Raw genomic sequence first — 115,343 nt, forward strand, 5'->3', positions numbered from 1 at the left:
TCAGAAGAGTGGTTATATAAAAAATAGAAATAAAACAAGGAGGCTTAAGAGTACTAATACTCTTGAACCTCCTTGTTTTTATTTTCGTTGTCTTTTTTTATATTTTCGAACTGCTCTTCGGTATTTTCTCTGATCTTCTGTAAGGAAGAAAAAATAATAGATAAAGTAAATAATAAGAGCAATCATTATAAGTGTGAAAATTGATTTCATGAACGTCATTACAAAAATATTTAGATTTAGCAGTAAACCTATAGCTGCTATAATTAAAACGAAATAAAATATAATATTTTTCAACTAAACAACTCCTATTTTATGAACTACTAGAAACATTAATCTGTGATAACTTCATCTTACCTTGATTTATTTTCTTTTTATTATTAGATTCATAGCCATTTTTAATATCTTTAAAACCAGATTGAAGATTTTTGTTTATTTGTTTAATATTTTTGTCTTCGTTAGTATTATCATTTGATATATTACCTTTATCTGTATCACTTTTATATTTACTGTAGGCATCATCTATATCATTTGATAATGAATTTAGCTTTTCAAGATTTTGATTTTTATCATCTTTTTTTGTTTTATTTAAATCAAGTTGATTAAATTTATCGATAATCTTAGCAATATCTTGATAATAATTTGAAGAAGCTTGTAAAAAATTAGCTTCATTATTATTATCAACAGTTTTAGATACATTCTTTTTATCTTTATTTAATGCTTCTAACTGAGATTTTTGATTATTTATATCTTGATTTAGTTGTTGAATTTTTAATTTTAAATTATGATTCTCATCTCTTAAATTGGTTGTTTTATCTTCTAAAGGTCCTAAATTTTGAGAGCCACAGCCAACCAAAAACAAAGAAGCTCCTAAAATCGTTAATAATCTTTTCATGTAAATCTCCCTAAATCAAAATATCTTTAATATTTTAAGTATGTTATTATTTTAATGTATATAATAAAAATGTACAAACGTTATACAAGGAGTGGGTTAAATGGATAAATTAGCTAAAGTTCGTCATATATTAGAAAGTGAAAATCTTGATGCTCTTGTTATATTATCTGACTATAATAGACGTTATATTTCTGATTTTACCGGAACAAGTGGCGCTTTAATTATTTCTAATAATGAAAATAAGTTGATTACAGATTTTCGTTACATTGAACAAGCCACAAACCAAGCCACTCATTTTGAAATTGTAAATCGACGTAGTGGGATTATTGATGAGATAAAAGAAATTATAGAAAACAAGCAGTATAAAACAGTAGGTTTTGAAGGTCATTTAGTTAGCTATGATACGTTTCGAGAATTAAGCCAAATTGATACGAATTACGTAAGTATAGGCAATGCCATTGAAAAAATTAGAGAAGTTAAATCACCTGAAGAAATCGATAAAATAAAATATGCGGCTAAGATCGTGGATGATACTTATAACTACATTTTAAACATTGCAAAAGTTGGAATGACTGAAAGAGAGTTAAAAGCATTGCTTGAAAGCAAAATGTTAGAACTAGGCGCTGATGGTCCATCATTTGATACAATCGTTGCTTCTGGTTATAGAGGGGCTTTGCCTCATGGAGTTGCTAGCGATAAAGTAATCGAAAAAGGTGACATGATTACTCTTGATTTTGGTGCATATTATAGAGGATACTGTTCAGATATTACTAGAACATTTGCGATTGGTGAACCTGATAAAAAATTGAAAGAAATCTATAATATCGTGCTTCAGTCTCAAATAAAGGCAATTGAAGAAATCAAGCCAGGTATGACAACTAAGGAAGCTGATGCATTATCTAGAGATTATATTAAAGCACATGGTTATGGTAATGAATTTGGTCATTCTTTAGGTCATGGTATTGGTTTAGATATTCATGAAGGTCCAGTATTATCTAAAAACACTAATGATACAGTTCAAGTTAATAATTGTGTTACTATTGAACCAGGTATTTATGTAGATGGTCTTGGTGGAGTGCGTATAGAAGATGACATTTTAATTACTGAAAATGGGTGTGAAGTCTTTACTAAATGCACAAAAGACCTTATTATTTTATAGTAAGCGTATAATTGAGGAGGAAACTGAATGATTTCGGTTAATGATTTTAAAACAGGTTTAACTATTTCAGTAGATAATGGAATTTGGAAAGTAATTGATTTCCAACACGTAAAACCAGGTAAAGGTTCTGCTTTTGTTCGTTCTAAATTACGTAATTTAAGAACAGGCGCTATTCAAGAAAAAACTTTCCGAGCTGGTGAAAAAGTAGAACAAGCGATGATTGAAAATCGTCGTATGCAATATTTATATGCTGATGGAGATACTCATGTCTTCATGGATAATGAAACATTTGATCAAACAGAATTATCTGGCGATTATTTAAAAGATGAATTAAAATATTTAAAAGCGAATATGGAAGTTCAAATTCAGTCATATGAAGGCGAAACGATTGGTATTGAATTACCAAAAACTGTTGAACTTGAAGTTACTGAAACAGAGCCAGGTATTAAAGGTGATACTGCAACTGGTGCTACAAAATCTGCTACAGTTGAAACTGGTTATACTTTAAATGTACCATTATTTGTTAACGAAGGCGATGTGTTAGTTATTAATACAAGCGATGGCAGTTACATTTCAAGAGCATAATTAATAATTTTAAAAATTTAAATTAAAACAGGTTAATGCATATTTAATTATGGATTAACCTGTTTTTATATAAATGATTAAAAAGAATAATCAATATTTTAGTATCTAAGTTTTAATATAAATTTACTATATTATAATTACTTATATACTTTTTTAATCATAAGTTAGATCTCAGTTAAATGAACACGCTTGAATTGAATTTCACACTCAAGTAAAATAGATGGGTAGATGAAAACTAAGTCGAGGAGTCATTAAATTATGAACTTTAAAGAAATTAAAGAATTAATTCAAATTCTTGATGAATCAAGTTTAACTGAAATTAATATAGAAGATAATAAAGGTAGCGTAGTTAATTTAAAAAAACAAAAAGAAACTGAAATTATTACGCCTCAATATTCACAACAACCAACAGTGATGGCATCTCAACCATCAGTACAAACACCAATGGCAAATGAAATGTCTCAAACTAGTGAAGTAAACCAAGAAAATGAAACGTCAAACTACGAAACAATTAATGCTCCGATGGTCGGGACTTTTTATAAATCCCCATCACCTGAAGAGGAAGCTTATGTACAAGTTGGGGATAAAGTCACTAATGATTCAACTGTATGTATCTTAGAAGCCATGAAATTATTTAATGAAATTCAAGCAGAAGTTACAGGAGAAATCGTTGAAATTTTAGTTGAAGACGGACAAATGGTAGAGTATGGCCAGCCGTTATTTAAGGTGAAATAATGAAAAAAGTATTAATTGCAAATCGTGGTGAGATTGCAGTTAGAATTATTAGAGCTTGCCATGATTTAGGTATTCAAACTGTTGCTATATATTCTGAGGGAGATAAAGATGCATTACATACTCAAATCGCTGATGAAGCATATTGTGTCGGTCCAACTCAGTCTAAAGATTCATATTTAAATATTCCAAACATCCTATCTATAGCAACTTCAACAGGATGTGAAGCAATTCATCCAGGTTATGGATTTTTAGCCGAAAATGGGGATTTTGCTGAACTTTGTGAAGCTTGCCAATTAAAATTTATTGGACCAAGTTATCAATCCATTCAAAAAATGGGTATTAAAGATGTAGCTAAAGCTGAAATGATAGCCGCTAACGTGCCTGTAGTACCAGGAAGTGATGGATTAATTGATTCGATTGAAGATGCTAAAAAAGTGGCTAAACAGATAGGATATCCAGTTATTATTAAAGCTACTGCTGGTGGCGGAGGTAAAGGAATTCGTGTTGCACGAAATGAGAACGATTTAGAAAATGGTTACCGTATGACACAACAAGAAGCTCAAACAGCTTTCGGTAATGGTGGATTATACTTAGAAAAATTCATTGAAAATTTCCGTCATATTGAAATTCAAGTGATTGGTGATCAATTCGGTAATGTCATTCATTTAGGCGAACGTGACTGTACAATTCAAAGACGTATGCAAAAATTAGTAGAAGAGTCACCTTCGCCAATACTTACAGATGAAAAACGTAAAGAGATGGGTAAAGCCGCTATTCGAGCAGCTAAAGCAGTGAATTATGAAAATGCTGGTACTATAGAATTCATATATGATTTAAATGAAAATAAATTCTATTTTATGGAAATGAATACACGAATTCAAGTAGAACATCCAGTTACTGAAATGGTAACAGGTGTAGACTTAGTGAAATTGCAATTAAAAGTTGCTATGGGAGAACCGCTACCTTATACGCAAGATGATATTACAATAAATGGCCATGCCATTGAATATAGAATTAATGCTGAAAATCCTTATAAAAATTTTATGCCTTCACCAGGTAAAATCACACAATACCTTGCGCCAGGAGGATACGGAGTAAGAATCGAATCAGCATGTTATACAAACTATACGATTCCTCCTTATTATGACTCAATGGTAGCAAAATTGATTGTGCATGAACCTACCAGAGATGAAGCAATAATGACTGGGATTCGAGCACTAAGTGAATATTTAATTCTAGGAATAGATACAACCATTCCATTCCATCTTAAATTAATGAATAATGATATTTTTAAATCTGGAGATTATAATACAAACTTTTTAGAAAAGTATAATATTATGGCTGAGAGTGAATAGGAGGATAAAACAATGGTAAATGTAGCAGATTATTCACATGCTAATTTAGGTAAAGTAGAAATTGTACCAGAAGTTATTTCAGTAATAGCAAGTATTGCTGTTTCTGAAGTTGAAGGAGTGACTGGGCATTTTTATGAACTAAAAAAGAGTAATATTGAAAAAATAAGTCGTAAAAATTTAAATAAAAATTTAAAAGTTAATACTAAAGATGATGGTATTCATATTGATGTTTATTGCTCTATTAAACATGGAATAAAAATAGCTAAAGTTGCAAGTAAAATTCAAACTTCTATTTTTAATTCCATTAAAACAATGACTGCTATCGAACCCAAAGAAATTAACATTCATATCATGCACATCACAACTGAATAAATTAAAGTTACCATAATACAAAGGAGTTTCTTATGAGTCGCAAAGAATCAAGAAAACAAGCATTTCAGACATTGTTTCAACTAGAAATGAAAAATACAGATTTAACAATCAATGAAGCTATAAATTTTATAAAAGACGATTATCCAGACTTAGATTTTGAGTTCATTCATTGGCTTGTTACAGGAGTGAAAGATCATGAACAAGTTTTAGATCAATCAATTGAACCAAAATTAAAAGACTGGTCTATACAACGATTATTAAAAACGGATCGTATTATTTTAAGAATGGCTACCTTTGAATTGCTTCATAGTGATACGCCTCCTAAAGTCATCATTAATGAAGCAGTAGAGCTAACAAAACAATTTAGTGATGATGGTCATTATAAATTTATAAACGGTGTCTTAAGTAATATAAAATAAACATATTTGAGTGATGAATCATGTCAGAATATTTAAGTGTCTCTACTTTAACTAAATATATTAAATATAAATTTGATCAAGATCCACACTTGCAATCTATCCTATTAAAAGGTGAACTCTCAAACTTTAAAAAACATTCTAGTGGTCATCTTTATTTTAATGTGAAAGATAAAAATAGTGTGATAAGTGCTATGATGTTTAAGGGAAATGCTTCTAAACTAACATTTGATCCTAAAGAAGGAGACGAAGTTTTATTAGAAGCTCGAGTTTCGGTTTATGAACGTAGAGGAAATTATCAAATTTATGTTAATAAAATGGAAATTGACGGTATAGGAAATTTATACCAAAAGTTAGAGCAATTAAAAGAAAAACTAAATAAACAGGGGATTTTTAATCAAAATCATAAAAAAGCAATCCCTAGATTCCCTAAAAAGATTGCTATTCTTACAGCTGATACTGGAGCAGCAATCAGAGATATTCACACTACTATAGATAGTAGATACCCTCTAGTAGAAAAAATATCAATTAGTACATTAGTACAAGGTATTAATGCTAAAAATGATATTATTGAAAAAATTAAGTATGCAGATACTTTAGGAGTAGATACCATCATTCTAGGCCGTGGAGGCGGCTCTATTGAAGATTTATGGAATTTCAATGAAGAAGAAGTTGTTCGAGCTATATATGAGTGTCATACACCAATTATCTCAGCTGTAGGACATGAAACTGATTTTACTTTAAGTGATTTTGTAGCAGATATGAGAGCAGCAACTCCTACTCAAGCTGCTGTTATCGCTACACCAGATCAGTACGAACTCATTCAGCAAATACATCAGTATCGATTTTCTCTTACTAAAAGTATTAAACAACTAATAGAAAAACAACATAAACAATTAGATTATTTATCATCTTATTATAAATTTAAGCAACCTACGTTGTTATATGAACAACAGATTCAACGAAGAGATGATTTAGAAAAAAAACTAACACAACGTTTAACGTTAAATATTGAAAAAAAAAGAAACAATATCACTGTATTGCGTCAACATTTTAATATAAGAAGATTAAATGATTCAATTGTACAATATCAAAAAATGATCCGTAATAATGAAAATAGATTAATAAATTTAACATATAACTTAATTAATCATAATAAAGCTAATTTAAAGAATAAAATTGAGCAATTAAATCAACTTAGTCCAACTAATACAATGTTAAGAGGATATTCAATTATTAATAAGGACAATAAAGTCATTACAAGCACACACGATTTAAATGAACAAGATGAAATCACATTATCAATGAAAGACGGTAATATAGACGCTATAGTTAAGAAAGTAAGGTGTGAAGATGAGTAAAGAACAACAAAGTTTTGAAGAAATGATGAAAGAATTAGAAAGTATAGTTCAAAAGTTAGATAATGAAACTGTTTCATTAGAAGAATCTCTTGATTTATATCAACGTGGTATGAAATTATCATCTGCTTGTGACAAAACTTTGAAAGATGCTGAAAATAAAGTAAATCAATTAATCAAAGAAGAAGCAAAGGATGAAGATGATGTTGAAGAAATCAATGAATGAATTGATTGAAATTATAAATAATAATCTTGACGGTATTATAAAATCGTCTCCTTTAAATACTAAACTAGAGGAGGGTATGCAATATTCACTTGATGCTGGTGGTAAAAGAATTCGTCCAGTGCTTGTATTACTCACTTTAGAAGTGTTAAATGAAAATTATAAAAAAGGTTTACAAACCGCACTGGCATTAGAAATGATTCATACTTACTCACTTATACATGATGATTTACCTGCAATGGACAATGATGATTTTAGAAGAGGAAAATTAACAAATCATAAAGTGTATGGAGAATGGAAAGCGATTTTAGCGGGAGACGCCTTACTAACAAAATCATTTGAACTAATTGCAAATGATAAAAACTTAGATGCTGAAACAAAAGTAAAAGTTATTTCAAGACTAGCACATGATAGTGGCAATCTCGGCATGGTCGGTGGCCAAACCTTAGATATGGATAGTGAGAATACTCCAATAGAATTACATACTCTAGAGCAAATTCATAAGGCAAAAACTGGGGCTCTTTTAAAATTTTCTATTTTAAGTGCTGCGGATATTGCCAATGTAAACAAAGAAATTTTAAATACATTAGATTGTTTCAGTGAACACTTAGGCCTAATGTTTCAAATAAAAGATGATTTATTAGATGTTTATGGTGATGAGAAAAAATTGGGTAAAAAAGTAGGAAGCGATGTAGAAAACCATAAAAGTACTTATGTTTCTTTACTTGGTAAATCAGGCGCTGAAGAAAAACTAAAATATCATAAAGATGCTGCAATAGATACAATTAATCAATTGAAACCACAATATGATGTTGAACCGCTTCTAGAAATTGTAGATTTATTTTATTCACGTGACCATTAATAGTTAGAGTTTTTCTCTTTAAAGATTACTAAGACAATAATCTTTAAAGAGTTTTTTGTTTTAGTAATCTACTTTTAATGATTTAAAATGCATAAATGTATATAAATTTAAATTTAATTTAAATAGGAAATATGATAATACGTATCATAAATAATAATATCATTCTTCAAATCAACCTTTCTAAAGGATAACTTTAGTAGTAGTTAAAATAACGTTGTGTTAAAATCATTGTATAAATATTCGAAACTAGGAGTGTTCATAATGGCAAAAAAATCTGTAAGACATATAAAAATAAGAGAAATTATTTCAAGTGAACAAATTGAAACACAAGATGAACTTGTAAAACGTCTAAATGAATACGACCTAAATGTTACTCAAGCGACTGTCTCTCGTGACATTAAAGAATTACAATTAATTAAAGTACCTGCTTCATCAGGACAGTATGTATACAGCCTTCCCAACGATAGAAAGTACCATCCTTTAGAAAAATTAGGTAGATACTTAATGGATTCATTTGTAAATATTGAAGGAACAGGAAACTTACTCGTACTAAAAACGCTTCCTGGTAATGCTCAATCTATCGGAGCAATCTTAGATCAAATTGATTGGGATGAAGTATTGGGAACTATTTGTGGTGATGATACCTGTCTATTAATATGCAGAGATGAAGAAGCAAGTCATACAATTAAAACAAGAATTTTCAATTTATTATAAGGATGCGATTAATCTATGTTACAAACCTTATCAATAAAGCAATTTGCAATTATAGATGAACTCGAAATTCATTTTTCTGATGGTTTAACTGTGCTTAGCGGTGAAACTGGATCTGGTAAATCAATTATTATAGATGCAATAGGCCAACTTATTGGTATGCGTGCCTCTTCTGATTTTGTAAGACATGGAGAGAAAAAAGCAATTATCGAAGGGATTTTTGATATTGATAATAGTAAAGAGGCCATTTCAGTTTTAAATGCGTTAGATATTGATATTGATGAAGACTTTCTATTAGTAAAAAGAGAAATTTTTAGTTCGGGAAAAAGTATTTGTCGTATTAATAATCAAATTGTTACGCTTCAAGATTTAAGAAAAGTGATGCAAGAACTTTTAGACATACATGGTCAACATGAAACGCAAACGTTATTAAAACAAAAATATCATTTAAAATTATTAGATGATTATGCTGAAAATCAATATAGTAGTGTTAAAGAACAATATGAAACTACATTTAATGAATATAAAGAAAAGAAAAAAGAACTTGAAGAGTTACAGTCTGCTGATCAAGCATTATTGCAACGTCTTGATTTAATGAAGTTTCAATTTGAGGAATTGCAAGAAGCCTCTCTAAAAGAAGGTGAAATTACTCAATTAGAATCTGATATAAAACGAATCCAGAATTCTGAAAAATTAAGTTTAGCATTAAACAATGCACATGTCACACTTACAGATGAACATGCTATCACTGACCGTTTATATGAATTAAGTAATCATTTACAAACTATTGATGACATTATTCCAGGTAAATTTAAAAAACTTAAAGAGGATATTGATCAGTTCTACTATACCTTAGAGGATGCTAAACACGAACTATACGATGAAATGTCAAATACTGAATTCGATGAACAATTACTTAATGAATTAGAATCTAGAATGAACTTACTGAATAATCTTAAACGTAAGTACGGTAAAACTATTGATGAACTTATTACTTATCAATCTAAATTAGAAAGTGAAATTGCTAAGATTGAAAATTATGAAGAAAGTACTTCTCAATTAAAAGAAGAAATTGACCTACTCTATGAAAAAGTAATAAAATATGGACAGTCATTATCGAAGGAAAGACGAATTGTAGCTCGAACGTTACGGGATCATATCGTGGCTGAAATTCAAAATTTACAAATGAAAGATGCTAACCTCGAAATTTCATTTCAGCCATTAGAAACTCCTACAATAGAGGGAATTGAATTTGTAGAGTTTCTCATTAGTCCTAACAAGGGCGAACCACTTAAAAGTTTAAATAAAATAGCTTCTGGAGGAGAACTTTCTCGTATTATGCTAGCGTTAAAAAGTATATTCGTTGAATCAAGAGGTCAAACTGCTATTTTGTTTGATGAAGTTGACTCGGGTGTTTCTGGTCAAGCAGCTCAAAAAATGGCTGAAAAAATGAGAGATATTGCAAAATATATTCAAGTTATTTGTATATCTCACTTACCGCAAGTAGCTTCTATGAGTGATCATCACTTATTAATTAGTAAATTGTCTAAGAATGATCGTACAACAACTCAAGTGAAAGAGTTAAAAAAAGAAGATAAAATTAACGAAATTGCCCGTATGATTTCTGGAGCAAGTGTAACTGAATTAACAAGAGAAAATGCTAGAGAAATGATTGCTCAAAATCATAAATAGTTTATAATTAAATAATTTAAATTAAGGTTGGATGTCGAAAAGAAATAGAACATATTGAGTATAATGTTATTTTTTATATTCAAATTGTTTATTCACACTTTTCAATTCTAACCTTTAAATCTGATTAATAAGGAGTAGCAAAATGTCTGAAAAACAATATGACTTAGTTGTTTTAGGTGGTGGGACAGCAGGATACGTAGCAGCGATTCGTGCTTCTCAATTAGGAAAAAAGGTAGCAATTGTAGAGAAATCTTTATTAGGTGGCGCATGTTTACATAAAGGGTGTATCCCTACTAAAGCGCTACTTAAATCTGCTGAAGTGACTCGTACTGTTAGACAATCTTCAGAATTTGGTATAGACACAAAGGGTTTACATATTAATTTTGAAAAAATGATGAATCGAAAAACGGATATTGTTAATCAAATGCATAATGGCGTTCAAAGTTTAATGCAAAAAAATCATATTGATATTTATAATGGTATTGGACGTATTATGGGAACTTCTATATTTTCTCCACAAAGCGGAACAATCTCTGTTGAATACGAAGATGGCAGCTCAGAGTTACTTCCAAATCAATTTGTACTTATCGCTACAGGGTCACGACCTCAAACATTACCATTTTTAAAAATTAATCATCGAAATATTTTATCGAGCGATGATATATTACAAATTGATACACTTCCAGACAGTATTGCTATTGTTGGGGGCGGCGTGATTGGCCTTGAATTTGCTTCCTTACTAACTGATTTAAATGTAAATGTTAAAGTGATTGAAGCAGGTAAACGTATATTACCTTCTGACAGTAAATCCATTTCTACATTTTTAAAAGATAGTTTAATTGAACGAGGTGTAGAATTTTTTGAAGATTGCCAACTAAGTGAAGAGAATATCATACATAAAAATGATGTCATCCAAATACATATAAATGAAAAAACTACTATTACAGTTGATAAAATATTAGTTGCAGTAGGTCGCGTACCTAATACAAGTGATATTGGTATTCAAAATACTAAAATTCAATTAGATACTCATGGTTATATCAAAGTAAATGAATTTCAACAAACGAGTGATAAGCATCTTTATGCAGCAGGTGATTGTATCGGAACATTACAATTAGCTCACGTAGCTTCTAAAGAAGGAATCACTGCAGTTGAACATATGTTTAATGATCATCCGCTTCCAGTGAATTATCATTTAATGCCCAAATGTGTTTATACTTATCCAGAAGTCGCATCTATCGGTTTAAATATAGAAACTGCTAAATCTCAAAATATTAAGGCAACAAGTTATAAAGTTCCTTTTAATGCTATTGGAAAAGCAGTTATTGAAGAAACTAAAAATAAACGTGGTTTTTGTGAAATTATATTAAATAAGGACAATGGAGATATTATTGGTCTAAGTATGGTAGGCCCACATGTCACGGAGTTAATAAATGAAGTTGCTTTATTACAATTTATGAATGGATCAACATTAGAATTAGGGTTAACGACTCATGCACATCCGTCATTGTCTGAAATATTGATGGAACTTGGACTAAAGGCTGAAAATAGAGCCATACACGTTTAAAGGAGGAAATAAAAATGATTGACTACAAATCTGTGGGACTTACAGATGAAGATTTGAGAGAAATATATAAATGGATGGACTTAGGACGAAAACTAGATGAACGCTTATGGTTACTTAACCGTGCTGGAAAAATACCATTTGTAGTAAGTGGTCAAGGACAAGAAGCCACTCAAATTGGTATGGCGTATGCAATGAAAGAAGGAGATATTTCATCTCCGTATTATAGAGATTTAGCTTTCGTTACATATATGGGGATTTCACCTTATGATACAATGTTAGCTTCTTTCGGTAAAAAGGATGACATTAATTCTGGAGGAAAACAAATGCCTTCTCATTTTAGTCATAGAGAAAAAGGTATTTTATCTCAAAGTTCTCCGGTAGCAACACAAATCCCTCACTCAGTAGGAGCAGCATTAGCATTAAAAATGAATCAACAATCTAATATAGCAACTGCTACTGTAGGAGAAGGTAGTTCTAATCAAGGAGATTTTCATGAGGGATTGAATTTTGCTGGAATCCATAACTTACCGTTTGTATGTGTAATTATCAATAATAAATACGCAATTTCAGTACCAGATTCATTACAATATGCAGCAACGCATCTATCTGATAGAGCAATAGGTTATGGTATTCATGGAGAAACCGTAGATGGAAATGATCCAATTGCGATGTACAAAGCAATGAAAGAAGCAAGAGAAAGGGCACTTAATGGCGAAGGGGCAACATTGATTGAAGCTATTACCACTCGAATGACTCCTCATTCTTCTGATGATGATGATACATATCGTTCTAAAGAAGAAAGAGATGCTTTTAAGACATCTGACTGTAATCTTAAATTCAAAAATGAATTACTCGATTTAGGCATTATTGATGAAGATTGGTTAAACGAATTAGATAACGCACATAAATCTATTATAGATAAAGCTACAAAAGATGCTGAAAATGCTCAATATCCAGATGTAGAAGAAACATATCAATATGTGTATGATCCAGAAGGAGATATTTTCAATGACTAAAATGAGTTATATAGAAGCCATTCAAAATGCACAAGACTTGGCTATGGAAAAAGATAATAATATTTTTATATTAGGAGAAGATGTAGGACGAAAAGGTGGTGTATTCGGTGCGACACGTGGTTTACAAGAAAAATATGGAGAACTGCGCGTAATTGATACACCTTTAGCAGAATCAAATATTATCGGTACTGCAATTGGTGCAGCAATGCTTGGCAAACGTCCTATAGCTGAAATTCAATTCGCAGATTTTATTTTACCAGCAGTTAATCAAATTATTAGTGAAGCCGCTAAAATGCGATATCGTTCTAATAACGATTGGCAATGTCCTTTAACTGTTCGTGCACCATTCGGTGGTGGCGTACATGGTGGTTTATATCATTCTCAAAGTATTGAGAGTATCTTTGCATCTACACCTGGATTAACAATTGTAATTCCTTCAACTCCATATGATGCGAAAGGTTTATTATTATCTTCAATTGAATCAAATGATCCAGTATTATTTTTTGAACATAAAAAAGCATACCGATTTTTAAAAGAAGAAGTACCCGATTCTTACTATACTATTCCTTTGGGTAAAGCTGATGTTAAACGTGAAGGTGATGATATTACAGTTTTCACTTATGGTTTATGTGTTAACTATTGTATTCAAGCAGCCGATATTTTAGAGGCAGATGGCATTAATGTTGAAGTAGTTGACTTAAGAACAGTTTATCCATTAGATAAAACAACGATTATTGAACGCGCTAAACGAAATGGTAAGATTTTGCTTGTAACTGAAGATAACCTTGAAGGTAGTGTCATGTCTGAAGTTTCAGCAATCATAGCTGAACATTGTTTATTCGAATTAGATGCACCAATTATGCGGTTAGCTGGTCCTGATGTTCCATCAATGCCATTTTCTCCTAACTTAGAAAATGAAGTAATGATGAATCCTGATAAGATATTAAAAAAAATGCGTGAGTTAGCACAATTTTAGGGAGGTAACATAATGGATGTTAAAATGCCAAAATTAGGAGAAAGTGTCCATGAAGGTACAATCGAACAATGGTTAGTTTCTGAAGGGGATCATGTAGATGAATATGAACCACTATGTGAAGTAGTTACAGATAAAGTAACAGCAGAAGTTCCTTCAACTATTTCTGGTACAATTACAGAGTTAATTGCTACTGAAGGTGAAACGATTGAAATCAATCAAATCATTTGTAAAATTCAACCCGATGATACATCTTTAAATTCTAATCAAGACGATACTAATGAAACACCTAGTCAAACACAAAGTAATTCTGTAAAGAGTCAGTCTAAGCCTTCTAACACAAATCAATCATCTACGAATTCGATCAATAATGGAAGATTTTCTCCAGTCGTATTTAAGATAGCTTTAGAAAACGATATTGATTTATCACAAGTACCTGGCACAGGATTTGAGGGTAGAGTAACTAAAAAAGATATTGAAACTTATATTCAAGAAAATAACCAGCAAGACTTAAAAGAAACACCTACCACTCAGATAACCAATCATTCCGAAACGAGTTCAAGAAATAATAACGCTTCATCAAATGAACCATTAGACGATTATACAGTACCAGTTAAAGGCGTGCGAAAAGCAATTGCCCAAAATATGGTTACCAGTGCCACTGAAATTCCACATGGCTGGATGATGATAGAAGTCGATGCTACAAACCTTGTGAAAACTAGAAATCATTATAAGACTGTGTTTAAAAAACAAGAAGGATATAATTTAACATTCTTTGCTTTCTTTGTAAAAGCTGTAGCAGAAGCTTTGAAATCTAATCCATTACTTAACAGCAGTTGGGATGGTAATGAAATTATAATTCATAAAGACATCAATATTTCGATAGCTGTAGCTGATGAAGACAAATTATATGTTCCTGTAATTAAAAATGCAGATGAAAAATCAATTAAAGGTATTGCTAGAGAAATCAATCAACTAGCACAAAAAGCTCGAAATCAACAACTGACTCAAGAAGACATGACTGGTGGTACTTTTACAGTTAATAATACTGGGACATTTGGTTCTGTATCTTCAATGGGTATTATTAATCATCCTCAAGCAGCAATCTTACAAGTAGAATCAATTGTTAAAAAACCTGTTGTCATCGACGATATGATAGCTATAAGAAATATGGTTAATTTATGTATTTCAATTGATCATCGTATTTTAGATGGTGTTCAAACTGGACGATTTATGTCGCAAGTAAAAAATCGAATTGAAAGCTATTCAATTGAAACAACAAATATTTATTAAAAGTTTGTTATATTACAACCAACCTATTTGAACTATATGTTGGAAATTAGTAAAATGACAATACATAACAATTGACTGAAAGGTGATTCTAAATGGATTTAAATTTTGATTTATATATGAATGGTGTTGTAGAACAAGCTAGAAATGAAATTGAATCTGCTGGTTATGAACAATTAACTACTTCAGATGAAGTTGATAAAGTATTTAAACAAGATGGCACTACACTAGTAATGATAAATTCAGTTTGTGGATGTGCAGGAGGTATAGCGCGTCCAGCCGCAAGTCACGCACTTCACTATGATAAGTTACCTAATAGATTAGTTACTGTATTTGCTGGTCAAGATAAAGAAGCAACTCAGCAAGCAAGAGACTATTTTGAAGGATACGCACCTTCAAGTCCTTCATTTGCACTTATGAAAGATGGTAAGATTACTGAAATGATAGAACGCCATCAAATAGAAGGTCATGACGTAATGGATGTTATCAATCAACTTCAAAAGTTATTTGATAAGTATTGTGAAGAAAGATAAGAGGAACAATACATGCTAACTTTAAATCCTTATAGAATTGGATTTAGAACACTTAAAACAGCTGTAGGAATTACTTTAGGCGTTATTTTAGCTAAATGGATAGGACTTGATAACTATGCTTCAAGTGCTATCCTCATTGTTCTATGTATTAAACATACTAAAGTTCACTCACTACAAGCAATTGGTTCTCGATTCGTTTCGTGTTTATTAATGTTATTTTTTGGTTCATTTATTTTTAATTTACTTGGTCAAAATGCAGTCGTTTTAGGATTAATTGTTTTATTATTTATTCCACTTACAGTGATGTTGAATGTTCAAGAAGGTGTAGTGACAAGTTGTGTCATTTTACTTCACGTATTTAATGCCAAAGTGATTGGTCTTCATTTAATTATTAATGAAATTTTACTTCTTATAATTGGTTTAGGAATAGCATTTTTAATGAATTTAATTATGCCTAGTCTAGATAATACATTAGGTAATTTTAAGAAAAAAATTGAAAATGAAATTAAAACGATATTTAAACAATATAGTGAAGCGTGTTTAAATATTAATAAACAATTGTCAATTTCTTTTGATACATTAGAAAACAATATTCGTAAGGCTAAATCTATTGCTTTTAGAGACGTTAAAAATCACTTTGTGCGAAATGAAAACTCATATTATCACTATTTCGATATGAGAGAAGAACAACTAGAAATACTACGCAGAATACAAACATTAATTCATAATACTTCATCTAATGATCCTTTGATAGAGACTGTTGCCCATTTAATGGCTGAAATTGGAGATAATGTTAATAGTAATGATTACACTGTGTTAAGACTACATTCATTATATGAGATACGTTTAAAATTAGACGAATTGCCATTGCCAGAATCACATCAATCTTTAAAATCAAGAGCAAGTATGATGCAAATTTTAAATGAATTAGAAGAATATTTAAATATTAAATCTCACTTCGGCTCTTTAAAATTACATAGTGAAATATAACATCTAAAAATAATTTCTAATCAAAGTAAAAAGACAAACTTCCTTTAAATACAAAAAGTTTGTCTTTTTTATTTGCATAAATTTAAGAAATAATAATAAAAACTATCGTCAAATTTGGTTTTTTGTCGATAGTTTCTATTCTAAGTAATTTTTAATGCATGAGAGGAACAAGACTTGTAAGTAACAGTGCAGCTACAACTGCAATTAACATGATAATGATAATAATTTTTAGCACTTTATTATTCAATGTAAACGCTCCTTGAAACCTTTAAATAATTTAATTATTCGTTATATTAATAACTTATAATATATAAAATAACCTTAAATGATTTCGATAAAAATGGCAATCAATTTATTTACTCTAATTCTCAAAGTCAGTTAAAATATTAACTATATAAGAAAGGGGTTTTCATAATGATTAATAGTCGCCGTTTACTTAATACTTTTTTAGAGTTAGTGCAAATTAATTCTGAAACTGGGAATGAAGAAACGATACAACCCATTCTAAAAAAGAAATTTATAGATTTAGGATTAAATGTTGTAGAAGATAATGCGTCTAAAAGAGAATGGTTAGGTGCAAATAATTTAATTTGTACCTTACCAAGTAGTGAAGGAAAAGAACATGTTTCTAAAATCTATTTTACTAGCCATATGGATACAGTTGTTCCAGGTATTAACGTTAAACCAATCCTTAAAGAAGATGGCTATGTATATTCAGACGGCACAACTGTATTAGGGGCAGATGATAAAGCAGGTATAGCTGCTTTGTTAGAAATGATTCAAACTATAAATGAACAAGAATTACCTCATGGACAAATTCAATTTATTATCACTGTAGGAGAAGAAGCAGGTTTAAAAGGTGCTAAAGAATTAGATCAAAACTTAATAGATGCAGAGTTCGGCTATGCTGTCGATGCCAGCCAAGCGGTTGGAACAACAGTGGTGGGTGCCCCAACTCAAATGATTATTAATACAACTATTTATGGGAAAACAGCACATGCTAGTAAACCCAACCAAGGTATAAGTGCAATTCATATTGCAGCTAAGGCGATCAATAAAATGCATTTAGGTCAGATTGATCAAGATACCACAGCTAATATTGGTAAATTTTATGGCGGTTCTGCTACAAATATTGTTGCAGATAAAGTCATTTTAGAGGGAGAAGCTCGTTCGCATAATGATAAAAGTTTAGAGTATCAAGTCAACCATATGAAAGAAACTTTCGAAACTACAGCAAAAGAATTAGGCGGTAAAGCAAATGTTGAAATTTCTAAGAGTTATCCTGGTTTTAGAAGAAACGATTCTGAGACTGTAACTCAGTATGCTATAAAGAGTGCGAAAACTTTAGGTCTTTCAGGTAAAACTGTTATTGCTGGTGGCGGTTCAGATGGCAGTATTATTAACACGTATCATATTCCAACTGTCATATTAGGTGTAGGATATGAACATATTCATACTACTTCTGAACGTATTCCTGTAGCTGCTTTAAATCAACTTACGAGTCAATTGATTAAAATTGTTGAATTAGTAGCGAAATAATATTTTACTTTAGTGAAGTCATTTATATTTTTGTGATACAATACTAATGAAATTATTGAATAAGAGAGGTAAGTAATATGACTCAACAAATAGGTGTTGTAGGTTTAGCTGTTATGGGTAAAAACCTTGCATGGAATATCGAATCACGTGGTTATAGCGTATCTGTTTATAACCGTTCTAGTGATAAAACAGATTTAATGATTAAGGAATCAGAAGGTAAACAAATTCATCCAACGTATTCTTTAGAAGATTTTGTGAACTCTTTAGAAAAACCACGCAAAATATTATTAATGGTTAAAGCTGGTCCTGCTACAGATGCAACAATAGATAGCTTATTGCCTTTATTAGATGACGATGACATTTTAATTGATGGCGGTAATACAAACTATCAAGATACAATTCGTCGTAACAAAGCACTTGCTGAAAGTGGTATCAACTTTATTGGAATGGGTGTTTCTGGTGGTGAAATCGGTGCGTTAACTGGTCCATCTTTAATGCCTGGTGGTCAACAAGAAGCTTACAACAAAGTAAGTGATATTTTAGATGCCATTGCTGCTAAAGCAAAAGATGGTGCTGCATGTGTAGAATATATTGGACCAAATGGTGCAGGACATTATGTAAAAATGGTTCATAATGGTATTGAATATGCTGATATGCAATTAATTGCTGAAAGTTATGCAATGATGAAAGAATTATTAGGTATGTCTCATGAAGAAATTTCTAAAACTTTTAAAGAATGGAATGCTGGAGAATTAGAAAGTTATTTAATTGAAATAACAGGCGATATTTTCACTAAATTAGATGAAAATAATGAGCCTCTTGTAGAAAAAATTCTTGATACTGCTGGTCAAAAAGGAACTGGTAAATGGACATCAATTAATGCATTAGAATTAGGTATACCATTAACAATCATTACTGAATCTGTATTTGCACGTTTCATTTCTTCAATTAAAGAAGAACGTGTGAAGGCATCGAAAGTATTAAGTGGTCCTAAATCAAACTTTGATGGAAATAGAGAAGAATTCTTAGAAAAAATCCGTAAAGCGTTATATATGAGTAAAATTTGTTCATACGCCCAAGGTTTCGCCCAAATGCGTAAAGCGAGCAATGAAAACGAATGGAACCTTAAATTAGGTGATTTAGCAATGATTTGGCGTGAAGGTTGTATTATTCGTGCCCAATTCTTACAAAAAATTAAAGACGCATATGACAATAATTCAGGTCTTCAAAACTTATTATTAGACCCTTATTTCAAAGGTATTGTTACTGAATATCAAGATGCACTTAGAGAAGTAGTTGCTACTGGTGTTAAAAATGGTGTACCAACACCTGGTTTCTCAGCAAGTATCAACTATTATGATAGCTACCGTTCAGAAGATCTACCTGCTAATTTAATTCAAGCACAACGTGATTATTTTGGGGCACATACTTATGAACGTAAAGATAAAGATGGTATTTTCCATACTCAATGGACTGAAGAATAATTATTGCATGATTAAAAATCTGGGACATCATTAAGTGTCTCAGATTTTTTTATTATGATAGGTTTGTATAGATGTCTTAATAAATATAGTCTTGTTATTTTAATTTATATTTAATCGATATATCCCAAGTTGACATTTAGAGACTCGATTAGTACGATAAATATAGGTGTAAACGTTTTCTAAAAAACTGGATTATCCATATATAATGTTATTACATATTATTTTATATTTCTATAAATCCAGAAAAAATTAGATTATATATTAAAGACTAACATTGACTATTAAAATAACTAACTCGAATACTATGATTTATTATTTCAAAGTTCATTTATTTACATAATATTTTCAAAGGAGCGATATAAATGGAAAAAAATTGGTGGAAAGAAGCCGTAGCATATCAAGTGTATCCAAGAAGTTTTAATGATAGCAATAATGATGGTATTGGTGATTTACCAGGGATGGTAGAAAAGTTGGATTATCTGAAAGATTTAGGTATTGATGTCATTTGGCTTAGCCCTATGTATAAATCTCCAAACGACGATAATGGTTATGATATTAGTGATTATCAAGATATTATGGAAGAATTTGGAACAATGGAAGACTTTAATCATTTGTTATCTGAGGTTCATAAGCGTGGAATGAAATTAATTTTAGACCTTGTTGTTAACCATACATCTGATGAACACCCATGGTTTATAGAATCTCGTTCTAGTAAAGATAATCCTAAACGAGATTGGTACATTTGGGCAGATCCTAAACCTGACGGTTCTGAACCTAATAATTGGGAGAGTATTTTCAATGGTTCAACATGGGAATATGATGACACAACAAAACAGTATTATTTTCATTTATTTAGTAAAAAGCAACCTGATTTAAATTGGAGTAATCCTGATGTTAGAGAAGCTGTTTTTAAAATGATGAATTGGTGGTTCGAAAAAGGAATTGATGGTTTTAGAGTCGATGCGATCACTCATATCAAAAAAACATTTGAAGCTGGTGATTTACCTGTTCCAAAAGGAAAACAATACGCTCCAGCATTTGATGTTGATATGAATCAACCAGGCATTCAAGATTGGCTTCAAGAAATGAAGGACAAATCACTTAGTCATTATGACATTATGACTGTTGGAGAAGCAAATGGCGTGAATCCAGATAATGCAAAAGAGTGGGTTGGAGAAAAAGAAGGTAAATTTAATATGATTTTCCAATTTGAACATTTAGGTTTATGGAGTACTGGAGACTCTAAATTTGATGTTTTATCTTATAAAAATGTATTAAACCGTTGGCAAAAACAACTAGAGGGTATAGGATGGAATGCACTATTTATCGAAAATCATGATCAACCTAGACGTGTTTCTACTTGGGGAGATGATAAAAAGTATTGGTTTGAATCTGCTACTAGCCATGCAGTGGTATATTTCTTACAACAAGGCACACCTTTTATTTATCAAGGTCAAGAAATTGGTATGACAAACTATCCATTTGAAAGTATTGAAACATTTAACGATGTTGCTGTAAAAACAGAATATCAAATTGTTAAATCTCAAGGTGGAGATGTTAATCAGTTATTAGATAAATATAAAATGGAGAATCGTGATAATTCTAGAACACCTATGCAGTGGACTAATGAAGTAAATGGAGGTTTTACTGAAGGTACGCCATGGTTCCCAGTCAATCCTAACTATAAAACAATAAATGTAGCACAACAATCCGAGGATTCAGATTCCGTTCTTAATTTTTATAAACGTCTAATTAAAATAAAAAAATCTGATGATATATATACTTATGGTGAATTTAATTTAATCGATGATGCGAACGAGAATATTTTTGCTTACACACGTAAACTCAATAATAAGACAGTTCTAGTTGCAGGAAATTTAACAGATCATGTTGCATCATTAAATTTACCATTCGAAGTTGAACCATCTCAAATTAAGCTACACAATTATAAAAATGATTTAGATATCACTAATATGAGACCTTTTGAAGCGTTCGTAGCCGAACTTTAATAGTAAAGCGTTAGATGACATAAGTTTAATAACTTAGTCATCTAACGCTTCTTTTATTCTATATCATAAGTTTCTTGTTTAATAGGCAGCCATAACTGTATTTTAGTGAACGGGTCCTCGAATGAGAGATCAAAAGGATAAATTTCAACATATAAGCTATTTTTTTCATAAGGTAGAGTAAGTTGTAAGCTGGATTCAATATAATACCAAGCTTCATTAACAGTATAATCCACTTGACCTTGCAAGTTAAATTTTGCATAGTGTCGCCCTGGCAACAATCGACTTTCTAAGTGAGCTGGATAACGTTCACTAGGTACGCCCACAAATAATTCTACACCTTCATCTAAAGGACATGTAATAACAAATAACTCATATGGACTTATATTATTATATCGTTTTAATTCTTTTATTTTACCATCTAAATATAAATCTTCTAAAAAATCAGGAACTTTGTAAGGGTTAGATAGTTGATTAGCCTCAATATATTTTACATAACCAACTAAAGGTGTGTCTTTAGTCGTTTCTAGTCTGTAAGGGTATGGTGCTCTTTCTGTAGTTGTTAATTTAATATACAAACGTTCATTCATTTTTAGTTCTTCTTTTTTAGTAGAAGCTTGAATAGGAGATATTCCATGAAAATCACTAAAATCATTTGCAAAGTCATTGGAACTTAAATAATTATAGCGTTTTGCTACATCAACCAATCTTGAAGAACTTTGTATCATTTCTTTAGCAGCTTCAGTCATTTTTCGAGAGTGAGCATAACTTTCAGGAGGTTGTCCAACAATCATTTTAAACGATTGATCAAGATGGTAAGGGGAAAGACCAACGTAATCACTTAAATCTTGCAAATTAAAAGGCTCTAATAAATGATCTTCTATATATACAATTGCCTGTTGTATCTGCTTGATAACGTCCAAAACCTTCACTCCAATAAATTTACAATCAATACTAATATTTTACATTATTTTATAAAAATATACATCAATAATATAAAATAAAATTAAATTTTTAAATGACTCTTTCAATATTCAATTTAAAAAGGACAAGACCTTATTTTCAATGAGTGAAAATAATATAATATGTCTTATCCTTTATACATCTATCACATGAAGCTTCTAGTATATCTGTTTATTGAATATCGTCCCACCAATGATTTCCATCTCTGCTTAATAATAAATCACTTTCGATAGGGCCATTTGTCCCTGATTTATAATTAGGGAAGTTTGGATCAATCATGGTCCAATGTTCTTGAATAGCGTCTACAAATTTCCATGTAGATTTAAGTTCTTCCCAATGTGTAAAGTTGGTTGCATCACCTTTAAGACAATCGAATAACAAGTTTTCATATGCATCTACTGTGTTCATTTTATCTTGTGCACTCATAGCATAAGACAGTTGAACAGGCTTTGTTTCGATACCTTGAATACTTTTCTTAGCATTTAAGTGTAATGAAATCCCTTCATTAGGTTGAATATTAATAACTAATAAATTAGAATCTAGTAGTCGATCCGTTTGATAATATAAATTCATAGGAACTTCTTTAAATTCTACAACAACTTGTATACATTTAGACTTCATACGCTTACCAGTACGAATGTAGAATGGTACACCAGCCCAACGGAAGTTATCGATAGTTAATCTTCCAGAAACAAAGGTTGGTGTATTGGAATCAGACGCAACACGATCTTCATCTCTATAAGCGATAACACGTTGGTCATTAATAGTCCCTTCTCCATATTGTCCACGCACAAAGTTTTGATTGACTTCTTCAGGTTTTAATTGTCTTAAAGATTTTAATACTTTCACCTTTTCAGCTCGAATATCTTCACTTTTAAGACTAATAGGTGCTTCCATTGCTAGTAATGCAACCATTTGTAACATATGGTTTTGTACCATATCTTTTAATGCACCGCTCGATTCATAATAACCTCCACGATCCTCAACACCTAGTATTTCTGAAGAAGTGATTTGGATATTAGAGATATACTTATTATTCCAAAGAGGTTCAAACATCGCATTAGCAAATCGTAGAACTTCGATATTTTGCACCATATCTTTACCAAGATAGTGATCAATTCTGTATATTTCTTCTTCTTTAAATGATTGTCGTAATTGATTATTTAATTTTTCAGCAGATTTAAAATCACTACCAAATGGTTTTTCAATTACAAGGCGTTTAAATCCTTTAGTTTCAGTTAAGCCAGAAGCTTTTAAATAATCAGAAATTGGTCCAAAGAATTGAGGTGCCATTGCTAAATAGAATAGGCGATTACCTTCTAATTTAAATGTATCATCAAGTTCATTAGAGAATGTTAATAATTCATGATAACTTTCTTCTTCATTGACATCATTTTTAAAATAGAAAACATGTTCTATGAATTCATCGAGTCGATCAGTATCTTTGACGTGCGTTTGAATAGATTGTTTAACTTGTTCACGGAAAAAGTCGTTAGTATAATCTCTTCGACCAACGCCAATAATGGCAATATGGTCATCTAAATTATCTTGTTGATATAAATGGAATAAAGAAGGGAATAATTTTCTATGACTCAAATCTCCAGTTGCGCCAAATATAGTAATTAAACAAGGGATATGTTTAGTGTGTGTGTTCAAATTCAAAACCTCAATTCTTTAATTGCTATGATTAATTCATTATAAATTAAAACTGTTTTTCTTGATATGTTTTTGCCTAAAATTGTTGATAATATTTACAACATTAAACTAAATAACATACAATTTATTTTTTATAAGTTACATTATACCCTAAATTCTGATAAATTCATTTATTTTATTTCATATGATAACAAACTTATAGACGTATGATAAAATATATTATTGAAGAAAGAGGAGGCAAATGCATGGAAGTTACATTTTTTGGAACGAGTGCGGGTTTACCTACTAAAGATCGTAATACTCAAGCGATTGCTTTAAATTTAGAACCTTATTCAAATTCAGTATGGTTATTCGATGTAGGAGAGGGGACTCAACATCAAATTTTGCATCACTCAATAAAATTAGGCAAAGTTGATCATATTTTTATTACGCATATGCATGGCGACCACATTTTTGGATTACCTGGATTATTAACAAGTCGTTCATTCCAAGGTGGAGAAGATAAGCCATTGACGTTAATAGGGCCAACAGGTTTACAACAATTTATTGAAACTGCTTTGAAATTATCTGAATCTCATTTAAACTATCCTATTACATATATTGAAATTGATAATAATTTTACATATCATCATCATGGCTTTACAGTTTCATCAAGGTTATTAAATCATGGTATACCTTCATATGGTTATCGAATTGAGGCTCCTACAACACCAGGTACAATTGATGTAACTGCATTAAAGGCAATTGGACTAGAACCGGGTCCTAAATATCAAGAAGTAAAAATGTTTGATACTTTTGAATATAATAATCAAATTTATCTTTCTAAAGACTTTAAAGGTCCAGCCAAACCAGGACCTATTGTTACTATTTTTGGAGATACGAAACCGTGTGACAACGAATATATACTTGCAGAAAATGCGGATATTATGATTCATGAAGCAACATATATTGAAGGTGACAAAATTTTAGCAAATAACTATCATCATAGTCACATTGATGATGTATTTAGGTTAATTCATCAGTCTAATGTGAAGAAAAGTTTTATTACCCACCTAAGTAATCGATATAATTTAGAAGATATAGAAGAGATAAACCGTGCATTAAAAGAAATGAAAGATACACCAAACTTTGAGTTTGTTAAAGACTTCGATACATTCAAATTTTAAATAATATTAGCGTTTTATAATGATACGTAAAAACTCATAAAAAGCTATAACGATATGTATGACTTAATTTTCGTTATAGCTTTTTTTATTACTCATCTTCACTTTTAGAAAGGGCAATACTTCTATGAACTGCCGCGTCTAGACAGGCTTTAAAAATACTCTCAATATCATGTCGATCAAGTTCATTTAATCCAGCTTGTGTTGTACCACCTTTAGAGGTAATATTTTTTCTAAGTTGTTCCATACTTAAATCCGATCGTTCAATCATCTTACTTGTTCCAATAATGAGATTCTTAATGGATTCTTCAACTTGTTTCTTTTCAAGACCTAATGATGTTCCTGCTTTAACATATTGTTCAAATACGTGATATAAAAAAGCTGGTCCGCTTCCTGTAATAGCCGTCACTTGATGTAAATATTCTTCGTCAACTTCAATAACTGAGCCAAAAGCACTAATTAATTCTGTTACTTCATCTTTAGAATGAGGATCGAAATTACCAGAAAAACTAATACCTGTCACTGAATGACCTACCTGTGCATTTGTATTAGGCATAATTCTAGCAACAGGATTATTCGTTTCTAACTTTTCTCGGATATAATTTATGGATAAACCAGCCATAATAGATATAAAACGATGGTCTGATTGTATATGTGATTTAATACGTGATGCGACCGTTTCAAAATCATGAGGTTTAGTACCTAAAAAAACATAATCTGCATCTTTTAATAAAAATGCATCATCGTAACTGTATTTTACTCCTAATTCTTTCGCAAATAATTTTAAAGTATTCTCATTTGATTTATTTGTTAAATAAATATCGTTATGATTTAATATTTTAGAATCAATAATTCCTTTAAAAATGGCTTGTGCCATGTTACCAGCGCCATAAAATACTAACTTCATAAAATAGCACCATCCTTACCCTTAATTGATAAAACTATAGTAACATATTCATTATAATTATTATCAAAAATTAACTATACTTGTTAGATAGGAGAGACTCATCAGTGATTGTAGGTAAACATTTCATCGTAACTGGAGGAACTAGTGGCTTAGGTTTAGAAATAACGAAAAAATTATTAAAAAAAGGTGCATATATTACCCTCATTGTTCGTAGTACGGAGAAATTCGAAAATATTAATTTTAATCCGTACAAACATCGTGTTTCAATGATTAAATGTAATTTACAAGATACTTCACAAATAGATACTATTTCTAAATCCCTTTGTTATCCGATTGACGGAATTATTTATAGTGCAGGTTTAGGCTTTTTTAAATCAATACAATCTCATTCGTTAGAAGAAACCTTGGAGACTTATGATGTGAATGTGCTTGGTTTTATTACATTATTTAAAACTGTTAAACCATATTTAACAATGAATGCTTCTATAGTGGCTATTTCAAGTCAGGCAGCATTTGTAACGCAAGCGAACGCTGCATTTTATGGCTCATCTAAAGCTGCTTTAAATGGCGTATTAAATGCTCTAAGAATTGAGGAGCAAGGCTTTCATGTTATGACTGTTAATCCAGGTCCCATTAATACACCATTTCACAAAAAAGCAGATCCATCATTGAAGTACGCTAATAAATATGCATCACTAATGATAGATCCTAAAATACTCGCAGAAGATATCGTTAAAGGTATCATCACTCGTAAAGTAGAAATTAACAAGCCGCTATGGATGAATCCACTATTAAAACTTTACCAATTAGCTCCTAGAAAAATTGAAAAATATTTTACTTCATTGTTTAAAAATAAAATATAATTTAACCTAAAAAAATGATGAAGCATTCATCATAGATACTTCATCACTTGTACTTTACATCAACGATTGTTTATAAGAATTTATTAATTAATTACTCAAGATGCTGAGTATATTCTAAATCTTTCACGCGGTGACGTGCAGATTTAATTTGATCCAAACTTACTGTTTTATTAAAATTAGTAATATTATCTTTTAATTGTGAAACAGAACTTGCACCAACAATAATAGATCCTAATGCATCATGGGATTTTAAATATTCGAATGATAAAGCACTTAAATTACTTTCAACTTCCTTAACAGAAGCAATCGTTTCTCCTAATTCATGATAATTATAGTCAAAAATACCATCTGAGAATTTCTGATCAAGTACATTAACACTATTTGAAGTAAGTAACCCTTTAAACACGGGACCACGTGCTAAAACTTTTACACCATGAGAATGAATGTGATTCAAAAGACGTTCTGGACGATTATCAATAAGATTAAATTGAGACATAATCGTTTCTATTTGACTATGTTTTAAATAATACTCAATCACGTTAGGTCTAATAGAAGAAATTCCATAAGCTTTGATTACACCTTCTTTTTTCAGTTCATCGAATGCACTAATCGTCTCATCTAGGGGATCATCAATTGTACCACCGTGAAGTTGATAAAGATCTAACTGTTCTAAACCTAAACGTTTTAAAGAACTTTTAATACTTTCTTTAATATATTTTTTTGAAGGATCCCAAGTAGTACTACCATCATTAAGCGGTCTATTTCCTACTTTTGTTCCTATAACAATATCATCTCTATTTTGATATTTCTTTAAAGACTTTCCAACAATGTCTTCATTGACACCTCTATCATAAATATCTGCGGTATCAAAATATGTGATACCATTTTCAATTGCACACTCAATGATTTCCTCTGCGTGATGGTATTCTGTGCCTAAACTCATACACCCTAAACCTAGTTCCGAAATTTCAATGCCACTTTTTAATATATTTTTTTGCATGAACAATCTCCTTCCGATACACTTTAGTTAACGCATTTATCTTATCAATTTATTAACTTAATGAAAAGGGACGTGGATATAATGGACTTTAATGAAAAAACTTTTGATAGAACAGTCATTTATAATGGTAAAATTATCGATCTAGAACTACACGATGTGGAGTTACCAGACGGGAAAACTTCCAAGAGAGAAATTATCAAGCATAATGGTGCTGTGGCAATTTGCGCTATTACTCCAGAAAAAGAAGTATTATTGGTTAAACAATATCGTAAACCTATTGAAAAACCCTTGTTAGAAATTCCAGCAGGTAAACTAGAAGAAGATGAAGAAAGAGAAGAAGCAGCTAAACGCGAATTAGAAGAAGAAACTGGCTACAAAGCTAATCATCTAACATTCATCACTCATATGTATGGTTCTCCAGGATTTTCAAATGAGAAACTAACCATTTATTTTACTGATAATTTAAGTGAAGGAGAATTGAATCTGGATGATGACGAATTTGTAGAATTGCATAAAATACACTTAGATGATATCCATGCACTTTTAGAAAATCATGAAATTGAAGATGCGAAAACAATGATTGCTTTACAATATGTATTATTAAATTATAATCATTCTAAATAAGACGTGATAACTACTTGATTTTTACTAAATTTATTGGTAATTTATTAATTGAAATAATTTAATTTAAAATGATTATAATTAATTGAGGAGTGATGCTCCCGTGGAAGAACGTCTAAATAGAGTAAAACAACAATTACAGCAATCTTCTTACAAATTAACGCCTCAACGCGAAGCAACAGTTCGTGTGTTAATTGAAAATGAAAAAGATCATCTAAGTGCTGAAGACGTATATTTAAAGGTAAAAGATAAAGCACCTGAAATAGGTTTAGCTACTGTTTATCGAACTTTAGAACTACTTGCTGAATTAAAAGTAGTAGATAAAATTAATTTTGGTGATGGCGTAGCACGATTTGATTTGAGAAAAGAAGGTGCTAAACATTTTCATCATCACTTAGTTTGTATGGAATGTGGTAAGGTAGAGGAAATTCATGAAGATTTATTACCAAAAGTGGAAGAACGTGTTGAATCAGAATATCAATTTAAAATTTTGGATCATCGCTTAACATTTCACGGTATATGTTCAGAATGTCAAGCTAAAGGTAAATAATAAGTTAAACCTAATAAAGTGTTGTATCAACTTTATATGCAAATGCCTAGAAGAGCTTTTCAAGATAAAAAAAAGTGATATGTAATAATTAATCGATAGAAGGTGTGAAATTAAGAATCAACTTTGAATTCTATTTCATACCTTTTTTATATAAACAGAGGTGTAATATGAATACGATTATTGAAGAATTCTTAAAATTTATTCAAATTGAAAAGGGATTGAGTGACAATACTATCGGCGCATATCGACGCGATTTAGCTAAATATGAAGAGTACATGAAAGAACATAAAATTGCTCATATCGATTTTATTGATCGCCAAGTCATACAAGAATGCTTAGGATATTTAATAGACCAAGGTGCTTCAGCTAAATCAATGGCGCGTTTTATCTCTACAATTCGCAATTTTCATCAATTTGCACTTAGAGAAAAATATGCCGCTAAAGATCCAACAGTCTTAATTGAAACTCCGAAATATGAGAAGAAGTTACCCGATGTTTTAGAAGTTGAGGAAGTACTTCAACTTTTAGAAACACCAGACTTAAATAAGAAAAATGGGTATCGTGATCGTACAATATTAGAATTATTATATGCGACTGGCATGCGTGTTTCGGAACTGATACAAATTAATATTGAGGATATCAATCTTATTATGGGATTTGTTAGAGTATTTGGTAAAGGTAATAAAGAACGAATTATACCATTAGGAGACACTGTGATTGAATTTCTAGATACGTATTTAGAAAAGGTACGTCCTCAACTTTTGAAAAAGACTATTACGAATGTATTATTTTTAAATATGCACGGTAGACCTTTAACTAGACAAGGAATATGGAAAATGATTAAACAATATGGTTTGAAGGCCAATATTAATAAAACTTTAACCCCTCATACGTTGAGACATTCATTTGCTACACATCTTTTAGAAAATGGGGCAGATCTAAGAGCAGTTCAAGAAATGCTTGGTCATTCAGATATTTCAACGACACAACTTTATACACATGTGTCTAAATCCCAAATAAGACAAATGTATAATCAATTTCATCCTAGAGCTTAAAATAAAAGAAAGAAAAGTGAATTATTTAACTTTTCTTTCTTTTATTTTTAAGTGCTTTTTTTCTAGCTGCAATGATATCGCTTCTATCTCTTAGACGATGACAATGAACAATCATGTCATCATTGTTAATTTGTTTCTTATATTCATAATTAGGATATAAATTGATAAGTTCCCTTTCTATTGAAGATGTAATTGGCAACTGTATTGGTTGAAATGTCTGATCATGTTTCACTTTTTCTATTTGATTTTGAATCAATAAAGTAAATTCATTGACCTTTAAACCTAGTGTATCCTTATCCTTTGCATGCTTAAATGTATATAACGCTTTTTTAAAGCTTTTTAATGCACCTAACTTATTACATCGTCTATAGTGATACATGGCAGTTGAAAATAGTATTAAACTCACTATAGCATCTTTCTTAGAAAAATTAGGGTTAGACTTCCATAATTCTTCTAAAATATCATGACATAAAAAATAATGTTGGTGTGTATGAAATTGATAGTAGAATTGACTTAATGCTTTATTCATGAATACTCCCCCTTAATTTAATTCTAATATATATTCATGCTATAATATTTAGGTGAATTATGCACAATTTAGATTTTATAATACAAGGAAGTTAATTTATGTACGAAGTTAAATTAGATGCTTTTAATGGCCCATTAGATTTACTTCTTCATTTAATTCATAAATATGAAATAGATATTTATGATATACCAATGAAAGCTTTAACTGAACAATATATGCAATATGTTCATGCAATGAAAGAAGTTGAAATTAATATTGCAAGTGAATATTTAGTGATGGCTTCAGAATTATTAATGATAAAAAGTAGATTATTATTGCCACAACAAGAAACTGAAAATGACTTAGAAGAAGATCCTCGTGAGGACCTTGTAGGTCGTTTAATCGAATATCAAAATTATAAAGAATATTCTTTACTATTAACAGAATTAAAAAAAGAACGAGAATTATATTATACTAAATCACCAGCTGATTTATCTCACTTGGAAAAAGAAACGCATTGGGACAAAAATCAAACGATTGATTTGACTCAACTGATTGTTGCATACCAAAGAGTAAAAAATAGAGTAGCATTAAATACGCCAAAAGTAGTTGAAATTTCAAAAGATACTTTTACAATTCAACAAGCTACTGAAGTGGTTGCTAAACATTTAGAGAAACAAACAGCATTTAACTTCTTTAGTTTATTTAACTTTAATGAACCTGTGAGTAAAGTCGTTACACATTTCTTAGCAATATTAGAAATGGCTAAAGCAGGTCTTATTAATATAGAACAGTCAAATAACTTTGAAGACATCAATATCATTAGAGGAGTGAACTATGCGATTGGATAACCTTGGAATTATAGAGTCCTTATTATTTACTGTAGGCGATGAAGGACTGGAAGCACGTCAGCTTGCAGATATTTTAAAAATGGATTTAGATGAACTTGATCAATTAATTTCGACGTATCATTCAAAAGGTCTTGAAATACAAAGATATGGTTCCATTTATATGTTAACCTCCAAAAAAGAGTGTGCACCTTTTATCGAAGTACTAGTGAAGCAAAAAGCAAACATGAAATTATCTCAAGCTGCTATGGAGACACTATCAATTATTGCTTATAATCAACCATTAACTAGAAGTGATATCGAAATAACAAGAGGTATCAATTCTGATGGTGCAGTGAGAACATTAATTGCTAGAGGACTTATTGAAGCAAAAGACATGGAGAATTCGCGGAGTCATTTACTCATGACTACTGATTTATTTTTAAATGTTTTTGGAATGAAATCAATAGAAGAATTACCATCTACTGAAGAAGATAACGAAGAGATTGAGAATTTCTTTAGTACACTTACAAATCAAAAGGAGAAATAAAATGAATAAAGATTTAGAAAGACTTCAAAAACGAATTGCTAACAGTGGATATACCTCTCGAAGAAAGGCAGAAACTTTAATCACTGAAGGTAAAGTGAAAGTAAATGGTCAAGTAGTTACAGAACTTGGAACGAAAGTTAAATCTTCAGACACTGTTGAAGTTGAAGGAATTAAAATTGAGCAAGAAGATAAAATTTATATTCTGTTCTATAAACCAACGCAAGTTATTACTAGTGTTTCAGATGATAGAGGTAGAACGGTTGTAACAGATTATTTTAAAGATTTAGAAGCAAGAATTTATCCAGTTGGACGATTAGACTATGATACTTCAGGGTTATTATTACTTACAAATGATGGTGAATTTACTAATCTGATGACTCATCCCAGATATCATATTCAAAAAAAATATGTTGCAAAATTAAAAGGGTATTTAATGAGAGAAGAAGTTAAAGCATTAGAACAAGGAATTGAATTAGAGGATGGTTTTACACAACCTGCTCAAGTTAAAATAAAAAATCAAAATAAAGAAAAAAATACGACACTGGTTGAAATAACTATTAGCGAAGGTAGAAATAGACAAGTTCGACGTATGTTCGAACATTTTAATCACACCGTCGATAAATTAATACGAATCGAATTTGGAAATCTTAATTTAAAAGGATTAAATGCAGGTGAAGGTAGAGTATTAACACCTCATGAGGTGAAAATATTAAGACATATGGCTGAAAATGGTAATTAATTCGAAATAACTTAACAATACAAAGTATATTCTCAATTACAATGTGTATTCTTTTTTTATTTATTCACTGTAATAATAAATCATAGGTTCTACATTAAAAAAGATATTTTGATATTTTTTTCACAAAGTCAATTGAATAGAAAGCTTTAATATAGTGAATATGCTATAATTAAAACGGTATAGAGCATGTGTAGGAGGTATATTGTAATGACGAATGAAATATTAATTGTAGACGATGAAGATAGAATCAGAAGATTATTAAAACTTTACTTAGAAAGAGAATCGTTTACTATCCATGAAGCAAGTGATGGTAAAGAAGCATATGAACTTGCTATGGAAAATGACTATGCGTGCATTCTTTTAGATTTAATGTTGCCTGAAATGGATGGTATTGAAATGTCGTCAAAATTACGTGAGCATAAAGATACGCCTATTATTATGCTTACAGCTAAGGGCGAAGAAACTAATCGTGTGGAAGGGTTCGAATCAGGTGCAGATGATTATATAGTGAAGCCTTTCTCTCCCCGAGAAGTCGTATTAAGAGTGAAAGCATTACTACGTAGAACTCAAACATCTAAACCAGAACAAAGCGAACCACATGCAAGAGATGTCATTGAGTTTAATCATCTTATTATCGATAATGATGCGCATCGTGTATTAGCGGATCAACAACAAGTGAATTTAACTCCAAAAGAATATGAGTTATTAATATACTTAGCAAAAACACCTAATAAAGTATTTGATCGTGAACAACTATTAAAAGAAGTTTGGCATTATGAATTTTATGGTGATTTAAGAACTGTAGACACACATGTTAAACGATTAAGAGAAAAATTAAATCGAGTTTCTGAAGAAGCAGCACATATGATTCAAACCGTTTGGGGTGTCGGTTACAAATTTGAGGTCAATACAAATGATGAATCGTCTAAATAGTGTTGTTATAAAACTGTGGTTAACTATAATATTTATAGTAACGACAGTTTTAATTTTATTAAGTGCAGCATTAATTACATTTATTCAATATTATTACACCCAACAAACAGAAAATGCTATAAGAGAAGATGCTTCAAGAATTAGTCACCTTGTTGAAAAAGCTGATAACAAGTCACTTGCCATACAACATAGTCAGGAATTGATTGATGGCACAGGTGGCGTTATTATTATGTCTAATAAAAATATGTCAGCAGAAAAATCATATAATTTGATTAAAAAAAGAATGTTAAAAGAAATTCAAAACAACGACAACTTTAATAAAGTATTTAATACAGGGAAATCTGCCACACAAAATGTCACAATAAGTGAAAAAGGGACATCCCATTCTTATATTCTTTTAGGATATCCGATGCAATCTCAAGATCGTAAGCATGCTAAGTTTAGCGGAGTATTTATATATCAAGATTTAAAAACAATTGAAGATACTAATAATGCAATTACCATTATTATTTTAATTACTGCTATTGTATTTTTTATTGTTTCAACGATTTTTGCGTTCTTTTTATCTAATCGTATCACTAAACCACTTAGAAAATTAAGTACACAGGCAATCAATGTATCAAATGGAGATTACTCTCAAAAAACAACAGTAAATACAAAAGATGAAATTGGTGAACTTTCTTATACTTTTAATAATATGAGTTATAAAATTCAAGAGCACATTGAAGCTTTATCTACTCAAAAAAATATTCGTGATCGTTTATTTAATTCTATGATTGAAGGTGTAGTGGGTTTAAATGATAAAAGTGAAATTATTTTATCTAACAAAATGGCAGACCAAATACTACCGACAATTGATAAATCTATTTATTCAGAAATTAAAAATCAAATTAATGCCACGTTTCATTCAAAAGGCACAGAGTTTAATGAATATGCAATAAACTCTAAGTATTATGTATTTATAATGAGTTATATTGATCGTATTCAACAAGATGGTCGTAGTGGAATTGTAATCATCATAAGAGATATGACAAATGAACATAATCTTGATCAAATGAAAAAAGATTTTATCGCAAACGTATCCCATGAACTCCGTACACCGATTTCGTTATTACAAGGTTATACTGAATCGATAGTTGATGGCATTGTAACAGAACCTAACGAAATCAAAGAATCACTATCAATTGTATTAGATGAAACAAAACGACTTAATCGCCTTGTCAACGAGCTTTTAAATGTTGCAAGAATGGATGCGGAAGGATTAACCATTAATAAAGAAATACAGCCCATAATGCCATTATTACGCAAAATACAACTTAAATACCGTCAACAAGCACAAGATTTAGAACTAAACATAGACTTGTTACCAAATATTAATGAAGATGATTTATGGAATTACGATGCTGATCGAATTGATCAAGTACTCACAAACTTAATTGATAATGCAACACGCTATACACACCCTGGAGATTCAATTACGATTACTGCTAATAAAGATAGTCAGTATCAAATTTTAAATATAAACGACACAGGTAGCGGTATTGCTCCTGAACATCTTGATCATGTATTTGATCGTTTTTATAAAGTAGAAGCTTCTAGAACTAGGGGTAAACAAGGAACTGGTTTAGGATTATTTATTAGTAAGATGATTATTCAAGAGCATGGCGGAATTATTTCTGTAGAAAGTACAGTGAATAAAGGCACAACCTTTATTATTAAATTACCTAAACCTTCTATAGATTCTAAATAATTAACTTTCAACAAAATAGGATTAAATATCCAAATTTTTTGAGATTATGTTCTTCAAAGTTAAAGATAAAACTTTGAAGAGCATTTTTATATCTATAGTTTTTTAAATATAATATTTCATGTCATATTAATTTAAAATCAGTCGATGAAACTGATGAAACATATCTCTCATTTTTATAAATAAACAGACATATTGCAATGAAAGATTTATTCGTGTAATATAAATTTTAAATGATAAATTCAATAATTCATCTTCGGGGTAGGGTGTAATTCCCAACCGGCAGTAATTTGAGCCTGCGACCCGCTTCAATAGAAGTGGCTGATTCAGTGTAAATCTGAAGCCGACAGTATAGTCTGGATGGGAGAAGGTGGAGGTTTTTTGTTGTGTAAAAGTATCCTCCAATTCTTAGTAAGATGAATGGAAGGAGAAAACTGAATATGCAACAAAATAAACGTTTAATTACCATAAGTATGTTGAGTGCAATTGCATTCATATTAACATTTTTGAAATTTCCGTTACCATTTTTGCCTCCATACTTAACATTAGATTTTAGTGATGTACCGACTTTATTAGCTACTTTTATTTTTGGTCCTTTATCTGGTCTTCTTGTAGCATTAATTAAAAATATATTAAATTTCTTATTTAATATTGGCGATCCTGTTGGGCCTGTGGCAAATTTTTTAGCTGGAGCTAGTTTTTTACTAACAGCTTATTTTGTTAGTCATCGTAAACAATATTCATCTCGTCGTTCACTAATTATAGGATTAGTTGCCGGTACTATTGCAATGAGTATCGTTTTAAGTATTTTAAATTATTTTGTCTTACTACCTTTATATGGTATGATATTTAATCTTGGTGATGTGTTTACTAATTTAAAAGTAATCATTTTATCTGGTATTATTCCTTTTAATATTATTAAAGGATGTGTCATATCGATCATTTTTATCTTGCTATATCGCCGTTTAAAAAAAGTATTGAAATAAAATTAAAACCTCCGATGACTTCTAAGTAGGAATCATCGGAGGTTTTATATTATAATTATGGTAATACAATTTTATTTACAGATTTATTCAAATTTTAAGGCATCTCCATCAAAAGGCTCTTCTTCAATTTTAATTGAATCAGTTGGACAGCCTTCAAGAGCATCTTCCATATCTTCATATAATTCTTCTGGTACTTCTGCAGTACCTTGATTATCGTCAAGGATTACGAAAGCAATACCTTCGTCATCATAATCGTAAATATCTGGTGCAGCAGCGCCACAAGCACCACAAGCAATACATGTATCCATATCAACGATTGTGTACTTTGCCATTTTATTCGCCTCCTTTGATAAAAATGCTACACTAGTCATAATAAATAATTTTATTATATTCTAGATATAAAAGTTCTATAAAAGAGGAGTTCACTCATGCAAGAAATGATTAGTTATGTTAAACATCACTCATTCAATTATAAAACTAATAAAAGTATATATAATATTTTAAGTGGAAAAAAGTCACATCAAACGTTTTTTGATGCGAGCTCTCAACAACTTTTATCATTATATCATAGTTTACCTAAATTAAAATATCAGACATTTGAACGACTTTTGAATAAAAATGATATAAAAGAATTAAATATCAAGGTGCATCCTCGGTTCACTTATGACAGTCTTAATAATACTTTTAAATGTATTCAATTATTAATTCAGACGATATCTCAATATCTCCATCATCAACTTAAATTCGTACCAATGAACCAACAAGTTATTATTCAAAATAAAGTTAAAAAGATTTATGGAACTATTATTAAAAATGATTTAATAAAAGATTTTGAAAATGAAGTGACTGATTTATTTCAAGCAATCAGTTTAAATAATAATAATAAGTGCTACCTTCATTATTATTTGCATGGTTATGATGAGCCTATGTATACAAGACAACAGGTAAGTTTGATTGAGAATATTTCTATTTCAAAATTATATACATTAGAATTGAATAATTTAGTCACCTTAGGAAGTGAAATTGAAAATAAACAACGTTATCCTATATTGTCTGAATGTATTATTCTTTCATCATTATTAAATAAAACATCTATTACTCAACAATATCTTCATCAAGGTTTGAGTTTAAATGAAATTGCAATTGCACAGAATGTTAAACTCAATACAATAGAAGATCATATTTTAGAATTATTTATTAAAGGTTATGAGAAAAATTACGAAAATTACGTAGAGAAAAAAGATGTTTTTCAATTTACTCAATACTATACAGAGCATAAAGGAGAAAGATTAAAAATATATAAACAAGAGTTTGACCATTTATCATACTTTGAAATTAAACTCATGATTGTTGGGATAGAAAGAGGTGAAATCAATGTTAGAGAACAATCTTAAACAATGGTTTGGACATGAAAGTTTTCACCCAGGTCAGAAAGAAGTTATAGAAAGTGTGTTACAAGGCAATCATACACTTGGTGTTTTGCCAACAGGTAGTGGGAAAAGTCTGTGTTACCAATTTCCAACTTATATGCAACAAAAACCTACTCTTATTATTTCACCGCTAATTTCTTTAATGGACGATCAAGTGATGCAACTTAAATCTCAAGGTGAACGAAAGGTTGTATGTATTCATTCAGGTATGGATGAACAAGAAAAGAAGGAAAATATCAATTTATTAAATCAAAGTCGTTTTATATTTCTAAGTCCTGAATTTATTCTTCAATCTCATCATTTCAATTTAATTAAAAACATCCCATTTGGTTTAGTAGTATTAGATGAAGCGCATTGCTTATCAGAATGGGGATATGATTTCAGACCGCATTACGCACTTATCGGTCAAATCACTCATCATTTTAAATTAGCGACTATTTTAGCATTAACTGCTACTGCACCGCCACATTTAACAAGTGATTTAGAACATATTTTAAAAGTTAAATTAAACACTATACAAACTACTATGAATCGTAAAAATATTTCGTTATCACATTTTAATTTCAAGGATGACGACGAAAAAATAGAATGGTTATTGAAATTTATTGAATCTTCAGGTCCCACAATTATTTATGTATCATCTAAGAAAATATGCTTACAACTCGCAAAACTCATTTATCAACATGGATATTTAACTGGTATTTATCATGGGGATTTAACTTATCAAGAACGTCAAACTGTTCAAAATCAATTTATTAATAATTTTATTCCAGTTATTGTAGCTACTAGTGCTTTTGGAATGGGGGTTAATAAAAAAGACATTCGGACTGTGATTCATTTTCATTTATCATCTAGTCCTTCAAATTATTTACAAGAAATTGGAAGAGCTGGGAGAGATGGAAAACAAAGTCAAGCGATTAGTCTATATCAACCAGACGATGCTTATATTCTAGAGACGTTACTATTTAATGATGCTATCGTAACAGAAGATGTCGAAAATTTTGAGCTAGGCGCATTCCTTCCACCTAATAAAGAAGAAATTTTAACAGTATTACACCAAAATTATACATTTAAAGAATTGAAACACATTTTTAAAACCTCATATATACGTAAACAAGCTGGTTATCAAAGAATTATAGGTTATACTCGTATAGATCAATGTAGAAGAAAATTTTTATTGGAATTTTTTGGAGAATCTCCTAATCAACCTAATGAATGTTGTGACAATGATTCAGATTTAAGTAAAATTGAGTGTTACAACAGAAAAAAAGTTAAAAGACAATTTACTTTCAATGAAAAAATTAAAAATTTATTTAGAGTTTAGTGACTTTACTTTACTAAAATATTTTATACAGGATATAATTAAATTACATAGTGATTTATAAGAAATTTAAAAATGATACATATTTATGCATTACTTGGGTATAAATAATGTGACAATTAAAATAAGAAAAAGAGAGGATGTTGACTATGTCTAAAGATAATTTTAAGGATGATTTTGAAAAAAATCGACAATCGATAGATTCAAACGATCAATTCGATCGTGTAAATAATGAAACTAACGATGAAATAGACAATTTTAACAATGAAACCGATCAACAGTTTCCACCAAGAAATGCACAAAGACGACAAAGAAGAAGAAACCAATCTTCTAGTCGTAACAAAAAATTTAACGATCAGGTTAATGATTATGAAGAAGGTTCATTAGATGACCGTTATGATGAGGAGACATTTGACAAAGTACATAACGATAATAATTCTCATCATAATCACGAGAATGATGAGAATTATCAACGTTCCGATGTAGATGAGCGTTATGATGAACATAATCGTCATTCTAATCATCGTCTTGAGGACGATAGTTATGAAAATGATGATAATAGTGATGATAGAATGAATAGTGATCATCGTCGTCATCGTGATTTTGATCAAGATAACGATAGACATGAAGCTCATCATTCAAAAATCGGAAAAGACGCAACAATTGCTGGAGGAGCTGCTGCTACAGGAGCTGTTGGAGCAAAAGCATCACGTAATAAAAAACGTAAAAATAATCGTCATGATGATGAAAATTATAGAGATAATGAAAATAGAAGTGTTCAACATAACAGCGAAGATAATAATGAACTAGATAATAAACATCACAGAAAAAAAGGTAATAAAGGCAAAAAAGCTGCTGCAGTCGGTGCTGGCGCAGCTGGAGCTGGCGCAGCTGGAGCTGGCGCAGCTGGAGCTGGCGCAGCTGGAGCAGGTGCTGCTGGTGCTGCCGCTTCTAAACATAAACAACATGATGAACATAACAATCTAAATCATCATGATGCTGATAAACATCGTGAATACGAAGATAATGATGGTTTCCAAGCACATAACGGTAATAAAAAACGTGGTTTAATGGGAATTTTACTTCCACTCATAGCTTTATTACTTATTTTAGCTGCTCTAGCTATTTTTATTGGCATGTATCTTAACAATGACCATAAAGAAAAAAACAATAACACTGCAGATAATAAAACAGAACAAACTGAGAACAAAGATAACGCTAAAGACAAAGCTACAAATGAAAAAGACCAATCAAATGAAAAAGTAGCAACAAAAGAAGATAAATCAAGCGAATCAGATAATAGCACTAAAAAAGATAGTAATGAGTCAAATGAAGTAGCTACAACAGAAAACAGTACATCAAACAATAATAATGATAAAAATTCTACTGAAAGTGCAACATCTGAAAATGATAACAATAAATCAAATGTATATAACAATTCATCAAGTTCAGACAATAACTCAAATTCTCAATCAACTCAAAATAGCACACAATCAAGTAATAGTGCTGGCCAACAAACTCACGTAGTATCTGGTAATGATAATTTATATCGTATTGCAATTCAATACTATGGTGAAGGTACAGTTGAAAATGTAAATAAATTAAAACGAGCTAACGGCTTAACTAGTAATAATATTGTAAATGGTCAAAAATTAGTTATTCCTCAATAATATCTGAATGTATTAAAAAAGGTACACCTAAAATGGTGTATCTTTTTTATGTTTATTTGAAGATAAGTAAATAACAATGTAAATATTTTTATTTAGAAATATATCTGTAAACTGATATAATATGTTAGTGATTAAAGGAGGCCATTAAACATGCAAACAATTGAAAGTATTATTATTGGTGGAGGCCCATGTGGTTTAAGTGCAGCAATTGAGCAAAAGAAAAAAGGCATAGAAACACTAGTAATTGAAAAAGGTAACATTGTAGATGCCATTTATCATTATCCTACGCATCAAACTTTTTTCTCTTCTAGCGATAAATTAAGTATTGGAGATGTGCCATTTATTGTAGAGGAAAGTAAACCTCGTCGTAACCAAGCACTTGTCTATTATAGAGAAGTAGTAAGATTTCATCAGTTGAATGTACATCCTTTTGAGGAAGTATTAACAGTTAAAAAAATTGGAAATAAATTTACAATTACAACAACTAAAGACGTGTATGAATGTAAATTTTTAACAGTTGCGACTGGTTATTATGGTCAACATAATACTTTAGATGTTAAAGGTGCGGATTTATCTAAGGTTAAACATTACTTTAAAGAAGCACATCCATACTTCAATCAAGATGTCGTGGTTATTGGAGGTAAGAATTCTGCAGTAGATGCAGCTTTGGAATTGGAAAAGGCTGGGGCAAATGTGACTGTATTGTATCGTGGAGATCGATATTCAGCAGCAATTAAACCTTGGATTTTGCCAAACTTTGAATCTTTAGTTAACCATGAAAAAATCGATATGGAATTTGATGCAAATGTTACTGAAATCACTCAACATTCAGTAACTTATGAAAAAAATGGTGAAACAGTAACAATACCAAATGACTTTGTTTTTGCAATGATTGGTTATCATCCAGACTATGAGTTTTTACAATCTATTGGTATAGATATTCATACTAATGAATTTGGAACAGCTCCAATTTATAATAAAGAAACGTATGAAACAAATGTGGAAAACTGTTATATTGCTGGTGTTATAGCAGCTGGTAATGATAATAATTCAATTTTCATTGAAAACGGTAAATATCATGGTGGTATTATCGCTCAAAGTATTTTAAGAAAAAAACAAACTCCACTAGAAAGTTAAATTTCATTTATTTTAATTAAAAGAGAGAAACAATGAGTGCATCATCATTGTTTCTCTCTTTTTTAAGTTTCAAAGTATTCTTTCAATTCCTTATGATTCATATGGTTACTTAAACCAATTAAAAGTTTTAATCTTGCTTTAGGGCCATTTAATCCGTTAGAAAAAATAAGACCCTCTTCAGCTAATCGAAAACCTCCACCTTCATAATCATATACTGGACTTACAATGCCATTAAATGAGCGAGACACGAGTACGATAGGAATATCTTTTTTGACACATGATTCAATACCTTTCAAACAACTTGGAGGTAAGTTACCTTGGCCTAACGCTTCAATAATTATACCTTGAACGTTTTGTTGAGCATAAAATTCTAAAACATCATTAGTCATTCCCATATACGCTTTAATTAATGGCACATTTAAACTTTCATCTATTCTTGGAAATACTTTTTGTCGATATGGACGATTATAAAATTGAACACGATCTTTAGTTAAGATACCTAAAGGGCCTTGATTAGGACTCTGAAAGGTATTGATATTCGAGGTATGTGTTTTAGTAACATTTCTCGCAGTATGTATTTCGTCATTAAATACGACCATCACGCCTTTATCAGAAGCTTCTAATGAAGTTGCAACTCTAATTGCTGAGATAAAGTTATATAGCCCATCTGAACCAATCTCGTTTGATGAACGCATTGCACCTGTTATAACAATAGGTTGACTTATATCGATTGTTAAATCGAGCAAATAAGCTGTTTCTTCTAACGTATCTGTGCCATGTGTAATCACACATCCATCATAATGATTCTTAGAAAATTCCTTCATAATGATATCTTTTAACTTTATGACATGAGAAAGTGTGATATGTGGTGATGGCACATTAAAGGGACTTATTTCATATACATTTGCATATTGATCTATGATGTTTTTATGCAATGAAATAGGATTGATATCATTTGTAACGACCTGATTGAGTTGATTTTGAGACATACTAATTGTTCCACCTGTATGAATAACAAGTATCTTTTTCATTAAACTCCTCCTATTTTTAAAATATATATTTATGATAAAATAATACAGATAAAACAACAAGAAAGGAAAAATGTTATGAATCCAATTAATATTGCATTAGATGGTCCTGCTGCTGCTGGGAAAAGTACAATTGCAAGACAAGTAGCTAGTAAATTATCAATGATTTATGTCGATACTGGTGCAATGTATCGTGCAATAACGTATAAATATTTAAAGCAAGATGCTCCTGAAGATTTTCAAAATTTAATTAATCATACTTCTTTAGAATTAACTTACAATCCATCAAAAGGCCAACGAATTATTTTAGATAACGAGGATGTGACAGACTATTTAAGAGAAAATGATGTCACACAACATGTTTCATATGTTGCATCAAAAGAACCTGTACGCACCTACGCCGTACAAAAACAAAAAGAATTAGCAATAAAAAAAGGAATTGTTATGGACGGTAGAGATATTGGTACCGTCGTTCTTCCAGATGCTGAGTTAAAAGTATATATGATTGCCTCTGTAGATGAAAGAGCGGAAAGAAGACAAAAAGAGAATGAATTACGTGGCATTCCTTCCACTTTAAATCAATTAAAAAAAGAGATTGAAGAAAGAGATCATTACGATATGAATCGTGATATTTCACCTTTAAGAAAAGCGGAAGATGCTATAACAGTGGATACAACGAGTAAAACTATAGAAGACGTAACTGAAGAAATATTAAAGTTAGTAGAGAATCTGTAATTTTCATACATAGCTATTTAATTTAATTCGTCAAATGACTAAAGTATAAGCGAATTATTTTAAATAGCTATTTTAGTTATATATAATTAATTATGAAAATATAAACAATAAATTTTCTTAGTCTTATATTCAATCATAAGTTTCGATTTTTATCGATATTAATAAATATATTTTTCTATTGCTTAATATTAAATAATTTTAAAAAATGATATATTTTTTAAAAACTTATGAAACTAAAGGGGTATTTCTTGACAATTCCTCGTGTTTATAAGATGTTATAGTTATGTAGTGTATAAGGAGGCAAACATGATGACTGAAGAATTCAATGAATCAATGATTAATGATATTAAAGATGGTGACAAAGTCACTGGAAAAGTTCAACAAGTTGAAGATAAACAAGTAGTAGTTCATATTGATGGGGCTAAATATAACGGAATTATTCCAATTAGCCAACTTTCAACTCATCACATTGAAAATCCAAGTGAGATTATTTCAGAGGGTGATGAAATTGAAGCATATGTAACCAAAATTGAAATTGACGAAGAAAATGAATCAGGCGCTTACATTTTATCAAAACGTCAACTTGAAACCGAAAAATCATATGAATATTTACAAGAAAAGCTTGATAATGACGAAGTAATCGAAGCTAAAGTTACTGAAGTAGTTAAAGGTGGCTTAGTTGTGGATGTGGGCCAAAGAGGATTCGTTCCTGCGTCACTCATTTCAACTGATTTCATTGAAGATTTCTCTGTATTTGAAGGGCAAACAATTCGTCTTAAAGTAGAAGAATTAGATCCTGAAAATAATAGAGTCATTTTAAGCCGTAAAGCAGTTGAACAAGCTGAAAATGACGTTAAAAAAGCATCGTTATTAGATTCACTTAATGAAGGAGACGTTATCAAAGGAAAAGTTGCACGTCTTACTAACTTTGGTGCTTTTGTAGATATTGGTGGCGTTGATGGATTAGTTCACGTATCAGAATTATCACATGAGCATGTTCAATCTCCTGAAGACGTGGTAAGTGTTGGACAAGAAGTAGACGTTAAAGTTAAATCTGTTGAAAAAGATTCTGAACGTATTTCTTTATCTATTAAAGATACTTTACCAACTCCATTCGAAAATATTAAAGGTAAATTCCACGAAAACGACGTTATCGAAGGTAAAGTAATTCGCTTGGCTAACTTTGGTGCTTTTGTGGAAATTGCTCCTGGTGTTCAAGGACTTGTACACATTTCAGAAATTGCTCATAAACATATTGGTACACCAAGTGAAGTGTTAGAACCAGGACAACAAGTGAGCGTTAAAATTTTAGGTATTGATGAAGAAAATGAGCGTATTTCTTTATCTATTAAAGCTACATTACCAAATGAAGATGTGATTGAAAGTGACGAAGCTACAACTCAATCATATTTATCTAATGAAACAGATGAAGACAATCCAACTTTAGGTGACGTTTTTGGTGATAAATTTAAAAACTTAAAATTCTAATATTAAATATTTTATTATTTAATTTAATGATGAGAGCAAGAAAAGATATTCAAATAGAATTCTTTCTTGCTCTTTTTTTATTTATCTTTACTCACTATCTATTGTATGACAATATATACTTGTTTTTAAATAATCATTGCGTATGATAAAATTATAGAGATTTTAGAAAGAGAGGAAGTTAGCTTATGACTAAACCTATTGTAGCAATTGTAGGTAGACCTAATGTGGGGAAGTCTACAATTTTTAATAGAGTAGTAGGTGAACGTGTATCAATTGTTGAAGATACTCCAGGTGTTACGCGTGATCGTATTTATTCTTCAGGCGAATGGTTAACACATGAATTTAATATCATTGATACTGGAGGCATCGAAATCGGAGATGCACCTTTCCAAACACAAATAAGAGCTCAAGCAGAAATCGCTATTGATGAAGCAGACGTTATTATCTTTATGGTAAATGTGAGGGAAGGTCTCACTCAAAGTGATGAAATGGTGGCTCAATTACTTTATAAATCAAAAAAACCTGTTGTTTTAGCAGTAAATAAAGTAGATAATCCTGAAATGAGAAGTGATATTTTTGATTTTTACTCTTTAGGTTTTGGCGATCCTTATCCAATTTCTGGTTCACATGGTTTAGGTCTAGGTGATTTATTAGATGAAGTCGTTAAACATTTTAAAGAAGAAGATAGTGATCCATATGATGATGACACTATTCGTTTATCTATTATTGGCCGTCCAAATGTGGGTAAATCTAGTTTAGTAAATGCCATTTTAGGTGAAGAACGTGTTATTGTATCAAATGTAGCAGGTACAACTCGAGATGCTGTAGATACTGAGTATAGCTATGATGGACAAGATTACGTGTTAATAGATACAGCAGGTATGAGAAAAAAAGGTAAAGTATATGAGTCAACTGAGAAATACTCTGTATTAAGAGCCTTAAAAGCAATTGAGCGTTCAAATGTGGTGTTATTAGTTATTGATGCCGAAGAAGGAATTATTGAACAAGATAAGCGCGTTGCTGGATATGCTCATGAAGAAGGAAAAGCAATGGTGATTGTTGTAAATAAATGGGATGCTGTAGAAAAAGATACTAATACCATGAAAAAATTTGCTGATGATGTACGTAATCAATTTCAATTTTTAGATTATGCACCTATCGCTTTCGTATCGGCAAAAGAGCGACTACGATTAAAAACACTTTTCCCTTATATAAGAGAAGCAAGTGAAAATCACAAAAAACGTGTTCAAAGCTCAACACTTAACGAGGTGGTGACGGATGCAATTTCAATGAATCCTACACCTACAGATAAAGGTAGACGTTTAAATGTCTTCTATACTACTCAAGTGGCTATTGAACCACCAACATTTGTGGTTTTTGTAAATGATGTTGAGTTAATGCATTTTTCTTATAAACGCTATCTTGAAAATCAAATTAGAGATGCATTTGGTTTTGAAGGAACGCCTATTCATATCATCCCTAGAAGAAGAAACTAAGAGGAGAGATTAAGATGACTAAGATTACAGTTTTTGGTACAGGAAGTTTTGGTACTGCATTAGCAAATGTTTTAGCAGAGAATGGCCATTCAGTTTTAATGTGGGGAAAAAATGAAAATACTGTAGATGAAATTAATCAATCTCATCAAAATAAACGGTACCTGAAAGACGTAACATTAATTGAAACAATTAAAGCAACAAATCAATTAGAACAAGCAGTTAATTTTTCAGATATATTTTTAATTGCTTTACCTACAAAAGCAATTAGAGACGTTGTGACTGAAATTAATCAACATATTAAAACTAAAAAAACATTTATTCACGTTGCAAAAGGTATTGAAAATGAAACATTTAAACGTGTATCAGAAATGATTGAAGATTCAGTATCTAAGAACCATAAAAATGGTGTAGGGGTACTATCTGGACCAAGTCATGCTGAAGAAGTTGTAATTAAGCAACCTACAACTGTTGCAGCTTCGTCAAAAGATGAACACATAAGTAAACTTATTCAAGATTTATTCATGAATGATTACTTACGAGTATATACTAATAATGATTTGATAGGTGTAGAACTAGGAGGTGCACTTAAAAATATTATTGCTGTAGCAAGTGGTATTGTTGCTGGAATGGGTTATGGTGATAATGCTAAAGCTGCTTTAATGACAAGAGGTTTAGCTGAGATTAGTCGACTAGGTGAAAAGCTAGGGGCTGATCCTATGACTTTTCTAGGTCTTGGTGGCATTGGTGATTTAATTGTAACGTGTACGTCTACTCATTCAAGAAATTATACTTTAGGATATAAATTAGGAAAAGGTAAAACGACTGAAGAAGCACTTAACGAAATGAATATGGTTGTTGAAGGAATTTATACAACAAATTCAGTATATCATTTAGCAAAAGCTCAAAATGTTGATATGCCAATAACCAATGCTTTATACAAAGTATTATTTGAAGATAAACCAGTGAAAGATAGTGTGAAGGATTTAATGGGACGAGATAAAAAAGCTGAATAAAGTGTAATTTTGCTATTTAACGCAAATATTTTATAAAATTATTCACGAAATACTGATAATTCAACGTTTTAAGTATATAAATCGTTGCGGTAAAGGGAATTATTGTGTTAAAGTCATACCATAATGATATAAATTTATCATTATCATTCATCTGGAGGTGAACTCATAATGAATAAAACTGACTTAATCAATGCGGTTGCAGAACAAGCTGATTTAACTAAAAAAGAAGCTGGTTCAGCAGTAGACGCTGTTTTCGAATCAATTCAAAACTCACTTTCTAAAGGTGAAAAAGTTCAATTAATTGGTTTCGGAAACTTCGAGGTACGTGAACGTGCTGCACGTAAAGGACGTAACCCTCAAACAGGTAAAGAAATCGAAATTCCTGCAAGTAAAGTTCCAGCATTCAAAGCTGGTAAAGCATTAAAAGATGCTGTAAAATAATTTACTTAAAAAAGCCCTATAAGGGCTTTTTATTTTATATATTGTTTAATTCTAAATACATATGTTTTATTTATAATTGTACAATTCACTGTGAAGCGTCTGTGAAGTTATTTTCGTCATAAGCACTATATTTTATTTTTATGAATATAATGTTAATATGTATATTGATACTAACGTGAGGTGTGAACATGGAAAGAACATTAAGCAAATTAAATAGACAAATTACTCAAAGGCTTAAAGGAATTAATGAATATGAAGCAATTCACATTAATAAAGGATTAAGTGATGTTTTAGATCATTTTAATATTCCAGAAAATGCTAAACTTGCCTGCCTCACTATTGATACTTCAATGAAGCATCTAGATGATATTTCTAAAAATAAATTATCTAAGAAATCAATTCTAATTGGTGACTTATTAAGTGCTCATTTTTATACTTTAATATCTGAAATTGGTGATGTGTCATATCAAAAGCTAATGAGTGAAGCGATTATAAAATCTAATGAGCTTAAAACTTCATTGCATCATCATTCACTCGAGCGTCATGATATATATAAGGCTGTGTTAGATATAGAAACACTTTTCCCTTTTATAACTATTTCTCATTTTACAGATATTGAGATCTCTCAATATGAAATATTTGAAAAATTATTTAGTGGGGTACATCAATATTATCCCTCTTATTTAAGTGAATATGATGAAGATGAAATAAACCAATTTATTAAACATATAAAACAAAGCGATAAAGAGAAAAGTAGAGGTAATAATTAATGACTGAAAATAATGCAAAAAAAGAACAAGTTCATACGGTTTTTCAAAATATTTCTAAAAAATATGATCGATTGAACAATATAATAAGCTTCGAACAACATAAAATATGGCGTAAACATGTAATGAAAGATATGAATGTGTTACCTGGAAGTAAAGCACTTGATGTATGTTGTGGTACAGCAGATTGGACTATTGCTTTAAGTAGAGCAGTAGGACCTAATGGAGAAGTTACAGGTTTAGATTTCAGTGAAAATATGCTTGAAGTTGGTAAAGAAAAAACTAAATCAATGCCTAATATTCACTTAGTGCACGGCGATGCTATGAATTTACCATTTGAGGATAAAACATTCGATTATGTAACCATTGGCTTCGGTTTAAGAAATGTGCCTGATTATTTAGCAACATTAAAAGAATTAAATCGCGTATTGAAACCAGGCGGTATGATTGTATGTTTAGAAACAAGTCAACCAACATTACCCGTATTTAAACAAGTTTATAAACTTTACTTTAAATTTGTGATGCCTATTTTCGGGAAATTGTTTGCTAAATCTAGGGAAGAATATGAATGGTTACAACAATCTACATTCAATTTTCCAGATAAAACTAAATTAAAGCGTTTATTTGAGCAGGCTGGTTTCAGTCATGTAAAAGTTCGTAGCTTTACAGGTGGCGTTGCTGCAATGCACCTTGGCTATAAATAGAAACTTCTACTAAATAAAAGGTGATTAATGTGGCAAAGTTAAGTATGAATAGTGAAATTAAAAATGTTGAAAAGCGTTTAAAAAATGCTATTAAAAGTAATGATTCTGTATTACAAGAAGCAGCATTTCATTTATTATCTTCGGGTGGCAAACGAGTGCGTCCAGCATTTGTTCTTCTTAGTAGTCAGTTTGGACCAAAGAAAATTACTGAAGATACGTATCATGTTGCAGTAGCTTTAGAATTAATTCATATGGCAACACTTGTGCACGATGATGTGATTGATAAAAGTGACAAACGTCGTGGTAAATTGACTATTGAAAAAAAATGGGATGTCACTACTGCTATCCTAACTGGCAATTTCTTACTAGCTTTAGGTTTAAAACAACTTTCTAAAATTGAAGATCATCGTGTTCATACTATTATTTCTAACGCAATTGTTGATGTTTGTAGAGGGGAGCTCTTCCAATTCCAAGACCAATTTAATAGTCATCAAAATATTACGAACTATTTGAGACGTATTAATAGAAAAACGGCGTTGCTTATTCAACTTTCAACAGAAGTTGGTGCAATAACATCACAAGCTGATAATGAGACGATTCGAAAATTAAAAATGATTGGTCATTATATTGGAATGAGTTTTCAAATTGTAGATGATATTTTAGATTTTACAAGTACTGAGAAAAAATTAGGTAAACCTGTGGGTAGTGACCTAATGAATGGTCATATTACATTACCAGTTTTATTAGAGATGAAAAAAGACCCGGTTTTCAAAAAACAAATTGTTGAGTTATCACACCTGACAAATAAACATCAATTTGATCCACTTATTGATCAAATCAAGAATTCAAATAGTATCACACAATCTCAAGAAGTGAGCGATCATTATTTAAATAAAGCACTCGACTTAATTGATCAATTAGAGGAACCAAATTCTCAAAATTTATTTAGAAAGCTTATTAAAAGAATGCGTTCTAGAAATACATAAGAATAGAAAAAAGTTGAAAGCGCTTTAATAACCTGTTAGTATTTAGTAGTAGTAGGTTGTTTGCTATTAAATGTATTTATACATATTAAATCAATTTTTTAATTAGGGGGATTTGTATAATGGAACGCACTTTTTTAATGATTAAGCCAGATGCAGTACAACGTAATTTAATAGGAGAAATTATTTCTAGAATTGAAAGAAAAGGTTTAAAAATAGTTGGCGGTAAATTTATAATTCCAACTAAAGATACTGTTAACATACATTATGCTGAACATACAGAGAAGCCATTTTTTCATAAACTTGTTTCTTTTTTAACTTCTGGACCTGTGTTTGCCATGGTTGTTGAAGGAGAAGACGCAGTTGCGGTATCTAGACATATTATCGGAAAAACAAATCCCACTGAAGCCGATCCCGGTACTATAAGAGGCGATTATGGTTTAACAGTAGGGAGAAATATTATTCACGGATCAGACTCTGTAGAATCTGCTGAAAGAGAAATCAATTTATGGTTTAATGATGATGAAATATATAGCTACGAAGCTAATAGAGAAAATTGGCTTTATGAAGAATAATTTTTAAAAAGTAGAATAAATTGGAATTTATTTTCAATTCAACCATTGACTGCCGACATGTTAGAAAGTACCTAAGACAACAGTTGTCTTAGGTACTTTTTTATATAAAATTATTTGAATTTTCAAACACCAATTATTCTACACTAGTTATGTAATTTCATTGAATATGATATGATAACAAATAATACATAATACTATTTAAAGTGGTAAAGGAAAGGAGCTATTAATCATGAGATATTTAACTTCAGGAGAATCACATGGTCCACAACTAACCGTGATTATTGAAGGTGTTCCAGCTAACTTAGAAATGAGAGCTGAGGAAATAAATAAAGAAATGTTTAAGCGTCAAGGTGGATACGGTAGAGGACGTCGAATGCAAATTGAAAAAGATGCGGTAGAAATTGTTTCTGGTGTAAGAAATGGCTTTACTTTAGGTAGTCCAATTACAATTGTAGTTAAAAATGATGATTTTACTCATTGGAGAAATATTATGGGTATTGAACCAATTAGTGACGAGGCACGTGAAAATATGAAACGTACAATTACAAAGCCAAGACCTGGTCATGCAGACTTAATTGGCGGAATGAAATATAATCATCGTGATTTGAGAAATGTACTTGAACGTTCTTCTGCAAGAGAAACAGCTGCACGTGTAGCTGTAGGAGCAGTGTCCAAAATTTTACTTTCTCAACTAGACATTCATATGTATAGTCGTGTTGTAGAAATTGGTGGAATTAAAGATGTAGGGTTATACGATACAGAAACATTTAAACAAAATATCGATAAAAATGATGTACGTGTGATTGATGAATCGATTGCTCAAAAAATGAGAGATAAAATCGATGAAGCTAAAAAGGAAGGCGACTCTATAGGTGGCGTAGTTCAAGTTATGGTTGAAAATATGCCAGTTGCAGTAGGTAGCTACGTGCATTATGATCGTAAACTCGATGGACGCATTGCACAAGGTGTTGTAAGTATTAATGCCTTCAAAGGTGTGAGCTTTGGCGAAGGGTTTAAAGCTGCTGAAAAACCTGGAAGCGAAATTCAAGATGAAATTTTATATCATTCTGAAAGAGGTTATTATAGAGGATCTAATCATTTAGGTGGCTTTGAAGGTGGAATGACTAATGGTATGCCTATCATTGTAAATGGCGTTATGAAACCTATTCCAACTTTATATAAACCTTTAAATTCTGTAGATATTAATACTAAAGAAGATTTTAAAGCAACTATAGAACGTTCAGATAGTTGTGCAGTTCCAGCAGCAAGCGTTGTTTGCGAACATGTCGTTGCATTTGAAGTTGCTAAAGCTCTTTTAGAAGAGTTCCAATCTAATCATATCGATCAACTTAAAGAACAAATTGAAGAACGTAGAAAGTTAAATATAGAATTTTAAACATCTTTAATTAACCTTTAGAAATGAGGTATATCATGCAATTACAAACCACATATCACAGTGATAATTATCCAATTATTGTAGAACATCATGCATTTAAATATTTATCCGATTATATTCAAGATTACGATAAAGTATTCTTAATTATAGATGAATTTGTTGATTTTAATTTTAGAGATAAATTTGAAATATTATGTCACAATTCAAACATTCAAAAAGTTATCGTTCCTGCCGGTGAAAAAATGAAAACGTTTAATCATTATCAATCTATCATGGAACAACTACTAGGAATGAACCTTACTCGTAATACATGTTTAGTGGCTATAGGTGGTGGGGCCACAGGAGATTTTACAGGATTCTTAGCTTCTACATTATTAAGAGGTGTTGATTTTATACAAGTACCTACAACGATATTAGCGCATGACTCAAGTGTAGGAGGCAAAGTTGGAATAAATTCTTCCCATGGTAAAAATCTTATAGGCGCATTTTATAGACCTAAAGCAGTCATATATGATTTAAATTTTTTAAAAACTTTACCTTATCATGAAATTTTAAGTGGATACGCTGAGGTATATAAGCATGCTTTATTGACTGGCGCAGTTGCTACAGAAGATATTGAAAAACACTTTTCAGATAGGAAAACACTTGAATCACTTAAAGATATAGATCAATTTATTTTTAAGGGTATAAAAACAAAACTAAACATTATTATAAAAGATGAAAAAGAAAGTAATGTTAGAAAATATTTAAATTTAGGCCATACCTTTGGACATGCAGTAGAATATAAGTATAAAATACCTCATGGTCATGCTATTATGATTGGGATGATTTATCAGTTTATTGTGGCAAATCATCTTCTTGGCACACAATTTGATATTCAACATTATATTAATTATATGAATCAATTAAATTATCCGCTGGATTTAATCCAGCAGATTGATTTTGAAGAAATGTATCAATATATGTTATCAGATAAAAAAAATAATGGTGAAGGTATTCAAATGGTTCTACTCGAGAAATTAGGTAAACCTAATGTATATCATGTAGAAAAAAATATATTGAAGCAATCATTTAAACAACTACAATTATTAGTAGAGTAGGTGAAATACTGTGACAACAAGTCAAACAATAGATATTCATGGTCCATTAAAGGGTGAGATAGAAGTACCTGGAGATAAATCTATGACGCATAGAGCAATTATGCTATCGTCACTCGCTAAAGGTAAATCAATTATTGAACAACCGCTTCTAGGTGAAGATTGTTTACGTACAATTGAAATTTTTAAACTCTTAGGTGTTGAGATTGAAATTGAAGAACATCGTCTTATTGTTAATTCTCCAGGATATCAACATTTCAATATACCACATCAAACGTTATATACTGGAAATTCTGGTACAACAACGCGCTTACTTGCTGGTCTTTTAAGTGGATTGGGCATAGAGTGTGTCTTATCTGGAGATACATCGATAGGAAAACGACCTATGGATCGTATTTTAAAACCTTTAAAATTAATGAATGCAAATATTAATGGTATTGAAAATAACTATACACCACTTATTATTAAGCCTTCAGCCATTAATGGTATCAATTATCAAATGGAAGTCGCAAGTGCTCAAGTTAAAAGTGCAATTTTGTTTGCAAGTCTATTTTCAAAAGAAGCATCACAAATTACAGAATTAGACATAAGTAGAAATCATACTGAAACGATGTTTAAACATTATCAAATTCCAATACAAGTAAATCAAAAAGTGATTACAACATCTCCTTATGCTATAAGCAATATTCAACCTAAAAACTTTGTAGTACCAGGAGATATTTCTTCAGCTGCTTTCTTTATTGTAGCTGCTTTGATTTCTCCAGGAAGTGATATTACAATTCATAATGTTGGCATCAATCCTACACGTTCAGGTATTATAGATATCGTTGAACAAATGAATGGTAACATTGAATTATTTAATGTTACAGAGTCTTCAGAACCAACTGCGTCGATTAGAGTTCAGTATACGAACAACTTGAAACCAATCACAATTGAAGGAGATTTAATTCCTAAAGCAATTGATGAATTGCCAATTATTGCTTTGTTATGCACTCAAGCTTCTGGTACAAGTATGATTAAGGACGCAGAGGAATTAAAGGTAAAAGAAACTAATCGTATTGATACAACTGCAGATATGCTTAATTTACTAGGTTTTAAATTACAAGCTACAGAGGATGGATTAATTATTCATCCCTCTGAATTAACTAGAAATGCTATAGTAGATAGCTTAACTGACCACAGAATTGGCATGATGCTTGCAGTCGCCTCTATTTTAAGTGATTCGCCATTAACGATACGTCAGTTTGATGCAGTAAATGTATCATTCCCTGGTTTCTTGCCGAAATTAAAGCTTTTAGAAAATGAGGGATAAAATATTATGGAAGATATCTATAAATTAATAGACGATATCAATCTTCAAAAATTAGATCATTTAGATACACGTGTAAATGAAGCATTAACATCCAATAATGATGATGCTTTATTTATTTTAGGAGAAACATTATATAACTTTGGATTAACACCTCAAGGTCTTGAAGTGTTTAGAACGTTATATCATAAGTATCCAGATGAAAGTGAACTATTAATTTATTTTATCGAAGGCCTTATGTCTGAAAATCAAACAGACGAAGCATTAGAATATTTAAATCAAGTTGAATTATCACCTGAAAAGTTAATGTTAGAAGCCGACTTATATCAACAAATCAATATGACTGAAGTTGCTATTGATAAGTTAACTGAAGCGCGTGAATTAGAACCTAATGACCCAATTATTCATTTTGCTTTAGCAGAATTACTTTATTTTGATGGACAATACCTTCGTGCTACACGAGAATATGAAGTTGTTTTAGATACAGGCGAATATGAAATAAATGGAATTAATTTATTTTCAAGAATGGCTGATTGTGCGTTACAAAGTGGAAATTATAGTGATGCTATACAGTTATTTGATGAGATTAGTGAAGATGAAATGATCTCTGATGACTTTTTCAAAAAAGCCATCGCATATGAAAAAAATGATCTAACCCAAGAAGCTATAAAAATTATGACTACACTTCTTTCTAAAGACCCAGACTTTATTCAAGGTTACTTTTATTTACAATCTTTATATGAAAATGAAAAAAATTATCCAGATGCGATTGAAACAGGTAAAGAAGGGTTACGTCTTAATCAATTTTATAAAGAACTCATGGTTTCTACCGGTAGTTTAGAAATTGAACATGGAGATGCGAATGAGGGGGTAGAACTTCTTAAAAAAGCACTTGAAGTAGATAATGGTTACCATGAACCTTTACTTATCTTAAGTGATTTATTCCGTCAAAAAGAAGACTATGAAGCCATCATTTCACTTCTATCTTATGTAGATGAAGAAGATCTTGACCCTGTCTTTATGTGGCATTTAGCACATGCATATGGGGAAGAAGAAAGAGATACTGAAGCCCAACATTTCTATGAATTGGCTTATCCAACATTAAAATCTCAGAGTCTATTCTTAAGCGATTATTATTTCTATTTAATTGAAATTGGCCAAAAAGATAAAGCTAAAGTATTACTTAACGAATTATTAATTATCGATCCAACTAATGAAACTTGGAATGAAGAATTGAGCAGATTGAATGACTAGAGTGGGTGTTAAAATTGAATGACACATTAGTTAAAATGAAACAAAGCTATATTGAATATGCTTTGTTTCATTATCATTTTAAGTCCAGAATTAGTGTGTGGCTATTAAATTATTTAAAAGCTTCACCGATAAAATTAAATTGTAGTCATTTTGTAAATAAGAAAATTAAAAGTCATATAACCCTTGAAATTGGCCTAAAACACTCCAATTTCGCTGCAATTAAATTAACAAAAGACGATCAAACATTAATTAATACAAATGAAATATTCAATTATATAACTTCTAAAGATATTTGTATTGATATATTCATTCACTTTGAATACAACGATGAGCAAGATTGGCGATTAAATGAGCTTATAATTCAACAATTAATATATTCTGATCAATATCTTGCATATCTTAATAATATATATCACTTAAGTCTTGATCTAAATAAAAAGTATTCACTAATCGAACAATTAGAACATCATATCGATGTAAGTTTACAAATGAAAGATCAACAACGTTTTTATCAATTATCACAAATTTTGAGTGTATTAACTCATCACTCATAGATCAAAATTAAAGGAATTATAACTTATGCCTACTTTAAGACAACTATGGGAATTATCATTATATCAACGTTCCATACTCGTAATATTGCTTATATGTAATGTTTTAGGCACCATTTATGGTTTTATATGGTATGGTGATCAATTACTTAAGACACAATGGCATTATCTAATTTTTGTACCAGATAGTCCTATTGCATCGCTATTGTTATGTATATCAATTTGTTTAATTATTTTAAATAAACAAAATAGTATTATTGAAGGACTAGCATTTGTAACATTATTTAAATATGGTTTATGGGCTGTCATTATGAATTTGATAATGATGGTTAATAATAACGATATAACTATTATGAATGTACTTTTAATTATTAGTCATGGAATTATGGTACTTGAAAGTATCTATTTTTATCCACGATTCAAAATTTCTATACTCAGTTTGTTTATTTCTATGATATGGATATTTAACAATGATTATGTAGATTATATATTAAAGAAATATCCTTATTATGATTTTATACAGCAACACATTCATTTAGTTGCTTTTATCGCGCTATGGCTAAGTATTATGTCACTTATCCTTTATTATAGTTTTAATAAATTAATAAAGGTTAAATTATTTGATAAAAAATTCGATAGTCAGTAGAATATGATTAAAGGAGAGTGAAATTGATTGTCTATAGTGTCTTATATTATATATATCGTCATTATTATGCTCATTCCAATGTGGGCTCAACACAAAGTAAAATCAAATTATGAAAAATATTCACAGGTAAGATCAACAAGTGGTAAGACGGGTCGTGAAGTAGCAGAAGAAATTCTTCATGCTAATGGAATTTACGATGTAGATGTAGTTAAGGGCGAAGGCTTTTTAACAGACCACTATGATCCAAATAAGAAAGTAGTTTGTTTATCTCCTGCAAACTTTGATCGTCCTTCAGTAGCTGGTACAGCTATTGCGGCACACGAAGTTGGACACGCTATTCAACACCAACAAGGTTATGCGTTTTTACGTTTTAGAACTGCTTTAGTACCTTTAGCAAATATTGGTAGTTCATTAAGCTATATCATTATTATGGCTGGTATCTTTTTAACAGCATTAGGTAGTGCTTTTGGCTCAACTGCATTATGGATTGGTGCTGGGTTAATGTCATTAGCAGTTTTATTCTCAATCGTGACATTACCAGTTGAATTTGATGCAAGCTCAAGAGCGATGAAACAAATTACTGCACTTAATATTGTGAATGAAAAAGAATATAAACATGCGAGAAAGGTATTATCAGCAGCAGCTATGACTTATGTAGCAGCAACAGCTACAGCTGTAGCCGAACTTGTTAGAATTATTTTACTGGCACGTGCAAGTGATAACTAAACTACCTTTATAAACTAACTTAATCTTAAATCTTGTGTAACAACATTTAAGATTTTCAAGGAGTTATATCGAGCGAAATATGAATTCAAAAATGAATTCTGTTTCGCTCTTTTTTTATATCTCATAGAATAGAATTGATAAAATGCATTAACAACTAATTTGAGATATACTTAGAAAGAAACGGAAAAAAGGAGAATGATGATGAAATCTTTAAATCAAATGCAAAAAGAAGTAGATGACTATATTAGTCAATTTAAAGCGGGTTATTTTTCTCCATTAGCTAATTTAGCCCGTCTAACAGAAGAAGTGGGCGAACTTGCAAGAGAAATCAATCATTATTACGGTGAAAAGCAAAAGAAACCAACGGAAGAAGAAAACTCTGTTAAAGCTGAATTAGGAGATAATTTATTTGTTTTACTTTGCATTGCTAATTCACTTGGTATTGATATGACAGAAAGTTTTAATGATACAATGGATAAATTTAATACTAGAGATAAAAATCGATTTGAACGTAAATAATGGATAGAAAGGGGGTTATTTTATGAAAATAGGTATTACATGTTATCCGTCAATGGGTGGCTCAGGTATCATAGCAACTGAATTAGGTATAAAAATGGCAGAAAGGGGACATGAAGTTCACTTTATTACGTCAAATATTCCTTTTAGAATTCGTAAGCCTTTGCCTAACATTACTATCCATCAAGTCGAAGTAAATCAATATGCAGTATTTCAATATCCACCATATGATATTACATTGAGCACAAAAATATCTGAAGTTATTAAAGAATATGATTTAGATATCTTGCATATGCATTATGCTGTACCACACGCTGTATGTGGTATTTTAGCACGTCAAATGTCTGGAAAAGATATAAAAATTATGACAACATTACATGGTACTGATATCACAGTGTTAGGCTATGATCATTCACTTAAAGGCGCTATTAAATTTGGCATTGAACAAAGTGACCTCGTGACTAGTGTCAGTCATTCATTAGCTAAACAAACACAGTCAATTATTGAAACAGATAAAGAGATTATTCCTATTTATAATTTTGTTCGAGAAAAAGAATTTCCTACACAACATGAAAATCAATATAAAGAGCTTTACGATATAAAGCCTGAGGAAAAAGTTCTTATACATGTATCAAACTTTAGAAAAGTCAAACGTATTGACTCTATTTTAGAAACTTTCGCTAAAGTTCATAAACATATACCAAGCAAGTTGATCTTATTAGGTGATGGTCCAGAACTTTTAGATATGCGTAAAATAGCAAGGTCATTACATATCGAAGATGATGTATTATTTTTAGGTAAACAAGATCAAGTTAGTAAATTCTATCAAATGGCTGATTTAGTTTTGCTGTTAAGTGAAAAAGAAAGTTTTGGCCTTACACTATTAGAGGCAATGACTACAGGAGTCGTACCTATAGGTTCAAATGCTGGTGGTATCAAAGAAGTCATCAAACATGGTGAAACAGGTTATATTGTAGATGTAGGAGATAGTGAACAAGCAAGTCATTATGCACTAAAATTATTAACAGATGAGCAACTTTATCAAAAATTACAAAGTAATATGCTTAAAGATATTAAACAACGATTTAGTTCTGAACTTATCGTCGATCAATATGAATATTACTATAAAAAAATGTTGAATTAAAAAAGAGGATTAATATGGGTAATGAATTATTTGAAACAGCTTTGCCAATTCTAAATCAAATAGAAAAACATCATTTCGAAGCTTATTTTGTAGGCGGGGCAGTCAGAGATTACATTATGCATCGTACAATTCATGATATTGATATCACTACAAGTGCGATGCCAGACGAAATTGAAGATATATTTGAACACACTATTCCAATTGGAAAAGAGCATGGCACAATCAATGTTGTTTTCAACAATGAAAATTACGAAGTGACAACATTTAGATCAGAAGGTGATTATTTAGATCACCGTCGTCCAAGTGAAGTTAATTTTGTGAGAAATCTCTATGAAGATGTACAACGTAGAGATTTCACTATCAATGCTATTGCTATGGATAAAAATTATAAAATATTTGATTACTTTGGTGGTCAAAAGGATATACAATCAAAATTGATACGTACGGTAGGGAATCCAAGTGAACGATTTAAAGAAGATGCATTAAGAATTATTCGTGGCCTTAGATTTCAGTCACAACTTACATTTGATATTCATACTGAAACCTTTGAAGCAATGCAATTAACTTGTTCGGACGTTAAATATTTATCAATCGAGCGAATTGTTGTAGAATTTAAAAAATTAATCTTAGGAAGTAATGTTAAACAGAGTTATCATAATTTATTATCTTTAAAAATTTTTAATTATATTCCATTTTTTAATGAATTAGATATGACATGTGTTTACATCAATGAACCTCTTGAATTTGAACAATGGTTAGCCATCTTACTTATAAAAAATAATAATCTTCCTTCTTTAAAGCAATTAAAAATTAGTAATAAAGAAAAATCAGATATACATACATATATTGCTATCATTGAAACATTACCTCAAATTACTACTAAAGATGCTTTGAAATTATTTGTTTATGATTATAGTGACTATTATATCTTAAAGGTTTTAAATATTTATTCTGTACTTCAAAATAATCAAATTCCTACCGCTTCAGAACTTATTATCAATTCTCTTTCTATTAAACAAGTCGTTCAACACCTTCAATTACATGAACGTAAAGAAATGGATGTGAATGGAAAAGATTTACTTGCACATTTTAATAAAAATGGTGGCCCTTGGTTAAAAAATGTATTGAGAGAAATAGAATGTGCGATAGTTACTGATAAAATCAAAAATAACAAAGAAGAAATTTTGAAATGGGTGAATGAAAATGTCAAAATATAGTCAAGATGTCGTTAAAATGTTATATGAGCATCAATCAGAATATATTTCTGGTCAATACATTGCAAATCAGCTTAATATATCGAGAGCTGCTGTGAAAAAAGTAATTGATCAATTAAAAGCAGATGGATGTGATATTGACTCAATTAATCATAAAGGACATAAGCTTAATGCATCGCCAAATCGTTGGTATAGAGGCATTATCAATAAAGTACTAGAGTCTAATCATTTAGTATCCAAAATTGAAGTATATGATAGTGTTGAATCTACTCAAACTATTGCTAAACAAGGTCTTGTTGATAATCAGCATACCATGTTAATTTTAAGTGATGAACAAACAAAAGGTCGTGGTCGTTTCAATCGTAATTGGTCTTCTTCAAAAGGAAAAGGGTTATGGATGTCTGTTGTTTTAAGACCTAATGTCTCATTTGCAATGATTCCAAAATTTAATCTTTTTATAGCTTTAGGAATTAGAGATGCTATCCAAGCATTTTCTAGAGACAAAGTAGAGATTAAATGGCCAAATGATATTTATATTAATGATAAAAAAGTATGTGGATTTTTAACAGAAATGGTAGCAAATGCTGATGCAGTTGAGGCCATAATATGTGGTATTGGTATTAATTTAAACCATCAAGAAGAAGATTTTTCTGATATGATACGTCATCGTGCTACAAGCATTCGCTTGCACCATTCAGAAGAAATCAATCGATATCAATTTTTGAAACGTTTAATTGAGGAAATTGAAAAGCGTTACCATCAATTTCTTAACTCTTCATTTGAAACGATTAGAGATGAATACATTCGTACATCTAATATTTGGCATCGTAAGTTAACATTTACTGAAAATGGAGAACAATTTATAGGTGAAGCTATTGATATTAATAATGACGGCTTTTTAATTGTCAAAGATGAAGATAATCAGACTAGACGACTTATAAGCGCAGATATAGATATATAAGCATACGGATAGAATTAGGAGAGATAGATATGGCATATACAAGTTTTGCGGTAGTAGATTTAGAAACAACCGGAAACCAACTTGAACATGATGAAATTATACAAATTGGTATTACATTTGTACGTGATAATAAAATATCAGGAACTTATCATTCAATGATTCGTACTGATTTGGAAATCCCACCATTTATCCAAGCTTTGACTTCTATCGAAGAAACTATGCTAGAACAAGCACCGTATTTTCATGAAATTGCTGATGATATATATGAACAACTCAAAGATTGTATATTTGTAGCCCACAATGTTGACTTTGATTTGAATTTCATTAAAAAAGCATTTGAAAAAAGTAATATTCATTTTAAACCTAAAAAGGTGCTTGATACCCTAGAATTATTTAAAATTGCATTTCCTACTGAAAAAAGTTACCAATTAAGTGAATTAGCAAATGCTCATAATATACCTCTGACAAATGCACATCGAGCAGATGAGGATGCAACAACAACGGCCTATTTAATGATTAAAGCTTTTAAAAAGTTTGAGTCATTACCTATAGATACCTTAAAACAATTATATTATTTAAGTAAGCATTTAAAATATGATTTATTTAACATTTTATTTGAAATGGTCAGACAACATCATAATCATGATATAGATTATCAGTATGCTCAATTTGAACAGATTATCTATAAAAAACAACAAGACTTAAAAGTGCCACAAATTGAATTTAAAGGTTCATTAAAAGATTTATATCTAGAAGTTACAACAGCACTTGAACTTACTTATCGCCCACAACAACTCTATTTGTCAGAAATTATTTTAGAGCAGTTAATGCATAATGATAAGGCACTTATTGAAGCACCTTTAGGAAGTGGTAAATCATTAGCATACTTATTAGCTGCATTGATGTATAACATTGAAACAGGCAGACATGTAATGATTTCAACAAACACGAAATTACTTCAACATCAATTACTTCAAAAAGATATTCCTAGTATTAATCGCGCGCTAGATTTCAAAATTAATGCTGCACTTATTAAAAGTAAAACAGACTATATTTCACTAGGATTGATAAGTCAAATTTTAAAAGATGATACAGCTAACTATGAAGTGAATATTTTAAAAATGCAATTACTTATATGGATATTAGAAACAAATACTGGAGATATACAAGAGTTAAATTTAAAAGGTGGTCAGAAAATGTATTTTGACCAAAAATTAGAAACTTATGTTCCAGTAAGACACGATATTCATTACTATAATTATATAAAACGTAATGCTCAAAATATTCAAATTGGTATTACTAATCATGCGCATCTTATTCATTCAGATCAAGAGAATTCAATCTATCAGTTATTTGATGATTGTATCATTGATGAAGCACATCGTTTACCTGATTATGCTCTTAATCAAGTGACCAATGAATTAAACTATTCTGATATCAAATATCAGTTAGGTTTAATAGGGAAAAATGAAAATGAAAAGCTTCTTAAATTAGTAGATCATTTAGAGCAACAACGTATTTTGGAACGATTAGATATTCCACCTATTGACGTGTTTGGTTTAAAATCTAATATTTCTGATTTACACGAACTAAATGAAACCCTATTTAATCATATTTTCGATATTGTTCAACACTCAGATGTACATGATGATGATGTACATCGATATCATTATGTATTCGACTTTGATTCTACACGTATTCTAAAAGATTTACATGCAATTGTAGACAAAATCAATAAAACTTTAGAATTTTTTAATGGTATTAACCATAAAACAATCAAATCTATACGTAAACAATTACTTTACATTAACGATAATTACAGACATATAGAACAAAGTTTAAAACAAAATCATACTGCCTTCATATCTATCAAAAATTTGAATCAAAAATCGACCATACGTCTAATTGTAAAAGATTATGAAGTACGGGATATTTTAACAAAGCAAGTGCTCGAGAAATTTAAATCATTAACATTTATTTCAGGCACACTTACATTTAACCATTCGTTTGAGGCATTTAAAAACTGGTTTAAAGAAGATGTAGAATTTAATACTTATGAAGTACAGTCATCACTTCAAAATCATAAATCAACAAATATTTATATTCCAAGTGATGTTGTTTCTTATGATTTTAAAAATACAGAGGATTATGTAGCGTCTATTGTAGACTATATTCAAGAGTACGTCACTATAACACAATCTAAATGTCTCGTACTTTTCACCAGTTATCGAATGATGCATATGGTACAAGAGCTATTAAATGAATTACCAATATTTGACGATTATGTTATTTTGACCCAACAACAAAATCAAAACTATAAAATCGTTCAACAATTTAATCACTTTGATAAAGCTATTTTGTTAGGTACATCAACATTTTTTGAAGGATTTGACTATCAATCTAATGGTATTAAATGTGTGATGATTGCTAAATTACCATTCATGAATAAATATAATACAAAGCATTGGCTAATGGATTCAGAATTTGAATCTACATTTAAAGATTATGTCTTACCTGATGCTGTAACGCGTTTTAGACAAGGTCTAGGTAGATTGATTCGTAACGAAGACGATAAGGGACTCATTGTTTCCTTTGATGATCGTTTAACAAATAGTAACTATAAGCATTTTTTTGAACAATCGTTAGAATCTTATTCTCAAAAAAAAGGGGATATTCAACAATTTAATAAATTACTTTACCGCATGCAGGCAAGTAAACTGAAAAATAGAAAAAATAGTTTATTTTAAATAATGAGAACACTATTCAGGTGCTAGAAGTTCACTTTCTATTTTGATAAAATAAATAAGTATTGTATAAAAAGAAAATAAAGTAGGAGTTTGATTATGAAAACAACAATTAAACAAGCAAAACAATACATTAATCAAGAAGTCACAATTGGCGCTTGGTTAACAAATAAACGTTCAAGCGGTAAAATTGCATTTTTACAATTACGTGATGGTAGTGGATTTATGCAAGGCGTTGTCGTTAAATCAGAAGTCGATGAAGAAACATTTAAACTTGCTAAAGACATTACACAAGAATCATCACTATATGTCATAGGTACGATTACAGAAGATAATCGTTCTGATTTAGGCTATGAAATGCAAGTAAAATCAATTGAAGTCATTCATGAAGCTCACGATTATCCAATTACACCTAAAAACCATGGTACAGAATTCTTAATGGATCATCGTCACTTATGGTTAAGATCTAAAAAGCAACATGCAGTAATGAAAATTAGAAATGAAATCATTAGAGCAACATATGAATTTTTTAATGAAAATGGCTTTACTAAAATTGATCCGCCTATCTTAACTGCAAGTGCACCAGAAGGTACTAGTGAATTATTCCATACTAAATACTTTGATCAAGATGCATTTTTATCTCAAAGTGGTCAATTATATATGGAAGCTGCAGCTATGGCACATGGACGTGTCTTCTCATTTGGACCAACATTTAGAGCTGAAAAATCTAAAACAAGACGTCATTTAATTGAGTTCTGGATGATTGAACCTGAAATGGCATTCACAAATCACGAAGAAAGTTTACAAGTTCAAGAACAATATGTATCTCATATCGTAAAATCTGTATTAGAACATTGTAAATTAGAATTAAAAGCGCTAGATAGAGATACGAGTAAATTAGAAAAAGTATCTGCGCCATTCCCACGCATCTCTTATGATGATGCTATCAAGTTCTTAAAAGAAGAAGGATTTGATGACATTGAATGGGGTGAAGACTTTGGTGCGCCACATGAAACAGCTATAGCCAATCATTATGATTTACCAGTATTTATTACAAACTATCCAACTAAAATTAAACCATTCTATATGCAGCCAAACCCTGACAACGAAGACACAGTTTTATGTGCAGATTTAATTGCACCAGAAGGTTATGGTGAAATTATTGGTGGTTCTGAACGTATCAATGATTTAGAATTATTAGAACAACGTATCGATGAACATCAACTTGATACAGAAAGTTATAACTACTATTTAGACTTACGTCGTTATGGTAGTGTGCCACACAGTGGTTTTGGTTTAGGTTTAGAACGTACAGTTGCATGGATTTCAGGCGTTGAACACGTGAGAGAAACATCACCATTCCCACGTTTATTAAATCGTTTATATCCATAAAATATCACGTTTTATAAATCATACATGGGGAGTGAGACTAAATGATGTTATTCATGTCTCACTCCCACTTTTTAAAATAAGAAAGAGAGGGGTATCATGGACACACATCAACTTAAAACTCGTCCTGTTGTAGTTAGAAGGGAACTTTTCGATCATTACAATGAATTAGGTTTAAATGAAAAAGATTTAGTCATTTTGATTAAGTTGATTTATGCCGCTGAAGTTTCTAATAAACAACCCTCAATAGAATTTTTGCAAAAAGGTTCAAATATGGAGCCGAGAGAAATAACATCAATTATTCAAAATTTAATTCAGCGTGATTTACTTGCACTACATGTAAGTAAAGATGAGGAAGGAAAATTTACTGAATATATGAATTTAAATCGTTTTTACGAAAAGTTAAGTGATATTTTAACTCAAGAAAAAAATGAAACTACACATCATCAAACGCAACAAAACTTTAAGGAATTATTTCAATATATTGAACAGTTGTTTTCGAGACCATTATCACCATATGAAATCGAAACGCTCAACCAATGGATTGATGTAGACCAACATGATTACACTTTAATACGTGCTGCATTAGATGAAGCATATAGTCATGATAAATTAAGCTTTAAATATGTTGATCGTATCTTATTAAATTGGAAGAAAAACAATGTAACAACTTTAGAAGAATCTAACAAAGTGAGAGAAAAATTCAATAAACCTAAATTAACTCATACTGTAAAACATATACCTAAATTTGACTGGTTAAATGGAGAGAATCTAGATGGTAAGTAAGAAAAAAGCATTAGAAATGATTGACGTTATTGCAGATATGTTTCCTGATGCAGAATGTGAATTAAAACATGATAATCCCTTTGAATTAACAATAGCTGTATTATTATCTGCGCAATGTACAGATAATTTAGTTAATAAAGTGACACGTTCACTTTTTAAAAAATATAAAACTCCTGAAGATTATTTAAAAGTAGATATAGAAGAATTGCAGAATGATATAAAATCAATAGGTTTATATCGTAATAAAGCAAAAAATATTAAAAAATTATGCCAATCTTTACTCGACCAGTACGGTGGACAAGTTCCTCATACACATAAAGATTTAGAAAGCTTAGCTGGAGTCGGACGAAAAACAGCGAACGTTGTCATGAGTGTAGCTTTTGATGAGCCTTCTTTGGCAGTAGACACACACGTTGAACGTGTTTCAAAGCGTCTAGGTATTAATAAGTGGAAAGATAATGTTAAACAAGTAGAAGAACGTTTGTGTGATATTATTCCAAAAGAAAGATGGAGTAAAAGTCATCATCAACTTATCTTTTTTGGACGTTATCATTGTATTGCTCGAAAACCAAAATGTGATATTTGTCCATTACTTGAGGATTGTAGAGAAGGGCAAAAACGCATGAAAGCAATGAAAAAGGAAGTCGGAACAAATGATTAATAAATCACAATTTGAATCGCTAGAAAATGAACTTGATGTCTATGCTAAGAAAAGACAACTAAATTCTGATTTAGCAAAACAATATATCGATGATTATTTTGAACTGCTTCTTTTGTTCTTTAAACAAATTAATGAAATAGAGTCTATTGATTTAAATCATTTAGACCAATATCCAGTTGTTCCTATGAATTTTTTAGAACGATATCAATATATGTTAAAAAGAAAATACCACTTTATGGGGTATAGTCAAATGAAAACATTAAAAAATGAGCTTATTAAAATGAACGCTTCATATCAAATTAGAAGAAAAAATCAAAATAATAATTAATATGAAAGATAGTCTAGAGCAAAGTTGTTCTAGACTTTTTTTAATTAAAAAAACGACATAGCCTTATAAAAGACTGTGTCGTTTTTAAAGCTATTACGACGCTTTTCTAAAATTAAAAATCGTGTTTGCTTTAAATATGTTAGATAAACTACTATTGTTATTTGTATTATCATTATTATTATTTTGTTGAGTTGATGTGGTACTATTGTTAGCACTGTTGTTCGTAGTTGAATTATTTGCTGAGTTATCAGTTGTATTACCAGTATTCGTTGTAGTATTACCGTTCGTTGTTGATGTAGTATTTGAGTTGTTATCACTGGTAGAAGTAGAATTGCTTGAACTACTTTCTGTACTACTAGAATTACTTGAATCATTTGATGAGCTACTATCTGAACTACTAGTAGACTTGTTATCATATTTACTTCTTGATGTTGTATTATTATCTGGATGATCTTTAACAGATAGTGTACTTGCACTTGAACCAGTAACTGAATCAGGTTTTTTGAAGTCACCATCATTACTTGAAGTAATATCTGACATCACATCTTTATATAGATATTGTGCATATTCTTGTTCAGAATGTCCTAAGAATGAATCTTCACCGCCTGGTTTAATTTGGCTGAAGCCCATCCAAATTGACATTGTATATTTAGGTGTGAAACCATTCATCCAAATATCTTTAGCTGCATTGTCAGGTAAGTTATATTGATTATTAACTTCTGTGCCATAAGTACTTGTACCTGTTTTAGCACCCATATTAACGCCAGCAACACCATGACCGTAAGCAGAACCATATGGTTTAAATGTACCAGTTAACATTTCTGCAAGCATGTAAGCAGTATAATCTTCCATCGCTTTATGACTTGTATGATCAAATTCGATAGTTTCATCATCAGATGTTACAACTTTGCGAATTGAATGTGCATTATTGTAAGTACCACCATTAGCTATTGATGCGAATGCTGATGCTAATTGAGTAGGTGAGAATTCAGAAGCACCGCCACCTAAAATTTCAGATGGCCCTAAATCAATTTCATAATCTAAACCAACTTTAGACGCAAAATCTTTTGGAGCATCTTTACCTGCATTTGATGATACTTGTTGCCAAGCTTTTAAAGCAGGAATATTAAAACTTTGTCTTAATGCATCGTATGCAGATACTGTACCATGACCTTGCCCATCATAGTTACGGAATGTACCACCATCAATGGAATAACTTGATTCATCTTGCATTGCGTGGTTTGTAGCCCATTGCATATTTTCAATTGCTGGACCGTATGATAAGAATGGTTTCAGTGATGAACCAGTCAAGTGTGTATCTGTAGCAGCGTTACGATCAACGACATCTCTATAATTTCGTCCACCAGAAATGGCTACAATGCCTCCTGTTTTACTATCAAGAATGGTTGAACCCACTTGTTGATCATCATTTTTATAGTAATCACCATTATCAATGCGATCTTGAAGCGTTTTTTGAACGTTTTTATCCATATTTGTATAAATCTTAATACCACTTTGCATTAAATCACTATAGTTTTTATTTTTAAAGTGTTTATTGCCTATTAATTCAGCTTTAACAAAATTAACGTAAGAATCATACTCACTATTAGAATCATCATTAGATATTTGACGTTCTTTTGTTGTACGTTTTACTAAATTATCTTCTAATGAAGTAGCTTTAGCTTCTTTCCACTGTTTATCAGAGATTCTATGATGGTAGTGCATTAAGTATAAAACAGTTTCTTTACGATTTTCAGCTTCTTTCGGGTTATCATAAATGTTATACAGGTTAGGAACTTGTGGTAAACCAGCTAGATAGGCTTCTTCAGCTAAATTAAGTTCATTTAAATTTTTATTAAAGTAATATTTAGCTGCAGCCCTAACGCCATATACACCATCTGAGTAATAAATTTTATTTAAGTACATTTGGAAAATATCATCTTTACTGTACTCTTGCTCTAAACGATAAGATAGATAAGCTTCTTGCGCTTTACGTCCAATAGATTTCTTTTCTGAAAGGAACGAACGCTTAACCACTTGTTGTGTTAAAGTAGACGCCCCTTGGGAACCAAAACCACCAGTTAGGTTCTTACCAATAGCACCAAATAAACGTTTATAGTCTAAAGCACCATGTTCATAGAAGCGATTATCCTCAGTTGCTAACACGGCATTTTTCATATTTTTAGGAACATCTTTCAATTCAACATGTTCTCTACGTGCACCATTGTCTAATTTCTTAACCAAATCACCGTTTTTATCATAAATTTCAGCAGGCTTTGGATCTTGTAATTTAGACTCATTAAATGCTGGAGCTTTCCAAGCATAGTATGCAAATAGAAGTATACCGAGTAGAAGTAACACGATAAAGGCAATGAATAAAAAGCCTATAATCTTAATAATCGTTCTTTTTACATTCTTATTCTTTTTTGATTTGGATTTCCCATTTTTGCCTTTATTTGGTTGGGAAGATCCTTTATTTTCCGTCATACGCGGTCCTCACTTTCATCTAATATCAACTTATCAACAGCCTTGAGATAATTCAATCTAGGTTGATACTGATAAGGAATATAGTAACTATTTTTTTTGATTTCTTCAACTGTTATTGATTTTTTTATTTCCTTTTTATATCTTTCCCAAAAAGGTTCAAACTTCGAAAAAGGTAATAGATATACCTCATCAAGCACTTTAAATCTAATCAATAAAAAGACGAGTCCTTTTTGTAGAAAACAACTTTTCATATGTTCTACTTGATGATCATGGATATTATTTAAAGGGAAAGACGTTTTATTTTTGGTTTCTTTCGCTTCAAAATCAATATAATAGCCTCGATAAACGCCATTATAATCAGTTGTAGAAGGTGTACGAAAGTATGCTTCATTAATTACAGCTTTACTTCTTTTAGGATAATGAACATTTACAATTTGAATAGGAGTAGGTTTCTTATGTATAACAGCCACACCATGCTTAAAATAATAATTGTTAGATTGCTCAATATCTTTTTCGAGAGTCATACCTCGTCCACCATATTTAATGTTACTAGAAGCCTCACTTTGATTACTTCCAACCTTAGTAGGATTTAGTTTGAATGGTTTTCCATTTGGATAATTTATCATACTCACCACACAAATTTAATATTACACTTTCAATGTCTAAGAGAATAATATTAAACTATAATATGATAATAATGAAATGAGCATAATATTTATATTATACTACACATAATTAAATATATTCATTAATTATCTATTCTATTTTAACGTGCTTTAACAGTGAAAACAATATGTTTAAAAATTTGTAATAATGTAAAATTTATATCTAAACAATACTCTATAATAATTGTAATAAATTGTAAGAATATAGGAGGCATCGTTATGTACACATTAATTAATGAACTACTTAAAGAATTACAGTACATGGCGTCAAGCTATAATGAAATAAAATTGACACAGTCAGAGAAGCAATTTCATCGAGATGTTGTTCCTTATGTAAAAAAAATTGATGGTTTAACTGAAGAATTATCTCATTATGATGATGAACTAATCCAATTTCCTTATATGAATAAAGAAAAATTAGAAATGTTAGTTAAACATATTAAGGAATTATCTGTAGAGTGTCACTACAATAAAACAAGTAAGAAGTTATTTAATGAAAAATTGAAGTCCGTTAATTATGATCTTACCAATTTGTTTAAATATATCAAAGATAAAGAGGAATCAATGCATTGAAAACAGTATATGTGACTGGATATAAATCATTTGAATTAAATATATTTAAAGATGATATGAAAGAAGTGGATTATCTTAAACAATTTATAGAACATAAATTATTACAGTATATTGACGAAGGGCTAGAATGGGTACTTATTCAAGGACAAATTGGTATTGAATTATGGGCAGCTGAAGTAGTATTAAAATTGCAAGACACACATCCTGAGTTAAAATTAGGTATTATCACACCATTTTATGGTCATACCTCCAAGTGGAATGAACACAATATAGCAAAGTATGAATCTATTGCTAGTAATGCACAATTTCTAGATAGTGTATTTCATTCTGAATATCAAGGACCTTTTCAATTTAAACAAACAGATCAATTCATATTAGATCATACAGATATGACGTTATTAATTTATGATGATGAACAAGAAGGAAGTCCAAAATATTTTAAGAGGATGTTAGTTGATTTTATGGAAAAAACGACTTATAATTGTGATATTGTGACATTTGATGAACTTACTGACTTTATTAACGATTTACAATGGCAACAAGACCAAAGTTTTGAATGAGGTGGAAATTAATGGCAGATGTTTCTTTAAAGCTTTCAGCAAAAGATATCTATGAAAAAGACTTTGAAAAAACGATGGCTCGCGGCTATCGTCGTGAAGAAGTCGATGCTTTTTTAGATGATATCATTACTGATTATCAGAAAATGGCTGATATGAATAATGAAGTAGTCAGACTATCTGAAGAAAATAATAAACTTAAAAAAGAAGTTGAAGAATTGAGAATCAGAGTTGCAACTTCACGTCCTTCTGATAATAAGTCATTTGCTTCAAGTAATTCGAAATCAGCGAATAATAACGTAGATATTTTAAAAAGAATTTCTAATCTTGAAAAAGCTGTTTTTGGTAAATAATACATTGGTATCTTAAAGATATAAGCTTGTTACGAAGCATGTTTGATTGCTATTATGTTGGATTTTGATAGCTAATTATTTATCTATTTAAAATTCTATTAAATATTTTAAAATTATGTTATACTCACACAAGTGATATTTTGGGTAATCGCTATAGAAATATAGAGGAAAGTCCATGCTCACACAATCTGAGATGATTGTAGTGTTCGTGCTTGATGAAACAATAAGTCAAGGCATTAATTTGACGGCAATGAAATAACCTAAGTCATTAATTGATACGGTTAAAATAGTTTGAAAGTGCCACAGTGACGTAGCTTTTATAGAAATATAAAAGGTGGAACGCGGTAAACCCCTCGAGTGAGCAATCCAAATTTGGTAGGAGCACTTGTTTAGCGGAATTCAACGTATAAACGAGACATCTTTACTCGCATAGTAAAGATTTGTAGACAGATGGTTACCACCAAAGTACCAGTACAACTAGTGTACGTTATGAGTACAATGGTACAGAACATGGCTTATAGAGATATCACGGACTAGTTTAGCTCTCCCTTTTTATGGAGAGCTTTTTTTATATTGTATACATAATTATTTTAATATTTGTTAATATACTAATATGATATGAGACAAAGGAGATGAAATAATGTATCAATTATTAGCAGTGTGTCCAATGGGTCTTGAAGCCGTAGTTGCTAAAGAAATACAAGAACTTGGTTATGATACTCAAGTTGAAAATGGACGTATTTTCTTTGAAGGTGATGCTAATGCCATTGTAAAATGTAATTTATGGCTACGTACAGCTGATCGATTAAAAATAGTAGTAGGTCGCTTCAATGCTAAAACATTCGATGAACTTTTTGAAAAGACAAAAGCATTACCTTGGGAAACAATTATCGATAAAGAGGGGCAATTTCCTGTCCAAGGTCGTAGTGTAAAATCTACACTTCATAGCGTTCCTGATTGTCAAGCCATTACTAAAAAAGCTATCGTTGAACGTCTTAAAAAAGCTTATAATGAAAAAGGATGGTTAAATGAAAGTGGTGCGAAATATCCTGTTGAAGTAGCCATTCTTAAAGATAATGTCCTACTTACCATTGATACGTCAGGTTCAGGGCTAAATCGTAGAGGGTACCGTATTGCACAAGGTGAAGCACCTATTAAAGAAACATTAGCAGCTAGCTTAGTACGTTTAGCCAATTGGAAAGGTGATACACCCTTTATTGATCCATTCTGTGGTTCTGGAACAATTGCTATTGAAGCATGTTTAATTGCTCAAAATATTGCGCCAGGTTTTAATAGAGAATTTGTATCAGAGGAATGGAATATCATGCCTCCTAATATTTATGACGTCATGCGTGATGAAGCTGATCAACAAGCTGACTATGATAAAGATATTCAAGTGTATGCGTCTGATATAGATCCAGAAATGGTTGAAATTGCTAAACGTAATGCTGAAGAAGTAGGCCTAGGTGATATTATTCAATTTAGTGTTAAGGATGTTAATACATTAACTATCGGCCAAGAAGGGCCTGTAGCGTTAGTTGGTAACCCACCATACGGCGAACGTATTGGAGATAGAGATGAAGTAGAAGAAATGTATCGATATGTAGGTAAACTAATGAAACAACACCCGTATTTATCAACATATATTCTTACAAGTAATAAAGAATTTGAGTATTTAGTTGATCGTAAAGCAACAAAACGTCGAAAACTTTTTAATGGTTATATCGAATGCACGTATTATCAATACTGGGGAAAAAAGCCTAATATTGATAAATAAATTGATTTGAAGATTTATTTGAAAATAATTAATTTTGTAAATTTTTCTTAATAAATTAGATAATATTTATTTAAAATTTATGTATTTATTAGCACTATAATAGTGACTATTGTAAAGTTATTAGTAAGCGTGTTAAAAACACAGCACATTTAAACAGTATAGTAAGGAGAGTAAGTTATGCAAACAGTTCTAATTGTAGGGGCTAACGGAAAAGTATCAATTGAAGCAACTAAAATTTTCTTAGAGAATTCTAGTTTTAATGTTGATTTATTTTTAAGAAATGCCCATCGTATTCCTGATTACGCATCTAATCGTATCACTGTCTTTGAAGGTGATGCTAAAAATGTTGAAGATTTAGAAAAAGCATTAGATCAAGTAGATATTGTTTTTGCAAGTTTATCAGGATCCCTAGATAGAGAAGCACAAGCCATTATAGATGCCATGAACAAAAAGAATGTTAAACGTTTAATATTTGTGGCGGCTCCTGGTATTTATGACGAATTACCAGATAAATTCAATACATTTAATAAAGAACAATTTGGTGAAAAATTAACTAAATATCGTAAAGCAGCTGATTTAATTGAAGCTTCTGACTTAGATTATACAATCATTCGTCCTGCTTGGTTAACATTTAAAAATGAATCAGATTATGAAATTACTCAAAAAGGTGATACCTTTAAAGGAACAGAAGTTTCTAGAAGAAGTGTAGCCAATTTAGCAGTACGTATAGCGAAACAACCTGAACTTTATTCTAGACAAAATATTGGAGTAAATAAACCAAATACTGATGGCGATAAACCAGCTTGGTTTAACTAATTCATTCTATATAGGTTTTTATTATTTCTTATGATAAAATTTAATAAACACAGCTAAAGATAATTTAGTTTTATCACCCTAAAAGTAAGGTTATAATTCTTTTTAGTTTTATAACCTTAATTTTTTTATATTTTAGAGTGAGCGAAATAAAGGGGATAGCATTATGCAAAATAATGAACAATTAGATGTATTATACAAACTAAAAAAAGAAATAGAAAAATCGAATAACGAAGCATTAGTACATACAATAAATCAAGTGATTAAAAAAGTATATTTAAATCAATATACTTTATCATTTGTTGGACATTTTTCAGCTGGTAAATCAACATTAATCAATTTATTATTAGAACAAGATATATTGCCTAGTTCACCTGTACCAACGACGAGTAATACGGCTATAGTTTCTGTTTCAAAAGAAGAAGAGATTATTGCTAATTTAGAATATCAAAACTATGTTAAGCTAAAAACGTATGAAGATGTAAAAATAATGAACCGATTAAATATGGATGTGGAATCTATTGAAATAAAGTTCCCTTCAAATAAGTTTAATCTTGGTTTTACATTACAAGACACTCCAGGAGTAGATTCAAATGTTTCTGCACACCAATCCACTACTGAACAATTTTTATATACAAGCAATATGATTGTGTATACAGTTGATTATAATCATGTTCAGTCTGCACTCAATTTCCAATTTATGAAACGCATGAATCAAGTAGGCATACCTATTATTTTTGTTATCAATCAAATTGATAAGCATAATGAGAATGAAATTTCTTTTGATACATTTAAACAAAAAGTAGAACAATCTATACAAGATTGGGATATTAAAGTCGATCAACTATTTTATGTTAGTAAATTTGATCATCCAAACAATCAACTTCATTTATTCTCAGAGTTTTTAGAAGAAAAAGATAAACTACGTGAACCTATTGAAGATTTTGTAACACGTATCATTGAATTTATACATCGTACTCAGCTTTCATATATTCAAGAGCATATGCAAAATATACTTGACGACTTAAATATCAATGAATCCGAATTTGAAGAATCCTATAAACAATTTCAACAGAATCAAGCTATAAGTGAAGAAGCACAATTATTAAATCATTCTTCTCAATTATTAATGTACTTAAAAGAAAAACGGAAAAATATATTAGATAATGCTTATATTATGCCTCATGATATGCAAGAAGATATTCGTTATTATCTTGAAAGCATGGCTTTAGACTTCAAAGTGGGTGGTCTTCTAAATAAAAAAAAGAAAACAAAAGAAGAGAGAGCAAAACGTTTACAAAATGTTGTAGACCGTTTACAAGAAAAAGTGAATCGACACATTCGTCAACCCATGCGTGAAGATTTATCTTTTATAACTCGCTTTATCCATCATTCTGAAGTGAATCAACGAATTTTAAATCAACATTATCAAATTGAACCTACTTTAATTTCTAATTTATATCAAGTACAAACAAGCATTAATAATACCTATGTGCTCACATTTAGTGATGACGTTGTAAAAGCAATTGCACGTGTTGTCGAAAAACAATCAGATTCATTATTTAAAGATATTATTGAACATACTGAAGCAACGGAATTATCTAACATAGATAATAATGATGCACATTTATATGAACAGTATCTTGAGTTCAAGAATTTAAAACAGTCATTAACAACTGAAAATTATAAACATTATTATATTCATATGAATGACTCACTCGATAAATTAATTGATCGAACAGAAATACATTATGAACTTAATCAATCAACCATATCTTCAACAAATGATTTAGACGAAGATATTACATCAACTAAGGCTACGAGAACTCATCACTTTGATATTCAGAAAGCACTGGCTATCATTGAGCCTGTTCCTTTATTCAATAAAACAAAGCAAGACATCAAAGAAACATTGCAACGTATAGATAATAAAATTGTAAAAATAGGTGTCTTCGGTACATTTAGTGCAGGAAAAAGTAGCTTGATTAATGGTTTACTTGGAGATCATTATCTTGTAAGCTCACCTAATCCAACAACGGCAGCTACAACTGAAATCTCATATGGTCATGATAGTCAAATTACTTTGAAAACAAATACGCAATTGTTAAATGAATTAAATCAATTGCTTGAATATCAAAACGTTTCTTTTAACTCTTTAGAAGAATTTATGAATAGTAATATTGAGTCTTTAAAACAACAATTAGAAAAAAATCAATTGGCTTTTATAACATCAGTAGAGAAGCACTTTTCAATGTACCAAGATATGCTAAAAGAAGGTATAACACATACTATTTCACAACATGAAATTAAGCAATGGAGTGCTGAAGACGAATACGCTACATTTGTTAAAACCGTTCATATACACCTTCCACTAGATTGGTTAAAAGACAAAATTATCGTTGATTCATTAGGGTTACATTCTAATAATCAACGACATACAAATGAAACTGAACAAATCTTAACTTCTTCAGACCTAATTTTATATGTGAGCTATTTTAATCACTCATTTACTGATAATGACAAAGCATTTATTGAACATATGAAAGATATTAACCAATTAAATGAAGCACAGACATTTAAAATGATTATTAATGCGGTAGATTTAGCTGAAACTAATGAAGATTTAATAGCAGTGGAGCAGTATGTAAAAGATGCTCTATCTCAAGTGAATCTGCCATCTGAATTATTCGGTGTATCAAGTAAACGTGCATTGGAGACTAAAGATGAAGGCATTCTTAAATTAAAAGAAAGTATTAATCATTTTGTCGAAACTGAATCGAAAACGATTTTAGAGAAGCAAATGGTTCATCAAATCGAGCAAATGCGCGATAACTTTAATCAAATCATCTATGAATTTAAAACAAATCAAACACGTATGTTAGAACGACAACAACAACTTGAAACTTATAAAGATAAAACACCATTAACTAACCAAATGATTCATACAAGTGAGCAACATACTAAAAATGTAGTTGAAGAACAAATCTATCATTTAAATAAACGATTACAGCTTCAATTATTAGATGAGGTTAAAAAAGTATATAATAGTCAAATGACACAAAATAATGATTTTAATGATGAAAAGAAACATGCTACGAAAATGTACTTAGATCAAGTTCATCAACGATTATATTTAGAACAAACTTTATTAGTCGAAAGAATAAAAACATACTTTACTTCTCAATTAGATCAACAAGTAGCACCAACAATTCAAAAATTAAACTCAGTTCATGTACTTATCCAACCTCATTTTAAAATAACAGCGCCGTTTACTGATGATGCACTATTACGTATTAGTTTAGAAGAGATGCTTTCAGTTTTACCTAAACAGTTGTCTAAACGTAAAATTTTAAATGCAAATGCGCAAAGAGAACTACAAGAAATGATTTGTTCAAATACACTAGAACTACTACAACCATCACTAAACGCATTAAAACAACAATTAGATTATTATGTTTCTAACTTAACTCACGACGCGAACATCGAACTTAATCAGTTAAATAATAATGTTTTAGAACAAATCAATGACTTATTATCTAAACGTATCGATGATTCACTCATTAAACAATTAGAAACAGTAAATCAACAATTGGACCCACTTTTAAATTAGAAAGAAGGATTAATATATGACTCAACGTGTCTTACTTGTAGATGGAATGGCGCTCTTATTTAGACATTTTTATGCTACAAGTCTACACAAACAATTTATGTATAATTCTAAAGGCATTCCAACCAATGGGATTCAGGGTTTTGTTAGACATATTTTTACGGCAATTAAGGATATTAAACCAAGTCATGTCGCGATATGTTGGGATATGGGGCAAGCGACCTTTAGAAATGATATGTATACTTCTTATAAACAAAATAGACCTGCACCACCAGATGAATTGATACCTCAATTCGATTACGTAAAAGACATTTCAGAACAATTTGGTTTTGTGAATATCGGTGTTGCAAATTATGAGGCAGACGATGTCATAGGAACACTCGCTAAAATATATTCAAAAGATAATGAAGTACATATTGTAACTGGAGATAGAGATATTTTACAATGTATCAATGAACAAGTAGAAGTCTGGTTAATCAGAAAAGGTTTTAATATTTATCATCATTATACTCTTAATCGTTTTAATGAAGAGTATGCATTACATCCACTTCAACTTATTGATATTAAAGCATTTATGGGAGATTCAGCAGATGGGTATCCTGGTGTTAAAGGTATTGGAGAAAAAACCGCCATTAAATTAATACAATCTTATGGTAGCGTTGAAAACGTACTAGACAATATCGAATCACTTACACCTAATCAACAGAAAAAAATTGCAATTGATAAAGAAAATTTGATTCTATCCAAACAATTAGCGAAAATCTATACAGATGTGCCTATTGATACAACTGCATTATATGAAGAAATGAAGTATACACATTCATTGAATCATATTCTTTCAATTTGTAATGAACACGAACTTTATGTCTCTGGTAAATATCTTGCTTCAAAAATTTTAATGTAAAACAGATAAAAAAAGAAGATAAAAGAATTCAACATAAATTCTTTTATCTTCTTTTTTACATTATTATTGTTTATTCTTAATTAATTTGTATAGAGCTTGTTGTGCTAATTGATTTGCTTCTTTATTTTTATCTCTTGGAACCCATTTTACAAATAGCAAATCAAAACTTGCTTCTAAAATCTCCATATTTTCAAAAAATGGTTTGAAAAGCGCATTTTTTACATAACCTTGATTCACGCTATCTTCTATCAATTTAGAATCTGTATGCAATAAAGCATTTGAAACATTTAATTCACGAGCATGCTCTAATGCATGAATGAATGCAGACCATTCAGCACTATGGTTGTCCAATTCTCCTAAATCATGTGTATAAGTATATTTAATATCATTTTCTTTAATTACTATCCCACACGTACTACGTCCCGGATTGCCACTCGTCGCAGCATCAAAAAATATTTTAGCCATTAAAAACACCTCTAGTTTAAGCATTAATTAAACACTATTTGTCTATTTAAAAATAGCATATTGCTTAGTAAACCTAAACAATATGCATGTATGATTGTTTTAATAACCTTCGTCTAATTTTTGAATTTTTCCATTTCGATAGAATGACTTCGCAATATAACCAAATGGAACATTGAAAATCGTTGAGACTAATTTTAAAACATACGTAGTAATAAAGATTTCAAATACAACACTTGCAGGCAATGTACCGATAAATGCGATAGTTACAAATAATGCAGTATCAATAATTGAACTTAATACCGTACTTCCATAAGCTCTAATAAAAAATGTTTTATCTGATTGGAAAACTTTTTTTATCATTGAAAAGATGAACACATCTACATGTTGCCCTATAATATAAGCAATAATTGAACCTAAAGCAATTCTCGGCACTAAATCAAAAATCGTAGATAATGCTTTTTGAGATATATCTTCTGGTGCGGGTATAAAATGTAATGACATTTGCATTACAATTATCATAACAAGAGTTGATGAGAAGCCTAACCATACAGCACGTTTAGCAACTTTTCGTCCATAAATATCATTTAAAATATCTGTAGCTAGGTAGATAGAGGCAAACATTACATTACCTAGAGTTGCTGAGATACCAAAAATATCAATCGTTTTGATGACTTGGATATTAGCAATAATTGTACCGATAGCTACCCAAGCGATAAGACCTTGTTTACCAAAACAACGATACATTAAAACCATTACAATAAATGTTACAAAAAAAGTAGCAATGCCAAAAAATTCATTATACATCATTTATCCTCCTAAATTTTGATAATGCGGGTGTTTAGAAACCGCTAAGCAACTTTAATATTTTATAGTAAAAGTAATTCAAATTCAATACTCATTAATCAATTCATATTATAAATATTAAAAAATAAAATCGATTATTTTAAAATGATCATCATATAAGTTATAATAACTCCATATTTATAAAATTAAGTATAAGGAGTGAAAGTTATACTTACACATTCCGAACAAAATGCAATAGAAAAAATTGATGAATTAATGAATACTTATTGTGATAAATGTTTACTGAAAACACACATTAGAAAAACAGAAGGAAAAACACAAGCACATCATTTTTGTATTTCTGAATGTTCAATAGGTAAGCAAATTAAGCAATTAGGCAATGAACTTCAATAGGAGGGAATTTTATGCATATAAAGTCAATTGAAGACACACCAAATTATAATACGATTAAAATTAATTTAAGTGAAAAACGTAAAGATAATCAATCAAATACGTATACATCTGCTCAAGATGGGCAACCTGATTTTATTAATCGATTATTTGATATCGAAGGAGTAAAGTCAGTTTTTTATGTCATGGATTTTATTTCAGTAGATAAAGAGGAATATGCCAATTGGGATGATCTTGTACCTAAAATTGAAGACACATTTTAATTTTAGGAGGAACAGTAGTGGAAATATTAAAAATTGAACCAACACCAAGCCCAAATACAATGAAAATCGTTTTAAGTGAAAAGCGTGCTGATAATCAGTCGAACACATATACAGAAGTCAAAACATCTCAACCTGATTTTATTAATGACTTATTACAAATTAAAGATGTTAAATCTATATTTCATGTAATTGACTTTTTAGCTATTGATAAGTATCCGAAAGCAAATTGGGAAGAGGTATTACCTCAAATTACTGCGTCACTTCAAAAAGAGGAAACGATTAGTCAATCATCTCAGTTTGATGAACACTATGGAGAAGTGAAAGCAGAGATACTCACTTTTAAAAATATCCCATATCAAATTAAATTAACAAATGCTCATGAAGAAATACGTAAACAACTACCTGATATCTTTATCAATAGTATGCTTAAAGCACAAGAAGATGATGATAATGTTATTTTTCTTAGAAAATGGAAAGAGGTTGGTTTACGTTATGGAGAACTTTCTTTAGTTATGGAAGAAGTTTATGAAGAAATCATTGCATTGTATCCAAAAAGTCGATTGGAACAATTAGTCGTTCAAGCTTTATCTAAGCAAACGAAAAGTACATCTCATTTTTATCAACATGTTTCATACGAGGAGTACTTGAATGAATCAGACTGGAAAGTACGTCTCAGAATGTTAACAGAATTTCCAACACCAACACTTGAGGATATTCCACTCTTAGAGCAAGCCTTAAATGAAAATAAGTTACCATTAAGACGTCAAGCGATTGTTTTATTTGGTATGATTGAAAGTAAAGAAATATTGCCATATTTGTATAAAGGATTAAATGATAAGCATCCTGCTATTCGACGTACAGCTGGAGACTGTATCAGTGATTTAGGTTATAAAGAAGCTTTGCCAGAAATGGAAAAAGCACTTGATGATCCACAAAAAATTGTTCGTTGGAGAGCTGCAATGTTTTTATTTGAAGAAGGTGGCAAAGCGCAACTCGCATCTCTAAGAGCGCATGCGAACGACAATGCTTACGAAGTAAAACTTCAAGTGGAAATGGCAATTTCTAGAATTGAAAATGGCGATGAAGCATTAGGTTCCGTATGGAAACAAATTGCTAATCGTAATAAACATTAAAGGAGTTTTTTATATGAATCCGTATGAACAATATATGCATGAACTAGCACAACAAATGCGTTCTGAATTAACTGATAATGGTTTTACAAGTTTAGAATCAAGTGAAGATGTATCAAACTATATGAACAATGTTAAAGATGACGAAACAACATTTGTTGTTATTAATTCTACATGTGGTTGTGCTGCTGGTCTAGCGAGACCTGCCGCTGTAGCAGTTGCTGATCAAAATGATAAAAAGCCAACACATAAAGTCACAGTGTTTGCTGGACAAGATAAAAAAGCAACGCAAACAATGCGCGATTATATCCAACAAGTACCTTCAAGCCCTTCGTATGCTTTATTTAAAGGTACAGAATTAAAACATTTTATTCCGCGTGAACATATTGAAGGTAGAGATATTCAAGATATTTGTATGGATATTAAAGATGCTTTCGACGAAAATTGTTAATATTATTAGACTAATTTACTCTATCTTAATATGCATCTCCAATAATAAATTATCAAACTAAGATAATTTATTATTGGAGATTTTTAAATATAAAAATGTTTTGAAATAATATATACTCAATAATATAATTCATTCAATATCTTTCTATTTTCTAGTATAATGATAATTAATATAAAATTTAGGAGAGATGTACATATGCTCAATCCTTTTGATTCGGCTTATCACGATTTATGTAATGACATTTTAGAAATTGGTAATCAACGTGATGATAGAACACATACAGGTACCATTTCTAAATTTGGACATCAAATCCGCTTCGATTTAACGAAGGGATTCCCTTTACTCACTACAAAAAAAGTATCTTTCAAACTTATTGCTACTGAGTTATTGTGGTTTATAAAAGGAGATACTAATATTAAGTATTTATTAAAATATAATAATAATATTTGGAATGAATGGGCTTTTGAAAAATATATTCAATCTGAAGATTATCATGGTCCAGATATGACAAATTTTGGACATCGTTCTCAAAAAGATGAAAATTTCAATAAAATGTACCAACAGGAAATGAAAAAATTTAAAGAGAAAGTGTTAAATGATGATACTTTTGCTAAAAAATATGGTGATTTAGGACATGTCTATGGAAAACAATGGCGTGATTGGGTAGATCAATATGGTAATCATTTCGATCAGCTTAAAACAGTTATTCAACAAATTAAGACAAATCCTAATTCGAGAAGACACATTGTTTCAGCATGGAATCCGACTGAAATTGATAGTATGGCATTACCACCATGTCATACAATGTTTCAGTTCTATGTACAAGATGGCAAATTAAGTTGTCAACTTTACCAACGTAGTGCAGATATTTTCCTAGGTGTGCCTTTTAATATTGCAAGTTATGCATTACTTACGCATTTAATTGCTAAAGAATGTAATTTAGAAGTTGGAGAATTCATTCATACTTTTGGAGATGCACATATTTATTCTAATCATATAGAGGCAATCAAGACTCAACTTTCTAGAGAAAGTTTTGCACCTCCTACATTAAAAATAAACTCTGAACAATCAATCTTTGATATTAATTATGAAGATTTAGAACTTGTAGATTATCAATCTCATCCAGCAATTAAAGCGCCCATTGCTGTGTAATCTATCTTTAATTAAAAATAAACTAAAAGGGGATATGATAAATGACATTGTCAATTTTAGTGGCACATGATCAACAACGTGTCATTGGTTATAAAAATGCTCTACCATGGCATATTCCAAATGATTTAAAACATGTAAAACAACTCTCAACTGGCCATACACTTGTAATGGGTAGAAAAACATTTGAATCTATTGGCAAACCATTACCAAATAGAAAAAATGTAGTTTTAACTCGTGATAACAATTTTAAACCTGACGGCGTTGAAGTGATTCACACAATAGATGATATCTACAACTTAGAGGGTCATGTTTTTATTTTCGGTGGCCAAACATTATTTGAAGTAATGATTGATAAAGTTGACGATATGTATATCACTGTAGTAGACGGAAAACATCAAGGTGATACATTTTTCCCTCCCTACACATTTGAAGATTGGACGGTTGCATCTTCTGAAGAGGGTCAACTTGATGAAAAAAATACTATTCCACATACCTTTTTACATTTAGTACGAAAATAAAATAAACTAAGAGGAGAAATTATGACTAAACAAGTAATCGTTACAGACTCTACCTCAGATTTATCAGCTGAATATTTAAATCAACATAACATACATGTCGTTCCATTAAATTTAACTATTGATAAAGAATCATTTGTAGATCAAGTAGATATCTCATCTGAGGAGTACATTAAACGTATTGAAGAAAACGCTGACGTCAAAACGAGTCAGCCATCAATTGGTAAATTTATTGAATTATATGAACAACTTGATAATGACAATGACGATGTAGAAATCTTTAGTATTCATATGTCTTCAGGATTAAGTGGAACATATCAGACTGCTTTACAAGCGAGCAATATGGTTGAAGCAAAAGTAAATGTGATTGATTCAAAATCAATTTCATTTGGATTAGCATACCAAATTCAACGTTTAGTAGAACTTGTAAATACTAATCTTTCAAGTATAGAAATTATTAAACATATTTCAAACTTGCAGAAAAATATTAAACTATTTGTTGTTATTGGCCAACTCAATCAATTAATTAAAGGTGGACGCATCAGTAAAACAAAAGGTTTAATCGGAAATATAATGAAAATAAAACCGATAGGAACACTTAGAGAGGGATATTTAGAAATCGTACATAATTCTCGTACTCAAAATTCTAGTATTCAATATCTAAAAAAAGAAATTGCTAAATTTATTGAAAATCATACTATTCAATCGATTGGTATTGCACATGCAAATACGATTGAATTTGTTGAAAAAGTAAAAAATCAATTTAATGAAGCATTTGGACAACAAAGCTATGATGTTAATGTAACGACACCAGTCATTTCTACACACACTGGTCAAGGCGCTATCGGTCTTGTCGTAGTTAGAGGATAATAGATAAATAATAGGTCACTTAAGTTATTGATTTCTGAGTTAATTACTTTAATTTAATATCATTATATCGTAAATTTAAAGAAAGATAGAGGAGGTAATATAATGGCATATGCAACATTAGCAGGAGGATGTTTCTGGTGTATGGTTAAACCCTTTACATCTTACCCAGGTATTGAAGATGTCGTATCAGGTTATAGCGGCGGAGATATAGAAAATCCAACGTATGAACAAGTATGTTCAAATCAAACGGGTCATAGAGAAGCAGTTCAAATTACTTATAATCCAGATATTACGTCATTTGAAAATATTTTAGATGTTTACTTTAAAATATTTGACCCGACAGATAATAAAGGGCAATTTTTTGATAGAGGCGAAAGCTATGAACCAGCAATATTTTATCACGATGAACAACAAAAAAAGGCTGCCGAATTAAAAATCCAACAACTAAATGAAGAAGGTATTTTTAAAAAACCAATCATCACACCAGTTCTTCCTTACAAAAACTTTTATCCAGCAGAAGATTACCATCAAGACTATTATAAAAAAAATCCTATGCATTATGAGCAATATCAACGCGGTTCTGGTAGAAAAGCATTTATAGAATCACATTGGGGGTCTCAAAATGATTAAAAAAGATAAAAGCGAATTAAATGATATGGAGTATCTTGTTACTCAAGAAAATGGTACAGAACCTCCTTTTCAAAATGAATATTGGAATCATTTTGATAAAGGAATATACGTAGATAAAATTTCTGGTAAGCCTTTATTTACTTCTGAAGAGAAATTTGAATCTGATTGTGGTTGGCCGAGTTTCTCAAAAGCATTAGATGATGATGAAATTGTTGAACTCGTAGATAAATCATTTGGTATGATTCGAACTGAAGTTAGATCAGAAGATGCTAACAGTCATTTAGGTCACGTATTCAATGATGGCCCAAAAGAAAGTGGCGGATTGCGTTATTGTATTAATTCTGCAGCCATTCAATTTATTCCATACGAAAAATTAGAAGAATTAGGATATGGCGATTTGATTCCACATTTTAATAAATAGGAGCGATGAATAATGTTTAAAAAATTATTTGGTAAAGATAAAGAAGTCAATAAAGAAACTCAACTATATGCACCATTAACAGGTGAATATGTCAAAATTGAAGATATACCAGATCCTGTATTTGCCCAAAAAATGATGGGTGAAGGTTTCGGTATTAATCCTACTGAAGGTGAAGTAGTTTCCCCAGTTGCTGGAAAAGTTGATAATGTTTTTCCAACAAAACATGCAATTGGTTTAAAAACTAAAAATGGTCTTGAAATTTTAGTACACATTGGTTTAGATACGGTGCAGTTAGACGGTGAAGGATTTAATGTACTTGTTAGCAGTGGTGATACAGTACAAGTAGGCGACCCTCTACTCAAATTCGATTTAGAATTTATTAGAAATAATGCCAAATCAGTTATTTCACCTATTATTATTACAAATTCTGATCAAACAGAATCTATTTCACTCGATGATGTTAAAGCTGTTATTAAAGGTGAAACTAAAGTTGTCGATGTGACAATGAGCTAATGAAAGATCATTCATTTTATCAATTTGCCTTAACGGTTAGAGGACGTAAAGATGATAAAGGTGAATTAGCCGAAGACATTTTCAATGACTTATCGTTTCCAAAACATGAAAGTGACTTCAACATATTATCAGACTATATCGAAATGCAAAGTGACATTACGTTACCTATGTCCGTATTTGATGATTTATATGAAGAATATACAGAATGGTTAAAATTCTAATTTAAATTCGTTTTATGTCTAAATATGATATGGAGTGGCATATAAATCTTAATTTTAGATTTATATGCCACTCTTTTTATTTTTATCTAATTAAGAAATACAATTTCTTATAATTTGCGTTTGCTCAAAAATAAAGACATACTAGGTATGTCTTTATAAAAAATGATAAGAGACAAGATGTAATTAGAGGAAGTGATTTTATGAATAATCATTCTGAGGAGCACCATGACGGACAATCAGATGAAAAAAGATATGCATCTACTAAAAAAAAGATGCATTTGACAATATGGCAGTTTATCTTAATTTTATTAAGTGTTATTATCATTACAACGATTATAGCTGTATTTGCGACGATAGGAATCAATCATAAATTAAGTGGTTTAACTAAAGAAGAACGTCAAGAAATGAAAAAAATAGAATTTGCATATAAAACGTTAGATACAGATTATTACAAAAAACAAAACTCAAGTAAACTTTCTGAAGCTGCGATTAATGGTATGGTAAAAGAATTAAAAGATCCATATTCTGAATACATGACAAAGTCTGAAACAAAGAGCTTTAATGAAGATGTATCTGGAGATTTTGTAGGTATTGGTGCAGAAATGCAAAAGAAAAATAAAGATATTATGATTACAAGTCCCATGAAAGATTCTCCTGCTGAAAAAGCTGGCCTTCAACCTAAAGATATTGTCACAAAAGTTAATGGCAAGTCAGTGGTAGGTAAACCTTTAGATCAAGTTGTTAAAGTGGTAAGAGGTAAAGAAGGCTCAAATGTTAAGTTAACTATTAAACGCGGTTCTGAAGAAAAAGATATTAACATTAAACGTGGTAAAATTCATGTTAAAAGTGTGGAATATAAGAAAAAAGGTAACATAGGTGTATTTACGATTACTAAATTCCAACAGAATACTGCGGGTGAATTAAAATCTGCAATTATAAAAGCTCATAATGCTGGTGTTCGAAATATCATCTTAGACTTGCGTAATAATCCAGGTGGATTATTAGATGAGGCAGTTAAAATGGCTAATATTTTTATTGATAAAGGTCAGACTGTTGTTCAACTTGAAAAAGGCAATGATAAAGAAGCAATTAAAACTTCTAATGATGCTTTAAAAGATGTTAAAGATATGAAAGTGAGTATTTTAGTAAATGAAGGTTCCGCAAGTGCGTCAGAGGTCTTTACAGGAGCAATGAAAGATCATCATAAAGCTAAAGTGTATGGCTCAAAAACATTTGGTAAAGGAATCGTTCAAACCACACGAGAACTTAAAGATGGCTCATTATTAAAATATACACAAATGAAATGGTTAACACCTGATGATCATTATATTCATGGAAAAGGTATTAGACCAGATGTTATAATTGATTCTCCTAAGTATCAATCATTAAGTGTTATTCCGTCTGATAAAACATATTCTGTTGGCGATAATAATAAAAATGTTAAATCAATAAAAATTGGTTTAGATGCTTTAGGTTATTATAACGGAGATGAATCAAACCAATTTGATAATCAATTAGCTAATACTATTAAACTATTCCAATCAAATAATCAACTATCTGAAACGGGAAAATTTGATACCAAAACAAATGAAAAATTCACTCAATTATTAGTTGAAAAATCAAATAATGAAGACACGGTCTTAGATAAATTATTAAAATTAATAAAATAGAAAGGAATATCTATTATATGATTAGACTAGGTAAACATGAAGATATTAATCAAATCGAAACATTAGTGTCAGAAGCAAAAGATTTAATGAAATCATTTGGGAATAATCAGTGGGACGATAAGTACCCAGCTACTGAACATTTTAAGAAAGATATTGATACTAAGACATTATATGTTTTAGAAGAAAATAACACTATTTATGGATTTATTGTTGTCGACCAACAACAATCAGAGTGGTATGATGATTTAGAATGGCCAGTTGATAGAAATAACGCTTATGTTATTCATAGATTAGTTGGTTCTAAAGATTATAAAGGTGCAGCAACTCAATTATTTGATTTTGCAGTTAAATTAGCAGAAGAACATCATATCCATGTGATTCTGACAGATACTTTTGCATTAAATAAACCCGCTCAAGGTTTATTCGAGAAATTTGGTTTCCAAAAAGTAGGAGAAACAGAAATTGACTATCATCCATTCAATAGAGGCGCACCATTCTATGCATATTATAAAAACATATAAGAATAGAGGTTAATAATCATGTCTAAAATTGCGTTTACCGGAGGCGGCACAGTAGGCCATGTGTCTGTGAACTTAAGTTTAATTCCAACTGCATTAGAAAAAGGACATCAAGTTTTTTATATTGGCTCTAAAAGCGGAATAGAACGAGAAATGATTGAATCACAAATTTCGAATATTAAATATTACCCAATTTCAAGTGGTAAACTACGTCGTTATTTATCTTTTGAAAATGCAAAAGATGTTTTTAAAGTATTAAAAGGTATCTTAGATGCCCGTCGCGTTCTAAAAAAAGAAAAGCCTGACTTATTATTTTCTAAAGGAGGATTTGTTTCTGTTCCTGTTGTTATAGCAGCACGTTCATTGAATATTCCTACCATTATTCATGAATCAGATTTAACTCCTGGTTTAGCAAATAAAATATCTTTAAAATTTTCAAAAAAAATATATACAACATTTGAAGATACGCTTAAATATCTACCTAAAGATAAAGCTGATTTTGTAGGAGCAACAATTAGAGAAGATTTAAAAGAAGGTAATCAACAAAAAGGTTATGAAATAACAGGGTTTGATTCAGATAAAAAAGTATTACTTGTTATGGGTGGTAGCCTAGGTAGTAAAAAATTAAATGATATTATTAGAGAGAATCTTGAAGCTTTACTACATGATTATCAAATCATTCATTTGACGGGGCATGGATTAGTAGATGAGTCTTATAAACAAAAAGGATATATCCAATATGAATTTGTTAAAGAAGAATTAACGCATTTATTATCGATTACAGACACAGTCGTAAGTCGTGCAGGTTCTAATGCTATCTATGAATTCTTGACTTTAAGAATCCCAATGTTGCTAATACCACTAGGACTTGATCAATCTAGAGGAGATCAAATTGACAATGCTAAATATTTTGAATCCAAAGGATATGGAAAAATGATTCCAGAAGATCAACTTACACAATTCAAATTACTCGAACAACTAAAACAAATTGAGTCTCACCGTAATGATATTATTCATCAAATGGAATCTTATAAAGAAAGTTATACTAAAGAAGACTTATTTAATAAAATCTTGAACGATGCGCTTTAATATAGGAGGACCAATTGATGAATAGAACGAAACGCATTACATTGCTCATTGTTTTTACATTAATCTTTGGCATCATTGCATTTTTCCATGAATCACGTTTAGGCAAATGGATTGATAATGAAGTATATGAATTTATTTATGCATCGGAGAGTTTTATTACTACATCTATTTTATTAGGTGCAACAAAAATTGGGGAAGTATGGGCAATGGTTTGTTTGTCATTAATGCTTGTTGCTTATTTAATGCTTAAACGTTACAAAATTGAAGCTTTATTTTTTGTTATCACTATGTCACTATCAGGTATATTAAATCCTTTACTAAAAAATATTTTTGATCGCGAACGTCCAACATTACTACGTTTAATTGATATTTCTGGATTTAGTTTTCCTAGTGGACATGCAATGGGTTCGACTTCATTTTTTGGAAGTGCAATGTATATTGCCCAACGTAGAGCATCAGGAAGTACAAAAGGTGTTATTATCGGACTATGTGCGGCACTTATTTTACTCATTTCTATTTCAAGAGTTTATTTAGGCGTACATTATCCAACTGATATTATTGCAGGAATCATCGGAGGTGCTTTCTGTATCGTTCTTTCAACTTTAGTATTAAAAGGATTACATGAGCCTACAATCTTATAAACAATAAATAAGTGCGCCTTATTTGGCGCACTTATTTATTATTTACGTATCGTTTTAAAACGAACGTTTATTAATATTTACGGACACATAAATTAAGGGGGGAATGGCTTGAAAATGATTATAATTCTAAGTATTTTGAATTATAGGGGAAACTTAGAATTAATTGATAATCATTTTCAATTAATATTATAACTTATTGATAATGATTGTCAATTAAAATTTTACTTTTTATTTTATTCATTCTAGTAACAAATAATTTTTATGATAAAATATTGGTTATATTACGAGAAGTCATACGTTTATTAAAAAAGAGGTGTCTGAAAAAATGACTAATATTTTAATCGTAGAAGATGAACAAAATTTAGCCAGATTTCTTGAATTAGAATTAACACATGATGGTTATAAAGTAGACATCGAATATGATGGGGAACCTGGTTTAGAAAAAGCATTAAATAACGATTTTGATTTAATTATTTTAGATTTAATGTTACCAAATATAAATGGACTAGAAATTTGTCGACGTGTACGCCAAGTGCAATCAACACCAATTATTATCATCACTGCTAAAAGTGATACTTACGATAAAGTGACTGGATTAGATTATGGTGCAGATGACTATATAGTAAAGCCCTTTGAAATTGAGGAACTTTTTGCAAGAATTCGCGCTGTATTACGTCGTCAGCCTCATAAAGATATTATCGATATCAATGGTATCAGAATAGATATTGATGCATTTAAAGTAACTGTTGATGGCAAGCAATTAGATTTTACTAAAACTGAATATGATTTATTGTATCTATTAGCAACGAATCGCAATCACGTATTACAACGTGAACAAATTTTAAATCATGTATGGGGATACAATAGTGAAGTAGAAACGAATGTGGTTGATGTATACATCAGATATTTAAGAAATAAATTGAAACCTTTTAATAAAGAGAAAGTCATTGAAACTGTTCGTGGTGTAGGATATGTGATTCGATAATGAAAAATCATACATTACAATATAAATGGATGACAATCACTACATTGATTATGTTTACGACAATTATTTTATTTTGTCTTATTATTATATTTTTCTTAAAAGATACTTTAAGAGAAGGAGAAGTGGAGGAAGCAGAACATAGTTTAAGTGATATTGTCAATTTAATTCAAACGCGTCCGATTAATAATATATCGATATTAGATTTAAGTGCTTCATTAGAAAATTATGAAGAAGTCATTATTTACAATCATATAGGTCAAAGAATAATGAAATCATCTAATGAAAGTACAATTCAGTTTATACCTAACAACAATTTACAAAAGACCGATCGAATTCAGGTAATGCGAAATAATGGAAAAGAATATTTAGTTATTACTGAACCACTTCATAGTCCAAACTTTAAAGGTTATAGCGTACTTATTCATTCTCTTGAGCATTATAACAACTTAGTAAAATCACTTTATATTATTGCTGTTGTTTTTGGTCTACTCGCTACAGTGATTACTGCATGTATTAGCTATTTCATTTCTAAAAACATTACAAAACCGCTAGTAACAATGTCTAATAAAATGAATCAAATACGACGCGATGGTTTTCAAAATAAATTAGAACTTGATACAAGTTATAAAGAAACAGATAATTTAATAGAAACTTTCAACGAAATGATGTATCAAATTGAAGCCTCTTTTAATCAACAAAGACAATTTGTTGAAGATGCTTCTCATGAGTTAAGAACACCACTTCAAATCATTCAAGGCCATTTAAATTTAATTAAACGATGGGGTAAGAAAGATCCTGACATTTTAGAAGAATCTTTAAATATTTCATTAGAAGAAATGAATCGAATTACAAAGCTAGTAGAAGAATTATTATTATTAACCAAAGATAAAGTAAATATGCAATCCTTAGAAAAAGAGGACGTTGATATCAATGAAGAAATTCAATCACGAATTAAGGCACTTCAACAACTGCATCCAGATTATTTATTTGAGATTGAATTAGAACAAAAACCTTTAGTTTTGCAAATTAATCGTCATCAATTTGAACAATTAATCTTAATTTTTATAGACAATGCTATGAAATATGATAAAGAGAGAAAGCATATATGTATTAAAACACAATTGCGTAATAAACAAATAAGTATTGAAATTACCGATCACGGCTTAGGCATACCAAAAGAAGATCAAGAATTTATTTTCGATCGTTTCTATAGAGTAGATAAATCTAGAGCAAGAAGCCAAGGTGGTAATGGTTTAGGGCTTTCAATTGCTGAAAAGATTGTGAGTCAATATGGAGGTTACATTTCTGTAGATAGTGAACTTAATCAATTCACAACATTTAAAATCAATTTTAAATAAAAACACAGATGATAATAATCTGTGTTTTTTTATTAATATAAAATTAAAAAAATTTATCTTTATTGAATTTTTTCTTTTTACATAATATTCAGTCAATAGTCTTTATCAATAGTCAAAATAGTGCTATGATAGTTTTGTAAGCGGTTTAACTATTTTGTGGAGGGTATAAAATGGCAAAGGATAAAAGGGATGTTACGGAAGCTCCAGTAAATTTTGGGGCAAATTTGGGTCTTATGCTCGATTTATATGATGATTATCTTCAAGACCCAACTTCTGTCTCAGATGATTTACAAGTGCTTTTTAGTACAATAAAAAATGGCGAAGCACAAATTAAAGCTAAGTCTACCACAGATGGGAGTGGTACTTCAGCAGATGATAGCACAATCAAACGTGTCATGCGATTAATTGATAATATTAGACAATATGGTCATCTAAAGGCTGATATTTATCCTGTAAATGCGCCTAAAAGAACGCATGTCCCAAAATTAGAAATTGAAGATTTTAATTTAGATAAAGAGACATTAGAAAATATTTCATCTGGTATCGTATCAGATCACTTTAGTGATATATACGATAATGCTTATGAAGCGTTAAAGCGTATGGAAAAGCGTTATAAAGGCTCTATTGCGTTTGAGTACAATCATATTAACAATAATAAAGAACGTACTTGGCTAAAACGTCGTATTGAAACACCTTATAAAGCTACTATTAATAATGATGAAAAAATCAACTTATTTAAAACACTTGCTCATGTTGAAGGTTTTGAAAAATATCTACATAAGAACTTTGTCGGAGCAAAACGTTTCTCAATTGAAGGTGTAGATACATTAGTGCCAATGTTGCAACATACATTGAAGCGTGCTGCTCAAGAGGACATTCAGAATATTCAAATTGGAATGGCACATAGGGGACGTCTCAATGTTTTAACACATGTATTAGAAAAACCTTATGAAATGATGATTTCAGAATTTATGCACACGGATCCAATGAAATTCTTACCTGAAGATGGCAGTTTAAAACTTACTGCTGGGTGGACAGGAGACGTTAAATATCACTTAGGTGGCGTAAAAACTACTTCTTCATATGGTATTGAACAACGTATTTCTTTAGCAAACAATCCTAGTCACCTAGAAATTGTAGCACCTGTAGTTATAGGAAAAACACGTGCTGCTCAAGATGATACACATCATGCGGGTGGACCAACTACAGATTTTCATCACGGTATGCCAATTATTATTCATGGAGATGCTGCATATCCTGGTCAAGGTATCAATTTTGAAACAATGAATTTAAGTAATTTAGATGGTTATTCAACTGGCGGAGCACTACATATAATTACAAATAACCGAATTGGTTTTACAACTGAACCTATTGATGGTCGTTCTACAACGTATTCATCAGACATCGCTAAGGGTTATGATGTACCTATTCTTCATGTGAATGCAGATGATGTAGAAGCGACAATTGAAGCCATTGATATTGCTATGGAATTTAGAAAAGAATTCCACAAAGACTTTGTCATTGATTTAGTAGGTTATCGTCGATATGGACATAATGAGATGGATGAACCATCTATTACAAATCCAACATTATATCACAATATTAGAAAGCATGATTCAGTTGAAGTGATTTATGGAAATAAACTTGTAGATGAAGGTATTTTAACGAAAGAACAAATGTCTGAAATGATTGATTCTGTACAAAAAGAAATGCGTACTGCTCAAGATAAAATTGATAAATCAGATAAAATGAATAGTACTGCAATGAATAAACCAGAATCGCTTCAGTTGCCTTTACAAAGTGATGAAAAAGAGTTTAGCTTTGAACATTTGAAAGAAATTAATGATGCAATGTTAAACTATCCTGAAGATTTCCATGTATTTAGAAAATTAAATAAAGTATTAGAAAAACGTAGAGAGCCTTTTGAAAATGAAAATGGTCTAGTTGATTGGGCTCAAGCAGAACAATTAGCTTTTGCAACAATTGTTCAAGATGGCATATCAATTCGTTTGACAGGTCAAGATAGTGAACGTGGTACATTCAGTCACAGACATGCTGTACTACATGATGAAGACAATGGCAATACGTATACACCGCTTCACCATGTACCAAGTCAAAAAGCAACATTTGAAGTGCATAACAGTCCATTATCAGAAGCTGCAGTCGTAGGCTTTGAATATGGATATAATGTTGAAAATAAAAATAGTATGAATATTTGGGAAGCCCAATATGGAGATTTTTCAAATATGGCACAAATGATGTTTGATAATTTTATGTCATCTGCCAGAGCTAAATGGGGCGAGCGTAGTGGTCTAACTTTATTCTTACCACACGCTTTTGAAGGTCAAGGTCCTGAACATTCATCAGCACGTTTAGAAAGATTCTTACAACTGGCGGCTGAAAATAATAGTACAGTGGTCAATCTATCAAGTTCTAGTAACTACTTCCATTTATTACGTGCACAAGCTAAAAGTTTAAATACTGAAGCGATGAGACCATTAATTGTGATGTCACCTAAGAGTTTGCTAAGAAATAAAACAGTGGCTAAGCCAATTAGTGAATTTACAACTGGCGGTTTCAAACCAATTATTGTTGAAGATGCTCAAAAAGCTAAAGTAACAAAAGTCATTTTAGCTTCTGGAAAAATGTTTATTGATTTAAAAGAAACATTAGCAAAAGAACCTAATGAAAATATACAACTTATTGCTGTGGAAAGATTATATCCTTTCCCAGAAGAGGACATTAAAAAAGCTTTAGAAGAATTACCAAATTTAGAATCTGTTGCTTGGGTTCAAGAAGAACCTAAAAACCAAGGCGCATGGTTATTTGTTTACCCATATCTTAAATCTATTGTTGGACATCAATATAATTTAAGTTATCAGGGTAGAATACAACGTGCAGCACCTGCCGAAGGTGATGGAGAAATTCACAAACTTGTTCAACATAAAATTATTGAAAATAGTGTCAAAAATAACTAGGGGGAAATATAATGGCAGAGGTAAAAGTTCCAGAATTAGCAGAATCAATTACAGAAGGTACAGTTGCAGAGTGGCTAAAAAACATAGGGGATAATGTTGAAAAAGGAGAAGCTATTCTTGAATTAGAAACTGACAAAGTGAATGTTGAAGTTGTATCTGAAGAAGATGGTATACTTCAAGAACAACTTGCATCTGAAGGCGACACTGTAGAAGTGGGCCAAGCTATTGCAATTGTCAGTGAAGGTAAAGGTAGTACAAGTAGTTCAAGCGAATCACAAAATAACGATTCAAATTCTGAAAATGAAAACACAAAAACAGATTCTGCAGAAACTAATTATTCAACACCACGCACTTCTACTGAAGCACAAGGTAGCGATACAAGTTCAAATGACGACTCAGAATCAATCAATAATAAAAGAGTGAATGCAACACCATCAGCACGTCGTCATGCTCGTAAAAATGGTATTGATTTAAATGAAGTAGCTGGAAAAGGTAGCGATGTGATAAGAAAAGAAGATGTTGATAATAGTCAAAAACCAAGTCAATCTAATCAAAATACTCAACCTAATTCACAACAAGAAACATCTAAAAAATCAACTGCTAATACGCCTAATAAACCAGTGATCCGTGAAAAAATGTCTAGAAGAAAGAAAACAGCTGCAAAAAAATTATTAGAAGTATCTAATAATACCGCAATGCTCACAACATTTAATGAAGTTGATATGACAAATGTAATGGAATTAAGAAAACGTAAAAAAGAACAATTTATTAAAGATCATGACGGCACTAAATTAGGATTTATGTCATTCTTTACTAAGGCAGCAGTAGCAGCACTCAAAAAATATCCAGAAGTTAATGCTGAAATTGATGGAGACGATATGATTACTAAACAATACTATGATATTGGTATTGCTGTTTCAACAGATGATGGATTATTAGTACCATTCGTTAGAGATTGTGATAAGAAAAACTTTGCTGAACTAGAAAAATCAATTGCAGATTTAGCAGTAAAAGCACGTGATAAAAAACTTGGATTAGATGATATGGTAAATGGTTCATTTACCATCACTAATGGTGGTGTATTTGGTTCTATGATGAGTACACCAATTATTAATGGTAATCAAGCTGCTATCTTAGGTATGCATTCAATTATTACTCGTCCAATTGCTATTGATAAAGATACAATCGAGAACAGACCAATGATGTATATTGCATTAAGCTATGACCATAGAATTATCGATGGCAAAGAAGCAGTTGGATTCTTAAAAACAATTAAAGAGCTTATCGAGAGTCCAGAAGACTTATTATTAGAATCTTAATTTCGTTTATTAAAGAGCTAAATATATTGAAACCTTAATCAAAAATTGATAAAGAGTAGAATAAGTTCATAATGAATTTATTCTACTCTTTTTATGTTTTAGTTATATTATTAGTATTAAAAAAATTGAGAATATAAAAAATAACAGAGAAGCGCATCCCTCATTATCCATTTATGACTTTTCCAAAGCAGATGCTAATATGTATAAAAATGATAAATTAAGTATTATATTTGGACAAAAAACAGCAAATATTTTTAAGGATATTCCAAACGAATTCATAAAAAAATAATAGTCATTAAAGCTACAATAATTTAAAAACGAACTTTATATAATTTTTTAATTTTATTTTCAAACAGTTAAATAACCTATGACATACCCCCCTACCTATATAAAACAAAGTAGGGGAGGGGTATAATGTATATATTATCTTATATATATTTTATTTATTATACACACTTTAATCATTTATAATATTTTTATTTACGTATATTTTATAATAAAAAACAATACTCTTATTTAAGAGTTCAACATATTATTCATATATAAAATACGTTATAATGTTTAAGAAAAGATATATAAATGGGAGTGTCGATGAATGAGTGGACTAAGAAGTGTTACGATTGGAACAAGTGATCTCTCAAAAACACAGAATTTATTTCATAATATTTTAGGTCTTAATGTTGCAACAAAAAGACAGGCATTACGTTTTGGCGATGCTGAATTAAATCCTGGTACAAGACTTCACTTTGTAGAAGTTCCTAATCCTAATTATAGAAATGTACATATATCAAGCGTGGGATTAAGAACACCATCGAATGCTGGTTTAGAAGAATACCAACAAATATTAGAAAAAAATAATATTCAATTTAGTTCAATCACTGAATTAAACGGTAATCAGCACTTTAATTTTAAAGATGATAATCATCAAATTTTTGATATCTATTCTAATGAATTAAATGTTGGCGTTGGATTAGGGACACCCACATTTGAAAGTGCTGTTAATCCTCTTCATCAAATTCAAGGATTGGGACCAGTAATTATTAAAGTAAACGAATTATTGGTTACAACTTCTATCTTTAAAAATGTATTTAATTTAACGCATTATGCTGAATACGAATCTACTGAATTTCCTGATCAAACTGTCCAGGTATTTAAAATCGGAGATGGTGGACTTGGTGGAGAAATTCATTTATATCAATCTAATGAACAAGTTGAATTAAAAGAAGAAGGAATTGTGGAACAAATTGAATTCAGTACAAATTCAACTGAAGACTTTGAACATGCACAAAAAGAACTGGATGAAATAGGTATTCCTTATCAAATATTAAATCAAGGTGATGCTCAATCGTTACGCATTACTGAAGGTAGCGGCATCTCTTTCATATATACTTTAGAAAAAAATTAATATAAATCATTTTATTGGAGGATTTAAAATGGGAATGTTACATGAAGATTGGAAATCACGCACACCAATTAAACAAGTGATGGTAGTTAACACTGATGCAAAAAAATTCACAGTATCAGATATGCTTACTATTGGAAAACAATATGATGTCATCAATGAAACTGAAGAATATTATCAAATCATTGATAACTCTGATCTAGTAGGTGGTTATTACAAAGATTATTTTAAAGAAGTTTAAATACATTCAATTTCTAAAAAGATAACGATTAAATTAAGACTCAGAGTGATGTGCCAATATCTATACATTTATACACGCTCTTGGTCTATTTTTTCATCTTATAAAGGAGAATATTAAAATGCCAAATAATCATTATATCAATTCAGATCAATCTGTATTCAATGATGCAAAAGCATTGTTTAATTTAAATAAAAATATTTTATTAAAAGGCCCTACAGGCTCTGGTAAAACACGATTAGCTGAAACTTTAAGTGAAGTGGTCCAAACGCCGATGCATCAAGTTAACTGTTCTGTTGATTTAGACGCAGAGAGCTTATTAGGTTTTAAAACAATAAAAACAAATGAACAAGGTCAACAAGAAATTATTTTTATTGACGGCCCAGTTATAAAAGCCATGCGAGAAGGTCATATCTTATATATTGATGAAATCAATATGGCTAAACCTGAAACATTACCTATTTTAAATGGTGTATTAGACTATAGACGTCAGTTAACCAATCCTTTTACTGGAGAAGTAATTAAAGCAGCCCCTGGTTTCAATGTAATTGCTGCGATAAATGAAGGCTATGTTGGGACATTACCAATGAATGAAGCATTAAAAAACCGCTTTATTGTCATACAAGTTGATTACATTGGAGGAGACATTCTTAAAGATGTCATTAAACAACAAAGCCAACTTCAAGATGATGATATAATTAAAAAAATCATTAAATTTAATGAAGACTTACGTACAATGTCAAAACAAGGACAAATTTCAGAAGAAGCAGCTAGTATTCGTGCGTTAATTGACTTAAGTGACTTAATTACAGTTATGCCAATAGAGAGAGCAATTAAGCGTACAATTATCGATAAACTTGAAGATGAACGCGAACAGCAAGCCATCAGAAATGCAATCGAACTAAACTTTTAGAGAGGGATTATTATGAGTGATCGTTTTATAAAATTTAATGATGAGCAGCTAGATGCTAAGCAAGTCATGATGTTACAAGATTTAGCGCGCTTACTACTGAAAAACGAACAAACTAAAGTAAAAATTCAAAAGTTCCCTTATTATGATCCTATTAATAATACTTTAATTACAAGTTGGTTTTGGTCTCATCGTCCAAAAGATATTGAAAGTGCAGGGTTAAAAACAGATGTTATGCTCGCTGCATATGGTTATAAAATGATGGACGAAGCTATCGTAAATGAAGTCCTTCATGATAATGAATTTAGCCATCCCAAATTTTATCATCAACTCTTTAGATTGCTAGAAGATATGCGCGTTTTTAATTTTATTAAAGTGGATCGGCCTAGCACTGCTAAACAAATTGATTTAAGAGTGAAAACTCGATTATCTTATACGGAATCACAAATTAAATTCTATAAAACAAAAACGGTATATACAGATTTACTTTTCTTATATTTAGAGCGAGCATTTTTAAGTCAAAACTTCTTTGATATACCCACGATACATCCACAATTAGATGACATATTAAATCATATGTTTCAATATTTACCTGATTTTTTCCAAAATGAATCATCTGAAGATAATATGTATCTTGCACAACGTATCATGTTCCAAATCGATGAAATGTTATCACATGATATGTTAAATGAATATTATCATCTTCCTAGAAAAGTATATGAAGCTATTCATGAAATGTCTTATGAGGATATTAAACGTATGGATGCAAGTAACGTTGATGGGCAAGATAATACAAATCAAGAAACTGACACTACATCAGCCGAAGCTGAAACAAACGCTCAAGATAGTAAATCTGAAGGTGGCGCTTATCTTGAAATGGAATTACATGAAGGTGAAAATAGTGACGTCATGAGTGATAACGACACTGCACGTGAAGGTGATTCAACTGATGATATGACAGATATGATGACGAAAAAAGGACGTGGCTCTAATCATTCACTTGATCGTGACGAAGGCGGTTCTATAGGTTCTAATCCATCATTTGCTTTACGTGGTATTAATGAAAATGTCGAAATAGAATGGAAAGTGCCTGATATAGGGCCAGAGTATATTTCAAGCTACCAACAAGTTAAAAATGAAGTACAATTTGAAACTAAAGATTTAATTCAGATTATAAAGAAAACCATCGATAGAGAACACGTGGACGAACGTCATAATTTGACTAAAGGTCGTCTTCAACGTGATTTAACCAATTGGTTTATTGATGATCAATATAAATTATTTTATAAAAAACAAGACCTTAGTAAAACATTCGATGCGACTTTTACATTACTGATTGATGTATCTGCTAGTATGTTCGATAAAATGGAAGAAACGATTAAAGGCGTCGTATTATTTCATGAAACATTAAAAGCACTCAACGTTAAACATGAGATACTTGCTTTTAATGAAGATGCTTTTGACTCTGATGATCGAAAACAACCTAATATCATTGATGAAATCGTTCATTACGATCGCTCCATCATAGAAAAAAGTGGACCACGCATTATGTCATTACATCCTCAAGATGATAATAGAGATGGCGTAGCTATACGAATTGCAAGTGAACGTTTATTAAGAAGAAGTCATCAACAACGTTTCTTAATTATCTTTTCAGATGGGGAACCTTCAGCATATAACTATGCTCAAGACGGCATTTTAGATACGTATGAAGCTGTGGAAATGGCACGTAAATTTGGAATCGAAGTATTTAATGTCTTTTTAAGCCAAGATCCTATTACTGAAGATATTGAAGAAACCATTCATAATATTTATGGACAATTTGCATTATTTGTAGAAGGTGTTGAAAATTTACCGAGTCACTTATCACCATTGCTAAAAAAATTGTTATTAAAATCTTTTTAATCATAATCAATAATTAAACTGTATATTGATTTATAATATTCAAATTTTTGTGACATACATAGACTTGTAAATTCTTTTTGTGCTAGAATGTTAAATATTGCAAACATATACATAAAAAGGAGCAAGTCTATGAATAAACATACTTGGATTATCGGCTTTACGCTATTTGCTATGTTTTTTGGCGCAGGTAATCTAATTTTTCCTCCTAATTTAGGACAAGAAAGTGGTGCCTATTTCTGGCCAGCAATTTTAGCTTTTTGTTTAACTGGAATAGGCTTACCATTACTTGGAGTAGTCGTTGGGGCACTTGATAAACAAGGATATATTGGTGCCTTTAATAAACTGTCACCGAGATTTTCAGTTGTCTTTCTAATTATTATTTATTTAACCATTGGACCTCTATTTGCTATACCACGTACTGCATCTACGTCTTTTGAAATGACTATTACACCCATTACTCATTCAAATAGTAATATGTCTTTATTCATTTTTACACTTATTTATTTTATTATTGTTTTATATTTATGTATTAATCCCGGTAAAATAGTAGATCGAATTGGATCTTTATTAACTCCTTTATTATTAATTACAATTTTGGCTATGATCATTAAAGGATTTGTAGACTATAAGGGACCCGGTTCATCTCATGGAAATCCAGAAACATATTCTTCAAATATAGAAAGTTTTTCCCATGGCTTTATTGAAGGGTATTTAACAATGGATGCAATTGCAGCAATTGCATTTTCAATGATTGTGGTTAATGCCATTAAAGCAACAGGAGTTAAACACACCAATCAAATATTTAAACAAACAGTTATAGCTGGGTTTATTGCCGCCTTAGCATTAATTTTTATATATGTTTCTTTAGGGTATATTGGTAATCATATGGGAATAAGTCAAAATACGATTACAACTCTAATGGCTAAAAATCAAAATATAGGAACTTATTTACTTACTACAATGGCTACAAATGGCTTTGGTGTTCTAGGCAAATACTTACTAGGTATCATTGTTGCTTTAGCTTGTTTAACTACAGCTTGTGGACTTATTGTATCTGTGAGTCAATACTTTAATAGTATATTTCCAAAAATTAGTTATAAGGTATATGTTATAGGTTTTACAATTATCAGTTTTATATTGGCTAATTTAGGATTAAATTCTGTTATAAACATGTCTGTTCCTGTATTAAGTATTATTTATCCTGTAGCTATTACTATGATTATTTTAATCTTACTTGCGCGTTTTATTCCAACTAAACCTATTGCGCAACAAATACCTATTATCATTGTTAGTCTTGTTTCAATTGTAAGTACAATAAATACGTTAGGTTTAATAAAATTAAATGTTATAAATCATTTACCTCTTAAGCAATATTCTTTAGAATGGTTACCTATAGCTATCATTTCAATCATAATAGGGTATATCGTATCTAAGTTTATAAATCAATCGTATATTGTTTATCAAAAGGAATAGATATACTAAACACCGGTTACTTCTTTAAATGAGAGCAATCGGTGTTTTAATTTTATCTATTCTTTTTTCATAGTAAGTAAATGTTCTTTTAACTCATTCTCGAGTTGTGATAATTCTCTTTCAGCTTGTTGACGTTTTTGACGTCCATTATATTGAATTTGCAGTGTTTGTTCAATCGTTTCAATGATGTCATTTTGAGTCGCTTTAAGCGTTTCAATATCTACGATACCACGTTCATTTTCAGTAGCCGTTTCAATTGCATTTTGTTTTAACATGGCTGCATTTCGAGTAAGCAAGTCATTTGTGGTATCAGTAACTGCACGCTGAGCTGTTACTGCATTTTTTTGTCTCATTAAAGTGAGAGCAATAGCCATCTGATTTTTCCATAAAGGAATACTTGTGAGAATAGAACTTTGAATTTTTTCGGCTAATGCTTGATTCACATTTTGAATCATGCGAATTTGCGGTGCTGTTTGAATTGCTATTTGACGTGATAATTGTAAGTCATAAATTTTTTTATCTAATCGATCAACAAATTGCTCCATATCAGCGACACTTTGAATATCCATTTGATTACCAGATTGTTCTGCATGTTGACGCAATTTAGGCAATTCATTAGCATTTATGTCTTGTTTTTTACGCTGTGCAGCAGCAATATATAGAGAAACATCATCAAAATATACTTTATTTTGTTCATAAAGATGGTCGAGTAACTGAATGTCTTTAGTTAAATTTCCTTTATGCTTATCCAATTGAATGGTGATTCTATCAACTTGTGAACTTACAGATTGCATTCTAGAGAATACTTCATTTATTGAAGCTTTTGTTCGTCTAAATAAACGTTTAAGTTTAGATTGATTGTCTTGATTCAAGTCATCAGGATTAACTTCTCTTAACTTTGACATTAATTGATTTAAAGTATCACCAATAGGACCCACATCTTTCGATTGAACTTCATCTAACATTTGATGTGAAAATTGAGACATGTTCTGCTGTAGATGTGTCCCAAAAGATAATAGGCCTTCACTATCTAATGGTTTGATTTGTTGACTAATTGAATCAATTTTTTTTAAATCTTGTTCGTTAAATTGTTGTTCAAAGTCTTGCTTAACATTTTGAGTTGAAACATCATGCGGTTGATGTTCTATATAATCATCTAATGGATGTGAGTTAATAAATTGGTCTTTTTGATTCATTTAAAAATTCTCTCCATTCTTATCTTAACTTTAAATTATTATTTTTTATATCGTTTTTGTTGTAACCGATTAAGTTCCATTTCAATATCTAAACGCTCATAATCATCTTCATTAAGTCTTTTTAAATCTGCAATAAGTGTACGTTTCACTTCATCTAAAGTAATACGTGTTTGCTCTAATTTTTGCTTTTCTTTATCAGATTTTTTTGGCATTTTAGATAAACGGGTATATGCATCAATTAAATTTAGTGCATTATCTATATGCGAATAAAAGAAACTCTCTACCTTGAAGAATGATGAAGGTCTCTGTTTAACAGCATAATGAATAGACTTAGAAATTTTATAAATATCATTAATTTGACGAAAATCTTTAATCGTTCTGATATTAATATATGATTTTAAAATATTACGAATTTTATTATGTGATTGATTGAGTTGCTGATTAACAAAACGATAGTCTCTACGTGATAATCCAATTTCATTTAAATATTTTTTGGATGTCAATCTTTGAGTAGGAAAATAAGATACAAAAAACATTCCAATACCTATTAGGGCATCAAGTATAAAGGATAGATCAAATCCAAATACACTTGTCACCCATGAGATAATAGCTATTGGAATTCCTACTAAAACACCCAGAAGTCGAGAAAGGTTATATCTCAATATTCATCTTCCTTTATTTAATAAATCGTTTTAAATTCTGAGTATCTATTTGTTACGTCTAAATCTTCAATACTATAATCAGAAACTGAAGATGCAGGAGAAGCACCAGCAATCACTTTATCAATAAATGATTTTATTTGTTCCTCGTCACCTTGAGCATATATATCTACATAATCCTCAACATTTTGAACAGTCCCAAATATACCAAGTTTTTTTGCAATTAATTCAGTATGATGACGGAACCCTACACCTTGGACAGTTCCAAATACTTGTATATGTTTACGTTGCATCATTATCACCTCTACATTATATTATACGTATTTTTCCTACAAAAAACTAATAATTAATATACATATCATCTCTATCTCAATTAAAAGAACGAAGTCTTTAAGCTTGAATTCGTCTAAAAAAAAGTTACAATATTTATTAGAGTTTTAATTTGAGAGGGGACTTAGTCATGTGGACAGTTGCAAAGATTCGTGCTGACTACGAGGGATGGTGGTTATTTAGCGACTGGACAGAAAAAATCGTAGAACAACATCATTATAGTAACTATGAAGAAATGTTAAAAGATTATCAATCAATTATTAAAAAAAGTAAAAAATATTATAATAATTATGTTATTGGGAAATATAATATTTATGCATTTTATAATAATTGTGATTTAAATTTTTGTGAAGATTGTGATGAAGATTTACAAATATTTTATAGTTTTATTGTTTTAAATAATAAAGAAGTTTATTATAATCTACCAAAAATTAATTAAAAGAGAATTTTCTATAATTGTATTGCAATTTAGTTCAAACTAACATATAATAGTTACCAAGCAATAGTTTTATTCCATATTGCAAAGAATATCTGTAATATTGATTGATAGCATTTTGTTATTTATACATATTTATAACACGTATTTTTTGTAATATGCGAATAATGCATATTGAATGAATTTTAGTCTTGGAGGTTTCACAATTATGAAACAAGGTACAGTTAAATGGTTTAACGCTGAAAAAGGTTTTGGCTTCATCGAAGTTGAAGGAGAAAACGACGTATTCGTACACTTCTCAGCAATTAACCAAGAAGGTTATAAATCATTAGAAGAAGGTCAATCAGTTGAGTTTGAAGTAGTTGAAGGCGATCGCGGTCCTCAAGCTGCAAACGTTGTTAAACTATAATTTATAGATTGCAAAAATTGACTTTAGTAACACCTTACCAAGATGTAGGGTGTTTTTTATATATAATTGAGGCTGGGACATAATCCCAGAAAAATAGCCAGTAAATGAGTTTTAAAAAACTCATTTACTGGCTTCTTTATTTATGATACTTTCTGTTATTGGATCATTTTCTTAAAGAACAGCTTCATCCTGTTCCTTCAAGTATTTCGCCAACATACTTTATCTTCAATTAAAACAATTCTTGATATCTGAATTCAATGAATTCAAATATCATCATGGTGCAACATTAACGGGTAAGTATAAACTTTTTCGTTATTTTATTTTGTATCATTAATTATTAATTGACGTAATGATTGACGTTTAATAACTTCACGTGCTTTTCCATCTTTTAAGAAGAAAACAGGTGGTTTTTGCATTTGATTATAATTAGATGCCATAGAGTAATGGTATGCGCCAGTAGATAAAATGGCTAAATAATCTCCACGTTTTACAGAAGAAGGTAACATAGCATCTCGGATAATAATGTCTCCAGATTCACATAACTTTCCGGCAATAGTTACCGTTTCGTCTGCCTCCTCATGACGATTTACAAGTAATGCTTGATATTTTGCTCCATATAAAGCAGTTCTAATATGATCACTCATACCACCATCAATAGAAACATATTTATTTACTTCAGGAATGTCTTTAATTATTCCAACTTCATATAAAGTAATGCCCGCTTCGCCAACAATTGAACGTCCTGGTTCAATACCAATTTCAGGAACGTCGTAGTTTAATTTTTCTGATTCAGATTTAATCGCATCTGTAATTTCAGCAATACCTTCTTCAATAGGGAAGCTCACATCACCTTCGACATATTTAATACCAAAACCACCACCTAAGTTAAGTAATTCAACTTGGATATGATGCTCATTAAGCCAATTTAAAACAATTTTAGCTGTTTCAATCATAGCTTCAGTACCCTCAATTTGTGATCCTACATGGAAATGTATTCCTTTTAAATGAAGATGCTTTGATGCTTTGACTTTTTCAACTGCTTGAATTGCAAGACCATGGCGAATTGAAAGACCAAATTTACTATCTTCTTGACCAGTTTGAATAAATTCATGGGTATGGGCCTCTACTCCAGGATTCACACGAATGACAACATTAACTGTATCACTTGCATAGCGATCGATTAATTCAATTTCTTCTAAAGAATCAATAACAAAGTAGCCAACGCCACTTTCTAAAGCATATTGTATTTCACGTTTCGTTTTATTATTGCCATGGAAGTGGATGCGACTAGGATCAAATTTAGCCTCTAATGCTGTATAAAGCTCACCTTCAGATACGACATCTAATTGTAAGTTTTCTTCTTGAACTAACTTTACCATTTGAATGCAAGTAAAGGCTTTAGAAGCATATGAAATATTGTATTTTAATCCACTTTTTTGAAAAGCATTATGAAATCGACGCATTTGATTGCGAATTTCATCTTCATCATAAACAATGGTAGGCGTACCAAAACTTTGAGCTAGTGTTTTCAAACTTGTACCCGCCATTGTTAATTCACCGTAATCATTATATTTAACTGACATTTTATCTAAACTCCTTTATAAGAGAATCATGATTCATCGCACTAAGTTGTTCTGAATTAGCGCCAACACCTTTGAATGTGTATTCATCAATGCGTATATCATTATTATATAGTATCACTTCATCTTGTGCATGAACATCATCATCGACTTCAACAAACATGTGACTCATCATTAATGCTCGAATAGGGTAACGTTTACCATTAATTAATGCTTCGTGTGTTGCACGTTTTTTTAAAATACCATCACCATAGCCAATATCAACAACTGCAAGATGTGTATGATCATGCATTGCTTCAAATGCAAAACTATAACCACAATAATCACCTTTATTTACTTCACGAACTTGAATTACATTTCCTTTTACGGTTAAGGCTTGTTCAATCTCATGTTCATCTAATTTGCTATATGGTCTTGAACCATATAAAGCGATACCTACACGTGCATGTGTATGATAGGGAAGAAGTTGTTGTCCTTCGCGATAATAACTCGCACTGTTTTGCGCATGGATAAGTTCAAATTGGTATCCTTCATTTAATAATGTATTAACGACGTTTAACCATGCTTCCCGTTCAATCCCATACTCTGGAACATCAAATTCATCTGCATACCCAAAATGCGTCCATAGGCCAACGATATTCATTTTACTTCCATTATCATTTTCATGATGATGAAGTACTTCTTTAATTTCATCAAGATTTTTGAAACCTGAACGATGGAGTAAATTTTCAAATTCTAAGTGAACATTAATATCTTTTAATTCACTTTTGTACTGATAATAATATTCTAAAGAGGGAAGCGTCATTTGAATATTATTATTTCGAACTGTATCAAAGTCATAAACTGCATTCATTAAAAAGATTGTGGCATGAGGCGCAAGTTTACGAACTCTCACTGCTTCTTTTAAGGAAGTAGTACTAAATGTATGGATACCCGCTTCTAAAAATGTTCTTACTGCAAACTCTAATCCATAATGATAAGCATTATTTTTTACAACTGCCATTATTGATTGATTATTCTTTACTTTAGTTGCATTTCTTAAAAATATTTTTGAATCAACTGACCAAACTGCTGTCAATTTAATTTACTCCTTTCCATAATGGTTCAATATTTGTTCATAGTAATTGGCAACATCAATAAGCACTTTTTCGTCAAAATTTAAATGCGATGTATGTAAGCCTGTGATAAAGCCTTTATCTTCATTTCGAGTTCCTACAAAAGCAAAGTAAGACGGTGCTAATTGTTGGCCATAAAAACTAAAGTCTTCGCCGAATAAAAATGGCAGAGGCTTTTCAATAACTTCTAAATTAGCAGATAGAATAGATTTTTCAACGGTATGACGTAGTTTAGGACTATTCATTGTAGCAGGATATCCTTCTTCAAATTTGACTTCACAATCAACATTGAATAATAATTTCACACTTTTTGCAATTTTATTCATTTGATTTTTCACAATATTTAAATCAGTGGCATCATAAGTACGAATAGTTCCTTCTAAATAACCGTTACTAGGCACCGTGTTAATTGCTTCGCCTGCATTAAAGTGGCCCATATGAACAATATTACGTTTTAGTCCATTTAAATGATATTGCTGTATTTGACCAACTTGATTTAAAACATGAATCAGTGCTTCGCCACATGAATGACCTTGCTCTTTATCAGCTACATGACTAGATAATCCTTTTAGGAAAAAACGATATTCAGTGGCACTTGCTGTAATTTCTTCATCGCGTATCACGACTTGTCCTTCCTCAGCGAAAGGATTGACATGAATGCCAAATACTGCTTCAATAGGATATTGATTAAAAGCACCTGCTTTAATTAAGCGATTTGCGCCTCCGCCTGTTTCTTCAGCTGGTTGGAAGATAAACACGACATTATGAGGTAATTGATGTTGATCAGCCATCACCTTACATCGTTTAACAAATAACATCAATGCTGTTGTATGACCATCGTGACCACAAGCATGCATCACATTATCTGTTTGACTACGATAATCGACATTATTTTCTTCAAAAATGGGTAGGGCGTCAATGTCTGCCCGAAATGCAATTGTATGGTCACTATTACCTTCTAAATATGCAATAGCACCCGTTTCAAGAGGTTGTTCGTAAGGTACATTTAATTCATCTAGAAATCGAGTAATATATTGAGTTGTCTCAAATTCGTGAAGACTTAATTCTGGATGTTGATGTAAATGTCTTCTATGTTGTGTGACAAATTCTAATTCGCTCATCTTAATCAATCCTTTATTCATTTATTATTCAACTTATGTATTCATTTAATTGTAAAGGCTGAGAACATGTTGTCCCAGCCTTTAGCATTCAATTATTCAAGTTTGTCATTAATCATTTAATTTTCTTAACGCTGCAACAATTTCTCGTTTAGAGTCTTGAACTTCAGATGTTTGTTTAATGACTTTAGCAGGTGTACCAGCTACAACCGCACCGGCAGGAACATCTTGAGTCACGATAGCACCAGCAGCTACAATAGCGCCTTCGCCAACTCTTACGCCTTCTAGAATAACTGCGTTTGCGCCAATTAATACATTATCTTCGATTACTACTGGAGAAGCACTAGGTGGCTCAATAACGCCCGCTAATACTGCACCGGCACCTACATGAACATTTTTACCCGTTGTCGCACGACCACCTAATGTTGCATTCATATCAATCATAGTGCCTTCACCTACAACAGCGCCAATATTGATTGTTGCTCCCATCATCACAACGGCACCGTCTTCGATAATAGCTTGTTCACGAATGAATGAACCTGGTTCAATACGTGCATTTGTATTGGTTAAGTCTTTTAAAGGAATAGCAGAATTACGACGGTCCATTTCAATTTCTAAGTCAGTAATATGTGATTGATTGGTTTCATAAAATGTTTTCCAATCATCCGCTTCACAAAATATTACTTTTGAATCATCAGATCCGAATACTTTAAATGTATTAGGAAAAGTGACGTCATTGAATTGTCCATTTACGTATACTTTTAATGGTGTTGATTTTTTAGCATCACTAATATATTGAATAATTTCTTGTGCAGATAAGTGTTGTACCATAGTTTAGAATCTCCTTAAGTTATTTTATAAGTTGTCAAATGTATAGAAACCATTTGATTTTGTGTTTAATTTTTCAGCAGCTGTAATTGCGCCATTTGCAAAAATGTCCTTAGATTGCGCTTTATGAGAAATGGTAATTGTTTCATCTGTGCCAGCAAATAAAACATCATGTTCGCCTACAATTGTACCGCCACGAACTGAATGAATACCGACTTCATCTTTTTCACGTTTTTCAGTTCGCTCATGTCGATCGTAAACAGGCGTTACATTTTCACGTAATTCTTTAATAACATCATAAAGTTTGACTAGCGTGCCACTTGGCGCATCTACTTTTTTATTATGATGAGCTTCAGTTAACTCAATATCATAATCGTGTAAAAGGGGAACAGCTGCTTCTAGAATTTTAGTTAATGCATGGACGCCATAACTCATATTTGCACTGAAGAAAACAGGCATACGTTCGCTTAATTGTTCTAATTTTTGAATTAGTTTTTCTTTTTCACCAGTAGTAGCAATCACTAAAGGTAATTCAAAACCTTCATCTAATAAAGGTAATAATAGATTAGGATTAGAGAAGTCGATCGCTACATCAGCTTCATTTTGTGCGTCTGCAATATGATGATAAGTTTTATATGGTGAATGTTGATGGTCTTCTGGCTCAATTGTACCAATAATCTCATGACCTTTTTCTTCTGCTAATCTGGCAACGCGTTGATTCATTGTGCCATATCCAATGAGTAAAATTTTCATTTTTATTCCTCCGCTTTAAACGCTTTATAAGCATTCACTAATACATTTGCTTTTTCTTTCTCTAGTGGTAATAAAGGTAATCTTAATTCATAATTTCCAAATCCTAAATGACTTGTTAGAGCTTTAATTGGAATAGGGTTGACATCAACTGAAAGTGCATCTAACAATTGACCAATTGGTTCAAAGTCTTTCTCAATTTTTTTCCCATTTTGTTTAGCATCATAGAGTGCTTGAAATTCTTTCGGAATAACGTTAGCAATGACAGAAATTACGCCATTACCTCCGCGATTATAGAATTCTACGACATTATCATCATTACCACTGTAAAGAGCAAATTCATCTTGATGAATACGTTTTTTCACTTCTTCGTAATAGTTAAAGTCATTTGTAGCATCTTTAATAGCTACAATATAATCATTATGACTTAATGTTTCGACTGTTTCAGGATCAATTGTCATATTCGTTCTTGAAGGTACATTATATAAAACAACAGGTAACTTAACTTCATTCGCGATAGTTTCAAAATGTTTAATTAAGCCACGTTGATTCGTTTTATTATAGTAAGGTGTGATTAACATAATACCATCTACACCTAATTCTTTAGCACGTAATGAAGCTTGAATAGATTTAGCTGTATTATTTGTACCAGTTCCAGCGATAATAGCCACTTGATGATTAACTTGTTTAATCACTGCTTGAAGTACTGTTTCTTTCTCTTCTTCTGTTAAAGTAGGGCTCTCTGCTGTAGTACCGTTTACAATAATTGCTTTAACATTATTATCAAGTAAAAATTGAACATGTTGTTCTAATGCTTTATAGTCAACTTCATTATTAGTAAATGGAGTAGCAAGCGCTACACCTACACCTTCAAAAATATGTGCCATATTATCTAGCTCCTTTTAATTTAATGACTTGTTCTAACACTTGAACTGCATTTAAAGCTGCACCTTTAAGTAGGTTATCTGAAGTACACCAAACATGGAAAGTATTATCAAGTGAGTCATCACGACGAATTCTACCTACAAACACTTCATCTTTACCTGTTGAATTAATAGCTAAAGGATATTCATTATTTTCAGGATTATCTACTAAAACAACACGATTATCGTTTTCAAATAAATCTTTAATTTCTTGAACTGTTGCTTCTTTATCAAGAGTGACATCAATTTCTACGCTATGACTATCTTGAACAGGTACACGTGCACATGTTGCAGTCACACGTAAGTCAGGTTGTCCTAAAATTTTTCGTGTTTCATCAATCATTTTTTGCTCTTCTTTTGTATATCCATCTTCTAAGAAAACATCAATATGTGGTAAAACATTATTATAAATAGGATGTGGATAAGCTTCTGGAGCTTTACCATTCGCACCTTCAGCTAAGTCTCTCTTACCTTTAATCCCTGAACCTGAAACTGCTTGATATGTTGTATAAGCTACACGTTTTAATCCAAAAGCATCGTATAAAACTTTGAGTGGCACGACCGACTGAATTGTTGAGCAGTTAGGATTGGCAATGATACCACGTTTAAATTCTGGTTGGTTAACTTCTGGTACAATTAAGTCCACATCGTTTGCCATACGCCATTGACTTGAATTATCAATAACAATTGCTCCAGCTTTTTCGAAAATAGGGGCAAATTGTTTACTTGTTTCGCCACCTGCACTCATTAGCACGTAATCAAATTTTTCACTTGCTGCTTCTTCTGTAAGTTCTTGAACTGTATATGTTTTCCCTTGAAACTCAATTTCTTTTCCTGCTGATCTTGCTGATGAGAATAATACTAACTCATCAAATTGAATATGTTTACGATCAATTGTTTCTAACATTTTTGTTCCGACTAATCCTGTTGCTCCAACTACTGCTAATCTTGTCATAAAAGAATCACTCCATTTAAATATTAATTGAATTTTAAATTACTTATTTTAACTTAAGTTTAAATATCAAAAGCATCGTATAAAACTTCAACCGCTTTATTTCCATTTTCTGCATCAATAACATAAGAAATACTAATTTCAGAAGTTGTTGTTTGATAAAATGGAATATTAGAATTAATTAACGTAATAAATGCTTTTGAAGCTACACCAGACATATCACGCATTCCTGAACCAATTAATGAAATTTTGACGTACGCTTCATTAATTTTATAATCTAATGCATCAAATGTTGTAGAAAGTTCCTCTAAGATACTTGAAATTTGTTGTACATCACTATCTTTAATAGAAAAAGATAGTTGTAAACCTTCAACATTTACGATTTGAGAAATCATATCCACATTAACTGAACCTTCATCTAAAGCAGTAAATAATTGAGTTAGAAGTCGATTATCTGGAAGAGGATAACTAATTGTTACATGCATCATATGTGTATCTAATGCAACTCCAGTTACGGCTTTTTTTTCTAATATTTCTGTTCTTGGCATAATCCATGTTCCTTTCACATTTGATAACGTTCTACCTAAATACAAGGGGATATCATAATTTTTAGCAAGTTCTACACTTCTTGTTTCTAACACACCAGCACCTAAAGCGCTCATTT

The 115,343-nt window shown here is 30.7% G+C and carries 118 protein-coding genes, 1 other RNA gene, 1 pseudogene and 1 riboswitch (2 of these 121 only partly in view); of the genes and pseudogenes, 95 read left to right on the forward strand and 25 right to left on the reverse strand.

Features of this window, described 5'->3' with window-relative positions:
- Nucleotides 1-27 carry the 3' portion of a lipoate--protein ligase family protein gene (locus tag NST64_RS06215; protein ID WP_002449762.1) on the forward strand. 804 nt of this gene lie to the left of the window's left edge, so the window shows 27 of its 831 coding nt (coding positions 805-831); its start codon lies beyond the left edge, outside the window; the stop codon is at nucleotides 25-27.
- 51 nt (nucleotides 28-78) lie between these two features.
- Here the strand turns inward: NST64_RS06215 and NST64_RS06220 are convergent, their stop codons facing one another.
- Nucleotides 79-294: an SA1362 family protein gene (locus tag NST64_RS06220; protein ID WP_037554422.1), complete on the reverse strand. Its 216-nt coding sequence runs from the start codon at nucleotides 292-294 to the stop codon at nucleotides 79-81.
- Nucleotides 295-310: 16 nt separating this feature from the next.
- A complete protein-coding gene (locus tag NST64_RS06225; RefSeq protein ID WP_049418407.1) occupies nucleotides 311-892 on the reverse strand; it encodes a hypothetical protein in 582 nt (193 codons plus the stop codon).
- A 100-nt stretch (nucleotides 893-992) separates the two neighbouring features.
- Between NST64_RS06225 and NST64_RS06230 the strand changes: the two genes are divergently transcribed.
- The 17 genes from NST64_RS06230 (at nucleotide 993) to NST64_RS06310 (ending at nucleotide 16,729) form a co-directional block, all read left to right on the forward strand.
- Nucleotides 993-2,051 carry a M24 family metallopeptidase gene (locus NST64_RS06230; protein WP_002455301.1) on the forward strand — a complete coding sequence of 353 codons (1,059 nt, stop codon included), beginning with the start codon at nucleotides 993-995 and terminating at the stop codon, nucleotides 2,049-2,051.
- 27 nt (nucleotides 2,052-2,078) lie between these two features.
- Nucleotides 2,079-2,636, forward strand: a complete 558-nt coding sequence (gene efp, locus NST64_RS06235) for an elongation factor P (RefSeq protein ID WP_002449752.1) — start codon at nucleotides 2,079-2,081, stop codon at nucleotides 2,634-2,636.
- Between the two features lie 258 nt (nucleotides 2,637-2,894).
- Complete coding sequence (accB, locus tag NST64_RS06240) at nucleotides 2,895-3,371, forward strand: acetyl-CoA carboxylase biotin carboxyl carrier protein (RefSeq protein WP_002449862.1); 477 nt, start codon at nucleotides 2,895-2,897, stop codon at nucleotides 3,369-3,371.
- Nucleotides 3,371-4,726: an acetyl-CoA carboxylase biotin carboxylase subunit gene (gene accC, locus NST64_RS06245; RefSeq protein ID WP_002449758.1), complete on the forward strand. Its 1,356-nt coding sequence runs from the start codon at nucleotides 3,371-3,373 to the stop codon at nucleotides 4,724-4,726. Before accB ends, accC begins: the two co-directional genes overlap by 1 nt.
- A 12-nt stretch (nucleotides 4,727-4,738) precedes the next feature.
- Nucleotides 4,739-5,098, forward strand: coding sequence for an Asp23/Gls24 family envelope stress response protein (locus NST64_RS06250; protein ID WP_049336135.1), 360 nt, complete (start codon nucleotides 4,739-4,741; stop codon nucleotides 5,096-5,098).
- A gap of 32 nt (nucleotides 5,099-5,130) precedes the next feature.
- Entirely contained in the window at nucleotides 5,131-5,517 is a 387-nt protein-coding gene (gene nusB / locus NST64_RS06255) for a transcription antitermination factor NusB (RefSeq protein ID WP_049418403.1), read from the forward strand.
- 20 nt (nucleotides 5,518-5,537) lie between these two features.
- The gene (gene xseA, locus NST64_RS06260) at nucleotides 5,538-6,875 is read left to right on the forward strand and encodes an exodeoxyribonuclease VII large subunit (RefSeq protein ID WP_002449838.1); all 1,338 of its coding nucleotides are present in this window, start codon (nucleotides 5,538-5,540) and stop codon (nucleotides 6,873-6,875) included.
- Nucleotides 6,868-7,098: an exodeoxyribonuclease VII small subunit gene (locus tag NST64_RS06265; protein WP_002449791.1), complete on the forward strand. Its 231-nt coding sequence runs from the start codon at nucleotides 6,868-6,870 to the stop codon at nucleotides 7,096-7,098. Before xseA ends, NST64_RS06265 begins: the two co-directional genes overlap by 8 nt.
- Complete coding sequence (locus NST64_RS06270; protein ID WP_049418401.1) at nucleotides 7,076-7,957, forward strand: polyprenyl synthetase family protein; 882 nt, start codon at nucleotides 7,076-7,078, stop codon at nucleotides 7,955-7,957. Before NST64_RS06265 ends, NST64_RS06270 begins: the two co-directional genes overlap by 23 nt.
- Before the next feature lie 261 nt (nucleotides 7,958-8,218).
- The gene (ahrC, locus tag NST64_RS06275; RefSeq protein ID WP_002449839.1) at nucleotides 8,219-8,671 is read left to right on the forward strand and encodes a transcriptional regulator AhrC/ArgR; all 453 of its coding nucleotides are present in this window, start codon (nucleotides 8,219-8,221) and stop codon (nucleotides 8,669-8,671) included.
- A gap of 15 nt (nucleotides 8,672-8,686) precedes the next feature.
- Nucleotides 8,687-10,360 (forward strand): DNA repair protein RecN, encoded by a 1,674-nt coding sequence (recN, locus tag NST64_RS06280; protein WP_107632309.1) that lies wholly within the window; start codon nucleotides 8,687-8,689, stop codon nucleotides 10,358-10,360.
- A 142-nt stretch (nucleotides 10,361-10,502) separates the two neighbouring features.
- Nucleotides 10,503-11,927: a dihydrolipoyl dehydrogenase gene (gene lpdA, locus NST64_RS06285; RefSeq protein WP_107632308.1), complete on the forward strand. Its 1,425-nt coding sequence runs from the start codon at nucleotides 10,503-10,505 to the stop codon at nucleotides 11,925-11,927.
- Between the two features lie 14 nt (nucleotides 11,928-11,941).
- Entirely contained in the window at nucleotides 11,942-12,943 is a 1,002-nt protein-coding gene (locus tag NST64_RS06290; protein WP_107632307.1) for a thiamine pyrophosphate-dependent dehydrogenase E1 component subunit alpha, read from the forward strand.
- On the forward strand, nucleotides 12,936-13,919 hold the full coding sequence (locus NST64_RS06295; RefSeq protein WP_002449713.1) for an alpha-ketoacid dehydrogenase subunit beta: 984 nt from the start codon (nucleotides 12,936-12,938) through the stop codon (nucleotides 13,917-13,919). The genes NST64_RS06290 and NST64_RS06295 overlap by 8 nt, the downstream gene beginning before the upstream one ends.
- Before the next feature lie 12 nt (nucleotides 13,920-13,931).
- Complete coding sequence (locus NST64_RS06300) at nucleotides 13,932-15,209, forward strand: dihydrolipoamide acetyltransferase family protein (RefSeq protein ID WP_064207024.1); 1,278 nt, start codon at nucleotides 13,932-13,934, stop codon at nucleotides 15,207-15,209.
- Nucleotides 15,210-15,301: 92 nt separating this feature from the next.
- Complete coding sequence (brxB, locus tag NST64_RS06305; protein ID WP_017176260.1) at nucleotides 15,302-15,739, forward strand: bacilliredoxin BrxB; 438 nt, start codon at nucleotides 15,302-15,304, stop codon at nucleotides 15,737-15,739.
- A 12-nt stretch (nucleotides 15,740-15,751) separates the two neighbouring features.
- Nucleotides 15,752-16,729, forward strand: coding sequence for an aromatic acid exporter family protein (locus NST64_RS06310; protein ID WP_002449707.1), 978 nt, complete (start codon nucleotides 15,752-15,754; stop codon nucleotides 16,727-16,729).
- A 151-nt stretch (nucleotides 16,730-16,880) separates the two neighbouring features.
- On the opposite strand, the gene prli42 is transcribed toward NST64_RS06310, so the two are convergent.
- Entirely contained in the window at nucleotides 16,881-16,976 is a 96-nt protein-coding gene (gene prli42 / locus NST64_RS06315) for a stressosome-associated protein Prli42 (RefSeq protein ID WP_017176262.1), read from the reverse strand.
- A 167-nt stretch (nucleotides 16,977-17,143) separates the two neighbouring features.
- Here prli42 and NST64_RS06320 point away from each other — a divergent pair, with 167 nt between their 5' ends.
- From NST64_RS06320 to NST64_RS06330, 3 genes are all read left to right on the forward strand, one after another.
- Nucleotides 17,144-18,268, forward strand: a complete 1,125-nt coding sequence (locus NST64_RS06320; RefSeq protein WP_002449815.1) for a M20/M25/M40 family metallo-hydrolase — start codon at nucleotides 17,144-17,146, stop codon at nucleotides 18,266-18,268.
- Nucleotides 18,269-18,345: 77 nt separating this feature from the next.
- Entirely contained in the window at nucleotides 18,346-19,752 is a 1,407-nt protein-coding gene (gndA, locus tag NST64_RS06325; protein WP_107632306.1) for an NADP-dependent phosphogluconate dehydrogenase, read from the forward strand.
- Between the two features lie 362 nt (nucleotides 19,753-20,114).
- Nucleotides 20,115-21,761, forward strand: a complete 1,647-nt coding sequence (locus tag NST64_RS06330; RefSeq protein WP_002449830.1) for a glycoside hydrolase family 13 protein — start codon at nucleotides 20,115-20,117, stop codon at nucleotides 21,759-21,761.
- A gap of 53 nt (nucleotides 21,762-21,814) precedes the next feature.
- Here NST64_RS06330 and NST64_RS06335 read toward each other — a convergent pair whose 3' ends face one another.
- Complete coding sequence (locus NST64_RS06335) at nucleotides 21,815-22,681, reverse strand: AraC family transcriptional regulator (protein ID WP_002449782.1); 867 nt, start codon at nucleotides 22,679-22,681, stop codon at nucleotides 21,815-21,817.
- 211 nt (nucleotides 22,682-22,892) lie between these two features.
- Nucleotides 22,893-24,377 carry a glucose-6-phosphate dehydrogenase gene (gene zwf, locus NST64_RS06340; RefSeq protein WP_002449753.1) on the reverse strand — a complete coding sequence of 495 codons (1,485 nt, stop codon included), beginning with the start codon at nucleotides 24,375-24,377 and terminating at the stop codon, nucleotides 22,893-22,895.
- Between the two features lie 245 nt (nucleotides 24,378-24,622).
- On the opposite strand from zwf, the gene rnz reads away from it, so the two are divergent.
- Nucleotides 24,623-25,543, forward strand: coding sequence for a ribonuclease Z (gene rnz, locus NST64_RS06345; RefSeq protein ID WP_002449876.1), 921 nt, complete (start codon nucleotides 24,623-24,625; stop codon nucleotides 25,541-25,543).
- 88 nt (nucleotides 25,544-25,631) lie between these two features.
- On the opposite strand, the gene proC is transcribed toward rnz, so the two are convergent.
- Nucleotides 25,632-26,447, reverse strand: a complete 816-nt coding sequence (proC, locus tag NST64_RS06350; protein ID WP_002449763.1) for a pyrroline-5-carboxylate reductase — start codon at nucleotides 26,445-26,447, stop codon at nucleotides 25,632-25,634.
- A gap of 104 nt (nucleotides 26,448-26,551) precedes the next feature.
- On the opposite strand from proC, the gene NST64_RS06355 reads away from it, so the two are divergent.
- Nucleotides 26,552-27,310 carry an SDR family NAD(P)-dependent oxidoreductase gene (locus tag NST64_RS06355; protein ID WP_002449837.1) on the forward strand — a complete coding sequence of 253 codons (759 nt, stop codon included), beginning with the start codon at nucleotides 26,552-26,554 and terminating at the stop codon, nucleotides 27,308-27,310.
- A gap of 91 nt (nucleotides 27,311-27,401) precedes the next feature.
- Here NST64_RS06355 and NST64_RS06360 read toward each other — a convergent pair whose 3' ends face one another.
- A complete protein-coding gene (locus NST64_RS06360) occupies nucleotides 27,402-28,310 on the reverse strand; it encodes an aldo/keto reductase (RefSeq protein ID WP_107632305.1) in 909 nt (302 codons plus the stop codon).
- A gap of 81 nt (nucleotides 28,311-28,391) precedes the next feature.
- Here NST64_RS06360 and NST64_RS06365 point away from each other — a divergent pair, with 81 nt between their 5' ends.
- The 3 genes from NST64_RS06365 (at nucleotide 28,392) to xerD (ending at nucleotide 30,536) form a co-directional block, all read left to right on the forward strand.
- On the forward strand, nucleotides 28,392-28,934 hold the full coding sequence (locus tag NST64_RS06365) for an NUDIX domain-containing protein (RefSeq protein WP_002449742.1): 543 nt from the start codon (nucleotides 28,392-28,394) through the stop codon (nucleotides 28,932-28,934).
- 100 nt (nucleotides 28,935-29,034) lie between these two features.
- A complete protein-coding gene (gene fur / locus NST64_RS06370) occupies nucleotides 29,035-29,481 on the forward strand; it encodes a ferric iron uptake transcriptional regulator (RefSeq protein WP_002449777.1) in 447 nt (148 codons plus the stop codon).
- A 167-nt stretch (nucleotides 29,482-29,648) separates the two neighbouring features.
- Complete coding sequence (gene xerD / locus NST64_RS06375; RefSeq protein ID WP_002449900.1) at nucleotides 29,649-30,536, forward strand: site-specific tyrosine recombinase XerD; 888 nt, start codon at nucleotides 29,649-29,651, stop codon at nucleotides 30,534-30,536.
- 25 nt (nucleotides 30,537-30,561) lie between these two features.
- Here the strand turns inward: xerD and NST64_RS06380 are convergent, their stop codons facing one another.
- Nucleotides 30,562-31,065, reverse strand: a complete 504-nt coding sequence (locus tag NST64_RS06380; protein ID WP_002449814.1) for a DUF309 domain-containing protein — start codon at nucleotides 31,063-31,065, stop codon at nucleotides 30,562-30,564.
- Nucleotides 31,066-31,163: 98 nt separating this feature from the next.
- Between NST64_RS06380 and NST64_RS06385 the strand changes: the two genes are divergently transcribed.
- The 6 genes from NST64_RS06385 (at nucleotide 31,164) to NST64_RS06410 (ending at nucleotide 36,826) form a co-directional block, all read left to right on the forward strand.
- Nucleotides 31,164-31,895: a segregation and condensation protein A gene (locus tag NST64_RS06385; protein WP_002449902.1), complete on the forward strand. Its 732-nt coding sequence runs from the start codon at nucleotides 31,164-31,166 to the stop codon at nucleotides 31,893-31,895.
- A complete protein-coding gene (scpB, locus tag NST64_RS06390) occupies nucleotides 31,888-32,421 on the forward strand; it encodes an SMC-Scp complex subunit ScpB (RefSeq protein WP_002449749.1) in 534 nt (177 codons plus the stop codon). The genes NST64_RS06385 and scpB overlap by 8 nt, the downstream gene beginning before the upstream one ends.
- Nucleotide 32,422: 1 nt before the next feature.
- Nucleotides 32,423-33,160 (forward strand): pseudouridine synthase, encoded by a 738-nt coding sequence (locus tag NST64_RS06395; protein WP_017176278.1) that lies wholly within the window; start codon nucleotides 32,423-32,425, stop codon nucleotides 33,158-33,160.
- Between the two features lie 207 nt (nucleotides 33,161-33,367).
- Nucleotides 33,368-34,093 carry a response regulator gene (locus tag NST64_RS06400; protein WP_002449874.1) on the forward strand — a complete coding sequence of 242 codons (726 nt, stop codon included), beginning with the start codon at nucleotides 33,368-33,370 and terminating at the stop codon, nucleotides 34,091-34,093.
- Nucleotides 34,077-35,843 (forward strand): ATP-binding protein, encoded by a 1,767-nt coding sequence (locus NST64_RS06405; protein ID WP_002455316.1) that lies wholly within the window; start codon nucleotides 34,077-34,079, stop codon nucleotides 35,841-35,843. The genes NST64_RS06400 and NST64_RS06405 overlap by 17 nt, the downstream gene beginning before the upstream one ends.
- 245 nt (nucleotides 35,844-36,088) lie before the next feature.
- Nucleotides 36,089-36,216: riboswitch (FMN riboswitch) on the forward strand.
- Between the two features lie 64 nt (nucleotides 36,217-36,280).
- Nucleotides 36,281-36,826 carry an ECF transporter S component gene (locus tag NST64_RS06410; RefSeq protein WP_049418391.1) on the forward strand — a complete coding sequence of 182 codons (546 nt, stop codon included), beginning with the start codon at nucleotides 36,281-36,283 and terminating at the stop codon, nucleotides 36,824-36,826.
- 83 nt (nucleotides 36,827-36,909) lie between these two features.
- Here NST64_RS06410 and NST64_RS06415 read toward each other — a convergent pair whose 3' ends face one another.
- Nucleotides 36,910-37,158, reverse strand: coding sequence for a ferredoxin (locus NST64_RS06415; protein WP_002449743.1), 249 nt, complete (start codon nucleotides 37,156-37,158; stop codon nucleotides 36,910-36,912).
- Between the two features lie 96 nt (nucleotides 37,159-37,254).
- Here NST64_RS06415 and NST64_RS06420 point away from each other — a divergent pair, with 96 nt between their 5' ends.
- The 4 genes from NST64_RS06420 to ypdA all read left to right on the forward strand — a co-directional run bounded on the left by NST64_RS06420 (nucleotide 37,255) and on the right by ypdA (nucleotide 42,384).
- Complete coding sequence (locus NST64_RS06420) at nucleotides 37,255-38,220, forward strand: helix-turn-helix domain-containing protein (RefSeq protein ID WP_002455317.1); 966 nt, start codon at nucleotides 37,255-37,257, stop codon at nucleotides 38,218-38,220.
- Nucleotides 38,201-39,580 carry a RecQ family ATP-dependent DNA helicase gene (locus tag NST64_RS06425; protein WP_049418388.1) on the forward strand — a complete coding sequence of 460 codons (1,380 nt, stop codon included), beginning with the start codon at nucleotides 38,201-38,203 and terminating at the stop codon, nucleotides 39,578-39,580. The genes NST64_RS06420 and NST64_RS06425 overlap by 20 nt, the downstream gene beginning before the upstream one ends.
- Nucleotides 39,581-39,726: 146 nt before the next feature.
- Entirely contained in the window at nucleotides 39,727-41,247 is a 1,521-nt protein-coding gene (locus NST64_RS06430; protein ID WP_340731103.1) for a LysM peptidoglycan-binding domain-containing protein, read from the forward strand.
- 150 nt (nucleotides 41,248-41,397) lie between these two features.
- A complete protein-coding gene (gene ypdA, locus NST64_RS06435) occupies nucleotides 41,398-42,384 on the forward strand; it encodes a bacillithiol disulfide reductase YpdA (protein WP_019835230.1) in 987 nt (328 codons plus the stop codon).
- A 62-nt stretch (nucleotides 42,385-42,446) separates the two neighbouring features.
- On the opposite strand, the gene NST64_RS06440 is transcribed toward ypdA, so the two are convergent.
- A complete protein-coding gene (locus NST64_RS06440) occupies nucleotides 42,447-43,415 on the reverse strand; it encodes an asparaginase (RefSeq protein WP_049418383.1) in 969 nt (322 codons plus the stop codon).
- Between the two features lie 75 nt (nucleotides 43,416-43,490).
- Between NST64_RS06440 and cmk the strand changes: the two genes are divergently transcribed.
- The 25 genes from cmk to NST64_RS06565 all read left to right on the forward strand — a co-directional run bounded on the left by cmk (nucleotide 43,491) and on the right by NST64_RS06565 (nucleotide 68,336).
- On the forward strand, nucleotides 43,491-44,147 hold the full coding sequence (gene cmk, locus NST64_RS06445) for a (d)CMP kinase (protein ID WP_002449771.1): 657 nt from the start codon (nucleotides 43,491-43,493) through the stop codon (nucleotides 44,145-44,147).
- A 309-nt stretch (nucleotides 44,148-44,456) separates the two neighbouring features.
- Complete coding sequence (gene rpsA, locus NST64_RS06450; RefSeq protein WP_049418382.1) at nucleotides 44,457-45,635, forward strand: 30S ribosomal protein S1; 1,179 nt, start codon at nucleotides 44,457-44,459, stop codon at nucleotides 45,633-45,635.
- A 185-nt stretch (nucleotides 45,636-45,820) separates the two neighbouring features.
- Nucleotides 45,821-47,131 carry a ribosome biogenesis GTPase Der gene (gene der, locus NST64_RS06455; RefSeq protein WP_019835234.1) on the forward strand — a complete coding sequence of 437 codons (1,311 nt, stop codon included), beginning with the start codon at nucleotides 45,821-45,823 and terminating at the stop codon, nucleotides 47,129-47,131.
- Between the two features lie 14 nt (nucleotides 47,132-47,145).
- The gene (locus NST64_RS06460) at nucleotides 47,146-48,144 is read left to right on the forward strand and encodes an NAD(P)H-dependent glycerol-3-phosphate dehydrogenase (protein WP_049418380.1); all 999 of its coding nucleotides are present in this window, start codon (nucleotides 47,146-47,148) and stop codon (nucleotides 48,142-48,144) included.
- A gap of 168 nt (nucleotides 48,145-48,312) precedes the next feature.
- Entirely contained in the window at nucleotides 48,313-48,585 is a 273-nt protein-coding gene (locus NST64_RS06465; RefSeq protein ID WP_002449794.1) for an HU family DNA-binding protein, read from the forward strand.
- Nucleotides 48,586-48,773: 188 nt separating this feature from the next.
- A complete protein-coding gene (locus tag NST64_RS06470) occupies nucleotides 48,774-49,355 on the forward strand; it encodes a hypothetical protein (RefSeq protein ID WP_002449710.1) in 582 nt (193 codons plus the stop codon).
- The gene (locus tag NST64_RS06475) at nucleotides 49,355-50,056 is read left to right on the forward strand and encodes a demethylmenaquinone methyltransferase (RefSeq protein ID WP_002449836.1); all 702 of its coding nucleotides are present in this window, start codon (nucleotides 49,355-49,357) and stop codon (nucleotides 50,054-50,056) included. The genes NST64_RS06470 and NST64_RS06475 overlap by 1 nt, the downstream gene beginning before the upstream one ends.
- Before the next feature lie 29 nt (nucleotides 50,057-50,085).
- Nucleotides 50,086-51,042: a polyprenyl synthetase family protein gene (locus NST64_RS06480; RefSeq protein WP_002449820.1), complete on the forward strand. Its 957-nt coding sequence runs from the start codon at nucleotides 50,086-50,088 to the stop codon at nucleotides 51,040-51,042.
- Between the two features lie 119 nt (nucleotides 51,043-51,161).
- Nucleotides 51,162-51,614: a nucleoside-diphosphate kinase gene (ndk, locus tag NST64_RS06485; protein ID WP_019835237.1), complete on the forward strand. Its 453-nt coding sequence runs from the start codon at nucleotides 51,162-51,164 to the stop codon at nucleotides 51,612-51,614.
- A 229-nt stretch (nucleotides 51,615-51,843) separates the two neighbouring features.
- Nucleotides 51,844-53,010, forward strand: a complete 1,167-nt coding sequence (gene aroC / locus NST64_RS06490) for a chorismate synthase (protein ID WP_002449816.1) — start codon at nucleotides 51,844-51,846, stop codon at nucleotides 53,008-53,010.
- Nucleotides 53,011-53,045: 35 nt separating this feature from the next.
- A complete protein-coding gene (gene aroB, locus NST64_RS06495) occupies nucleotides 53,046-54,110 on the forward strand; it encodes a 3-dehydroquinate synthase (protein ID WP_049418378.1) in 1,065 nt (354 codons plus the stop codon).
- A 10-nt stretch (nucleotides 54,111-54,120) separates the two neighbouring features.
- On the forward strand, nucleotides 54,121-55,419 hold the full coding sequence (gene aroA / locus NST64_RS06500) for a 3-phosphoshikimate 1-carboxyvinyltransferase (RefSeq protein ID WP_002449768.1): 1,299 nt from the start codon (nucleotides 54,121-54,123) through the stop codon (nucleotides 55,417-55,419).
- 6 nt (nucleotides 55,420-55,425) lie between these two features.
- Nucleotides 55,426-56,670 carry a tetratricopeptide repeat protein gene (locus NST64_RS06505; RefSeq protein ID WP_049418375.1) on the forward strand — a complete coding sequence of 415 codons (1,245 nt, stop codon included), beginning with the start codon at nucleotides 55,426-55,428 and terminating at the stop codon, nucleotides 56,668-56,670.
- Nucleotides 56,671-56,684: 14 nt separating this feature from the next.
- Entirely contained in the window at nucleotides 56,685-57,224 is a 540-nt protein-coding gene (locus NST64_RS06510; protein ID WP_049418373.1) for a YpiB family protein, read from the forward strand.
- 25 nt (nucleotides 57,225-57,249) lie between these two features.
- Nucleotides 57,250-57,867, forward strand: a complete 618-nt coding sequence (locus NST64_RS06515) for a DUF1405 domain-containing protein (protein ID WP_049418371.1) — start codon at nucleotides 57,250-57,252, stop codon at nucleotides 57,865-57,867.
- A 27-nt stretch (nucleotides 57,868-57,894) separates the two neighbouring features.
- Entirely contained in the window at nucleotides 57,895-58,593 is a 699-nt protein-coding gene (locus tag NST64_RS06520) for a zinc metallopeptidase (protein ID WP_002449792.1), read from the forward strand.
- A gap of 201 nt (nucleotides 58,594-58,794) precedes the next feature.
- Nucleotides 58,795-59,112 (forward strand): nucleotide pyrophosphohydrolase, encoded by a 318-nt coding sequence (locus tag NST64_RS06525; protein WP_002449913.1) that lies wholly within the window; start codon nucleotides 58,795-58,797, stop codon nucleotides 59,110-59,112.
- Nucleotides 59,113-59,134: 22 nt separating this feature from the next.
- Complete coding sequence (gene bshA, locus NST64_RS06530) at nucleotides 59,135-60,253, forward strand: N-acetyl-alpha-D-glucosaminyl L-malate synthase BshA (protein WP_340731104.1); 1,119 nt, start codon at nucleotides 59,135-59,137, stop codon at nucleotides 60,251-60,253.
- A gap of 14 nt (nucleotides 60,254-60,267) precedes the next feature.
- Nucleotides 60,268-61,470: a CCA tRNA nucleotidyltransferase gene (locus tag NST64_RS06535; protein ID WP_002449841.1), complete on the forward strand. Its 1,203-nt coding sequence runs from the start codon at nucleotides 60,268-60,270 to the stop codon at nucleotides 61,468-61,470.
- Nucleotides 61,457-62,428: a biotin--[acetyl-CoA-carboxylase] ligase gene (locus tag NST64_RS06540; protein ID WP_002449737.1), complete on the forward strand. Its 972-nt coding sequence runs from the start codon at nucleotides 61,457-61,459 to the stop codon at nucleotides 62,426-62,428. Before NST64_RS06535 ends, NST64_RS06540 begins: the two co-directional genes overlap by 14 nt.
- Nucleotides 62,429-62,457: 29 nt before the next feature.
- Nucleotides 62,458-65,175, forward strand: coding sequence for a helicase C-terminal domain-containing protein (locus NST64_RS06545; protein ID WP_049418369.1), 2,718 nt, complete (start codon nucleotides 62,458-62,460; stop codon nucleotides 65,173-65,175).
- Between the two features lie 96 nt (nucleotides 65,176-65,271).
- The gene (gene asnS / locus NST64_RS06550) at nucleotides 65,272-66,564 is read left to right on the forward strand and encodes an asparagine--tRNA ligase (protein WP_070672283.1); all 1,293 of its coding nucleotides are present in this window, start codon (nucleotides 65,272-65,274) and stop codon (nucleotides 66,562-66,564) included.
- 96 nt (nucleotides 66,565-66,660) lie between these two features.
- Nucleotides 66,661-67,347: a DnaD domain-containing protein gene (locus NST64_RS06555; RefSeq protein ID WP_002449719.1), complete on the forward strand. Its 687-nt coding sequence runs from the start codon at nucleotides 66,661-66,663 to the stop codon at nucleotides 67,345-67,347.
- Nucleotides 67,337-68,008: an endonuclease III gene (nth, locus tag NST64_RS06560; RefSeq protein WP_002455326.1), complete on the forward strand. Its 672-nt coding sequence runs from the start codon at nucleotides 67,337-67,339 to the stop codon at nucleotides 68,006-68,008. Before NST64_RS06555 ends, nth begins: the two co-directional genes overlap by 11 nt.
- Complete coding sequence (locus NST64_RS06565; RefSeq protein WP_002455327.1) at nucleotides 68,001-68,336, forward strand: YpoC family protein; 336 nt, start codon at nucleotides 68,001-68,003, stop codon at nucleotides 68,334-68,336. The genes nth and NST64_RS06565 overlap by 8 nt, the downstream gene beginning before the upstream one ends.
- A 93-nt stretch (nucleotides 68,337-68,429) precedes the next feature.
- Here the strand turns inward: NST64_RS06565 and NST64_RS06570 are convergent, their stop codons facing one another.
- Nucleotides 68,430-70,823, reverse strand: a complete 2,394-nt coding sequence (locus tag NST64_RS06570) for a transglycosylase domain-containing protein (RefSeq protein WP_049418364.1) — start codon at nucleotides 70,821-70,823, stop codon at nucleotides 68,430-68,432.
- Entirely contained in the window at nucleotides 70,820-71,446 is a 627-nt protein-coding gene (gene recU, locus NST64_RS06575) for a Holliday junction resolvase RecU (RefSeq protein WP_037554551.1), read from the reverse strand. Before recU ends, NST64_RS06570 begins: the two co-directional genes overlap by 4 nt.
- 261 nt (nucleotides 71,447-71,707) lie before the next feature.
- On the opposite strand from recU, the gene NST64_RS06580 reads away from it, so the two are divergent.
- The 8 genes from NST64_RS06580 (at nucleotide 71,708) to NST64_RS06615 (ending at nucleotide 80,072) form a co-directional block, all read left to right on the forward strand.
- Nucleotides 71,708-72,061 carry a DUF1798 family protein gene (locus tag NST64_RS06580; protein ID WP_049336220.1) on the forward strand — a complete coding sequence of 118 codons (354 nt, stop codon included), beginning with the start codon at nucleotides 71,708-71,710 and terminating at the stop codon, nucleotides 72,059-72,061.
- Nucleotides 72,058-72,621 (forward strand): DUF1273 domain-containing protein, encoded by a 564-nt coding sequence (locus NST64_RS06585; RefSeq protein WP_002449755.1) that lies wholly within the window; start codon nucleotides 72,058-72,060, stop codon nucleotides 72,619-72,621. Before NST64_RS06580 ends, NST64_RS06585 begins: the two co-directional genes overlap by 4 nt.
- A gap of 11 nt (nucleotides 72,622-72,632) precedes the next feature.
- The gene (gene gpsB, locus NST64_RS06590; RefSeq protein ID WP_002449866.1) at nucleotides 72,633-72,971 is read left to right on the forward strand and encodes a cell division regulator GpsB; all 339 of its coding nucleotides are present in this window, start codon (nucleotides 72,633-72,635) and stop codon (nucleotides 72,969-72,971) included.
- A gap of 136 nt (nucleotides 72,972-73,107) precedes the next feature.
- Nucleotides 73,108-73,494, forward strand: an RNA gene (gene rnpB, locus NST64_RS06595) — RNase P RNA component class B.
- Nucleotides 73,495-73,611: 117 nt separating this feature from the next.
- Nucleotides 73,612-74,748 carry a THUMP domain-containing class I SAM-dependent RNA methyltransferase gene (locus tag NST64_RS06600; protein ID WP_049418363.1) on the forward strand — a complete coding sequence of 379 codons (1,137 nt, stop codon included), beginning with the start codon at nucleotides 73,612-73,614 and terminating at the stop codon, nucleotides 74,746-74,748.
- Between the two features lie 177 nt (nucleotides 74,749-74,925).
- Complete coding sequence (locus tag NST64_RS06605) at nucleotides 74,926-75,564, forward strand: SDR family oxidoreductase (RefSeq protein WP_002455331.1); 639 nt, start codon at nucleotides 74,926-74,928, stop codon at nucleotides 75,562-75,564.
- A gap of 163 nt (nucleotides 75,565-75,727) precedes the next feature.
- On the forward strand, nucleotides 75,728-79,171 hold the full coding sequence (locus NST64_RS06610; RefSeq protein ID WP_340731105.1) for a dynamin family protein: 3,444 nt from the start codon (nucleotides 75,728-75,730) through the stop codon (nucleotides 79,169-79,171).
- Between the two features lie 16 nt (nucleotides 79,172-79,187).
- Nucleotides 79,188-80,072 (forward strand): 5'-3' exonuclease, encoded by an 885-nt coding sequence (locus NST64_RS06615; protein WP_002449873.1) that lies wholly within the window; start codon nucleotides 79,188-79,190, stop codon nucleotides 80,070-80,072.
- A gap of 63 nt (nucleotides 80,073-80,135) precedes the next feature.
- Here the strand turns inward: NST64_RS06615 and NST64_RS06620 are convergent, their stop codons facing one another.
- Nucleotides 80,136-80,537, reverse strand: a complete 402-nt coding sequence (locus tag NST64_RS06620) for a ribonuclease HI family protein (RefSeq protein ID WP_107632314.1) — start codon at nucleotides 80,535-80,537, stop codon at nucleotides 80,136-80,138.
- A gap of 99 nt (nucleotides 80,538-80,636) precedes the next feature.
- Nucleotides 80,637-81,341 carry a queuosine precursor transporter gene (locus NST64_RS06625; RefSeq protein ID WP_271436636.1) on the reverse strand — a complete coding sequence of 235 codons (705 nt, stop codon included), beginning with the start codon at nucleotides 81,339-81,341 and terminating at the stop codon, nucleotides 80,637-80,639.
- Between the two features lie 198 nt (nucleotides 81,342-81,539).
- On the opposite strand from NST64_RS06625, the gene NST64_RS06630 reads away from it, so the two are divergent.
- The 24 genes and pseudogenes from NST64_RS06630 to brnQ3 all read left to right on the forward strand — a co-directional run bounded on the left by NST64_RS06630 (nucleotide 81,540) and on the right by brnQ3 (nucleotide 104,383).
- The gene (locus tag NST64_RS06630; protein ID WP_002449911.1) at nucleotides 81,540-81,734 is read left to right on the forward strand and encodes a zinc-finger domain-containing protein; all 195 of its coding nucleotides are present in this window, start codon (nucleotides 81,540-81,542) and stop codon (nucleotides 81,732-81,734) included.
- An 11-nt stretch (nucleotides 81,735-81,745) separates the two neighbouring features.
- A complete protein-coding gene (locus NST64_RS06635; RefSeq protein WP_002449746.1) occupies nucleotides 81,746-81,994 on the forward strand; it encodes a NifU N-terminal domain-containing protein in 249 nt (82 codons plus the stop codon).
- A 17-nt stretch (nucleotides 81,995-82,011) separates the two neighbouring features.
- Nucleotides 82,012-83,127 (forward strand): conserved virulence factor C family protein, encoded by a 1,116-nt coding sequence (locus tag NST64_RS06640; RefSeq protein ID WP_002455334.1) that lies wholly within the window; start codon nucleotides 82,012-82,014, stop codon nucleotides 83,125-83,127.
- Nucleotides 83,128-83,140: 13 nt separating this feature from the next.
- On the forward strand, nucleotides 83,141-83,575 hold the full coding sequence (gene brxA, locus NST64_RS06645; RefSeq protein ID WP_002449818.1) for a bacilliredoxin BrxA: 435 nt from the start codon (nucleotides 83,141-83,143) through the stop codon (nucleotides 83,573-83,575).
- Between the two features lie 195 nt (nucleotides 83,576-83,770).
- Complete coding sequence (locus NST64_RS06650; protein WP_002455336.1) at nucleotides 83,771-84,727, forward strand: thymidylate synthase; 957 nt, start codon at nucleotides 83,771-83,773, stop codon at nucleotides 84,725-84,727.
- Between the two features lie 41 nt (nucleotides 84,728-84,768).
- Nucleotides 84,769-85,245, forward strand: coding sequence for a dihydrofolate reductase (locus NST64_RS06655; RefSeq protein WP_002449764.1), 477 nt, complete (start codon nucleotides 84,769-84,771; stop codon nucleotides 85,243-85,245).
- Between the two features lie 21 nt (nucleotides 85,246-85,266).
- Nucleotides 85,267-86,112, forward strand: a complete 846-nt coding sequence (locus tag NST64_RS06660) for a DegV family protein (protein WP_002449849.1) — start codon at nucleotides 85,267-85,269, stop codon at nucleotides 86,110-86,112.
- A gap of 102 nt (nucleotides 86,113-86,214) precedes the next feature.
- Nucleotides 86,215-86,742, forward strand: coding sequence for a peptide-methionine (S)-S-oxide reductase MsrA (gene msrA / locus NST64_RS06665; protein WP_002449733.1), 528 nt, complete (start codon nucleotides 86,215-86,217; stop codon nucleotides 86,740-86,742).
- Nucleotides 86,735-87,163, forward strand: coding sequence for a peptide-methionine (R)-S-oxide reductase MsrB (msrB, locus tag NST64_RS06670; protein ID WP_002488510.1), 429 nt, complete (start codon nucleotides 86,735-86,737; stop codon nucleotides 87,161-87,163). The genes msrA and msrB overlap by 8 nt, the downstream gene beginning before the upstream one ends.
- Before the next feature lie 12 nt (nucleotides 87,164-87,175).
- Nucleotides 87,176-87,676 (forward strand): PTS sugar transporter subunit IIA, encoded by a 501-nt coding sequence (locus NST64_RS06675; RefSeq protein ID WP_002449797.1) that lies wholly within the window; start codon nucleotides 87,176-87,178, stop codon nucleotides 87,674-87,676.
- Nucleotides 87,676-87,897 carry a YozE family protein gene (locus NST64_RS06680; RefSeq protein ID WP_002449915.1) on the forward strand — a complete coding sequence of 74 codons (222 nt, stop codon included), beginning with the start codon at nucleotides 87,676-87,678 and terminating at the stop codon, nucleotides 87,895-87,897. The genes NST64_RS06675 and NST64_RS06680 overlap by 1 nt, the downstream gene beginning before the upstream one ends.
- 284 nt (nucleotides 87,898-88,181) lie before the next feature.
- Nucleotides 88,182-89,567, forward strand: a pseudogene (locus tag NST64_RS06685) (S41 family peptidase); the annotation flags it as partial.
- 17 nt (nucleotides 89,568-89,584) lie between these two features.
- Nucleotides 89,585-90,088 (forward strand): GNAT family N-acetyltransferase, encoded by a 504-nt coding sequence (locus tag NST64_RS06690; protein ID WP_049437774.1) that lies wholly within the window; start codon nucleotides 89,585-89,587, stop codon nucleotides 90,086-90,088.
- Nucleotides 90,089-90,106: 18 nt separating this feature from the next.
- Nucleotides 90,107-91,174 (forward strand): undecaprenyldiphospho-muramoylpentapeptide beta-N-acetylglucosaminyltransferase, encoded by a 1,068-nt coding sequence (locus NST64_RS06695; RefSeq protein ID WP_049437772.1) that lies wholly within the window; start codon nucleotides 90,107-90,109, stop codon nucleotides 91,172-91,174.
- A gap of 17 nt (nucleotides 91,175-91,191) precedes the next feature.
- Nucleotides 91,192-91,815: a phosphatase PAP2 family protein gene (locus NST64_RS06700; RefSeq protein WP_002455341.1), complete on the forward strand. Its 624-nt coding sequence runs from the start codon at nucleotides 91,192-91,194 to the stop codon at nucleotides 91,813-91,815.
- A 325-nt stretch (nucleotides 91,816-92,140) separates the two neighbouring features.
- Nucleotides 92,141-92,800, forward strand: coding sequence for a response regulator transcription factor (locus NST64_RS06705; RefSeq protein WP_002449906.1), 660 nt, complete (start codon nucleotides 92,141-92,143; stop codon nucleotides 92,798-92,800).
- Between the two features lie 50 nt (nucleotides 92,801-92,850).
- Nucleotides 92,851-94,158 (forward strand): HAMP domain-containing sensor histidine kinase, encoded by a 1,308-nt coding sequence (locus tag NST64_RS06710; protein WP_369962953.1) that lies wholly within the window; start codon nucleotides 92,851-92,853, stop codon nucleotides 94,156-94,158.
- A 170-nt stretch (nucleotides 94,159-94,328) separates the two neighbouring features.
- Entirely contained in the window at nucleotides 94,329-97,136 is a 2,808-nt protein-coding gene (locus tag NST64_RS06715) for a 2-oxoglutarate dehydrogenase E1 component (protein ID WP_107632317.1), read from the forward strand.
- Between the two features lie 11 nt (nucleotides 97,137-97,147).
- Nucleotides 97,148-98,455: a 2-oxoglutarate dehydrogenase complex dihydrolipoyllysine-residue succinyltransferase gene (odhB, locus tag NST64_RS06720; protein WP_107632318.1), complete on the forward strand. Its 1,308-nt coding sequence runs from the start codon at nucleotides 97,148-97,150 to the stop codon at nucleotides 98,453-98,455.
- A gap of 595 nt (nucleotides 98,456-99,050) precedes the next feature.
- Entirely contained in the window at nucleotides 99,051-99,860 is an 810-nt protein-coding gene (locus NST64_RS06725) for a lactoylglutathione lyase (protein ID WP_049437764.1), read from the forward strand.
- A gap of 34 nt (nucleotides 99,861-99,894) precedes the next feature.
- Entirely contained in the window at nucleotides 99,895-100,098 is a 204-nt protein-coding gene (locus NST64_RS06730) for a DUF6501 family protein (RefSeq protein ID WP_037554552.1), read from the forward strand.
- 118 nt (nucleotides 100,099-100,216) lie between these two features.
- A complete protein-coding gene (locus NST64_RS06735) occupies nucleotides 100,217-101,008 on the forward strand; it encodes an ATP-binding protein (protein ID WP_002488526.1) in 792 nt (263 codons plus the stop codon).
- A gap of 12 nt (nucleotides 101,009-101,020) precedes the next feature.
- Nucleotides 101,021-102,910: a vWA domain-containing protein gene (locus NST64_RS06740; protein ID WP_107632319.1), complete on the forward strand. Its 1,890-nt coding sequence runs from the start codon at nucleotides 101,021-101,023 to the stop codon at nucleotides 102,908-102,910.
- A 129-nt stretch (nucleotides 102,911-103,039) separates the two neighbouring features.
- Complete coding sequence (brnQ3, locus tag NST64_RS06745) at nucleotides 103,040-104,383, forward strand: branched-chain amino acid-like transporter carrier protein BrnQ3 (protein WP_107632320.1); 1,344 nt, start codon at nucleotides 103,040-103,042, stop codon at nucleotides 104,381-104,383.
- 56 nt (nucleotides 104,384-104,439) lie between these two features.
- Here the strand turns inward: brnQ3 and NST64_RS06750 are convergent, their stop codons facing one another.
- From NST64_RS06750 to NST64_RS06760, 3 genes are read right to left on the reverse strand one after another with little or no spacing between them, the layout of a single operon-like run.
- Entirely contained in the window at nucleotides 104,440-105,579 is a 1,140-nt protein-coding gene (locus NST64_RS06750; RefSeq protein ID WP_064207478.1) for a toxic anion resistance protein, read from the reverse strand.
- A gap of 38 nt (nucleotides 105,580-105,617) precedes the next feature.
- Entirely contained in the window at nucleotides 105,618-106,241 is a 624-nt protein-coding gene (locus NST64_RS06755; RefSeq protein ID WP_002455349.1) for a 5-bromo-4-chloroindolyl phosphate hydrolysis family protein, read from the reverse strand.
- Between the two features lie 17 nt (nucleotides 106,242-106,258).
- Entirely contained in the window at nucleotides 106,259-106,531 is a 273-nt protein-coding gene (locus NST64_RS06760) for an acylphosphatase (protein ID WP_064207480.1), read from the reverse strand.
- A gap of 167 nt (nucleotides 106,532-106,698) precedes the next feature.
- Here NST64_RS06760 and msaA point away from each other — a divergent pair, with 167 nt between their 5' ends.
- Entirely contained in the window at nucleotides 106,699-107,007 is a 309-nt protein-coding gene (gene msaA, locus NST64_RS06765) for a regulatory protein MsaA (protein ID WP_002449871.1), read from the forward strand.
- 205 nt (nucleotides 107,008-107,212) lie between these two features.
- A complete protein-coding gene (cspA, locus tag NST64_RS06770; RefSeq protein WP_001831260.1) occupies nucleotides 107,213-107,413 on the forward strand; it encodes a cold shock protein CspA in 201 nt (66 codons plus the stop codon).
- Between the two features lie 317 nt (nucleotides 107,414-107,730).
- On the opposite strand, the gene lysA is transcribed toward cspA, so the two are convergent.
- The 8 genes from lysA to NST64_RS06810 all read right to left on the reverse strand — a co-directional run.
- Nucleotides 107,731-108,996, reverse strand: a complete 1,266-nt coding sequence (gene lysA, locus NST64_RS06775) for a diaminopimelate decarboxylase (RefSeq protein WP_070443629.1) — start codon at nucleotides 108,994-108,996, stop codon at nucleotides 107,731-107,733.
- Nucleotide 108,997: 1 nt separating this feature from the next.
- Complete coding sequence (locus NST64_RS06780) at nucleotides 108,998-110,071, reverse strand: alanine racemase (protein WP_002455352.1); 1,074 nt, start codon at nucleotides 110,069-110,071, stop codon at nucleotides 108,998-109,000.
- Nucleotides 110,072-110,077: 6 nt separating this feature from the next.
- A complete protein-coding gene (locus tag NST64_RS06785) occupies nucleotides 110,078-111,229 on the reverse strand; it encodes an amidohydrolase (protein ID WP_002449799.1) in 1,152 nt (383 codons plus the stop codon).
- A 108-nt stretch (nucleotides 111,230-111,337) separates the two neighbouring features.
- Nucleotides 111,338-112,057 carry a 2,3,4,5-tetrahydropyridine-2,6-dicarboxylate N-acetyltransferase gene (gene dapD / locus NST64_RS06790; protein ID WP_002449858.1) on the reverse strand — a complete coding sequence of 240 codons (720 nt, stop codon included), beginning with the start codon at nucleotides 112,055-112,057 and terminating at the stop codon, nucleotides 111,338-111,340.
- A gap of 24 nt (nucleotides 112,058-112,081) precedes the next feature.
- Nucleotides 112,082-112,807 (reverse strand): 4-hydroxy-tetrahydrodipicolinate reductase, encoded by a 726-nt coding sequence (gene dapB / locus NST64_RS06795; RefSeq protein ID WP_077700469.1) that lies wholly within the window; start codon nucleotides 112,805-112,807, stop codon nucleotides 112,082-112,084.
- A gap of 2 nt (nucleotides 112,808-112,809) precedes the next feature.
- Nucleotides 112,810-113,691 (reverse strand): 4-hydroxy-tetrahydrodipicolinate synthase, encoded by an 882-nt coding sequence (gene dapA, locus NST64_RS06800; protein ID WP_002488541.1) that lies wholly within the window; start codon nucleotides 113,689-113,691, stop codon nucleotides 112,810-112,812.
- A gap of 1 nt (nucleotide 113,692) precedes the next feature.
- Nucleotides 113,693-114,682, reverse strand: coding sequence for an aspartate-semialdehyde dehydrogenase (locus NST64_RS06805; RefSeq protein ID WP_002488524.1), 990 nt, complete (start codon nucleotides 114,680-114,682; stop codon nucleotides 113,693-113,695).
- 59 nt (nucleotides 114,683-114,741) lie between these two features.
- Nucleotides 114,742-115,343: the 3' end of an aspartate kinase gene (locus NST64_RS06810; protein ID WP_199184105.1), read on the reverse strand. The gene runs 604 nt beyond the window's last position; the window shows 602 of its 1,206 coding nt (coding positions 605-1,206); its start codon lies off the right edge, out of view — the gene reads right to left on this strand; its stop codon occupies nucleotides 114,742-114,744.

Origin of the sequence: Staphylococcus sp. FSL W8-1268 (assembly GCF_038003965.1) — a bacterium.
Classification (GTDB): domain Bacteria; phylum Bacillota; class Bacilli; order Staphylococcales; family Staphylococcaceae; genus Staphylococcus; species Staphylococcus hominis.

Coding starts and splice junctions, on each gene's coding strand:
- NST64_RS06525 (WP_002449913.1), top strand. CDS start 58,795: ATGAAATCTTTAAATCAAATGCAAAAAGAAGTAGATGACTATATTAGT.
- bshA (WP_340731104.1), top strand. CDS start 59,135: ATGAAAATAGGTATTACATGTTATCCGTCAATGGGTGGCTCAGGTATC.
- NST64_RS06710 (WP_369962953.1), top strand. CDS start 92,851: ATGTTTACGACAATTATTTTATTTTGTCTTATTATTATATTTTTCTTA.
- NST64_RS06310 (WP_002449707.1), top strand. CDS start 15,752: ATGCTAACTTTAAATCCTTATAGAATTGGATTTAGAACACTTAAAACA.
- brxB (WP_017176260.1), top strand. CDS start 15,302: ATGGATTTAAATTTTGATTTATATATGAATGGTGTTGTAGAACAAGCT.
- aroC (WP_002449816.1), top strand. CDS start 51,844: ATGAGATATTTAACTTCAGGAGAATCACATGGTCCACAACTAACCGTG.
- dapB (WP_077700469.1), bottom strand. CDS start 112,807: ATGAAAATTTTACTCATTGGATATGGCACAATGAATCAACGCGTTGCC.
- NST64_RS06415 (WP_002449743.1), bottom strand. CDS start 37,158: ATGGCAAAGTACACAATCGTTGATATGGATACATGTATTGCTTGTGGT.
- NST64_RS06715 (WP_107632317.1), top strand. CDS start 94,329: ATGGCAAAGGATAAAAGGGATGTTACGGAAGCTCCAGTAAATTTTGGG.
- NST64_RS06680 (WP_002449915.1), top strand. CDS start 87,676: ATGAAAGATCATTCATTTTATCAATTTGCCTTAACGGTTAGAGGACGT.
- cspA (WP_001831260.1), top strand. CDS start 107,213: ATGAAACAAGGTACAGTTAAATGGTTTAACGCTGAAAAAGGTTTTGGC.
- xseA (WP_002449838.1), top strand. CDS start 5,538: ATGTCAGAATATTTAAGTGTCTCTACTTTAACTAAATATATTAAATAT.
- cmk (WP_002449771.1), top strand. CDS start 43,491: ATGAATCCAATTAATATTGCATTAGATGGTCCTGCTGCTGCTGGGAAA.
- NST64_RS06805 (WP_002488524.1), bottom strand. CDS start 114,682: ATGACAAGATTAGCAGTAGTTGGAGCAACAGGATTAGTCGGAACAAAA.
- msrB (WP_002488510.1), top strand. CDS start 86,735: ATGATTAAAAAAGATAAAAGCGAATTAAATGATATGGAGTATCTTGTT.
- NST64_RS06360 (WP_107632305.1), bottom strand. CDS start 28,310: ATGCAAAAAAATATATTAAAAAGTGGCATTGAAATTTCGGAACTAGGT.
- NST64_RS06410 (WP_049418391.1), top strand. CDS start 36,281: ATGCAACAAAATAAACGTTTAATTACCATAAGTATGTTGAGTGCAATT.
- accB (WP_002449862.1), top strand. CDS start 2,895: ATGAACTTTAAAGAAATTAAAGAATTAATTCAAATTCTTGATGAATCA.
- NST64_RS06475 (WP_002449836.1), top strand. CDS start 49,355: ATGACTGAAAATAATGCAAAAAAAGAACAAGTTCATACGGTTTTTCAA.
- gpsB (WP_002449866.1), top strand. CDS start 72,633: ATGGCAGATGTTTCTTTAAAGCTTTCAGCAAAAGATATCTATGAAAAA.
- nth (WP_002455326.1), top strand. CDS start 67,337: ATGGTAAGTAAGAAAAAAGCATTAGAAATGATTGACGTTATTGCAGAT.
- NST64_RS06400 (WP_002449874.1), top strand. CDS start 33,368: ATGACGAATGAAATATTAATTGTAGACGATGAAGATAGAATCAGAAGA.
- NST64_RS06730 (WP_037554552.1), top strand. CDS start 99,895: ATGTTACATGAAGATTGGAAATCACGCACACCAATTAAACAAGTGATG.
- NST64_RS06440 (WP_049418383.1), bottom strand. CDS start 43,415: ATGAAAAAGATACTTGTTATTCATACAGGTGGAACAATTAGTATGTCT.
- NST64_RS06650 (WP_002455336.1), top strand. CDS start 83,771: ATGCTCAATCCTTTTGATTCGGCTTATCACGATTTATGTAATGACATT.
- NST64_RS06265 (WP_002449791.1), top strand. CDS start 6,868: ATGAGTAAAGAACAACAAAGTTTTGAAGAAATGATGAAAGAATTAGAA.
- efp (WP_002449752.1), top strand. CDS start 2,079: ATGATTTCGGTTAATGATTTTAAAACAGGTTTAACTATTTCAGTAGAT.
- NST64_RS06695 (WP_049437772.1), top strand. CDS start 90,107: ATGTCTAAAATTGCGTTTACCGGAGGCGGCACAGTAGGCCATGTGTCT.
- NST64_RS06565 (WP_002455327.1), top strand. CDS start 68,001: ATGATTAATAAATCACAATTTGAATCGCTAGAAAATGAACTTGATGTC.
- gndA (WP_107632306.1), top strand. CDS start 18,346: ATGACTCAACAAATAGGTGTTGTAGGTTTAGCTGTTATGGGTAAAAAC.
- NST64_RS06555 (WP_002449719.1), top strand. CDS start 66,661: ATGGACACACATCAACTTAAAACTCGTCCTGTTGTAGTTAGAAGGGAA.
- NST64_RS06300 (WP_064207024.1), top strand. CDS start 13,932: ATGGATGTTAAAATGCCAAAATTAGGAGAAAGTGTCCATGAAGGTACA.
- NST64_RS06750 (WP_064207478.1), bottom strand. CDS start 105,579: ATGAATCAAAAAGACCAATTTATTAACTCACATCCATTAGATGATTAT.
- NST64_RS06705 (WP_002449906.1), top strand. CDS start 92,141: ATGACTAATATTTTAATCGTAGAAGATGAACAAAATTTAGCCAGATTT.
- NST64_RS06460 (WP_049418380.1), top strand. CDS start 47,146: ATGACTAAGATTACAGTTTTTGGTACAGGAAGTTTTGGTACTGCATTA.
- NST64_RS06420 (WP_002455317.1), top strand. CDS start 37,255: ATGCAAGAAATGATTAGTTATGTTAAACATCACTCATTCAATTATAAA.
- rpsA (WP_049418382.1), top strand. CDS start 44,457: ATGACTGAAGAATTCAATGAATCAATGATTAATGATATTAAAGATGGT.
- der (WP_019835234.1), top strand. CDS start 45,821: ATGACTAAACCTATTGTAGCAATTGTAGGTAGACCTAATGTGGGGAAG.
- NST64_RS06700 (WP_002455341.1), top strand. CDS start 91,192: ATGAATAGAACGAAACGCATTACATTGCTCATTGTTTTTACATTAATC.
- dapD (WP_002449858.1), bottom strand. CDS start 112,057: ATGGTACAACACTTATCTGCACAAGAAATTATTCAATATATTAGTGAT.
- NST64_RS06295 (WP_002449713.1), top strand. CDS start 12,936: ATGACTAAAATGAGTTATATAGAAGCCATTCAAAATGCACAAGACTTG.
- NST64_RS06515 (WP_049418371.1), top strand. CDS start 57,250: ATGCCTACTTTAAGACAACTATGGGAATTATCATTATATCAACGTTCC.
- NST64_RS06465 (WP_002449794.1), top strand. CDS start 48,313: ATGAATAAAACTGACTTAATCAATGCGGTTGCAGAACAAGCTGATTTA.
- lpdA (WP_107632308.1), top strand. CDS start 10,503: ATGTCTGAAAAACAATATGACTTAGTTGTTTTAGGTGGTGGGACAGCA.
- xerD (WP_002449900.1), top strand. CDS start 29,649: ATGAATACGATTATTGAAGAATTCTTAAAATTTATTCAAATTGAAAAG.
- NST64_RS06470 (WP_002449710.1), top strand. CDS start 48,774: ATGGAAAGAACATTAAGCAAATTAAATAGACAAATTACTCAAAGGCTT.
- recN (WP_107632309.1), top strand. CDS start 8,687: ATGTTACAAACCTTATCAATAAAGCAATTTGCAATTATAGATGAACTC.
- proC (WP_002449763.1), bottom strand. CDS start 26,447: ATGAAGTTAGTATTTTATGGCGCTGGTAACATGGCACAAGCCATTTTT.
- NST64_RS06740 (WP_107632319.1), top strand. CDS start 101,021: ATGAGTGATCGTTTTATAAAATTTAATGATGAGCAGCTAGATGCTAAG.
- NST64_RS06365 (WP_002449742.1), top strand. CDS start 28,392: ATGGACTTTAATGAAAAAACTTTTGATAGAACAGTCATTTATAATGGT.
- NST64_RS06760 (WP_064207480.1), bottom strand. CDS start 106,531: ATGCAACGTAAACATATACAAGTATTTGGAACTGTCCAAGGTGTAGGG.
- msrA (WP_002449733.1), top strand. CDS start 86,215: ATGGCATATGCAACATTAGCAGGAGGATGTTTCTGGTGTATGGTTAAA.
- NST64_RS06615 (WP_002449873.1), top strand. CDS start 79,188: ATGACTCAACGTGTCTTACTTGTAGATGGAATGGCGCTCTTATTTAGA.
- NST64_RS06290 (WP_107632307.1), top strand. CDS start 11,942: ATGATTGACTACAAATCTGTGGGACTTACAGATGAAGATTTGAGAGAA.
- NST64_RS06230 (WP_002455301.1), top strand. CDS start 993: ATGGATAAATTAGCTAAAGTTCGTCATATATTAGAAAGTGAAAATCTT.
- NST64_RS06690 (WP_049437774.1), top strand. CDS start 89,585: ATGATTAGACTAGGTAAACATGAAGATATTAATCAAATCGAAACATTA.
- aroB (WP_049418378.1), top strand. CDS start 53,046: ATGCAATTACAAACCACATATCACAGTGATAATTATCCAATTATTGTA.
- NST64_RS06600 (WP_049418363.1), top strand. CDS start 73,612: ATGTATCAATTATTAGCAGTGTGTCCAATGGGTCTTGAAGCCGTAGTT.
- ypdA (WP_019835230.1), top strand. CDS start 41,398: ATGCAAACAATTGAAAGTATTATTATTGGTGGAGGCCCATGTGGTTTA.
- NST64_RS06655 (WP_002449764.1), top strand. CDS start 84,769: ATGACATTGTCAATTTTAGTGGCACATGATCAACAACGTGTCATTGGT.
- NST64_RS06605 (WP_002455331.1), top strand. CDS start 74,926: ATGCAAACAGTTCTAATTGTAGGGGCTAACGGAAAAGTATCAATTGAA.
- brxA (WP_002449818.1), top strand. CDS start 83,141: ATGAATCCGTATGAACAATATATGCATGAACTAGCACAACAAATGCGT.
- NST64_RS06620 (WP_107632314.1), bottom strand. CDS start 80,537: ATGGCTAAAATATTTTTTGATGCTGCGACGAGTGGCAATCCGGGACGT.
- NST64_RS06330 (WP_002449830.1), top strand. CDS start 20,115: ATGGAAAAAAATTGGTGGAAAGAAGCCGTAGCATATCAAGTGTATCCA.
- NST64_RS06380 (WP_002449814.1), bottom strand. CDS start 31,065: ATGAATAAAGCATTAAGTCAATTCTACTATCAATTTCATACACACCAA.
- NST64_RS06535 (WP_002449841.1), top strand. CDS start 60,268: ATGGGTAATGAATTATTTGAAACAGCTTTGCCAATTCTAAATCAAATA.
- NST64_RS06505 (WP_049418375.1), top strand. CDS start 55,426: ATGGAAGATATCTATAAATTAATAGACGATATCAATCTTCAAAAATTA.
- nusB (WP_049418403.1), top strand. CDS start 5,131: ATGAGTCGCAAAGAATCAAGAAAACAAGCATTTCAGACATTGTTTCAA.
- NST64_RS06675 (WP_002449797.1), top strand. CDS start 87,176: ATGTTTAAAAAATTATTTGGTAAAGATAAAGAAGTCAATAAAGAAACT.
- ndk (WP_019835237.1), top strand. CDS start 51,162: ATGGAACGCACTTTTTTAATGATTAAGCCAGATGCAGTACAACGTAAT.
- NST64_RS06270 (WP_049418401.1), top strand. CDS start 7,076: ATGTTGAAGAAATCAATGAATGAATTGATTGAAATTATAAATAATAAT.
- NST64_RS06610 (WP_340731105.1), top strand. CDS start 75,728: ATGCAAAATAATGAACAATTAGATGTATTATACAAACTAAAAAAAGAA.
- NST64_RS06225 (WP_049418407.1), bottom strand. CDS start 892: ATGAAAAGATTATTAACGATTTTAGGAGCTTCTTTGTTTTTGGTTGGC.
- NST64_RS06725 (WP_049437764.1), top strand. CDS start 99,051: ATGAGTGGACTAAGAAGTGTTACGATTGGAACAAGTGATCTCTCAAAA.
- asnS (WP_070672283.1), top strand. CDS start 65,272: ATGAAAACAACAATTAAACAAGCAAAACAATACATTAATCAAGAAGTC.
- lysA (WP_070443629.1), bottom strand. CDS start 108,996: ATGTCAGTTAAATATAATGATTACGGTGAATTAACAATGGCGGGTACA.
- NST64_RS06250 (WP_049336135.1), top strand. CDS start 4,739: ATGGTAAATGTAGCAGATTATTCACATGCTAATTTAGGTAAAGTAGAA.
- odhB (WP_107632318.1), top strand. CDS start 97,148: ATGGCAGAGGTAAAAGTTCCAGAATTAGCAGAATCAATTACAGAAGGT.
- dapA (WP_002488541.1), bottom strand. CDS start 113,691: ATGGCACATATTTTTGAAGGTGTAGGTGTAGCGCTTGCTACTCCATTT.
- accC (WP_002449758.1), top strand. CDS start 3,371: ATGAAAAAAGTATTAATTGCAAATCGTGGTGAGATTGCAGTTAGAATT.
- NST64_RS06320 (WP_002449815.1), top strand. CDS start 17,144: ATGATTAATAGTCGCCGTTTACTTAATACTTTTTTAGAGTTAGTGCAA.
- NST64_RS06785 (WP_002449799.1), bottom strand. CDS start 111,229: ATGAGCGAATTAGAATTTGTCACACAACATAGAAGACATTTACATCAA.
- NST64_RS06385 (WP_002449902.1), top strand. CDS start 31,164: ATGTACGAAGTTAAATTAGATGCTTTTAATGGCCCATTAGATTTACTT.
- msaA (WP_002449871.1), top strand. CDS start 106,699: ATGTGGACAGTTGCAAAGATTCGTGCTGACTACGAGGGATGGTGGTTA.
- NST64_RS06635 (WP_002449746.1), top strand. CDS start 81,746: ATGCATATAAAGTCAATTGAAGACACACCAAATTATAATACGATTAAA.
- NST64_RS06545 (WP_049418369.1), top strand. CDS start 62,458: ATGGCATATACAAGTTTTGCGGTAGTAGATTTAGAAACAACCGGAAAC.
- NST64_RS06580 (WP_049336220.1), top strand. CDS start 71,708: ATGTACACATTAATTAATGAACTACTTAAAGAATTACAGTACATGGCG.
- NST64_RS06540 (WP_002449737.1), top strand. CDS start 61,457: ATGTCAAAATATAGTCAAGATGTCGTTAAAATGTTATATGAGCATCAA.
- NST64_RS06625 (WP_271436636.1), bottom strand. CDS start 81,341: ATGTATAATGAATTTTTTGGCATTGCTACTTTTTTTGTAACATTTATT.
- NST64_RS06395 (WP_017176278.1), top strand. CDS start 32,423: ATGAATAAAGATTTAGAAAGACTTCAAAAACGAATTGCTAACAGTGGA.
- brnQ3 (WP_107632320.1), top strand. CDS start 103,040: ATGAATAAACATACTTGGATTATCGGCTTTACGCTATTTGCTATGTTT.
- NST64_RS06430 (WP_340731103.1), top strand. CDS start 39,727: ATGTCTAAAGATAATTTTAAGGATGATTTTGAAAAAAATCGACAATCG.
- rnz (WP_002449876.1), top strand. CDS start 24,623: ATGGAAGTTACATTTTTTGGAACGAGTGCGGGTTTACCTACTAAAGAT.
- NST64_RS06570 (WP_049418364.1), bottom strand. CDS start 70,823: ATGACGGAAAATAAAGGATCTTCCCAACCAAATAAAGGCAAAAATGGG.
- NST64_RS06405 (WP_002455316.1), top strand. CDS start 34,077: ATGAATCGTCTAAATAGTGTTGTTATAAAACTGTGGTTAACTATAATA.
- NST64_RS06660 (WP_002449849.1), top strand. CDS start 85,267: ATGACTAAACAAGTAATCGTTACAGACTCTACCTCAGATTTATCAGCT.
- NST64_RS06425 (WP_049418388.1), top strand. CDS start 38,201: ATGTTAGAGAACAATCTTAAACAATGGTTTGGACATGAAAGTTTTCAC.
- NST64_RS06735 (WP_002488526.1), top strand. CDS start 100,217: ATGCCAAATAATCATTATATCAATTCAGATCAATCTGTATTCAATGAT.
- ahrC (WP_002449839.1), top strand. CDS start 8,219: ATGGCAAAAAAATCTGTAAGACATATAAAAATAAGAGAAATTATTTCA.